Below are 85,619 nucleotides of genomic sequence, written 5' to 3'. Positions count from 1 at the left end.
CGTTCGTCGTGCGTTGTCTTGGTGTGCGGCGTGGGGGGGCCGGCAGGGGGGTGTTGGGGGGGGGCCGGTGTCGGCTTTCGGGGGCGCGGCCCGGCGGGCCCGCCCCCGCGCGCCGCGTCGCCCGCTGCATCGCCCGCCCGGGTGCGTCAGACGACGCCCAGCGCGTACGCGGCGAAGAACGCCGCCCCCGCGCCGGCCACCGCCTTGGCCGGTCGCGACAACCCCGTCCACGGGCCGTCGAAGCGCCGGGTGAACCACCCGATCGCGACCAGCGCGGCGCCGAACAGCGGCAGCAGCGCCAGCCGCAGCGCGACCCAGCCGAGCGAGTCCGGAGCCACCGTCAGCCCCGGCACCGCGCCGAAGGCGGCGGCACCCGGCACGGCGACCGCGAGCATCGCGCTCTGGTGCCAGCAGAAGATCGTCATCGCCGAGAGGTTCACCGCCACCACGGGCAGCCAGAGCAGCGGACGGCGGGTCAGCAGCCGGCCGAGCCGATCGCGCAGCAGCACCGCGGCGCCGCACTGCACCGCGGCCAGCGCGAGCACCAGCAGGGACGGCGGGTGCGAGTTGGTGCGCTCCGCGCCCGGCACGCCGACCATCGACGCCGGGTAGTGGAAGACCAGCAGCAGCACGGCGAACAGCGCGCCGCCGCCGGCCAGCAGCAGCCGCGCCGCCGGACGGCCGAGCCGGCCCCCGGCCCAGAGCACGCCCAGCTGGTAGCCGAACAGCCAGCCCGGCAGGATGTTCAGCAGCCCGAGCCAGGACGGCAGCGACGGCGCCCACGGCCCGTACCGCAGCAGGTCGACGACGGCGACCGCGCCGAGCAGCAGACCCGCCGACCAGCCGCCCAGCCGGCGGGCGAAGGCCGCGCAGAGCGGGGTGAGCGCGGTCAGGCCCAGGTAGACCGCGATGTACCAGAGCGGCTGCACCACCAGCGTCGAGCCGGTGCGCACGGTGTCGGCGGGGACGCCGAGGTGCGGCAGCAGCGGGATCAGCAGCGCCCAGACGGCGGCCACCCCGAGCACCGGGCGCAGCAGCCGCACCACCCGGCCGCGCAGCCAGCCGGCGTGGCCGACGCCCCTGGCCCGGGCGCGTTCCAGCGAGCGGACCGCCGAGTGGCCGCCGACCAGGAAGAACACACCCAGCAACTGGAGCCCCCAGCTGAGCGGGGCGAAGAAGCCGAGGCCGGGGGAGGAGAGCGGACTGGCGTTGTGCAGGGCGCCGTCGGCGGAGCGGGTGAAGCCGCCGAGCAGCCAGTGGCCGACCGGGACGGCGAGCAGGGCGAGGGCGCGCAGGCCGTCCAGGGCGCGGTCACGGCTCTCGGGGGTGCGGGCGTCCACCTGGCGGGCGGCCCGGTGCAGCGGGGCGAGCAGGGTGGCGGTCATGACGGGGTCTCCGTTCGGCGGTGCGGCGGTACGGGGGTACGGCGGTACGGCGTTCTCGGCGGGGGAGGCCGGGTCAGCGGCCGAGGGCGAGGTCGGCGTAGGCCGCCAGCGAGGCGGTGCCCGGGGCGAAGTAGCCGGTGTGGCCGTGCGAGCCGGTGGACGGCAGCGGGCGGGCGCCGAAGGCCGGGTCGGTCGGGTCGGCGCCGTGGCCGAGACCGAACAGGCGCACGTGCGGCACGTTGCCGATCCAGTCGGAGCCGTTGCGGGCGGTGGCCCAGAGCGGGACGCGCGGGTCGAGGTCGGCGGCCGAGTCGACGCCCAGGCCCGGCGAGCCGAGCACCACCACGCCGGAGGCCTGCCGCGGGCCGGGCCGGGCGAGGCCGCAGACCACCGAGCCGTAGCTGTGGCAGAAGACCGTGGCCGGGGTGTCGGGCCGGGTGCTGACGGCGAGTCCGTCGAGCAGCCGGGTCAGCCGCTCGGCGCCGGCCGCGGCCAGCGTCTCGGTGGCGGCGTCCGGGCCGAGGCCGAGCGGGGTGGTGTAGCCGGCCCAGGCGATCACCGCGGTGCGCCCGCCGGTCGCGTCGTACAACGCCCGGGCCATGCCGACGGGGGTGCCGTACGGGTCGCCGGCGCGGTCGAAGGTGCGCAGGTCGATGTCGGAGCCGGGGACGACGACGGCGGTGCGCCGGGCGCCGGCCAGGTCGCCGAACACCTCGGCGACCTGGCCGCGGCCGCGCGGGTCGAAGGCGAGGAACCGGCGGGGGCCGCCGGGCGCGGCCGGGTCGAGCAGGGTGCGGTAGCGCTCGGCGCGCTCCCGGGCGGCGGCGTGGTCCTGCGCGGTGAGCGCCGGGTCGACGGCCCGGGCGAGGGCGCGCTCGCGCTCCTCGGCGACGGCCCGCGCGTTGGCCCGGTAGCGCAGCTCGACGGGCGCGCCGTCCAGGTTGCCGACCACCAGCGGGTGGCGGACGGCCAGGTCCTCCCGGGCGGCGGGTGCCAGCCCGGCGAAGAAGGCGGCCACCTCGGCGGGGGCGGCGGTGGCGGGGTTCGGCAGCGGCAGACCGAGGGCGGTGTCGGCGATCCAGGCGGCGGCGCCGGGCGGCGGCCCGGTCACCGCGCGCTCGCCGCCGGCGGCCCAGCCGCCCGCCCCCAGCACCGCGGCCAGGGCCAGCGCGGCGGCGGCCGCCGCGCGGCCGATCCGGTTCCTCGTCATGTCCGTTCCCTCCGTGGCCAGTTCGGCTCGACGGGAAGGACGGTAGGAACGGGACGGCCCCGCGGACATCACTCCGCGGGGCCAACTGCCGGGTGCTACCCGGGTATCAGGGGGCCTGCCCCCGGGGGAGGGCCCCACCGGGGGCCGGGGGAGCGGCTCACTGGCCCGGGGTCACCAGGCCGGACTCGTAGGCGAGCACCACCGCCTGGGCGCGGTCGCGCAGGTCGAGCTTGGCCAGGATCCGGCCGATGTGGGTCTTCACGGTCTGCTCGGCGAGGACCAGCCGGGCGGCGATCTCCTGGTTGGACAGGCCGCGGGCGATCAGCTCCAGGACCTCGGTCTCGCGCGGGGTCAGCCCGTTGAGCCGCAGTTTGGGGTCGCGCCGCTTGGCCGGCCTGGTCCGGGCGAAGTCCTCGATCAGCCGCCGGGTCACCGAGGGGGCGAGCAGCGCCTCACCGGCCGCGACCACCCGGACGGCGGCGATCAGGTCGTCCGGCGGCGCGTCCTTGAGCAGGAAGCCGCTGGCGCCGGCCCGCAGCGCGTCGTAGACGTAGTCGTCCACGTCGAAGGTGGTGAGCATCAGCACCTTGGGGCGGTGCGCGCCGGGCACGGCCGGGTCCAGCAGCCGGCGGGCCGCCTCCAGGCCGTCCATGACGGGCATCCGGACGTCCATCAGCACGACGTCCGGGTGGGTGCGGCCGCTCACCTCCAGGCCCTGCGCGCCGTCCGCGGCGTCCCCCACCACGTCGATGTCGCTCTGCGCGTTCAGCAGGGCGGCGAAGCCGGCCCGCACCATCGCCTGGTCGTCGACGATGATCACGCGGATGGTCATACGGTGCTCTCCCCGGGGGTGTCTGCGGTGCGGCCGGCGGCCCGTCCGGCTCCCTCGGACGCGGGGCCGCCCGGCCGGCTGTCGTCCGACCGAGTATCCGTCAGGCCGGCCAGCGGCAGGACGGCGGCCACCTTGAACCCGCCGTCCGGCAGCGGCCCGGTGTCCAGCCGGCCGTTCAGCAGCCGGATCCGCTCGCGCATGCCGACCAGCCCCTGGCCGGTGCCCTCGACCGAGGCCTCCAGCGACTCGCCGCGCACCGGCGGGGCCGCGTTGACCACGGTGACCAGCAGGGATCCGTCGGCGACCGCCAGCGACACCCAGGTCGCGGCGCCGGGGGCGTGCCGGACCACGTTGGCCAGCGCCTCCTGGACGATCCGGTAGACGGAGAGGCCGACGGCCGGCGGCAGCGGGTCACCGGCCAGCTCCGGGGCGAGCGTCAGCTCGGCGGACACGCCCGCCCGGCGGACCGTGTCGACCAGCTGGGCGAGCTGACCGATGCCCGGCTGCGGCGCCTTCTCGGCGCCCGACTCCTCGCTGCGCAGCACCCCGAGCAGCCGCCGCATCTCGGCCAGCGACTCGCGCGCGGTGCCGGCGATCGCGGTGAACTCCTCGGCCGCCTCGGCCGGGACGCCGGTGATCCGGTAGGGCGCGCTGGCCGCCTGCACGGCGATCACCGACATGTGGTGGGCGACCACGTCGTGCAGCTCGCGGGCGATCCGGGCGCGCTCCTCCAGCAGGGTGCGCCGCTCGCGTTCGGCCTCGCTGATGTGTTCCTGCTCGGCGAGCAGCCGGCGGGCCTCGGCGCGTTCGCGCAGTGCCCCGCCGACCACCAGGACGGCGCCCGCGAGGGCGGTGGCGAGCAGGCTGTTGTCGCCGCCGAAGCCGCCGGCCAGACCGACGACGGACAGCGTCAGGCTCGCCGCGGCGGTGACCAGCCAGACCGCGACCAGGGTGCGCCGGGACTCGCGCAGGGCGAGCGGCAGCATCAGCAGGAGGTAGCCGACGATGCCGGGCGGCGGCCACGGCCAGGGGCCGTCGACCCCGGAGGCGGTGGCGCCGCGGCCGGTGGAGAGGATCAGCAGCGAGGCCAGCAGGGCGCCGCCGCCGGCCATCCACCAGGCGGGCAGCGGCCGGGTGACGGCGAGCAGCAGCGGCGCGGTCTGGGTGACCGCGAGGGCGGCGGCCAGACCCGTGGAGACCCCGTAGTCGTTGACCAGCACGTTGATGCCGGTCGGCAGCAGTGCGACGGTCGCGGCCGCGGCGAGGACGTACGGCAGGAGGCGGACCCAGCGGCGGGTGGCCTGGGCGAGCAGCGGGGTGTGGTCGGGGGAGGGGCGGGTGAGCGGGGCGAGCAGCGTGCGCACCGGACCGCCCGGGGCCGGCCCGGTGGGTGGCTTGGGCATCCGGCCAGCCTAGGGAGGTACGGCGCGGCCGGCGTCCCCCTCGGGTCCGGTCCTCGGTGTAGTACCCGGGTATGAGGGTCAGGCTCTCCAGTCGCCGGTCAGGGCCGGGGCGAGCAGGTCCAGGTGGCGGTTGATCAGCGCGATCATGCCCTCCGGCCCGGTGTCCTCCTGGTCGGCGCTCCAGGACAGGTGCGCGGCGCGCAGCACGCCGCCGAAGGCCGCCGCGAGCACGGCGGGGCGCAGGTCCTCGGCCGGGTCGACGCCCTCGCGCTCGGCGATGATCCCGACCAGCAGCCGCTCCTGCTCGGTGACCCGGCGCAGATGGGCGGCGAGCAGGGTGGGGGTGTTCTCGATCATCCGGATCAGCTCCAGCGCGGCCGTCACCGAGCAGGGCCCGGTGTCCCGGCCGGCGCCGCGCTCGCGCCAGGAGCCGACGATCGCGGCGCGCAGCGCCTGCAGCGGGGTCTCCTCGGCGGGGCGGGCCCGCAGCTGCTCGATGAAGTGGTCCTCGGCCTCGGCGAGGACGGCGAGGGCGACCTCGTCCTTGTTGGCGAAGTAGCGGAAGAAGGTGCGCTGCGAGACGTCGACGGCGGCGGCGATCTCGTCGACGGTGGTGCGGGCGAAGCCCTGGCCGAGGAAGAGCCGGTGGGCCGCCTCGATGAGGGCGTCCCGGGTGCGCTGCTTCTTCCGGGCGCGCAGTCCGGGCTCCTGGACGGGGGCGGGGGAAGCGGGCTGAGCGGCCATGGCGCGGGCCTTCCGGACGGTGATCGGGCTGGTGCTGTGGAGGCTACTGTAGCGATCTGACAAATGGCAGACGCACGCAGAAGTCAGCGTTTGCCGAATGTCAGTGACTGACATAATGTCCCTGGGTGGCGCCCTCAGGCCGGGCAACTCGTGGGGACGGGTGGGCCGGGGCGCCACTTCCATGTCCGCTCGCAGCCAGCCCCCCGGAGGGCCCAGATGAGCCAGTCCCTGACCAAGAGCGCCACGGCGGACGCATCGCCGCCGGGCACGTCACCGGGCGGGAGGAGCCTCCAGGGGCACCCCTGGCTGACCCTGCTCACCGTCGCCGTCGGCGTGATGATGGTCGCCCTGGACGGCACGATCGTCGCGATCGCCAACCCGGTCATCCAGGCCGACCTCAAGGCCGCGCCCTCCGAGATCCAGTGGGTGACCAGCGGCTACCTGCTGGCCCTGGCGGTCTTCCTGATCACCGCCGGCAAGATCGGCGACCGGTTCGGCCACAAGACCACCTTCCTGGTCGGCGCGGTCGGCTTCGCCGCCACCTCGGCGGCGATCGGCTTCGCCGGGAACATCCAGACGGTGATCTTCTTCCGCGTCCTGCAGGGCCTGTTCGGCGCGCTGCTCCAGCCGGCCGCGCTCGGCCTGCTGCGCGGGGCCTTCCCGGCCGAGAAGCTCAACATGGCGATCGGCATCTGGGGCGGCGTCATCGGGGCCTCCACCGCGGCCGGCCCGATCGTCGGCGGCCTGCTGGTCGAGCACGTCAACTGGGAGTCGGTGTTCTACATCAACATCCCGGTCGGCCTGATCGCGCTGGCCCTCGGCCTGTGGATCCTGCGGGACGTGCGGTCCGAGAACGTCGCCAAGTCCTTCGACATCCCCGGCATCGTGCTGCTCTCGGCGGCGATGTTCGCGCTGGTCTTCGGCATCATCAAGGCCCCCGAGTGGGGTTGGGGCGACGTCTCCACGGTGGTCTTCCTCGGCGGCGCGGTGCTGCTGATGACCGCCTTCGCGTTCTGGCAGCGGGTCGCCAAGGAGCCGCTGATCCCGCTCAGCCTGTTCCGCTCGGTGCCGCTGTCGGCCGGCACCCTGCTGATGGTGCTGATGGCCTTCGCGTTCTTCGGCGCGATCTTCTTCGTCACCTTCTACCTGCAAAAAGTCACTCAGGCAAAATCCTCTGACCTGCGTGGATGGGCAGTGGCATGACCACGGAGCCACTGTCAGTGATACATGCGTTACTCATGCAGCTCACAGAGAGTCAGCGGGCCGAAGTGCTCGCCACCCTTGGAACCAGGCGCCTACCCGACAGGGAGGCGCCTACGTCGCGTTCGGACGAGGTCACCCCGCTGCCGAGTCGCAGGCCAGCGGGACGCATCCGGACCGAGGTCGAGTGGGTGTAGCGCTGGACCGGAGGCCGAGTGATCGTGTTACGGTTCCCCAGTAGCAAATAACCGCTACCCGCACAGTTGACCCCGGCGGCGCGCCAACGCCCCGGGGTCCGACACGAAGAGGACGTCTCCGTGCAGATTCAGCGTACCCGGCATGACCGGGCCTTCATCGTCCTGCCCAACTACATAGTTCAGGACCCCTCCCTGTCCCTCACGGCCCGTGGACTGCTGGGCCTTCTCCTTAGCCAGCCCGACCACACGGCCGAGACGGTCAAGTCCCTCACCGAGGACGCCCCTGAAGGGCAGCAGCGAGTCACCGGGGCCATGAGGGAGCTCCAGGCCGCCGGCTATGTCCGGTGCGACAAGGCGCAGAACGACCGGGGCCACTGGTCCACGCACGTGACCGTGTCGGATGTCCCGATGACCGAGGAGCCGAAGAACGAAGACCCGCAGGCCGGGGGACAGGAGTGCCGGAGCTTCGGGCCTAACCCGATGGGAAAGAACCGGGAAAAGAACCCTCCCGTCCCTACCCCTGTCGACGAGGCTGAGGCCGCGCCGGCGGCCGAGGTCGAGGGTGGGCAGGGAGATGGCCACCAGGAGCAGGACCAGACCACGGCTGAAGCCGTGGCTGTCCTGACCGGTGTTGGTCGCGTGGAACGCCGCCTGCGCCTGGGTGTCCCCGAGATGCTGAAGCTGGCCCCACTCGCCGTCGAGTGGCTGTCCCGTGGTGCCACCGAGGCTGAGATCCGGGACGCCTTGATTTCCGGCCTGCCTGCCAAGATCCGGTCTGCTTCCCACGTGATCGAGTGGCGTCTCACGCACAAGATCCCGCCGGTTCCTGCCCCCGTCGAGCCGGTTGTCCCCCTGGCCGAGTGCGGCCAGTGCCGGGGGCCGCTGCCCCGTGGCCAGGAGGCCGGAATCTGTGGCCCGTGCGCTGGGGTGGCCCCGCGCAACGTGGCGCCGGCCGACAGCCTTGATTGGCGTCACAGCAGGACCCGCCCGGGTCTGGTGTCCCCGTCCGCTGGCCGTGCGCGCGTTCGCGCTGCCCTCGGCTTCTGACTTCCGATCCTGGCCTGAGAGGGGACACCCATGTCCACCGTGTCTGTTGACCTGCCCTGGTTCGCGAAGGCGACAAGGAAATTTGGCGCACCGGCCGCCTTTGCTGCGGCGCTGATCATGTCCGTCCCGGGCGAAATCCACCTCGCCACGGTGGCCGGGTGGAGCGGTGCCTTCGCGGCACTGATGCCGGTTTGTGTCTCGGTCTACGCGGCCAGCGCGGCCGTAATGGCCGACGTGGCCAGGCGTTTCGACCTGCCGGGGAAGACTTCCGCTCAGGTCGGTGCTGTCCTCGCGCTGATCCTGGCCATCCTGGCGCAGGACATATCCCACCTTATCCAGCTGGACTACATGCGCTCTTCGGCTGTCCTGGTCGCCGCTGTCTCGGCCATTCCGGGGCTGGTCGTGGCTCACCTGTTGCACATGGGCCGTGGCCCACGTGAGACGGCCATTGAGGTGGAAGCGCCCGATGTCCCCGAGCCCGACGAGGACCAGGAGGACGGACAGCTCTCCCTGATCGACATGGAGACAGGGAGGCCGCGGCGAGGGAAGCGCGGAAGGCCGGCGGTGGCCCCGGAGCTGGTCCAGGCCGCTGCTAAGGAGTTGCAGGCCCGAGGCGAGAAGGTCACCGGGGCCGCCCTGGGTGATGCTCTCGGGCTGTCCCGCCGAACCGGGGCGAGGTACCTGGGCAAGCTGACCCACCCGGAGGCGGAGACGGGCTGACAGGCCGGAAATGCAAGAGGCCCCCTCGGAGGACTGAGGGGGCCTGGGCGTGACACTCCTGTGGCCACACGGCAATGGGTCGAATCACTGCCGGGGCCGAGCCTAGTCGAGAAGCGCCAGCCCCGGGGTCTGTCCCCGGGGCTGGCTACCTGCATCTGGGTGACGAGGAGCCTCCCAAACATCGGTGCACACGGGCACCCTACCGGCTCCTGGCCCTCTCAGTGGAAGTGCCCAGATGGCACCCTTCGCGGGGTGCCTTTTGGCGTTTGGTGACCACTTCTGCCGGGGCATATAGGACCCCCGGCAATAAAGATGTATGTGTCAACGAGGCCAGGAATGGGACGTTGCCGAGGAAAGAGTGAGGCACCTCACCCCCTGGGCTCAGTCTTCGTCGTCTTCCCGGCAGGGCAGCCCGGCCGGCTCCATGTAGTCCAGGTCATCGCACCGGCAGTCGTCTCCCTCGGGGGCGAAGCACGCCGAGTGGTGCCAATCATCCTGTTCCTGCTGCTCCACGTCGTTTCCCTCTCGAAAGGCCTGAATCCCGACTCGGGTCGGCCTTCAGAGTGGCCGAGCAAGCTGTCAACACGCAAATACAGTCCGTTAGTTGGGCGTTAGCGGCCTCTCTGGCCGCCGTGGTAAGCGCTGGGCAGTCTCCGAGGCCTCCAATTCATTCATTCAGCAGGTGGCCGGGCCCGCGGAAGGGCCTCCGACGGCCCGAAGACGCCTCCGACACTCCGTGAAGGCTCTCCAGAGGCTCCAGGAAGCCACAGAAGGCCACCAGAGCGACCCAGAAGAGCGTTCCAGTCACCCGAGAACCCTCCAGGCCGGGAGAGGCCGGCCAAGCCCCCTCCGAAGACCTCGCTCCATCCTCACTGTGAGTGGCCATCGAGGGCCGATCGGCCGGTACAAGCGACTTGCGATGAGTGAATAAACGTGCTGGGGCGAAAACTTTAAAACCCGTACAGCGTCGAAGGAAGGCACCCCCGGTGGGTCCTGTGTGCGTGTATGCATGTATTACCCCCGGGTACACATCACAGGCGATCACGAATGAATCAATGCTCTGACCAGGCAATTCATTCACGCGGGCACACATGTGACGACACGTCAGGGGATGACATGCCTGGAGAGGTCTAGACCACAGGGGATTCACTGACGAGAGATCAGATGCACACATGATGGGTCATCAGGTAAGCGCTTGCATGTCCGATTCGATACGTAATGCCTGATTCATGCCTGGCCGTGTCATGCGCATGAATGTGATCATTGTGTGTGGCTCAATGGGAGAACTAGCGCTCACAAGTTGCACATCTCGTGTAGGCCATAACGAGCAGATCACGGAATGGGCTCTCACTGATAACAGAATATGGCTACTCTACGTAGTGTTTCATGCACTGAACTAAAAGCCGGCTCCAAAAGTGTCCGTTTTAGGCTATTGACATTCGTGAAATCCATGCTAAAGGGCATTTCGCCTCTCCCCTATATGCATAGAGAGGTCCCTTTCGGCACTGTGGGTGATTGAGTGATTACGTACCCTCATTTCTGGCATGAGCATTGCGGGTTGCTTGCTACTGGGGAAGTGCCTAACGTTCTCGGTGTCGGAACGAGCGACACCGAAAGGCCCGGCCAGGAAGTACCGCCCCAGAAGGGGCAAGGGAAACCGGCTGAAAGGCAAGTAGGGGAGTCGGTCCGGCGGAGAGTGAAAACGCCTCTCCCAAGCGCACAGCGGACCGGAGCGATACCTAGCACGCAACGGCTTTCCGGGTTCGGTGCTGGTGGTTATGAGCCACCCATCGGGCTACAACAGGGAGGACGGGAAAACAGCGCCAAGGGTCGTAAAGGGATCGAAGTACCTTGACAACAGCAAAGGGGCTATCAGTGGCCATTGTGGGCCGCATGCTTCCGGTATCCAAATAGAGGCCGGTGAAACCACCAGCGCATGCACTGGCAGGTCACTACACAGAAAGGCCGTGAGGACCGTTATGCGTGCGGGACTGCGTTGGCAGGCCAGAGAACCCTAGGACCAGGCTCAGAGAGCGTTTAGCAGGCGCTCACGGAGTCTGGCACCGTCAGCCGAAACGATCCTATGTGCTGCGAAGACCCCGAAAGGGCGAGCAAACGGGGCAGACACGCGACTGACGTAAAACCCATGACTGTGCAGTGACCACGCGACGACCAATGCATTGATCCCAGAATGAAAGGACTGGGGAGCGAGCGGGATGCACAGTCAAAGCGCGGCAGGGAGCGCTAAAACCACCCTGTAGGGCCGGGAAGGGTCAAGCCTGACCGGCTCTCTATGTGCCCCGTAGGAGGGGTGCAGAACCTCAAACACCGACCAAAGGAGGAATGGTGTCCGAGACCCTTATCAAGACCCCGTGTGGGTGTGTCGTGCGGGGAAATCGCCACACCTGGGAATACCGGCTGTACGCCGTGGAGATCCGCAATAGGTATGGGACCGTTCTCAGGACGGTGGAAATGCCGGCAAACGACGACACCCATGCCGAATTCAAGGTGCAGCAGCGTGGATTTGCGAGGGGCGCGCGTTTTCATCCGGCTAGCTGGACTTACCACGCCATCGGTTCCTCAAATGTGCGTGTCGAGTGCTGCACCGACGCACGGCCCTGCCACGGGTGCATGAACCGGATCATTGACGGCCTCCACTAGGCCTCTTTTTTTGCCCCCTTATTTGCTACTGGGGATCTAGTTGCAGGTCGGGCAATGGGCGAGCGTGCCTAGTCATTCACGGCCCCGCTGGCCGTGGGTGGCTAAGTCCGGTCGGTCGATCGGCGTTATCGGTGGGAGAAATCATGGCGCGTGAATTCCGCGTGTGGAACGAGGTCGGTGATCTGTTCGGAGTGCATCGCACTTGGGAGAGGGCCGAGGCGACGGCAGAGAAGGCCCGCAAGGAATGCGCGGGGTACTGCGAGACGGACGGGGAGGAAGGGACCCCGAGAAGGGGTGACTTCCGGTGCGGCGTACTTAGCCCGCACGGGATTTCCATTCAGGTGGTCGACGGCGGATACGACGTCACCGGGCACATCTACTAGTCAGATAGGGGAATGAATTATGTCTGAGCTGCCGATCCGGTGGGTCAAGGGAATGTGCATGGGCACGGAGTGCCCGGAGAAGGCGACGATACAGCTGATCAACGCCAGTGGAATGAGTTCGGATTGGTGCGCCGAATGCACTCTCCGAGGCAACACGGAAGGCCTCAAGTTCCGCCCCTACCCGACGAAGATGCCCATTAGCGAGCGCGAGCTTTGCGCGTGGGGGATTCAGGCGAGCCAGCGATACGAGGCGCATGACCGCTTTATTAATGGGTCTTGGTACCGATTTGTGGTGCGTACCGATCTGTGGGAGCTGCAAAATCGGCGAGGAATTGAAGTGAGTCGTGTTGTCGGAATTGATGACGACGGGGGGCAGGTGCTGGAAAAGGTGCACCAGTTTGGGCGTCCGGTTACCCGGTGGGGGTTCTGAGATGAGCAGTGAAACCCGTGTCCGTGAATGGTGGGAGTACAGCAGGGCGGAATTCTCGCAAGAGGATGCCCACAAGCACGCGAATGCTCAGGCTCGCTACCGCCGGGAAATCTGCAAGTGGCAGGAGCGCGGGCAGCTCGACCTGTTCTCGGGTGAGCCCACCCAGTCCGTTGATGAGCTGATCACCCTTATGGGCCTCTGATTCCCGAAATGGAGAACACAATGACTAAGCATGCGTTCCTGATTCGAGCCCTCTCGATCGCCTCTCTGATGTGCATGTTCGGCTCGGGATACCTGTTCGGCGCGTCCGACACTACTCCTGAGAACAAGCCTGGCGTGTCCCGAGGGCACGTCTACGGCGAGGGGTTCGCCGATTCCAAGGCTGAGGATTGCGACAGGGGATTTCAGCCCGCCTGTGAGTGGTTCAAGGATGCCCCGGATGAGGCTGTGGCCCAGTTCAACGACGGTTTCAGCGAAGCACAGCGGGACAACTGCGAAAAGGGATTCCAGCCTGCCTGTGAGTGGTTCTCCCGCCCCTGAGTGACGCGCTTTGGTCGGGGCCGGTAATCCGGCCCCGGTCATGGCCTGTCAGTCCCTTTCCTTCCCCCCTGTCGCCTCTGGAGGCGCAATGTACGTCGCCCACATCGGACCCGCTTGGCACCGCGTCTTTAACGACTACGCGGAAGCTGTCGCGTACGCGGCCTCTTACGGTCTCCCGTCCGTGTTCGTGGAGCTGAACCTTTACAAGAACCGGTATCGCAACCGCGCTCGCTAATTGCTTTCGCCCGTAACCACTCCCAATGAAAGGCACCATCATGCGCAACCTTGTCCGTCGATTCCTTGCCCGTCGGGGCTACGTCAAGACGACCTCTATCACCGCAATCACGTCCGAGCAGTTGCGGGCGGCCGAAGCATTTGTGGAGAGCTGGACGGATTCCGGTCTCGCTTCCTCTCTGATTCATGACTACACCCGCACTTTGGATTGCTCGGAAGCTGAAACTTACGCTGGCGTGTTCCGCGCATTCGGCTACCACGCACTGGCCGAGGACATCATTCTCGACCACACGGAATACGACGAGTGCGGAGATGATCACCACATTTGCGATGGCGATTGCGAGGATGACAGCGAGACGTTCGTGCTGTCGGCCTGAAACCTAGGGAGCCTAGCCAATGAAGATTCAGAAGCCTTACACGGTCATATTCGACTGGACCGAGGCATGCCTAGAGTCGCTGAAGTGGGACCCCAACTACCCGGACCCCGAGGCCCCGGTGTACTTGGTGTGGGCGGACAATCCGAATGACGCCAGCGATATCGGGGACGAAAAGGTGCTCGAAGAGTACGGCCCGACGGCACCTGTCGATCTGAAACATGTTGTCGTCCTGAGGGGCCACGCCGAACCTTTCCGCGACTTCGACTGACCCGCTTTGCTCCGGGCCGCCCTGATCGCCAGGGCGGCCCTTTGCATGGCCTGTCAGCCAGCAGGGCCCGCTGATATAAGGAGGAACCAATGGCGGACACGCTTACGCCACGTATCTACGTTGCCAGCCTCACGGACTACAACTCGGGAGAACTCCACGGTAAGTGGATTGATGCCGACCAGAGTGCTGACGAAATCATGGCAGAAGTCCAAGAGATGCTTGCTGCCTCTCCCGCAGCCGCGCAATACGGCGAGATAGCCGAGGAATGGGCTATCCACGATTACGACGAATTCGGTGGGATCGTCATTGGTGAGTGGGACAGCTTCGAGCGTATCGAGTTGATCGCGGAAGCGATCACCAAGTGGCCGCCTCTTGTCGTTAAGCATTTCCTGGATAACGACTACTCGCTCGCCGAAATCCACGAGACGATCGGGGATCTCTACATGGGTGACTACGACGGGAGCGACGAGGTTTCGGCGGTCGCGAACATGCTTTGGGAAGGGCTTGACGAACGGGAGGACATCCCCGAGGACATCCGTCCGCACATTGGCGCTATCGCCCGGAGTATGGCGGTGGACGAAATACAGGGTGGTGGATACACGACCGTCTACGCCGGTGATGGTGCCCATCACATCCTGAGTGCCGACAGCTAATCGAGAAAGGTAAGTTGAAATGCGTTGGATCATGACGCTCGCTGAGCACACCATGCCGGATGTCCCGGAGTACTCGGAGTCTCAGGCGCCGGATAGGGCGCGCGCTGTCGCGCTGGTGGACGACTTCACGGCCCTCTTCTCCGTACTCAAGGAGTGGGGACGCGTCTTCCCCGGCCCGATTACGGGGTGGGCGACGCAGACCGCCGCGACTGACCTTGAGCACCTTCCCGCTGAGCTGCTGAGTGGGTGGGAAGAGGAGCACGGTACGGATCTCCGCCTCTCGCTGGAGCTCGGCGGGAGGGTGCGGGTGGCCGACTACCGGGGGCCCGACATGGACCGGAGCTTGGCGGCGTCGGCCGATGTGATCGTTCGCGCCTAGTCGCTTGCGTGACCACCAGAACCCCGGCCTGGTGGCCGGCCTCGGGCTTCTGGTGGTCGCGTTGGCCACTAGACGAGAGGCACGGTCAAATGCCCTACCCGGACAACTACGAGGGCGGTTGCTCTAACAACTGCGGTCGAGAGGCAACCCATTGGGTCGGAATCGCACGGTTCGGGGAACCGTTTTTTGCCAGATACCCGCAGTGCAAGCCGTGCGCTGACGAGATGGTTTCTAACCCGGCTATGGGCGCCACCTCGAAGCCGATTCGGAGGCGGTAATGCCGACGGATGACGAAGTGCGCGCGTTCATGGTCGAGGTCGGATTGCGTGATGCCAATAGCACCTCAGAAGTAACGCCCCCGGAAGTCCGCTACTTCCAGATCTACAAGCCCTCCCACGACGCCCGAAAAGCCAAGGAGACGGCTGCCCGGGAGCTGATGGAAGAGGGGCGGGAGCGGGCCAAGGAGTCCCGCCAGCGCGCGGAACATCACGATCGCCATATGCGGCTCTGCCGCGAGTGGGGCAACGCGAACGGATTCACGGTGGGGACGCGTGGGGCCATCCCTAAGGCTGTGCGCGCGGCATACAAGGAAGCGACAGGAGTAGAGCTTTGAGCATGATCAAGCGGTATTCGCAGGATGCGGACACGGTGGAGATAAAGGCGGTCGCGGTCGCCCGAGTTGAGGACTCCCGGGCCTGCCTGGCGGCGCTGGCAGAGCTCTTCCAGGAATGCGGCAGGCTCGCCGCCGAGTACCCCGACCCCGCACGGGTCGCCGAAATGCTGGTTGAGGACGTTACCGAGACGTTCCAGGCGGAGCGGTGGAACATCCGTCACCAGCTCGCCGGGCAGGTGGCCGCGTGAGCCTTCGTGAGCCTCACCCGATATTCGGTCGGGTGGTTCTGGTGCCGGATTTGAAGACGTCGACGCCTTACATGTGGCAGGAATTCCTCCTGGGGTTCCTGCCACTTTGCATTGCGGACCTCAAGGCCAAGTCCCCGGCCGAATTCGAGGCCATACGGAAGCGCTCACTTGAACAGATCGCCTCACACGGAGACGTAGCCCAGTTCGGAGGTAAAGGCAGCAGGGAAGCGCGGGTGGGCCTGGCTCAGGGTCTCGCAATCCTGGCCTTCGCCGATGGTGGAGTCACTGCCCTGGGGATTCACGCCTGCGTCAGCGCTCATGAGGGATGCCCGGGAAACACGGAGAAGGAGAACTAGAGATGACCAAAGCCATTGTCACCTTGCAGATCAACAACGCCTATACGGATGGCTTCACGGCCGATACCACCGTGATCACGAAGGTCCCCGTCCCGGTGCCTGAAGAGGGCACCGATGAGAGGATCGATTGGGAATGCGAATACCTCCTCCCTCACACCGGAGTGGGGCGAAGCGGTGATGCGTTCTACACGGTCGAGATAACCGAATCCAGCGCGATCGGGTTGGTTGGGATCGTGGCCGAGTTCGGCGGGTAACTGCGGTTGATTTTGGTGGAGGCCGGGCCCTGGTGGTCCGGCCTTTGCCATGAACACCCGGACAAAAGGAGAAGCAAGCATGGCCAAAAAGATAGTTACGACGTTGGAGTGCGACGCCTGCGCAAAGAAGGGGGAGGAGGTAATCGCGGTGATGCAGTTGACCATCGGTCCCGACGAATACCACCTTTGCGAGATACACGGGGAGAAGTTCCGTGGCCTTCTCGCCGAAGCACTCGGCGGCACCGCCGCCACCGCTCAGAGCGCGTGAGAGAGGAACAGGAAATGAGTAACACCAGCACCTTTGAGGCGATGAAGTTCGGCCCCCTGGGGGACGCCGTGGCGGCGGCTATGCCCACCAGCGAGGCCGACCCGATCGGGGTGTGGGCGGCGGCCCTCTCGATGTACTCGGCTGCCATCAGCCGCACCGTCCGGCTGGACAACAACCGGCCCGTGGTCGTCTGGACGGTCCTGGCCGGCCGCTCCGGGGTCGGTCGAAAGGGATACGCGCTTTTCACCGCCAAGACCTTTATGGGTCAGGTGATCGGCGGATTCATCGACACCCGCACGCGGGACGGTATCTCGTCCGGCCCTTCGCTGGTCGACATGCTCAACAAATTCGAGCTGGAGACCAGCGGTCAGCCGGACGGAATCGACGGTCGGGCCATGCTGGTGGAGGAGGAATGGGCGAGCGTCCTTAAGCGGCAGAAGCGCTGCCCCAACTTCTCGACGCTCTTCCGGACCGCATGGGACGGCAAGACCATCAGCAACCGTACGAAGAAGGAAGTCCAGGCGGTTAACCGCCCGTTGCTGGGATTCCACGCCCACATCACGCCCGGGGAATGGGCGCGATACGTGAGCTCCAGTGAGGCGCTGGGAGGCTCCTATAACCGGCTTCTTCCGGTGCTGGTCGAGCGCTCAAAAATGCTGTCCTACACGAATCGCCCGGCGGTGGTGGATGTGAAGGCGCTTAAGGCGGCTTTCGCGTGGGCCACTTCCGAATCCCGCGTCATTGGGTTCGACCGGTCGGCCGGCCAGAGGTACGACGAGATTCGGGCCGAGGTCGAGGACAAGATGGCCGAGCTGCCCGAGCTGCTGTCGTCCTACATGGAACGGGCGGCGGAACAGGTCCACCGGATCGCGGCCGTGCTTACCGCCACCACGCGGAAGACGAAGATCAGCCGGAAGGCTGTGGATGCCGCCTGGGCCTTCGTGAGCTACAGCATGGCGTCCGTCGAGAAGCTGGTCCGCGAGGCGGCCGACCAGGCCATGAAGCCCGTGAAGAGTACGGCTGAGCTGGTGCGTGCGGTCCTTGAGCGGTACGAGGGTGAGGCGTCCAGCACGGTCCTCCTGCGAGCCCTGGGAAGCCGTGTCACGGCGGCCTCGGTGCGGACGGCGGTCGAGCAGGCACCCGACTTGGAGATGGAGACGGTGAAGACGGGAGGCCGCGGGGCGCCCCGCATCATGTACCGCCTGATCGAACCCGAGGCGTCGACCGTGGTCCAGGAGCCCGAGGTTCCGACCGCTCCGGCGGTGACGGAAGCCGAGCCCATCCAGCGGCCGGCACGGAGGCCGAGAAAGGCGGTCGGCTCGGTTGAGCGGCCGGCCGGGAAGCCGACACTCCGTGTCGTCGGATCGAGTCCGGCCCCGAAGAAGACGGCCACCAGGCCCAAGTCCAAGGCGAAGGCGAAGAAGCTGGTGCCCTCGGTGGCCGCTCCGGCTAGCCCGAACCCGTTCCTCGCCCTGCTGTGAAGCACACACTCCGAGGACGCCCGCAAGGGCATCTGCAATGCACCGAATGCCGGGCCGGATTCCTGAATCAGGAGTCCGCCCGGCGTTCGCGCCAGCCCTGTTACGAAGAGCCGTTGCCGCATGGGCACCGATACGACCGAGAGCACGTCGTTTACCCGACCTGGTACGACCAGGGGAATAGCCACGGGCCGGATCGCCTGTGTGACGAAGGCGGGTGCATCTGTGTGCAGCACACCTGTGATTGCGACGTGTGCACGGAACAGCTCCGCGTTCCCGCGTTGAACACCCTCCATGACAGCCGAGAAGGCACCCCCACAGGAAAGAGAGAGGCCATGAGCCACGAGATTGTTACCCACATGCCCGCCGCGCTGCGGAAGTTTGCCACCAACAAGATGGAGTGCGAGACGGACGGGCAGTTCGACCTGATGAACGCCTGCAAGGCGCTGGACATGGGGAAGTCGAACAACTCCACTAAGGTCCCGTTGACGAATGACGCCCTGGGGGCGCTCCTGGACATCTGCCGGGAATGGCTGACCAGCGGCAACGGCAACGAGGTCATGGCGGGGAAGAGCGTCCTCAACCGCCATGAGCTGGACTACAAGCCCGAGGACCCGCGCGAGCGGCGGCATCAGTTCCAGTTGCCCAACTCCCTGAACAGCTACGTGCAGTCGCAGATCACGCAGGGATTCCTGAGCGACCGCCCGGAGCTGCTGGCCGAGCTGGACGCCTGCTCGTACACCAGCTCCGGTCTCAGCGGCCGAGTCACCTACATCACGCTCGGATGGCTGCTGGACGTCGCCAGGTCCAACGCGATCCACGGTGCGGGCGCCATTCAGCGGGCCGGGAAGAAGTTCGTTGAGCAGTACACCGAAGACTACGAGCAGACGGTGCGGCTGGTGAACGGGTACCTCGGGACGGACGACGACCAGGCGCCGGCCGAGGTCGAGCACCAGGACCAGGCCGAGGCCCCGAGCAGTGCCCCCGAGTGGTCCAGCGGACCGCTGCGGGACGTCCCGGGCCAGCTCCGGAGTCAGCGGGTGCGCATCCTCTACGGAGGACGCGCCGGAGCGAGGAGCCCGCAGCCGACCGAGGCGACGCCCGCAGGCATCACCTACACCGGGGAAGGGCGGTACGAGATCACCAGCCTGGAGACCGGCGAGGAGCTGGTCACGCTCGGGCTCAGCTCTAAGCTCTGGTGGGCACGGCTCGACGACCACGAGCAGCCGCCCGAGGTCGAGGTGATCGAGGACCAGGAGCCCGCGGAGGAGGCTGTCCCCGCACAGGCCGGAAAGTCGGTCGGCCCGGTCCCCGCGAACTGGGTGGACCTCGCCGCGACCGCCGACACCCTGACTGCCCGCGCCTGGTGGGCTCGGCGGGTGGCTTCGTGGGGGAAGTGAGCCCCAGTGCGATGCCGCAGCGACAGCGCCCCCGCTACGTGCGGGGGCGCTTCGCCTCGCTGGTGTCCAAATGGGGGAGTGGCCAGGTGTGGCACGAAGAACGGCCTATGTCGGTGCCAGCCGCTACGGTCGACGGTGGACGTTCCCCGCGCGGGGAAGAGACGGAGATACGGCAATGAGCGAGGTTCGAGTGAGCGGTCCCGGTGGCGAGATTGACGTCACCAACTTGGCGGCCGAAGAGCGGCTGCGGCTGTTCCACGAGCGCCTGGAGGCGGAGGGCGTGTCCCTGCTCGTTGAGGCCGAGGTCGAGGACGAGAGCGAGGTCGAGGACGTGATCGACACAACAGGTGTCGAGGAGTGGGCTCGGAGGTTCGCCGACTATGCCGGGGTGGAGTACGTCCCCCTGGTCGATGTCGAGCCCGGCACGGACGCCACCGTGATCAGGTACCTGTTTGACCGCAGGAACCGTTTCGAAGCGCTGTCGGTCGCCATGCGGTACGTGGACAAGGGGTACTCCAAGGACACGAACCCGGTTCGGATGTACCGGCATGCCGAGGAGTGGTTGGTGGTTGCGGTGGAGCTGGAGAACGACATTTTCCGCTCCAGCGACGCCAAGTAGCCGAGAGGCCCCCGCCCGATGGGCGGGGGCCTCTCTGGTCCTGGTGGTCCGGCTCAGACCTCGCCGAACTCGCCGGCCTGGATGCTGGAGACGAACGCTCGCCAGGCGCCGGCCGGGAAGACGAGGGCGGGGCCCTCCGGGTCCTTCGAGTCACGGACAGGCACGACGTCGGTGTGCCCCTCGGCAACCTCTACGCAGTTGCCTCCGTTGTTGCTGTAAGAAGACTTCCGCCACCTGGCGTGGGTCAGGTCGAGGCTGGGGCCGATCATTGGAGGTCCTTCCGAGCAGCGCGGATCATGGCGAGTGAGGCCGCCTTGGAGAGCGACTCCACTTGTAGTTGATCGTAGTCACTACTCCACGCGTCAACCGTTCTACGGTCTCGCTCCAGGATGCCACGAGCTTGTGACTCGGCATAGCCGATGACGCTCCGGTCTCGCAGGGAAAGTAGCACGACTGGCATCGTGAACGGGATGTGCTCCCCCAGGGAGGCGGGAGCAACCTGAATCGTGATGCCGGGACGTTCTGCCAAGCGCTCCAAGTGTAGGAGCTGGTCCCGCCAGATGGCCGCACCACCGACCGGCCGGCGGATGCAACTCTCGTCCATGACCGCGTGTACGGATGGGGCCTCCTCGCCCCTCAAGACCCGTTGTCGGTTCATGAGGAACCGAACTCGTTCGGTGGCCTGAGTCTTGGTGAGGCCTCGCCTCAGTACAGCGGCGTTGGCAAGAGCCGAGGCGTACGCCTCAGTCTGAAACAGGCCCGGGATGACGTTCAGTTCGAACGTCCGTATCCGCCTGCAACGGGCCTCCTCCTTAACGAACTCGTCGAAGCCCTCCAGCAGGCTGGTGCTCTCGATCTGACGCCACAGCTCCCAGAACTTGCGTCCGGTTCCGAGCGCCCGATCGGCTGCCACCGCGAAGTTAAGGGTTACAGGCTTCTTGGCCCCCTCGATGTACGAGATCAGCCCGTGACTGAACCCCATGAGCTCACCGAGCTTGGTCTGAGAGAGGCCCTTTGCGCGCCTTGACCTGCGAAGCTCATTGCCGAAGCGAATAGCCGGTGATGACACATGATCAGATTCCTCGTTCTCCATGATTCGCTCTCACCTGTAACTCGTCAGAACTGTCAAGGGTTGAAGCCTTCCGATGGTAGGGCTGCGGGGCCACCATGGCTACACAAGGCGACAGCGCGAGAGCGAAGCGCAACCCCTGGAGGCCCCCCATGTCCTCACACAGCAGACAGCGCTACCACCCTCAAGTCGGGGAGGTGGTACAGGACTTGTCCCTTCTCAGTTCGGACGGCAACCCGCTGCAGGGCGTCTTCATGGGCTCCCGTGGTGGGGAGAGCTACCTCCGCCCCGAGGCCGGCGGCTGCGAGTGGACGACGCAGCCCGCGCAGGTCGCGCCGCTTGACACCCCCCGCTTCATCTCGGTCCAGCACCCGAGCCAGCCGCGCAGCATCGAGACGATCGGAGCGCTCACGTGAAGCACCGAAAGCCGGAACTCGGCATCGTGGGGCCGCTGATGTACTCGGCCATCATCGTGGGCAGTGCCCTCGTCGCCCTGGCGGTGGCCTGGCCCGTGCGGAACGGCCCCCTCGGCCCGTGGCTCCTGGTGGTCTTCTTCGTCTTCGCGGCCGGCACGGTCGGCGCCTTGCCGGTCTCGGACAAGTGGCTGCGGCGTAGACAGGGCTCGCCGTGACGGACAGGTCCCTTCCACGCGGGTCGCGGATGGGGAAGTGCATCCCGTGCCGACGCAGGAACGTATGGGTGAGCCCGGGGTACTTCGTACTTAACGAAGCGGGCAATCTGGTCGGGATTCCTGTCTGTACCGATTGCTCCGTTAATATCGCCAAGTACGTCCACCAGCAGGCGCTTTTGGCCCAACTCCCGGCACGGACGGGGGGTTGGGCGTGAACCGGCCGCCTGACTTTGACCGGCAGCTCGCCGAGCTGTACCGCAAGGCTGGCTTTCCGATGGACGAGAGCCGCGGTCGCCGACTGAGGCTTCGCGCATCACTGGACCGCCTGACCTACCAGCGTGGAAAGGGCTCGACTGCTGCGGGAGTGGCGGTCTTCGCCGACGCGGCGGCCGAGGTCGACCACGACGGATGCCTTCTCCGCTTCCGGCACCCCCCGGGCTTGAAGCGGTCGGCCTGACAGAAGCCCCCGCCGCGCCGCTGGCCGCCGGAGCAGCGCGGTGGGCACCAACGCCCGGAGGTGGCGAAGTTGGCGCTGAGCCCCTCCGGGAAGCTCCGGGCGATTCCTCCCGTGAGCGCCCCCCGCCGCCCGTCACCTCGGCGTTGGCGGCGGGGGGTCTTCTCCCAGCACCCGAAAGTGATCCGCAATGGACGACATTCTTTCCTTCCCGCCCCGTCGGCGGCTCGGTCACCAGGCCCTCATCCTCAACCACGACGGCGCGGTTCTGCTGGTGGCAACCACATACAAGTACGGTCTGTTTCTGCCCGGCGGAAGCGCCGAGTCCTGCGAGCTGCCGCACCTCGCGGCGAGGCGCCACGTCGAGGTGGAAACCGGGCTCGTCCTGCCCCTGCGGGATGTTCTCGCCATCGACTACGTCGAGGCCCGGAAGTATCCCGAGGGAATGAACTTCGTCTACTGCGGCGGGATTGTGACGGCGGAGCAGGAGAGGGCCGTCAAGAGCCACCTTCCGCCCCCCGGTGAGATCACCGACCTGTGTTGGAAGCCGCGCTCTGAGCTGGGCTCCGTGATGGACGAGGACCAGCTTCGGCGGGTCAGGCACGCGCTGACGGCGCGCGACAGCGGCGTATCCCTGCCCATGCTCCTGGCCGGCACCCCGGCCGACTGAACGGGGCGCAAGCCCCTCCCTGGGCCGTTCTTCGGCCCTCCCAATTTCCTCCCCGCCGGGGAGGTTGCACCACCACGTCAAACCGAAGGGAGAGATCGCCATGGCCGCGATCGTCACCGTCGAGAACCCCGAGGCGGCCGAGGACGCCACCTCGTCCGTCGAGGCCACCGAGGAGACCGTCCTGGGCAACATCCAGGCGTTCTTCAAGGAGGAGAACACCTCGATGATGGGCGGCTGGACCAACTAGTCCAACCTGCCTGAGCGCCTGAAGTAGGCCGGGTGCCCGGCCCCAATGAGAGTGGGGCCGGGCACCTGGTGTTCCCAGCATCTCAGCAAAGGAGCCGTCCATGCGATTCCTCAACATCCACCACGCCCGCGAGACGATCGGCCGCTTCGCCGCTGCCGTCACCGAGAAGCCGGCGCCCCCCACCGCGGACCTCCCGGCCGCGTACCGCACGGCCATCTCGGCCTTCCGACCCCTGCCCGTCGAGGGCACCGAGGGCATCGCGACCCACTTCAGCGACAGCCCGTGGGGAAATTACCTGGTCGACAACCGGACCTTCGCGAGCATCTTCGAGGGCCTGAAGGACACCCCGACCGGCCTGCGGGACAGGTGGAAGCGGGACCTCTCCATCGCACAGCTCGACCTGCGCGACACCATTCCGGACCTCGGTGCCCTAGTGGACCTGGTGACCACGGACCTCGTGTTCTGGAGCTCGGCCAACAAGGGCGGCGGTTCCGGTTCCAACCTCCCGGGACTGGTCAGCATGAGCCCCGGCGACAGCTGGAAGCCCCACGACTTCGCCGAGTCCCTGGTGCACGAGACCGTTCACCTGAACGTCTTCCTGGAGCACATGGTGTACGGCCTGTACACCCTGCCGGCCAAGGAGCTGGAGGCCGACCAGTACCGGGTTCTCTCGGCGGTGAAGGTCGGCGAGATGCGCCCGCTGGACAAGGCGTTCCACAGTGCGGTGGTGGCTCCGCCCCTCATGCTGATGCAGCACAAGCGGGGCGAGACGGAGTTGGTCGACAAGTTCAGCGATTCGATCCGCGCTTGCACGGACGGCTTGCTCGAACTGCTCGACGTGTTCACCCCCTACGGTCAGGGGGCGGTCCTGGAGCTGGCTTCCTTCGCGGAGAGCCTGGACTTCGGCCTCGTCGAGCGATCCATCTCGGGTGAGCAATTCGCGCACTACGAGATGCCGGCCGCCGCGTAGCCAGCCGTCGAGCCCCGCCCGGGGGTGCCGGGCGGGGCTCGGTGCATTCACCACCGTTATGGAGTACGTGTGTCTGAGGAACCTGTGCCTCGTGAAGTACGCGTGGAAGTTCACCGCGCCGATGGATACATGCTCGACATCGAGGGTGCGATGTCTTCCCCGTTCGTGACGGAGGAGGACATGAGGCAGCACCCCGATACGAGCATCACCGATGAGGTTCGTCGGGAGCTGTTCATCCCTGATGACGTACCGCTCGTTGTACTCCTCACGGAGGACGACGGCGAGCCACGAAGGATCGAACAGTCTGCGGGCCCTCGTACCTGACTCAGTCCTCGAACAGGATGCCGGCCTCCCGGGCGAGGCTCAGGGCCAGTTCCATTCCCCCTGGGCCTCGCACGGTGGCGCCCTTGAGGTGGGCGGCTCCTCCGAGGTCCAGCAGCGTGCAGCCCTCGAAGCTGACACCGGGCTGGATGACGACGTTAGCGAACTGGGCTCCGGTGAGGTCGCACTTCTCGAATCGGACATTGCGGAAGTCCGCGAACTGGAAGTCGGCCCCGGTGAGGTTGCACTCCCTGAATACGACGGTGTTCAGCTTGGCGTACCGGAACAATGCGCTGTCCGCACGGGTGCCTTCGAAGAGGACGTCACGGAAGCTTCCACTACTCCAGGTCGATCCGGTGAGCCGGCAGCCGGTCACGGTGGCTCGGAGAAGCGACACGTCCTGAGTCCGCACAGTGGCGAAGTCGCAGGTGTTGAAACGGACATGCGCGAGGACCGAGCGGGCCAGATTCATGCCGGTGAAGCGGACGTTCTCAAAGGTGGACTGCTCCACCTCGATGGCCTCGCCCTGGTGGCCGGCGAGGCTCAACCCGTCGTAGCGCCGGCCCTTGATCGTGGCGTCGTCCTCGAAGGCGTCGCCAGGCAACTCCGCGGGCCGCAGCACCGCCTGAATCCTCGGGGCCTGAGGGTTCTTCTGCCGAGACACTGCCTGAGTCATGGATGGGCCTCACAGCATGTTGGTGGGGTGGAGAGGAAGCACGCTAGCAGCCAAATCCCGTAACCAGAAACGCAGTTGAAACTACAGGCATGCCGGAAGCCTGTGGCTATGAGTGGTGCCGGAAAACAGAAAATGCCCCCCTTCCCGTTCGGGAAGGGGGGCATTTTTTGCGTTGTGGATCAGCGGTTCCGCTCGGCCTCCTGCTTGGTCAGCTCGACCTGGAGCCAAGCCGCAGAGTCCAGAGGAGAGGTCTCGTGGAGGGCGGACAGGGTCTTGCGGTTCTCGACCCGCTGAGCAACCTCACCGGCACCGAGCAGAGCCGCAGCGGCGGCCACCAGGGCTTCCCACGGGATCGTGGGGTACCAGGTCATCAGCAGCGGGACCAGGGCCGCGACGGCGGCCACGACTCGGACAGCGTGAGTGGAAATGAATGAATTCATGTATCCCCCTTGGGAGTTAATTACTTCATGAGGCGGGACCAGGTGAGCGGTCCCGGGTAGCCGTCGGCAGCCGATCCAGACCAGCCCTGAGCGTGCTGGAACGCCTGGACAGCTCGCCGATCGGCCTCCGACCAACGAGGTCCAGGACCCTGCCGGTAGTACTGGCCGTAGCCGTGTCGAACGAGGGCCTGGCCCAGCACGGTGACGTGCTGGTTCACCGAGCCCGGACCGAAGCGGGAGGCTCCCGGGAAGGCCGGCGCCGCACTCGGCTTCGCCGAGCTGGCGGCCGGGATGTCGCGGCCCTGGTGGGCGACCAGGAGCCTCCACGTCTGGGGGCCGGGGAGACCGTCCGCGGAGCTGCCAGTCCAACCCTGAGCCGACTGGAAGGCCTTCACCGCCTGGCGGTCGGAGTCGGTCCAGCGGGGGCCTGGTCCCTCGGAGTAGAAGCGGCCCGCGCCGCGCTGGACCAGGAGCTCACCGAGCTTCGTCACGTTGGCGTTGGTCGCGCCTGGACCGAACTGACTGGGGCCCGGGAAGGCGGTACCGGAGTTCGAGGCCGGCGGGGAGATCGGCGGGGGAGTCGGGTTGGGCTGCTGCGGCTCCTGGCCGCCGTCCGGGACGGCTGGCAGGGTGATGGTGTCGCCCGGGTGGATCTGATCCGGGTTCTTCACGCTCGGGTTGAGCGAGAGCAGAGCGGCCACGCTGATACCGGCCGCCGCAGCGATGGCGGTGATGGTCTGGCCCGCCCGCACGGTCACGGTCCGGGTCGAGGAACTGGAGGTCGAGTTCCCGGCCGGGCCGGACGCGGTGGCCGCGTAGACATAGCCGGCACGGCCCTTGAGGGCCGGATCTGCGATGGTGACGCCCTCTGAGAAGGCGGGCAGGCCGTAGCCGTAGACGTACGAGTCCCGGCGACGCCGTTCCCGCTTCATCACCTTGTTGCCGTTGGCGTCATTGGTGAGAGAAGTATTTCCCTCGTAGGTGTAGATGAAATTGGCGTCGTACGCATAGACGATTCCGGTGTGAGTGCCACCACCCGATCCGTAAAAAACCTGTGCGCCAATCGCGGGGTAGGCGGAGAAGCGACCTCGGGACCGGAACCAGTCGACACCGACGACGCAAGAAGCGGTGCGTGGGTAGAGGCCCGGAACACCCGCCTTCAGCGCCACCCAGGAGCACCAAGTAGCGCACCATGGCTGAAAGTTGCTCCACTCAAGGCCGGGGACCTGCCCGCTGTACTTCTGATGACCAGACGGCCTCTCGCCTGGGGCGCGTTCGGCCTGATAGCCGACCTCAGCGGATGCGACTCGGAAGACGTCGGATACCTGACTCAATCTGCCTCCAGGGCATACGAAAAGGGGCCAGCCAGGCGGCCAGCCCCTCGGGAATGAACAAAGAATTAGAGCCCGGATCGAATCCGGGAAGGGTCGAGCGTCGTGATCAACTCGACCAGTCGGCGGTTCTCCGCCTCGATGCGGGTCAGTCGGTCCTTAATTTCGTTCAGGTCGTCCTGAAGGCGATCGGCTCGGGTCTTCTGAGCCTCGGCCTCGCCCTTCCAGACCTGAGCTGAATTCATCTGCCAGGAAGCTCGGACCATGACGAGGGCGGCGACAACCGAGGCCGCGGTGCCCGCGAATCCGAAAATATCAGTAGGGGTCACGGGCCTCCTTTAGCCAGAGATCTTCTCCACGGTCAAGTTCCATGCGTTCTTCTCGTCCCCGGTGCCATGGGACTGGAATCCATTCCACCAAGAAACCAGGTACGCGGTGAAAGACTGACCAGCGGCAAGAGGAGCAGCGAAAGTAAAAGAGGTGGTGGCGGCGTCGCCACCGGCTGGGGGATAGAGGTAAGCACCGGACGACTGGCCGGGGTCAGTTGAGACCCACGCGCGGGCCTTGCAAGTGGCGCCTACCCCAGTGCTCCAACCGCCGTAGTTCATGGTGAAGCGGTAGACCCCCGCCTCCGGGACCTTGATCGTCCCGCCGTCGGTCGTGGCCCAGTTTCCGACCCGTGCGAGGGGCTGCGAGGTATTCCAGTAAACGACGGTGGACGCGTTCGCACCTAGGACGATCGGGTTCTGAAGCGTTACGCTGAGAACCGGATTGGCCTTGAGTTTGTTGATCGATGCCTCGTGGTCGTTGGCCACCGTATACAGCGCGTTGTGTACGTCATACACCTGGGAATTCATATCGGCAGGGCCGATCACCTGACGGGAAACCCAGGACTTCAGTGCAGGGAGGGAGATCAATTAAAGCTCCAGGATAGTAGTGGTGCCGAGTTCGGAACCGACAGGGTCACCAAGAATCCAAGTGGGATTGCCGTCCGACCGACCTGGAACCGAGATGAGAACCACGGCCGCTGACGGGACGGTGGTGTCGAGTTGCACACTGCCGGGCGACCCGCCGGCGCCCGGCGTATCGGCCACCATCAGGCTGACCTGAGCCGAGCCGAAGTTCCCGAGCTGCTGATCGCGGCCGGAAACGCCAGACGGCCAGGCAAGACCCGTCAGGGCGCTGGAGACGGTCACAGCCGCGTAGACATTGCGGTAGCTGGTTGAGGCCATCAGCGGAAGGGAGGACGTGTTGCTGTACTCCCGGATGCCGATCACAGGCGTAAGGCCGATGTTCGAGATGTCCCCGTTGCGGTACACCAGAGCCATAAGGGCGGCATTGTGAGCCGTGCCGACATCCCATACCACCGAGTCACCTCGGGAAGGCTCCCAAGGCCAGACCGCTACAGCCATCAAAAGCCCACTGGCCAGGGTGTATTGGGTCGCGAGGGCGCCTGCTGGAGTGAGTAGACGAGGTGCCGGTGCAGAGCCCGAGCTGACGCAGATCGAGACGACGAAATCATTCGCTCTCACTGCGGGGAGTGGAAGTTCGGCGAGCGCCTGGCCCACGACCAAGGCGCGCGTGGAGCCGACGAAGGCCGGGAACTCCCTGGGCGTTGGCGCGCCGGCCATCCACGCGGCCCCGTCCCAGTACAGGGGAGGCCGCGGGCTCCACTTCGACCCGTCCCAGACCTGCGGCGTCTTGTCGATCCAGGACGTTCCGTCGAACACCTTGAGCTGATTAGCCATACTGCACCCACACGTCTCCGGGCTTCGGGCTGGACGGGGCGTTGGGGCCGGAGAAGAGCCGTGCCGAGCCAACGTTCGTAGCCGTCACCGAACCCGAAGAGACCACCGAGCCGTCACCCGTCACCTTGAAGACGCTGCTGGTGGTCGTGGTCGTCGCCCTGCTGTTGGTCACGTTGATGACTGCCTGGCCAGCCGAGTAGGCAGGCGCCCCGATGCACAGTGCGGCGCGGATACCGATGGTGTCGATCATGAGGGCGCCGCTGTTGCGAACGCGGGTGTAGTCGGTACCGTCGCTGGTCTTGAGCTTCCAGGCGGACCCGTTGATGTCGACGTTGCTCGGCACGATCCAGCGAGCCCAGTCCATACCGGCCGGAACCGTAAGGTCAGCACCAGCAATCGGGACGAAGTTCAGCAGCCTCTCATTGGTGTAGGCCCGGTCCTGGTGGGGGTCTGCGGCGGCCTGGTGCTGGACCAGGCGCTCGCCGACGTTGGCCGCCAGGAGCCCGATCTTCCCGGCCCCGAAGTCGACCCACACGCGCTCAGCGCCGGAGGGCGGGCCGTAGAACGAGGGGATCATGCCTCGGACGTCGGCAACGAGCTGGAGGATTGGGGCGCCGTTCGTGTCGGTGAGGTCGGTGATCTGCCGGGCGCCCTCGCTAGGGCCATCCCAGACGGTTCCGACCGCGCCGGGAATACGGGCACCGGAAACGCTTTCCGCTACATCAGCGGCCGTGCCGCCGAACAAATTTCGAGCCATGGTGCCCCCTTACTGAGCGAAAATGTCGGACTCGACGGTCCCGGACAGGTGAAGCGTGGAATGCGCTGGGATTCCCTGGAGGACCACCAGAGAGTCACCAGCAGGGGTGAAGAGATTCAGCGTGCTGGTGCTGTTCCCTTCCCATGTAATGCCCTTTACGGAGGACAGCCACGGCTTACCGCCGGAGCCCTGAGGGTTGTCGATATACCCATCCACGATCTGGGCAGTCCGCCCGTTCGCCGGATTCGGTAGCGAGGTCTGCATGTACCAGCCCGTAGTCACGATGTCCGTCGCAGTCGGATTCCGCAGCTTCATATTGAAGTGGTAGGTGTTGGGCGCGATCCAGCGCCACCAGCAGACGCGATCCACCTCGGCCGGCTGAGCGGTCACGCCCCAGAGGCTCGGGGTGTATGGCCGAGCCTTTCCGAGATGCCGAGTCACCATGTAGCCATCGCGGCCCGAAAAGGCTTCGTAAGGGCTGTCTCCGCCGTCCTGGTCCAGGTCATAGAGGAAAGTCCCCCGGGGCACGAAATCGGCGGTGCTGCGGGTGTTCCACGGAGTTGCTACCGCCCGGGGCATGTCGTACAGAGCGCGGGAGTAGACCGACAGCGCACCGTTAGCGGCTGGTACGTCGATCTCCAGCAGCACCATCTCCCAGACACCGCCCGGCGCCCGCTGGGGCCGCGGAGCGATAGGGGAAATGGAAGGCTGTCCCTTTACCGCCGAAATATTTACCGAGCCCTTCGCCACATCTGCCCGAATGACCACGGTATCCTTGCGGGCCTTGTCGGTGGGGTTAGGGTCGATATCGACACTGAGCGTCGCGGTGAGCTGGTAATAGAAGCCGCCGACCCAAGCATTACCGGGTTCAATCGCAATAGTGCGACCGTTGACGACCTTCCAGGCGAAGGGGAGTGCTGCGGACTCCAGGGTCGAGCTGGTGAGCTGGTAATCAACTCGGTCCCCTCCCCACAGGTGGGCCATCTGCTGCCACTGGACCTGAGAGACCATCTCGGTTCCACCAGAGGCGTTAGCCTGGGAGAACGGGTAACTGACTTCTGCCATTACATCCTCGCTTCGAGTTTCTTCAGCTTCTCTCGAAGCTCGGAGACGGTTTTGTACAAATTCAGGGGGTCGCCCGACCCCTGTTCGCCGATCTTGGGACGAATAGTGAGGCTCTTGCCGGCGTCCTCCACCGAAATGCTGACCTCGCGGACGATATCGACGTACTCAACGCCATCGATTGCAACCGTCACCAGATCACCGACGAAGTAATCGCGGCCGAATTTCACCTGTTCGGTGTCGATCGGGTAGATCTGAAAGTTCCCGTTCTTCTCGCCCTGCTGGAGGACGGAAGTAGCGGCATCGACTACGGCCTTCTTGGCGTTCTCGAACTCCACGTCCGTGGTATCCGGTCGAGCTTTCACCGGCTGGCCGGTGGATGGATCAGACTTGAGCGGAAGGTCTCGGCGATCCAAGAAGGATTCGATCTGCACTCCCCATTCAGCCTCGGCATCAGAGTCGATCTGCTGGTAGAGATACCGCTCGTCGCCCTCGCCCTGACAGGCCACAATGACACGAGTAACGCGCGGAGCTGTGAGCGTCCAGATGTACTCTCGGAGATTCCCGAGGTCTGGGCTGAAACGCACGTCCCGGGAACGGTCACGGGGCTTGTAGATCCGGAGCTCGACCTTCTTTGAGTCGGGGTTGTAGACGAAGCGATATCCGAGTTCCTTGCTCTCAGTCCACCTTTCGATGACGGCCCCGATGACGTCGTATCGGAAGCTGTCGTGGACCTGGGCCCCGAGGTCGGCCGGCTCGGGCAGAGCCAGGCCGGGAATCCTGCGGTCGGGGAGTGCGGAGGCGCCTACGGCGTGCTCCAACTCCCACCACAGTGCCTTGCTCGCCGGGCCGGCGGCCTGGCGCGTGGCGCGGGCCTTGTACTGCTCGGCAATGGGCACCGCGGGCTCGGGGAAGGCGAGACGCGAATAGGCGATCTTGTTGTCGCACTTCCCGCCGATGTAGAGACTTCCCGGGCCGGTGTGCTGCTCGACCGTCCAATAGGACTGGAAAAACTCGATCTGCCCAGTCAGGAGCGGATCGGGAACACCTTCCTGAAAGATGGCGATCCCGCCGCCCTTTTGCAGCAGATTCGCCTGATCGGTACCAGCCTTGACGAGAAGCTGAAAAGAGCCCTGCTGGCAGAAGCGGACGATGAAATCGAGCTTGATCCACGTATCGATGACGCCGACCCGGTTCAGGTCCCTGTCCCGGACCTCTATTCGGTAACCCATGTCAGTAGCTTTCGAATCGGGGGCGGAAACTGAGCTTGAGCGAGGCGGCGGAGCTGCCCGCTGTGAGGTCCACAGAGATGGCTGACTTTCCGGCCTGGATGGGCCAGAGCGCGGGGGAGGCGTCCACCCGGGTCCAGTAGTTGATGCCCTGGTCGTCCCTGAGGGTCTTCACCCCGGGCCTGGTGTCCACGACGAGAACGCGGCCCGCCAGCACGGCGTCAGGGCTCCCTGTGCCGCCCGCAGCAATGCCGAAGGACTGACCGTCCGGGCCGGTCATCTTGAATCCGCGGATAGGACCCTTCAGCTCCCAAATCGGCCAGGCCTCGACGTCCCCAGGGTTGATGATCGGGATGTCCTTGCTGGACAGAATCCCCTTACTCAGGGAGAGCGGAAACAGGGCCTTCCCAGTCTTCAGGAACGGCTTCCCTCCACCGAACTGCCACTCGGCAACCTGAGTGTCGGGCCCATAGAACCAGGGGTCGAAAGCGGTGAACTGGAGGCCGTACTTCATAAACCTGAACCCGGCGTTGTCCACGCCCTCATCACCCTGCATACCGTCCTTGTAATAGGCGTAGAGAGTGCGGGTGAGGGAATCGCCCTCGGTGAATTTGAGGACGCAATAGCCGTTCTTCGGGTTGAGTGCTGCGATCAGCCGGCGCTTGAGGTCCTTCAGGGTCCGTCGATCAACCCCGTGAAGGTACACCGGAATCATGATCTGCCGGGCGGCAACCCTTGAACCCCGGTAGATGCTCCCGTCCAGGTTAGGGCTGTCGTCCGCGTGGAGTTCGACCGGCGGCATATCCAACCCGGTAGCCCCTGCCTGGATGAGGATGACGGGCCATTCTCGGGTTGCAAAGGCGGTCAGGGGGATTTCCTCCCCCTGACCGTTAGAGCCCGTAATCGTCACGTGGGTGTGGCCCCATGCCATCGGCTGGGGAGGCAGCGGCAGGGGTGCCGGCTGCTGGTCCTTGACCGTGGGCGTAGTCGCCGGAATAGGCATGGGGCCTCCAATTGATTACATGGCTGACATAACCTCCGCGTACTGCATGGCCCGCAGAACGGCCTGTGTGGTGTCCTCGCTCTTCGCCTCGTGCACGTGAATCTCGTAGGTCTTGCCCTGGAGCATGCGACGGGTGGAAGCGGCGTCGTGAACGCGCTCCCCTCCACGGAAATTCACGATCTCCGGACCCTGCTCGCCCACCAGGCGAAGGCCCGGGGACGCGGAAAGCGTTCCGGACCAATACCCGGAGGTCCCGGAAAGGGCCTGAGGCCATCCCGCCCCGTATCGGTGCATGGCGTAGTTCAGACCTGCGTAGATCGAGGCGAGGCCGTTCATGCGCCCCAGGCCCAGGTACGGACCGGCGTAGGCCGCAAACGTCGCGGGGATCGTCTGCATGAGGCCGGCCGAAGCGCCGATGTTCGGATTCAGCGCATTCGAGTCCCAGTTGTTCACCGCGTTCGGATCACCGCCGGACTCCACCTTGATTCGGTGAAGAATAAGATCGGTGTACTCCAGTCCGACCCCCAGTTCCCCGAGGACTCGCTGAACAGTTGGACGCCACCGGGTGACCTGGTCGCCGTTCGGGTCCAGCTTTCCGCCGAGGACATCCATGAAGTTAAAGGCTTCCTTGGGGATTCCCCCGTTGGACACCTTCTCGCCGCTACCGAAGTCGAAAAGACCCTCGGTGTTCGGCATTGCCTCCTTGGCCGTGCTCAGCACGTCAAAGAAGACCGAACCAGCATAATCGCCGGGGGCGTCGTAGATATCCTTGATCGCCTTGACCATGTCCACGACCTGATCAGTCTCAGCCGAGGCCATGTCCCAAATTGCATTGTAGGCATCCGTAACACTGCCTACCGGGTCGCTGACGATATCCTTTACACCGCCGACCAGGGCCTTAACGGACTCCCAAAGGCCACCGACAAGGTTCCCTCCGGCTCGCTTCAGGGTCTCGACCGAGAAGGTGTCTGAGAGGAATCGGTTACCTCGCTGGATGATGTTGCCGTTGCCCTTCCAGACGTCATCCCAGAAGTAATCCCCGAGGATCGGAGCCAGGGTGCCACCGGCGATACCGGCGACCTGCCCCAAGACGGTGGGAACTCGCCGCAGGAGCTTCCAGGAGTCATCCGTCACGAAGTTGAACATGTTCCGGAAGCGGTCAGCGACACCCGAACCAATCCACTTCGAGGTGTTGGAGCCGACTCCCAGCATTCCAGCTCGCGCGTCACCGCCGACGTCATCCGAGGACCTGGAGAAGGTCATGACGTTGGCGGCACCCGTGGCGTACGGCCAGACATTCTGAAGGCGGATAGCCTCCGTGATCTCGTTGAACCCGAGACGCCCGGCGATACCGCCGCCAGCGAAGCGGGACAGGTGACCCTTTCGAGCAGCCGCATTCCAGGAGTGAATCAGTGCCGGCCCGAGAGCCGCGGTGACTTCCGGGCGGAGGATCGCCTCACCCGGAGAGAGCATCGCGGGAATGGAGTCCACACCGGGCGCATAGCCCGGGAGAACACCACCGGTCGCATACTTCTTCTTGGTGTCTGGCTTCGACGGGGAACCGCCGGACGTCCCTCCGGGCGCCTTCTTGGAAATATTGTCGATCGACTTGTCGAGGTTATCGGCGTGGCCGTGAGCCGTGCTGAGAGCACCGCCCAGCTTCTCAACCTGCTCCTTGATGTCCTTGAGGGAACGGCCGTTCAACAGGCCAATGCGGCCAGCCAGGGACTCGGCACCGGTGCCCTGACCCACCTTGCCGTAGGCGTTGTCAGCGGCGTTGTAAACGGAATCGAATTCATTCTTCACCGAGCCGAGGGACCGCTGATTCAGGAGCCCAATCCGACCGGCAAGCGACGTTGCGCCGGTTCCCTGGCCGACCTTCTCGTGGACTCGATCAGCAGCCGCGAGGGTCTGGTCGAACTCGCCGCGAAGGCCTGAAAGGGTCCGGGAATTAAGCAGTCCGACCCGGCCGGCTACCGACCCGGAGCCTGTACCCTGGCCGATCTTCTCGTGGAGCTGGTCCGCAGCAGAATGGGCCTGGTTGAACTCGACCTTGAGCCCATTGAGGCTCTTGGCGTCCAGCAGGCTGACGGCCCGGGAAGTGTCATCGACCTTGTTCTTCAGGTCGGTGACCGTGCCGTGTGCTCCGTCGACCTGTACCTTCAGGCCGACTAGCTTCCTGTCATTGAGCTGGCCGACTGCCAGGGACGTGTTCTCGATCTTGTTCTTCAGGTCGGTCACGGCGCCGTGCGCCGAGTCCACGGCCACCTTGAGGGCAATCAACTTCTTGTCGTTGAGCTGGCCGATCTCGCGCTGAGCATCCTTGACGACGGCGACCAGGCGCTCGGCGTCCTGGCGGGTGTTGGTGAACTCGGCCCGCAGGCCGGACAACGAGGCCCGGTTCAGGGGCTCGATCCCCTGCGTCTGGACCTGGCGGACCTCGGCTCGGGCGGACTGCGCGGCACCCTCGACGCTGCGGTTACCACCAGACAGTTCGCCGATGATGGAGCGGAGGTTGGTGGAGTTGACCTGCTGGAGGTCACGGCGGAGCTCCGCCGTCCGAGCATCGGCCTCGCGGATCTGGCGCTCCAACTCGCGGATCTCAGTACGCACCCGGCGCTCGTCGCCGCTGGTGCCTCCGCTCAGCTGGACCCGCCTGTCCCGGTAGCCGGAGAGGAAGCCGTCCCCGTCGCTCCGACTTTGCAGGCCGGCACGGGTCTGCCGGACAACCCGGGTAGCTCCGCGGACTCCACGACCAGCGACCCGCACAGGGGCTGTGGCGACCGAGGCCGCCGTGCCGACCAACTTGCCCGCCTTGCCGAGCAGCTTGAGGGCCGCGCCGGCAGCAATCGCCAAGGGCCCCAGGACGGCAGCGAGCTGGGCCGCCTTGAGCACCATATCCCGAAGAGCTGGATGTTCCTCCAGGAATTCGGCAGCCCTCTTGATCCAGCCTGTGAACTTGCTCAGGGTGTCGATGAATTTTTCGACGGTGAGCTTCAGCGTCGGAAAAAGAGACTTCCCGATGTCCATGGCGTCATTGAGGAGGCCACCCTCAAAATGCGTTCCACTGTCGTCCATGACCTTTTTGCCCATGATCTTCTGACCAAGGCTGGAGTACTCGTAGGCGCCATCCTCGCCCTTGGAGTAGAAGAGCTGACCGAGCTTGAACTGCGCGGCCTCCTGCATGTTCTCTATTCGGCCGCTGATCGTGGCGCCACCCATGCGAGCGGCTGCACCATTGACCTGGAGTTTCGGGTCCTGCCAGTGCGCGAGCAGCTTTTCGATAAGCTGCTCGCCCGTTACGCCGCCAGTGTGCTTAGCATCAGCCATGAAGGCGTAGAGCTGAGCAGATGCCTCATTGGTCGTCGGGATCTCGCGGTCGATCCCGTTTTCCTTGTCCATCTGCTTGAAATTTGCGATCTCCTCCTTAGTCAGGGGGCGATCACGAAAACCGAGGAGCTTGGCGATCTGCTGTCCAGGGATACCGGTTGCGCGCTCAAGCTGCTTCAAGTTCCGCAGCGGCGTGCGGCCCATGTCCTGAATGACCTCAAGGGCGTACATACCCTGGCTGACCATGGTCGGGTCGAGAACACCGCCGTACGCGGCGCTGTCACCAATCATCTTGACCATGTCGACGGATCGCTGAGCGACCTCCCGAGAGCCCTTCGCGTGCTCAACCGGATCGTCGGAAGCGAAATCCTTGTTATGCGCTGCGTTAGCCCTCGCATAACGGGTGCCGTACTTGAGCATGTCGTTGACTGAGTACGGAGTCTGAATACCGTAGGCAGTCATCTGCTCAAGAAGGTCGGTCACGTCCTTCAGCTCAATGCCCATACCCCTGAGGCCGGTCTGAGCGGAAATCATGGCATCGGCCGACTTGATACCGAACGTGGTAGCAGCAGCAGCCGCGATGCCAAGAGGTGCCACCAGGTTATTGGTGACCAAATGCCCACTCTCGGAGAGAGTCGTTCCGAATTTCTCGGTGCCCTCGAAAGTCCTCTTCCAGCCGCTACCGATCCGGGTCATCACCGACGTGTGGGCGGTCTCCATGTCGGAGAGGGTGGTACGGGTCTCGGCGAGTCTCTGGCGGAGCCCGTCCCGCATAGCGGTGGTCTGGGCGATCTCGTCCCGGATCGCCTGCTGCTGGGCCTGCTGACGAACCCGGGCAGTCTCCCGGATTGCCGCCTGCGTCTCCCGCTCCAGACGGAGGCGAGTAGCCTCAATCTCCCGATCGATCCGGGCCTCGTCCTCTAGGGCCTGCTGACGAAGGGCCCGCTCCTGGCGGGCAGTCTGAGCGGCCTCCTCTGCCTGTCGGCGGAGGCTCGCCACCCGCTCCCGCTCCTGCTGCTGAGTCAGCCGGCTGCGGGCTGTGGCCGCCTCGGTCTCCTGCTGCACGGCGGTGCGGAGAGCTGCACGGGTGACGGTCGACGTCTCCTCGGCAAGCTGCTGCTTGCGCTCTTCGAGCTGGCGGGCTTCCTTGAACCGGCGTGTGGCCTCGGCCCCGAACTGGGCCGTCAGCTCTCTCTCGATCCGGGCCAGCGTCTCCGCGCTGTCCTTGCCCTCCGCCTCAACCGCCTGGCCGGCCTTCTTCGCGGCCGTCGCAGCTGCCTTCGGGAGGTCCGCAAAGCCCTTGGTCGTGGCGGCCCCGAAGGCCTTGCCGGCCTCCGTGCCCGTCCTCTCCATCTGCTTGACCAGCTCGGCCCTGAACTTGGCCAGGGACTCATTGCTGAGACTGGTGTGGATCTCGATGTAGCCAGAGCCCACCTTGATGGGGCCGCGAGTAGATGGTGCCAATGCGGCCTCCTACGGTCAGAGCGTGCTCATGTGGGTGAAGAAGTTGGCCACCTCCGCCCCGCTGGCGAAGTCGGGCTCAGGGGCGGCCAGGTCGACAGGGCCGAGGCCAGGCCGGGGGATCGGTTCAGGGAGCGGAAGATCCGAGGACTCTTCCGAGTTGGCGCGGATGAACAGGTAGTTGGAGAGTTCGAGGGCATCGCTCACCCGGGCGAGCAGGTGTTCCGCGGTGCCCCACTGGGCTGTCTCGTCCATGGCCGCCAGGAGCACGGAACGGCCCGGCTTGCACATCAGGGAGGTGATCAGCACATGCACACGACGGATGGAGAGCCGTCCGCGCCAGAGGTCCAGGAGGTCAACGCCGAAGTGCTCCAAGAGATCGGCCTCCAGCTCGTCGGGGAACTCCTGGATGACCCCAACGACCTGGATCAGTTTCCCGAGCCGGCCTGAGCCTGGTTGACCTTGTCCGCGAGGGCCTGGAAGTCGCGGATGGTCGGGCGGGTCGCGCGGTACTCGGTCCAGGCCTCGTCACCGACGATCAGGCGGACGGCCTCCAGCTCGGACTCGGCCTCCAGCAGCTCCAGCGGCATATCCAGCGGAGCCGGGACGGCGAAGTGCACGCCGGCATGCTCGAAGGTGGTGGGGATCTCCAGCGCCTCCGCCTTCGCGGCAGCGGTCTTCGAGGCGGCGGTCTTCTTGGCAACGGCCATGGGGGTTCTCCAGCATCTAAAAGGGAAGAAGGGGGGCCGGGGATTACGAACCCTCCCCGGCAGGGGTCATCGGCCGGTTAGCCGGTTACAACGGTGCAGGTCTTAGAAGAGCCAACCTGGGTCTTGTCAGTCACGGTGTAGCAGTAATCCACGCCAGCGTGAGTGACCTTGAGCTCGGCGGTAGCCTGGCCCTTCGGAATGGTCACGTCGTAATTGCCGTCAGCGGCAAGGGTGGTCTGGAGCTGGAAAGCGGTGCCAGCCCCATTCAGGAGCTTGATGGTCGCCGGGCTGGTGATACCAGTAGCGGTTACACGGGCAGTCCAGGAGGCGTTTGCCGAGTCGTTCGAGGCATAGCCCGGAACGGCGACCGTGGAAGTGAACGGAGGCGGCGGAGTGACACCGCCACCCGCGTTCTTGATGTCGTCGTTAGTCAGGACAAACCCGAGCGAGCCATTGGCATCCAGAGCCGAAATGGTCAGCTCAAACTTCTGGGCCTCGGTCCTCTGGAGAGTGATCGCGCCCCGGTCCGAAATCATGGCTCGCGGAATCACGCAGCGATACAGGACGCCTCGCTGGGACCAGTCGACGACCAGGGAGATTTCCTGAAGGTCAGGAGTCGAGGAAAGGTCCAGGCGGTAGGTTCCCGTCTCCTTGCCGTCCTTGTCCACGACTGCCACCCAGGGGGCGCCCCAGAAAAGCTCAGTGGTGAGCTGATTGGTCTCCATCAGGGTCGCCTTGATCTGCATGCTCGCAGACTTAACGTTGTAAAGGACAGGGGTCGCAGACTGCCAAGCGTTAACCGGGTCGGTCTCGATAGACGGCGTAATCGTGACGCCGCTCTCGTCAGCGTATCCGAGAGCCTTGTAGCCGGTAGGGACGGCCTTACCGTCACCGACGTCTACCGGAAGCTGAGTACCGGCGGGAAGGCCGTTCGGGGCTGGGGCGACAAAAATGCCGCCGTTCGGAGCGAATCGGATCTTCTGGGCGTCATTAGCCATACGCGTAGGCCTCCGGGCATGAAAAAAGCCCCGAGGCCGAAGAAGGCCTCAGGGCTTGGCGAAAAGGGGGGAGATAGGGGAGAAGTCGGAGGGCCTAGGCCTCGACGTAGAAGACGGCGATCTCGCCGCCGTACATGTGCTCTCGGGACACGCTGTCCGGGTAATACCGGGGCCGGGAAATCTCGGCGACGTCGAGCACCAGGGCGCCGTCGGCCTCCTGGCCGGGTAGCTCCTCAAGCAGCAGACGGCGGACCAGGAGGGCCAGGCGCTTCGCCTCGGCCCGCTCCTGGTGATACACGTCGTACTCGACGTCCGCCCGGTCCATGCGGTCCCGGACCAGGCGGTGACCACCTGATTCATTCAGGTAGACGGTCGTCTCGCCGGCCTCGCGGCCCACCAGGTCCCCGGTCACACAGCCCTTCGGCAGGTCGGGCAGCGAACTCAGGTATTCCCAAAGGACGTTGACGGGATCATTCATTCAATCCTCGCCTTCGCCAAGGCCTCCTTGAGGAACAGGCGGGCGGGGTGGCGGCGGCCCTTGCGGTCCCGATAGCCGCGCTCCTGGAGCATGGTGTGTCGGACGTCCTTGTCGAACTCGATGACCACCTGGCCGTACCAACCGTCCTGATACAGCGTGACCATGGCCTCGATGTTGCGCTTCGTGGAGTTCCAGTTGTTCCGGGTGGCCGAGGCTCGGGGACTCTCCTTGATGGCCAGAGCGGCTACGTCGGCGGTGTGCAGCTCGACCACTTCTCGGGCCTGGGGGAGCGCGAGGATTTCGCGCTCCCAATTCCGCTGCATCTTCAGCGTGAACTTGGACATCAGCGCCTCACCCTCACTGCCTTGATCGTGATGTGGCTGAGCCGGCCAGCGGGCCACCGGGCCGGCTCGTCCTCGATCTGGTACGTGACGCCCTGAACGGTGATGCGGTCCGCGGAGTCGACATCAGCAGTCGGCGGGAGGTAGATCACCAGGCGGTCAACCGTGGTCTCCCGCTCGGGAGAACGGACGGTGTAAGGCCTGCCAGGCTGCACCGAGGCCAGCCCCGACCAGACGAGTTCGGCGTGCTCCCAGTCCCGCCGGTTGGTGTACGCGTCCGCCACCAGGGCGGCGCGGTGGATCTCTACGGGTTCGGTGTACCGGATGGAAGCACCTCCTCCGGCAGCGGGTCCCACGTGGTGAGGCGGATTGAGGAGAGGCCTCGCCTGTACCTGCGGAGCCCGGACTTCGCGGCCTCGGAGAGGCCGGACGTAGCGGCGGAGGCCGCGAACTGGGTCTCCAGCTCGCCGGTCCTCTCGGACACCACGCCAGGCGTCACGGACAGCCAGCGGATTACCTCGGCGCAGGCGACGACCTTGAACGAGGCCGGAGGGGCAGTCCTGTCCCAACTGCCGGTGCAGTGCTCGGAAATGAGAGCAGAGACGTCCTCCAGTAGGGCCAGGACACGAGGCTTCTCGTCGTCCGGGACGGGCCGCCCGAGACGGGCGGCCACATCCTCAACGGAGGCGTACACGGTCATTAGGCCGCTGGCTTCTCGGTCACGCTGATCTTCAGGCCCCTGACGAACTTCTCGCCAATTACGGTGCCCCGGACTGCGTAATCCGGGTCCTCCTTGACGGTCGCCAGACCATACATGGTGTCCAGGCCGATCGTGTCCGCCTTCTTGCCGAAGTCGTAATCGATCAGCATTCGGGTAGCGATGCCATTCACATTCTGGATGCTGCCGTTGACGGCACCCATCGGAATGGCCGGGCAGGCCGACACCAGGAACAGGGCAGACCGGTGGAAGAGGTACATCTCCAGGCCGAAGGAGTTGTGGATCACGATATCGAAACCGTAGATCCGGCCAACGGTGGCCCGGCGAAGCGCGTTGGTGTCGCCGGAATAGTCGACCGCCACGAATTCGGGGTCCTTGAGCAGAATCGCCTCGACCTCGGGGCCGGCGATCAGGTATCGCTCAGAGGTCGGAACATTCGCCAGGTTGAGAGACATCCGGGCATCCACCAGCGCGGTACGAATACCGAGGGCGCGCGCGCTCATGTTCGCGGCGGTACCATCCGGGGCCGGAATCGTAACGGCCACGTCGCCGCCAATCGCGCTCTTCTGGCCGGCAGTCAGCGAGGACCGGGTGATATTCGCCTTGATGAAGGCCGCGGTGGTGTCATCGAAGTACTCGGCAAAGCCTCGGGTGAGCTTCGAGAGGACCTGAGAGCCGAACTTTCGCAGATCAAAAGCAACCTGCTCCATGGAAAGGACCGTGGAATTCTGGGCCAGCGTGGTGAGCTGAACCGGAAAGCGCGACTCATTCACGAAGCCGGTCGGAGCCCGGCGGTCAGCAGTCGGAAGAGGCCGATCCGAAGCAGCCGCGAACACGTTCTTATCGCCCGTGATCGGGTTGGTAATTGGGGCCGTGATGCCGGCCGACTGGACCGGAATACCTCGGGCCTCACGGTTGACGTTGATCACGTCGCCGATGCCACCAGTGAAATTCAGCTCGGAGTACCGAGCGGGAATGCCGCCGAGGGTAAGCTGCCGGTCCAGAAGACCCAGCGCAGCCACAGTTACCTGCTTGGGGTCGAGATTGAAGTGATGGGTCGTTGGCGCCATAGGCCACGCCTCCAGGGCATAAAAAAGCCCCGAGGCCAAAAGGCCTCAGGGCTTTAACGAAGAGTGGGGAGAGAGGGGGTTAGATGAACCGCCCGCCCGCAATCAGGTCAGCGAGCTCGGTGGGGTCCATGCTGGAGATGCTGGAGCCGCTTCCTCGGTGATAGCCGGCGCCCTGGAGGTCAGGGAACGCGGGCTCGGTCGAGGGCTTCGGAAAGGACTCGATGAGGCCCTTTACGGCCTCGGCATCCGCCTTGCCGTCGCCGGTGAGGAACCGGTTCAGGTCGAGGTAGTCGGTAGGCACGGTCACGCCCGCGGCAGCCGCCTGAGCGCGAATCTCAGCCGCCGCGAGGGAAGTACCAACCTCGGAGAGAGCCGCCTTACGACCCTCGGCACGGGCGTCAGCCAGGGCCTTCTCCTGGTCAGTCATGGCCGCTGCCTTGAGGTCTTCCAGCTCCTTGGAAGCCGCCTTCCAGCGGTCCTCATTCTTGCGAGAGAGGGCCTTCCACTTCTCGGCCTCCGCGGCCTGGTCGGCCGGCGGGGTCTCCGGGGGAGTGGTCGGCTCGGGAGTGGGAGCGGTCTCAGGCTCAGGCATGGGTGATCTCCATTTCGGATGGGCTTGCCATTTCGGCGTTACTTCTTGACTTCGTGGATCTTGCGGTTTGCGTTGCCAGCATTGCCCTGAGGCGGCTTGCTGGCCGCCTTCTTCGCCTCAAGGGCATTAGGGTCCTGCTGAGGCTGTGGGCCAAGCTTCTGAATCTCCGCAGCCGCCTTGGCGTCGGCCTTCCGCATTTCGCGGAAGGATTCGATCTGGGCGGAGGAGTATCCGGCGTCGGACCAGAGCTGTTCCTCTGGGACGTTGAGCTGCTTAAGCTTCAGCAGGGCGTCAATGTGCTGAGCCTCAGTGCGGTATTCCGGGTCCTTCCAAACCGTTTCCAGGCTGAAGGCATCCCGGCGCTTGTCGCCCTTGATGGCAAAGCACAGGCGGATTACCCGCTCCCATGCCTCACCGAAGTGCAGCATGCGTTCCCGCACCTTTGCCACTAGCCCAGCCTCGGCCGAGATGATCGACTCACCGGAAGGGGTGGAGCCCCCGTTCACCAGGAAATAGTGATGAGGAAGCCGGGACACAGAACTGAGGTGCTGGACCAGCATGGAAACCAGCGTGACGTAATTCCCCAGATCAGCAGCCGGGAAGGAACCGAACTTGGCCTGCGGGTCCTCTGCCTGGAGGATCTTGTCCACCGCGACCTTGAAGGGCTCGATCGGATTGCCGTTGGCATCCTCTTGAATCTCAAGACCTGTGACATGCCTCTGGGGGAATGCCGCCATCTCAGACGCGGTCAAGGCATCCATGATCGTTTTATTAATCGCGTCCTGAATCGGAACGCAGTTGGCAAGGTCGGAGAACGGGTCACCGAGGATTCGCGACCGGTTGGTAAAGGCAACAACGGGGACCGCCTGAAGGGGATTCCGGGCCTTCTTGCCCTTCTCCCAGTCGGTCTCTCCGAACGGCACCTCGTAGACGTATTCCTCGGTCCAGAGGGTTGCTCCGAGACGACCCCACGAGTCCGTATTGAACTCGGCCGCGGCCTCGATCTCGACCAGAGAGCCGGCCTTGTACTGCACGGCCATCCGCTCTGCCGAGGCTGGCGTGATGATCGGCTCTCCGGCCTTGTTCGGCCATACCTTCGCGTAGGAGACGCCCTGAATCATCGCGTCCAGGTGGACCGCAGTGGACATGGCATCCATGCTGGACCGCTGCCAAAACTCCCGGGCATCCTTGTCCGTTCCGGAGTCACCCGGAAGGGAGAAAGCATCGACGTGCATACGCTCTGCAGCAGAGTCGATGATCATGCCGCAGAAATTATCTCGCCACTCGGAAAAGACCTCGCGGAATGCATCCTTGTATCGCATCTGCGAAAAAGCAAGCTTCTGCTGATTTCCTTCGTAGTACTCGGCGAATCTCAGCATCGGCGAGCCAGGGCCGGGAAGCTTGGAGTGGAGATAGGCGAGCCACTGAACCGGGCTATCCGGAGGGCCGATGGCGCTGTAGCCAGTTGGGGGGACGATCATGCAGCCTCGCTAAAAGCCGACGACGCGCCTCCGCCGCAACTTGAGGCGGCCATCAGCAATAGCGTCGGCTCTGGCTTCAAAGGCGATGACGGCGCACACGGCCAGGTCGATCTTACGTTTGGAACGGGGAGAGTCCTTGGTAATGAGAATCCCCTGAGGAACTTCTCGGGTCACCGCGTTAAGGACATGACGGGTCAGGTCTTCATTGCCGTCATGGGAAAGGTCGTGGACCGTTACAGCGGTCCGGAACCGCTCGATTGCCTGAGTCATCCTCGTGGGCTTGTTGGTCCAGTACTCGAAAACGTAATCCTGGCCCCGGTCATTGTGTTCCAGGGCCCACCGGCCGATGGCCTCTTGCCAATACGGCGGGTCACAATACATCCACTCAACGCGGTAGGTGGAGAAAGCTTTCTGCACGGCCGCTTCAACGGCGAGAACATCAACTTCCCAGTCCGGCTGATTCGGATCGCGGGGGTTCTCCTGGAGGTGGAGAACAAAGAGCTTCGCATCCCGGAGGCGGACGCCGACAATCCCTGTCGCGTCACCGCGGATACTTCCGTCGAATCCCAAGGCGATCTGATCGCCCGGCATGATCGGGTCGCCGTCATCCTCGCAGGATTCCCACTCAGACTTACTCATCCAGCCATCGCTACTCTCAGCGATGGCATTGAAGAAAAAGCGGAGGTAGGTGGAATCCGGGGTAGTCCGGTCGAAGAGGATGGTGCGGGTCAGGCCGGGAATGTCGGCCCAGGATGCGTCTCCGTATGCCTCGACCAGGGCGGCCTTGACCTTCTCCTCGTCGCGCAGCTCGCCGGCCTCGATGTCGCCCTCAAGACAGTCGTAGAGCCAGAAGCCCTGACGAACCATGTCGCTCTCGTGAATCTGCTGAGCAACACTGTCTTCATTCGGATTATACGCATTGGTCGTGGAGACCCACCGAGAGCCCGCGGACGTGGTCTTCTCGATATTTCGCTTAAGGGTCTGGAAGAAGTCAGGGCCCCCATTCGACCCCACCCAGTGATGGCATTCGTCCATCAAGCAAAACGTGGGCCGGTTTCCCTCGCTGGTGCGGCCGGCGGTCGCCTTCGGACGGATCGTTCCCGGCTTCCCAGACTTGAACTGGATGACTGCCTTGCCGATGTCCAGGCCGAATTCCTTCTCGGCCGGAGACTCCGACAGCATTCCACGGATCATCTCCATGGTCTGGTCGGTCTGGTCCAGCGCGGTAGCGCCGATCTGTACCGTAGGCAGAGGTACCCGCTTGGCTACCGGAAGCCCGAAGGCATCCCAGTGCGAGAATCGACACGGGCCGATGAATTCAACGATCGCCAAGGCTGCCAGAAGTGGGGTCTTGCCTTAAGCCCCAGCCCTTTGCGCGCCGCAGCGTGCCGGCTGAGTAGACCCACCTCCCATCCGGATTGATCCGGTAAAAGTGGAGAACAAACCTCAGCTGCTCGGGGGTGAATTCCCAAGGCTCACCGGCGCGTTCACCATCCGGCTGGACGATGTACTTCTGACACCAGCGGATAACCTGGTAGCCGAGCGTTTCGTTTGGAGCTGGAACCCCTGCGGGCAGATTCCCTGTCTGCAAGGGCTCACCTCTCTTTACGAATTCAGTAGTCGGAACAGCTCCTCATCGAGGTCTGTGGGGGTCATCTCGGCCGGCGCCTGGTCGGCGTCCTGGTCCTGGTCCTCGTCCTTGATGGACATGCGGAGGCGGTTCCTGTCCTCGGTGGTCGCGCCCCACTTCGCGGTGCGCTGCCGGATCTCACCGGCGTGCCGAAGGTCGCCCTGATACAGGGCATCCACGAGTCGAGTTGTGATCTCCAACTCGGCCCAGTCGGTCTCAGCCCACTGCGAGGACTGCGGCGATGTGGCCCAGATCTTCCAAAACCGCTTGGCACCGCTGGTGGAGATCCCGAGGCCTCGGGGAAGTTCCCGGCCGGGCTGGGCAGCGGTGCTCAGCTCTTGGGCGTGCTCGTGCTTGTTGCGCCTGACGGCGTTCGGCTTGGGCTGCGGTCCTCGGGTCACTGGAGCCTCACCCGGCTCACGTCGACCTCGTACAGGTCGGCCAGGTCCTCCAGCTCGTCACGGGCGTCCTGGTGCCAGTCACGCCGGCGGACCGCTCGCGAGTTCCAAGCTGGGGCCGGCCGACTGGCCGTGCAGTCGTCACAGCCCCCGGTGCAGCGGGTAGACGACATGGCAGGCCTCCGAGAATGAGTGAGGCCCGCTCCCCTATATAGGGGACGGGCCGGAAACGTGGTTGGTGGTGTGCTGGACCGGATTCGAACCGGCGTCGCCTCTTTCTGGGAGGAGTCTTGGGCCGCTGGACTACCAGCACCGCCTGCCTGCCCCCCTGGTACCGGGAGAGCTTCAAGGCCTGCGGGAGCTACCCGCATGGCAGGCGTGAGAGGGCTCGAACCTCCGCTTACGGTTTTGGAGACCGCTGCTCTACCAACTGAGCTACACCCCTGAATCCCGTGTTATGCGGCACGGGCACCTCGTCTGATCGGCAGGACTCGAACCTGCGGCATCCCGGCCCCAAACCGGGCGCGCTACCAACTGCGCTACGACCAGAAGGCCAGCCGACTTTCCGGCCGGTGAGGATCAGGCTCGATCCTCGCGATACGTCTTCGTCTTGTGGCAGGGGCGACACAGAGTCCACAGGTTGGATGGCTCCCAGGAGCCGCCTCGGGCGACTGGGACGAGGTGATCGACCTCCAGGCGCTCGCGGGCCCCGCATCGCTGGCAGCGGAACTTGTCCCGGGCCAGGACCCGGGCTCGCCGGGAGCCCCAGTCACTCGGACGGGTCGCGTTGCGGGCCGAGGGCCGGTCCCAGGACCGGCGGACCTGGTGGTCCGCACAGCGCCCATCCCGCACGGTCGGAGAGGTGCAGCCGTCTCGCAGGCAGATGCTCTTGGCTCTGGGCACGGGTACCTCTCCGGTGGTCGTGGGAGGGCCCCGGCTGGATGCTGGACTGGCAGCCGGGGCCCGTCCTCCGCTGCCCTTGGAGTCAGCCTGATTGGGCACTCAACAAGGGGGGAGGAGCTTCGTAGGGAGATTTAAGGAGATGGTTCCAGTTTGAACACTGAATGAATTAGCGATCTTGCTCGATCGCTCGTTCTACTCACTCTCTCACTATTGATGTATGTGTCCACGGCCAAGGGGGTGGGACATGTTTCGTCAATATGAGACGCGGGTCACACAGAGTCGTTCGAACGACAGTTCGAACGGTTGAGCGGTGCTTGCTTCTGGGGAAGTTTCACCGTAAACTCCCGCGTAACTTGATCATTTACAGAGATGACTTACAGAACCGAGGGTCGGATGCCCGAATACAAGCTTCCTAGCGACAGCGAACTGTCGGAGCGCTTCATCAAGGGAAAGACCGACAGTGAGATTGCGGCGGAGTTCGGGACGACGCGGCAGGCGGTCAGCTACCAGAGGAATAAGCTTGGCTTCCAGGTCCGTCCGTTTGTCACGCGCGCCAATGACATCATCAGCCGGGTGTGGAAGGTCCAGGTCCTGCCGGATAGTCAACCTGGGAGTCACCATCAAACTAGTCTCTCGCAATCACTGAGGGTGTGGCTGAGGTTGCAGCTCGGTGATCCCTCGCTCAGCGCCAGGCAGCGGCAGGCGGCAATCAACTTTGAGACACGACTGCGAGAGCAGCATGTCGTGCTGGTGTATGACCCCGACGGTGGATTTGATCTTGTCCCGAGGGAGCCCACAGACGGCGATTCGGTGATCAGATGGCCTGATCAGCGCCCACGCGACCCCGAAGCTGTGAAGTACCTGAGTCTTCCGGGCGCACCAACCGTCTAACTCCATATCTACGCCCCTGAACCTCACAGGCTCCGCACAGACGCGGGGCCTGTTTTGTGTTTCTGACGAATTGTTAAAGAGCTTCGGATCACGATTATGCATCGAAAGAGCCAAGTGAAGGTATAGGTGAGTTAGGTCACCGGAAATGCGGGGGAGGGTATCCAAGCGAGTGCGGTAGGTTATGCCCAGACCTCGCAAGAACCCCTGTGAGGCCGGATCGCGGAGGCTGTAAATGCTCGCAGTGCTTAGCCGCACCTCGCCCAGCCGGGAAGAGGTGGCTGCACAGATTGCGGACAGCGTGACTGTCTCATCGGACCTGATCCAGACAGAGAATCTGGTGATCGCACACCACATCGCGACAGGGGTGGGCGAGTACTGGGATATCGTGTACGCCACACGCATCACAGATGCCGAGATCGATGAGCTCGTGAGTCTGGCAGACCGGATATTCCAGCGCTTCGGCGCCCACTTTGAACGGATGGTGGTCGCGTGGGAAGAGATCCCGCAGCCACATCCCTGGTTCCCAGACTGCGACTCCTACACCTATGCCCGAATCTGCCCGAGGATGGCTATATGACCAATATTGAGACGATGCCCCGGAGCGTCAGCCAGACTGAGCAGTATGAAAAGTGTGGCTGGCGTTTTTTCTTGCAGCGGGTCCTGCGCGTGATCCCGCTGCCGGCTGCCTGGTCCATGCATGGCACGGCCTTCCACAGTGCAGCCGAGGCCGTTGAGAGGTCTCAGCGCCGGATGTCCGCCGAGGAAGCCGTGCAGCTCTTCTCTGACGAGTACAGCACGTTGGTGAACCGGGCCCTGGACCAGGAGCCCAACACTGATCGCTGGCTCTCGGCTTCCGGCTCTGGCGGCGACGACATCGAGAGGCGGTACGTCCTCGGTCAGGAGCAGACGGCTCAGTACGTGAAGTGGGCCCAGGAGCACCAGCCGGCCATCTGGAGGACGCCCGAGGAGAAGCAGGCGCTTGAGATGTACTTCAAGGCCGAGCTGGGCGGCGTCGTCGTGCGCGGCTACATTGACCAGCTCATCGCCGAGGCCGACGCCTCGGTGAGGGTTCGAGATCTCAAGACCGGGAGCACCAAGAGCAAGTTTCAGTTGGAGACCTACGCGGTCGCGATCCGCGAGGCGTACGGCGTCGAGGTGAACGAAGGGGACTGGTACCTCGCACAGAAGGGCGGGCTGTCCAAGCCCGTAGACCTCAGGAAGGTCACCGCGGATCAGGTGGGCGAGCGATACGCAGCCATGGACGCAGGCGTTAAGGCCGGGCGCTTCGAGGCTCAGCCAGGATTCCTCTGCCGCTTCTGTGATGTAAAGCACAAGTGCTCTTTTTTTCGCCCTTAAATTTGCTACTGGGGAAGCATGTGAAGTAAAGTAAGAGCATGAGGGGAGCCCGCTGATGCGGGCCTATTTTTCGACCCCATATTTGCTACTGGGGAAGCGCTGAAAGGAAAGGGAATCCATGTACTCGCTGATGCAGTCTGTAGACATCAGAGGAGCGGCCGGCGAGCCGATCCCGCACCCATTTAGCGGGCTCAGTCGGCTTGAGGTCGAGTTTCTTCGAGGAACCTTCAGCATGGTGGCCGCCGGCCCCGGAACGGGAAAGTCCCTGTTTGCTTTGAACCTAGCGCTTCACGGCAACAAGCCTGCGCTGTACTTCAGCGCGGACTCCGGTGCGGCAACGCAGCTCAGCAGGGCGACAGCCATCATCACAGGAGCCGACGTAAAGCAGGTCAAACGGCGCCTTCTGGAAGACGAATTCGGCGAGTACGCCGAAGTTCTCGGGAAGCGTTGGTGGGTGCGATTTGTGTACGAGGCCCGCCCCACGCTGGCGGACCTTGAGACGACCATCGCAGCGTATTTCGAGGTCTTCGGTTGCTACCCCCATTTGATCGTGATCGACAACATCACGAATGTGGACGTTGGGGGCATCGGAGACGCCGAGTCGTTCACTTTCAGCCTGGAGGGGCTGTGTGAATACCTCGCCGAGATGGCCCGGGAAACCATGGCTCACGTCCTCGCTCTTCACCATGTGACCGGCGAGCACTCGGACGGCACGAGCCCGATTCCGCTCTCCGGCGTGAAGGGGAAGATCGGCCGGGTGCCATCGCTGATCCTCACCATTCACAAGGAGCTCGATGGAATGGATGGCCGAGTACTCCACGTGAGCCCGGTGAAGAATCGTGAGGGAATCGCCGACGCCTCCGGCCAGACCTTCTCTTCGTACGACTTCAACGAATCGAACATGCGCCTCGTCGACATCGTCGACACCTTCTAAGACCCGCGAGAGAGAGATAAACGCAATGGCTCACTCCTGCACCGGCGGCTACAGCATCAGGAAGGAAATCGTGGACCTCCTCCTGCTGGAGACTCCCACGATCACGGCCGATGAGATCGAGGAGGCCGGCGGCGGAGTCGTGGCCGTGGTCGTCCAGGTCCAGGACCCCCGCCGGCTGAACCTCAGGTCGATGATGCGGGAACTGGCCCAGTCGTCAGGCAAGGGCATCAACGTGGCGGCGGTCGGCCTGGACGGCGACGGAGACACGGACTGGCGGGTCGTTTCGCTCGACTACCTCAGGGGCCTGGTGGACGGCGCGGCAGACATGCGGCGCATGCTCCGCCTGGAATCGTCTCTCCGGACGCGTGGCTGAGCCCCGCAAGGGCTACCGAGAGTGCTCGAAGTGCTCGAAGAACCGGGCTACGAAGTTCTTCGTCGGCCCGAGAGGCCGGGTCTGCGAGAAGTGCCGCAAGGCCACTAGTCGCGCCTCCTCTCGGGCCGCTCGGCTTCAAGCAACCTACGGGCTCTCGGCTCAGGACTATCAAGCCCTCTTCGAAGCCCAAGGCGGCCGGTGTGCAATCTGCCGGGAAACCCGCCGAACGAATCTGGCCGTGGACCACTGTCATAGGACAGAGGCTATCCGCGGCCTCCTTTGTCAGCGCTGCAATGGCCAACTCTTGGCCCGAGGAGCGCGAGACCGCCCGGAGGTACTTCGGAGGGCGGCTGAATACCTCGAAGATTATCCGGCCTGGCGGGTGCTCGGACCCCGGTACACATTCGATAAGGACTGACCCATGCCCAAAGGCATTCAGTTTGACTTCCGGAAGTGGCGCGGAGAGCGCGAAGCCCAAAACGGCGCATTCCGGCGGTACGACTTCCCGGTGACGATTCGAAGGGTCGGGGATGAGCGCCAGCCCGAAGCCGCCGATAAGTGAAGTCCTGCGGCACTACTACGGGGTAGTTCTCCGCGACCGTGGAGGGTGGCAGAAAATCCTCTGCCCCCTCCACCCCGAGGAGAATCCCAGCGCGAGCGCGAACACGGAGAAACAGCGATGGAGTTGCTTCGTATGTGACGTCTCGGAAGACATTTACGACGTGATAATGCGAGAGGAAGGCATTGGGTTCAGAAAAGCTCAGGAATGGGCATATAGCCGGTTCGGTGGAGGCTGCGAGGGACTACCGCAGCCAGTACCCCGGCAGCCCGGCCGAGAAGTACATGGACGCCCGCGGGCTGGGGGAAGTAGCGAGCCGGTTCGGAATCGGATACGTCGGTTCGGCGAGAACGGGACATGAACGTTCTCGGGGCATGCTGGTGATCCCGTACGCCCGACCGGCAGGCGGAGAACACGGCGTCGCGACGCTCCGCTTCCGGTGCATTGCCGACGAGTGCGTGAAGGACGAGGCCGGCGAGTACCTGGCCCCGGACCGCAAGGAGAATCACCAGGGCCACGGCAAGTACCAGAGCCTCCCCGGGGACCATCCTCGCCTCTACAACACCTCCGCCCTGATCGTCCCCAGCCCCTACATCGCGCTGAGCGAGGGGGAGTTCGATGCACAAGCCTCCGAGCTGGCCGGTGTCCCGTGCATCGCGGCTCAGGGCACCTCCGCTTGGCGCGCCCACTTCAATCCGGCCCTCGCTGGCTACGAGGTCGTTTTCATCGTCGCGGATAACGATGAGCCGGGGATCGTGGCAGCCGACAAGCGCGCCGCCGAACTGCCGAACGGCAAGGTCATCATCCTCGGCGACCAAGGGTCCGACATCAATTCATTCATCCACAGTCAAGGGACTGAGGCATACCGAAAGGCGCTGGGTCTGTGACACCGCTCCGAGCTGATGAATTGAGGGGAAAGGAAACTGCTGTGGGAAGTCCGGGCCGAGGAAAGCCGCTCGATCAGCGCGTTAGGGAGCGAATCAAATTCTATGGAGGGGCTGCAACATCGCGTCAGCTGTTGCCGTGGGTAAATGCGAGGGTGGAGGACGTTAGAGCGCTACCCGGAATCTACGTCACCGAGGAACCCGTACCTATCGGCCGACCTCGGACTGTCTACCGTATAGCAGAAGGAGCCCAAATGGGAGAAGGCTCCGATTCGGGCGACACGGCTAATGTCCCCCAGGTTGAAAATGTGGACGCGGTTAATCATCCTAGCCACTACACCTGGCTCCCTAATGGGATGGAGGTCATAGAGATCACCCGCCATTTCAGCTTCGTCCGAGGAAACGCGCTCAAGTACCTGCTGAGGGCCGACTTCAAGAGCAACACGCTCGAAGACCTGGAGAAGGCCCGATGGTATATCGACTACGAGATTCGGCAACTGGAGGGGCAGGGGGGGTGAGGCGTATTCAGTTCGGTGACATCGACTTTGCCGGAAGCCACTACTTCGAGGTCCAGACATTCGGTGGCCGGTTCGTCGGAATCGACCTCGTCTATGACTCGCCAGTCGGCGCTAAGCGGGTTGCGGTCAACATCTCGGCACGAGAGGCTCGCTGCATTCGGCGGGCGCTTAAGAAGGCCATCCACCAGATAGAGGAGAAGGCTTGAAGCGAATCGTCATCATCAGTGATACCCAGATCCCGTTCGAGGACAAGCGGGCACTGAAGAACGTCATCAACTTCATCGGCGAGTACCAGCCGGACGAAGTGATTCAGATCGGCGATCTCGTGGACTACCCCGCCCCGTCGCGGTGGTCGGCCGGCACCAGGGCCGAGTACGAAGGCAACGTTATTCGGGACAGTGAGTACGCGAAGCGCGTATTCCTCGCCCCGCTCCGTGAGGCCTACCAGGGGCCCATCAAGGTCCTGGAAGGTAATCACGACGAACGCCCGCGGAAGTACCTCGCCAGTCGAGCGCCGGCCCTCGCGGCGGATGACACCTTCTATCGCTTCGAGAGCCTGTTGGACTTTCAGGCCTACGAGGTCGAGAAGGCAGAGCCCTACTACGGATTCGCGCCTGGATGGGTCGCCATCCACGGGCACGAGTCCCCGGGGCTCAGCCAGGTCCCGGGTGCGACGGCTCGGCAGAAGGCGATCAAGGCCGGCGTCTCGGTGGTCATGGGCCATACTCACCGGCTTGCCATCTCGCCTCACACCACCGGCCACAACGGCAAGCTCAAGACGATCTACGGATTCGAAGTCGGACACCTGATGGATGTACGGCAGGCCGGCTATCTGAAGAACGGTCCGGCTAACTGGCAAAAGGGCTTCGGCCTTTTCTACGTCGGGAAGTACAGCGCAACCCCTCACGCCATCCCGGTAGCTGATGACGGCTCGTTTGTGGTCGAGGGGAAGCGGTTCGGAGAGATCAAGCGAGTTGGCGGGAAGTTCGCCAAGGGGGAGAGCAAGAGTGGCTGAGCTGGACTGGGATCGCCTGAACGGGATCGCTCACAAGGTGGCCCGAGAGATGGCGCTGAAGTGGCCCATCGTAGAGGCTGACGACGTACGCCAGGAAATCATGGTGCACATCGTGGAGCAGGCCGAGCACGTAGCGAAGCGGGCGGACGACGAGGAATTCATTCGTCAGCTCTCCTGGCGAGTCGCCAAGTCGTATGCCAGTCGAGAGCAGAATCAGCGCGACTTGCTCGATGACCAGTATTACTACACCCCTGAGGAAGCGCGGACTGCTCTTCGGTCCTTCTTGCACACCGACGAGGAGATTTCCTCTCTGATCGGCAAGAAGGACGACCTCACCCGTTGCCAGATTTCCGACAACATCTTTTCCGCGCGTATGGACGCGGCGGCCGGCCTCCGCAAGATGACCGACCGGTATCGGGAAGTCCTGACGCGGATCTACATCCAGGGTCTCCCGCCTCGGGACGATGCCGAGCGGCGAACGTCGTATCGAGCTGTCGATGCGCTCGCAGTGGCAATGAATAGCCATATCCGTAGCAAGAAGTAATCAACGAAAAGAGACTGAATGACTTTCAAGACTGAGACCGCTGAGACTGTGTTCCGGCGTACCTACTCCCGTGAGCTGCCGGACGGCACCTCGGAGACGTGGCCGCAGACCGTGAAGCGGGTGGTGGACGGTAACCTCGCCCTGGTCGCCGAGCGCTACATCGAGCCTGGCGAGCGAGAGGCCCTGACGGCGCTCCTGCTCGACTTCAAGGCCCTCCCGGCAGGTCGACACCTTCGCTCCTCCGGAGTGTCGGACTTCGCTCTGAACAACTGCTGGGCGGCCCCGTGGGACACAGGCGATGTGGCCCGGCACTTCTCCTTCACGATGATGCGCCTGGCCGAGGGCGGCGGCGTCGGGACCAACTACTCCAGCCGCTACCTGGACGGTATGCCGGCTGTGGCCGTACCTACCGAGGTCCACATCGTGTGCGACCCGGAGCACCCCGACTACGGTGACCTGAAGAAGGCTGGGCTTCTCTCGGACGCCTACGGTCACCAGTCGGCCGGCGCCTTCCCTGTCGGGGACTCCCGCGAGGGATGGGCCGATGCGCTGTCGGACCTGATCCGCACCGCCCACGACCCGAGTACCAAGCACTCCGCCCGGGTCTACGACGTGAGCCGGGTCCGGTGCAAGGGTGCCGCTCTCAAGGCTTTCGGCGGTACCGCCAGCGGTCCCCAGCCCTTCGCCCAGATGCTCCGCGCCATCGGCCGGATCATCCAGGACACCCCGCAGGGTCGCCGGCTGTCGGGTATCCAGTGCATGGAGATCGATCACGAAATCGCTCAGTGCATCGTCTCTGGTGGCGTCCGACGGTCCGCGCGCATGAGCCTCATGCACTGGGACGACCCGGAGATCCACGACTTCCTGGCCTGCAAGAAGGACCTGACGAGGCACTGGACGACCAACATCTCTGTTGAGATCGACAGCCGATTCGTCCAGGGCCTGGACGGCACGGTCAACATCTTCGAGCACGAGGAGCGGGTCAAGGCGCGTGAGGTCTACCGGGCGCTGTGTGAAGGGATGCTTCGGGATGGTGAGCCTGGGTTCTGGAACTCCTCGCTGAGCGCGGCCGGTGAGCCGGACGGCGTCTTCACCGTGAACCCGTGCGCGGAGGCCCTGTTGACCCCCTCGGAGCCCTGCAATCTCGGCAGCATCAACCTCGGGGAGTTCGTGGATGTACAGGCCGGCGTCCGGTGGTCCGAACTCGTCGAGGCCCACCGCCTGATGACCCGATACCTGATCCGGGCCACCTTTGCGCCGGTTGCTGACGAGGAGTCTCAGACGGCGATCAGCCGGATGCGGCGGATTGGACTCGGCCACCTTGGCTTCGCTGACTACCTGGCCCGGCTCGGCGTCCCCTACGCCGCCGCCGCGTACAACCCGAACATCGTCGAGGACCTGGAGGAGCTGGCCGAAGTCGTGGACCAGGCCGCGGCGGAGTACGCGCACCAGCTCCGCATCCCGGTGCCGGTGAAGAAGAGGGTCATTGCCCCGACCGGCACCATCAGCAAGCTGGCCGGCAGCTCGGGTGAAGCCGTCCACCCCATCTTCGGGAAGCACTTCATCCGCCGCATCAGGTTCTCGAACGTCGACCCCCGCGAGGCCGCCCAGGTCGAGGAGTACAAGGCGAAGGGGTACCGCGCCGAACCCTGCCTGTACGCGGCGAACACCACGGTTGTGGAGATCCCCACCAAGGACCCGCTTGTAGCGGAGGTCGGGGAGGACATCCAGGATGCCGGGGACCTCACCATCGAGGACATGCTCAACGTCCAGCGCCTCTATCAGCAGGCCTGGGCTGATCAGGCGGTGTCGTACACCGTGAACATCAACCCCGACCGGTACACCGTCGAAGACCTCATGCAGGCCCTAAGGGGGTACCTCGGCACCCTCAAGGGGGCCACCGTTTTCCCGGAGGTGTCCCGGGACCAGGCGCCCTACGAGCGCATCTCTCCCATGGAGTACGAGGCCCACGCGAAGCGCCTGGGAATCGAGGTCGAGGACACCGGATATGACGAAATCTGCGCATCGGGCGCGTGCCCGCTGTGAATGTCGTCACCGAAATCTAACTTGCAACTCGGAAAGTTGCTAAGCGATAATGAATCCAGAGGGAAGGAAATCCGTTGATGAGTACCTATCCGGCCCCTTTTGACGAGACCTCCCCGTGGGACGAGCCGCAGACGGCCCCCACAAACGAGAACACCCCCAACGCCTCGGAGGCGCCTGTGACCACTCCTGCCAACACGACTTCGACTCCCGCCCCGTTCAAGATCGGATTCACGCTCAAGGCGGCGTCTGGCTATGACGCCGAATGGCTCACTCCTATGGTCTGGGGTTACTCGGCCGAGGAGACCGCCAAGCGCGGTGCCGAGCTGCTGACCGCAATGAAGAACGAGGGTCTGATCGATCTCACCGCGAAGGCCGCAGACTACACCCGAGGGCAGTACAAGGGCGGCGGCGGTGGGAATGCGGTTCCCAAGCGATTCGAGGGCGGGAAGGTCACCCCGAAGGGTTCTGCCGGTGATGAGAGTGATTGTCCTCACGGCCGGAAGCTTTTCGAGAAGGATGATTGGGCGGCGATGTTCTGTACCGCCCGAGAAAAGTCCAATCAGTGCCCGCCGCTGTGGCGACAGAAGGACGGGAGCTTCAAGGCAAAGTAGGCCCTAGGGCCTTATTTTTTTGCCCTTTTATTTGCCACTGGGGACCGGGCCTTTGTGTCCGGTCCCCCGGAACCTGGAGAACCGTGGAAATCCGCTCCGACATGCACGTGAGCCTGATCAAGCATGCAGCCGAAGACAGGGATGTAACCCTCGCTGCTCGGGTCTCGACTCTGGGGGGCGAGACGCGATACGTCGAGTCGTCGGAGAAGGATTCCGGCCTGATCAACTACCTGATGCGCGACCGGCACGGCTCCCCTTTCGAGCATTCGACCATGACGTTCTATGTCGAGGCTCCCATTTTCGTGGCCCGTGAATTCATGAGGCATCGGGCCGGGTGGAGTTACAACGAGGAGTCCGGCCGATATAAGGAAATTCAGCCGGTATTCTACGTTCCTGACCAGCATCGGAAGCTGATTCAGGTCGGCAAGCCGGGGGCATACGAGTTCGAGGCCGGCACAGAAGAACACCGGGTCGCTGTCCGCTCACACCTGTCGTCAGCCTATTCCTGGGCCTCTCGGCACTACTGGCTGCTGATCGACCGTGGGATTTCTCGCGAGATAGCGCGGGCGGCACTCCCCGTCGGCGTCTACACCTCGTTCTACGCCACGTGCAACGCGCGCTCGCTGATGCATTTCCTGAGCCTCCGGACGAAGCACGCTGCGGCCAAGGTCCCCTCCTTTCCGCAGCGGGAAATTGAGATGGTCGCGGAACGGATGGAAGAGCACTTCAAGAATCTCATGCCCGGCACCTACGAGGCATTCAACAAGCACGGAAGGGTCGCCCCGTGAAGCTCCTAGCCGCATTCGTGGCCCTGGTCGCCGTCCTCGCGGTTCCTGTGGTCGCCCTCTGGATTTGGGCGGCGGCCCCATGCTCCCTGTGGTCCTGGACCCGGGCGGGAGACACGCCGGCCCGCTGCCTCATGGAGCCGCGGTGAGCCGGCTCAGGCAATTCGTAGTCGAGGGCTGGGAAAACGGTGGCGTAGAGCTCATCCACAGCCCGTGTGAAGGTGCCGTGGCTTCCGGGGGATGTACGTGCTGTGAAGGTCAAGCGGTGACCCTTTTTGACCTCGTACAAGCATCAAAAGACCACCTCTGTGAAGAGAAGGTGGCTTGCTACTGAACTTGAAGGCGTGATGTCGCTCGGACGGGTGAAGCAGTAGCGTTCGCGTGCCGGCGGAGGGACGGTCCCGGTAGTCGTGTGCTGTGAGGTATGCACAGGGCGGCGGTTTGACCGACGCGGAGAGGGCCGCGCGGGAGCGGATCCGGCAGCAGGCCGTGGAGCGCTTCGAGGGCGGTGAGAAGAACCGGGAGATCGCCGCCGCGCTGCGCGTGAGCGTGCGGTCGGTGGAGCGCTGGCGCCGGCAGTGGCGCGAGGGCGGTTCGGCAGGTGTGGCTTCGAAGGGATCACCTGGCCGTCCGAAGCTGTCCGACGCCCAGATCGTCCGGCTGGAGCGGGAGTTGGAGCGCGGTCCGCTGGCTCACGGCTGGCAGGACCAGCGGTGGACCCTGGCACGGGTGAAGACGTTGATCGGCCGGCTGTTCCACGTCTCCTACACCGTGGAGGGCACCTGGGTCCTGCTCAAGCGGCACGGCTGGTCGTGGCAGCAGCCGGCCCGCCGGGCGATCGAACGCGACGATGCGGCAGTGGAGTTGTGGAAGAAGGACACGTGGCCGCGGGTAAAAGCGCCGCGGCGGCCCGCGACGCCTGGCTCGTCTTCGAGGACGAAGCCGGGCAGTCGATGAGGCCGCCGCGCGCCAGGACCTGGGGCAGGCTCGGGTGTACCCCCGTCGTGCGGGTGCGGGGCCGGGGATCCGGTCGGGTCTCCATGGCGGGGCTGAGCTGCTACAAGGCGGGTCAGCGCTCCCGGATGTTCTACAGCTTCCACGTGTACCACGGTCGCAAGGGCGAGAAGAAGGGCCTGACCTGGCAGGACTACCGGGACCTGCTCATCCGCGCGCACATCCAGCTCGGCGGCCCGATCGTGCTCGTGTGGGACAACCTCCGTGCCCACCTGATGCCGCCGATGCAGGAGTTCGTCCAGGCGAGTAAGGACTGGCTGACCGTCTTCCAGCTCCCCTCGTACGCGCCGGACCTCAATCCGCAGGAGGGCATCTGGTCGCTGGTCAAGCGCACCATCGGCAACCTCGCCGCTGCTGACCTCGACCAGCTTGCCCGAGCTGTCAGGCGCAGCTTGAAGAAGATCCAGTACCGGCCTCACCTCATCGACGCCTGCCTCGCCACCACCGGCCTGATCATGGACGACTGATCATCCCCAGACCGACAACACGCATTCAAATTCAGTAGAAGTCCTGTCTCACGTGCCCGGAATTCTGCTGGGCTACATCATCGGTCGTCTTCTTCTGGAGTGGGTTAAGCGTGGCTGACAAGATTCGTGTGACCGTTGTTTATGAGTACGAGCCGGATATGAAGGACTACCCGGGTTGTGAGGACGTGCACGCCGCTGCACTCCTCGATGCCGAGGAGAACGATATCCGCCTGTTCCCTGAGGCGTACGACGATGACATTGTCTCTGTCACCTATCTGGGACTTTCCGGCTGATGGCCGGCGCCATTGTCACATGGGCAGCAATCGCATTTGCAGTGGTCTATCTGATCGCGCACATCTACCTTGAATCCCGGAAGTAAGGAGCCCTATGCAGGTCATCACCTACAAGATTCGGCGGCAGGAAGTACGGATCAATGTCGTAGAAACGGTGATGGACCTCTGGGGCTTCATCGACTGGGTTGAAGCGAACCCGGTTATGGGTTATGACACTGAGACAACCGGGCTCAACTGGTGGGACTCGGATCGAGGCTTTCGAATACGCCTGGCCCAGTTCGGAAATGCGCATGAATCGTGGGTCATTCCGGCCGAGCTGAGTGAGGAGTTTCGGGAGGCCGCGGCGTGGGCCCTGCGAAGGGCTGAGCGAGTTATCGCCCACAATGCGAATTTCGATGCCCACGTAACTGAGGTTGCGCTCGGAATACCTCTGGAAGAACTCGCCCCCAAGCTCATCTGCACGAAGATCACGGCCCACCTCGTTGACCCGCGACAGGTCAAGGAAAAGGGTCCTGGCCTTAAGCTGGAAGAGCTGACCAAGTTTTACATCTCCCCGGAGTTGGCCGACGAGGTCAAGGGGTCCATGACTCGGATTGCTCAGCGCTACAAGACCAAGAAGGCCGATATCTGGCCGGTGGTAGAGCTTTTCGATTACGAGTACCTGTTGTACGCAGGTATGGACCCTGTGCTCGCCTACAGACTATTCCACATCCTCTATCCACTGATGCCGTTCCGCAGCCGGCGCAAGGGCCTCTTCGGCTGGGAGCACCGCATCGCCTTCGTCATGGCGCTGGTAGAGCGGACCGGCTACCTGGTCGATGAAGAGTACGCCAAGGCTCGAATTGCCGAACTGCTGGCCGAAGAAGAGAAGTGGAAGGGAGTCGCCCGGGTCTATGGCGTGGAGAACGTCAACTCCGACAGGCAGCTAATCGAGGCCTTCCAGGGGCTCGGCTTCAAGCTCACAAAGAAGACCCCCAAGGGAAATTGGTCGATGGACGCGGAAGTCCTGGACTCGATCCAACACCCCCTCGCCGAGGCTGTTAAGCGGGCGACCAAGGCCGGAAAATGGCGAACCACTTGGTTTGAGAACGCCCTAAATGGGCGGGACTCGGAAGGTCGCGTTCACGGATCGATCAATTCCGTCGGAGCGCGGACGGCGCGTATGTCGATTTCCGGCAGCATCGCGGCACAGACTTTCCCCGCAGGCACCGGATACGTGAGGCACATGTTCCTCGCGGAGCCCGGACACGTCACGGTCTCCATCGACTACGCGAATATGGAACTCCGGTTCCTCGCTGCGGAGTCTGAGGACCCGGTGATGATCGATGCATTCCTTCATGATAAGGATCTGCACCAGATCACAGCGGACGCCGCCGACGTGCCTCGGAAGGTCGGGAAAACGGCCAACTTCTTGACCGTATTCGGGGGAGGTCCCAAAGCCCTGGCCCAGCAGGCCGGCATCAGCTACGCAGTCGCCAAGCGGACGCTGGACGCCTTCAACTCGACCTATACCCGAGTGGAGGAGCTGGCCGACAAACTTTCCCAGCAGGCCCGGAAGTACGGCCACATCTTCACGATCACTGGCCGGCGGTTGCCCGTCGACCGAGGGCGGGACTACGCGGCCCAAAACTACTACGTGCAGAGCGGAAGCCGGGACATCACCGTCCGGGGCGTCCTGGAGCTACACAAGGCCGGATTTACCCCCTGGATTCGCCTCGTAATTCACGATGAGATCGTTTTCAGCTTCCCTAAGGAGCGGGCCGCCGAGCTGGCAGCGGAAGCAGCCAAGATCATGGCCTTCACCGTAAAGGGGGTCCTGGTTCCGGCGGAGGCCGAGATCGGTGACCGGTCTTGGGGATCGATTCTTGATCTTGAGGAGAGCAAGCACTGAACGGACAACGCGTGCAATACCTAGTACTCGATGAAGCGCTCTTCTTCACCGAAGAGGAATGGGCGCAGATCGCTGCGCGATTCCAAGAGATCCACGACGAAATCGTGGAGGCCCATTTCCGCAGCACCGTTCAGCGCTGGGTCCTTGGATGGGGACAGTGAATCTGACGGCTGATGACGTCGAGGACTGCGAATACTGCCAGAACTTCGAAGCCATCGGGCTTTTCCTGGTGGACGACGTGGATACCGGCCTGTGCGCTGTGTGCGCTGAAGACAACGACGCTGAGGAGTATTTCTATGAGTGAGAACCCGGACAATGGTTTTGCTGAGATCCTGGAAGGGATCGAGGCCGATTTCAATCAGGCGCTTTTTGAAAAGCGGCTAATCGCAGCCGTAATGGCGGCCGAGGGCACCGGCCTGGTCTACACCCGAGCTGTCGCGTCGGGGGTTCCTCACGAACTCGCTCAGGCCATGGCTGCGGAGGTCTGGGACGCGGAGACCAACCAGGCCGCCGGCGTCCAGGAGCAGCCGGAGGAAGACGACGAGTGATCGTGACCCGATACGACGGAACTACCGTGATCTGTAGCCACGACGGGGCGCCCTGTCCAGGCTGTGAGACCCCTGAGCAGGACTGGCCAGCGATCTGGAAGGCAGGGCTGACCCCGGTCCCGGAACCGGCAGAGGAGAGGCCGTGAGCTGCCATCACAGAGGCTTCGGGAAGCCTTGGGCCCGTCCCTGCTGGGACTGCTATTTCCTTGGCCTGGCACAGGCTGTCAGCGCCCGCGGAGACTGCATGCGGAAGCTGGTTGGCGCGGTCCTGGTGGGCGGGGATCGCAGGGTCCTCAGCACGGGCTACAACGGCTCCGGACCGGGTCAGGTGAGCTGCAAGGCAGGCGGGTGCGATCGGTGCCTCTCAGCGGCCCCACACGGCTCCAGCTACGAGGGGTGCATCGAGTACCACGCCGAGTGGAACGCGATCCTTTGGTCCCGTCCGGAAGACCGCCAGGGCGCCACCCTCTACGTCACGTGGGAGCCCTGTGGGAGCTGCCTGAAGCTGATCCAAGGGGTCGGTGTCGCCCGCGTGGTCTGGAAGGCCGGCGACCAGACCAAGGAGCTGGCGCCGTGATCATCACCATCGAGATCGTCATCGTAGACGAGGACGGCACGGAAGAGACGTACGACCCGAGCAAGCTCTGAAAAGGCCCCCTGCCATCGGCAGGGGGCCTTTTCGCTACTTACCCTCGAACTCTTCCGCGAACTCGTCTGTTCGGATCACAAGGCGGGCCCTTACGTCCTTCGGGATCTGGAGCTTCAACTTCACTGCCTTGGCCCCGTCGTCGGGACTCTTCGTCCTGGTGACGATGCACTTGATGCCGACTCGCACGAGATCAGCAGCCATGCCCTGTATCCCAGTGGTTTCCCACTGCTCTCGGAAAGTCCGTCCGTTATGGACATACACCCATCGATCCTGGGTCGATGCAGGGTCGATGGCTTCAAGCTTTTCCAGGAGCGTGTCAAGCGTCTGTTCGGCTTGCTCTTTAGTAAACCGGGTGCGCGTGAACTTGCCACCGGGCTCAAGGCCCGTCATGTAGTAGGCCACTGAGTCCTGTAGGCGCTTCTGTTCCGCACGTGCGGAACCGCCCTGAGCGTATTCCCGGGTCTGGACTGGGAAGTCTCCGATCGCATCCAGCACATTGGTCACTACTTCTTCGTAGACCTCCATGGGGTTGGGGATTCCCATTCCGCCTCCCTTGCACTTTTGGCATCTGAGATACGGGTAGGTTCCCCACTTGTTTCGGGTGGTCTTCACCGTGATATTAGTAGTGCAGTCCTCGCAAACCATGACGCCGAGGAATTTTGTGTCTCCTGATGGCTGAGCTACCTTCTTTCGACTTCGGGAATCCAATGCGACCCCGAAGGTGGCGAATTCGTCCTCTGTGAAAATACCCTCCGCCACCTTGATGGGATTCCCGTTCCGGTCAAGAACGGGGACGGCCTTCTTGGTGGCTTGGTCAATCTCGGTCCGGTATCCCATTAGAGCTGGGTTGCGGAAGATGCGGAGGAGCGATGAGGTCTTAAGGCTTTCGGTAGCGAGTCCGGCTCGTACGAGGGTGTTGCGCATTCGATTGGCGGAGCCGCCCCGCAGTGCCCGGTTTCGGCACCAGTGAAGGGCCCGATGAATTTCGGGATCGATACTCAAGATGAGATTGCCCGCGTCGTCCTCATCGATGTAGTAGCCCCACACGGGTTTGCCGATCAGCCACTCACTCTGAGTCTTTGTGTAGTCCCAAAGGCTGGTGACCCGAACGCTGGTGTTGGCGGTCTCGATCTCGGCGATACCGCCGATGATCGTCACCATCACCTGGCCGGCTGTGGTCGTTAGGTCGATCTGGTCGTTCTTCGACACCAAGTTCTTGTGATGCTTGTCACACCATCGAATCATGGTCCCGAGGTCGCTGAGCCGGCGGACGAAGCGATCCAGCTTCCAGAACAGCAGGACGTCAAACTCCGGCGCCCGGTTGTTCAGCCAGTCGCCCAACTGCTTCCGCTTCCACGGTGGCACCTTCGTGGCGGACACGTTGAGGTCGCTCGCGACCCCGACCACCCGCACGCCCATTTCGCGGGCCAAAACCCGTAGGTCTAGCTCCTGGCGGACAGGTGAGGTGGTGTCCTCAGTCCAGACCGAGAGACGGACCGAGAGAAGCCCCCTCGGGGCGTCGTCCGGCAACAGCTCCTCTGCGGCCTGCAACTCCGCCAGGAGTGCGAGGTCGGCGGCTGACCACTCGGCCTCAACGTCGTAGGCGAGTCGGTCGGCTGTGGATCGGGATCGAGCGCGGGGGCGACGGGGGCGGGTCTTACTCACAGGCATGACGGTGACCCTACGTAACTTTTTCTCATGTGTCTATCTGGTTGCAGAAGGTGACACAGGCAGAAGCTCAAACTTTTGACCGTGTGTCTTTATGGCTGCAGAACGTGCACGGCATGACGCCGGTCGAGGCGGGCGTCCACCTGCTGCCGATGACCGGCATGATGATCATCGGCTCGCCGGTGGCGGGGATCGCGATCGGCAAGCTGGGCCCGCGGATCCCGATCGTGGCCGGCATGCTGATCACCACCACCGCGATGTTCGGCATGTCCACCCTGGACGCCGGCTCCGGCAACGGCGCGATGGCGCTCTGGTTCGTGCTGATGGGCCTGGGCATCAGCCCGGTCATGGTCGGCGCCACCGAGGTCATCGTCGGCAACGCGCCGCTGGAGCTCTCCGGCGTCGCCGGCGGACTCCAGCAGTCCGCGATGCAGGTCGGCGGCAGCCTCGGCACCGCCGTGCTGGGCGCGCTGATGGCCGCCCGGGTCAAGGACACGCTGCCCGGCAAGTGGGCCGACGCGGGCCTGCCGCCGGTGGACCCGGCGCAGTCCGAGGGCCTCAACCAGGCCGCCCAGCTCGGCCTCGCCCCGCCGGCGCCGGCCGGCACCCCGCAGCAGGTGGTCGACGCGATGGCCGGGGCCGTCCACGACTCCTTCGTCAGCGGCATGTCGCTGGCCTTCGCGGTCGCCTCGGTGGTCGCCTTCGCCGCCGCCGTGCTCGGCCTGCTGACCCGCCGCGGCACCACCGACGCCGGCCCCGCGGTCCACATCTGACGTACCCGCAGCCCCGCCCGTCGGCCCGTGGGCCCCGGACCGTACGCACGTACGCACGGTCCGGGGCCCACGGGCCTTCCGGCGTCAGGAGGTCGGGCAGTTCAGGGTGGGGTCGGTCTCGGCGGCGGCCCAGCACTGCTCGGCCCGCTGCCAGTACTCCTCCTCGGAGAGGGACGCCGAGGGGCTGGGGGAGGGGAGCACTTGGGTGGGGCCGAAGTGGTTGCCGCCGCCGGGCGGCGGGCCGGGGGCGGTCGCGGTGGGCCGGGGCGCCGGGTCGGCCGCGGTCCCGGTGGCCGTCGGCACGGTGCCTGTGGTGCCTGGGGAGCCCGTCGTGCCCGCCGGTCCTCCCGGGCCCGGGCCCGCCACGGGCGGCGGGGGCGGGGCGGCCGGGGACGTCGGGGGGGCCGGCCGCGGCGGCGCGGCGGGGCCGGTCGCCGGCGCGGACGGCTGCACCTCGGCGGAGACGAGCCCGACGGCCGGCCCGGGCCCGGCCGGGGTCCGGCCCGGCGGGGCACTCGGCGCGGCCGGCTCACGGCCGGGTCCGGACGGGACGGCCGGCGGCGCGGACGCCCCGGCCCCCGGGTCGGCGGGTGCGGGCGGCGCGACGGCGCCGGGGTCCGCGCCGGACGGCACGCCGGGTCCGGGTGCGGGGACCGCCGGCCCCGGCAGCAGCTCGACCAGTCCCCGGTCCGGGGCGGCCGGCAGGGCCACCGACGGCCCGCCGAGCTCCTCGGGAGCGGGCAGCAACTGGGACAGCAGGGCGCCGGTCGTCACCCCGACCAGCAATGCCAGGGGGAAGGCCCCCGTTCTCGGTCCGCGCACGATACCGGCCCCCTCCCCTCGCCCCCTGGAAAGACACCTTAAGCGTGACTCTCGGGAAGGTTAAGAGGGAACCGGCACCGTCCTCGGCGCCGTCCCGGCTCAGCCGGCCGGGCGCAGCTCCACCAGCGGCACCACACGGGTGGTTCGGGCGCGGAATTCCGCGAACAGCGGCTCCACCGCGATCTGCCGGGCCCAGACGGCCTCGTGCTCGGCCGCGTCGAGCGGAACGGCCCGCGCGGCGAAGGTGTCCGCGCCGAGCTCGACGGTGACCTCGGGGATGGCGGCGAGGTTGCGGTACCAGGCCGGGTCGGCCGGCGCGCCGCCGTTCAGCGCGAAGACGATCACCCGCCCGTCGTCCTTCAGGTACACCAGCGGGGTGGTGCGGGACTCGCCGCTGCGCCGGCCGCGGGTGGTGAGCAGCAGCAGGGTCTTGCCGGCGAAGTCGCCGCCGACCACGCCCTCGGCCGCCCGGAACTCGGTGATCACCTTGCGGTTGTAGTCGTTCCCGCCGTCGGCGGGCTGGGGGTGGGCGGCGGTCATCGGTGACCCTCCTCGGCTGGTCCGGTTCGTCGGGACGAGCCTAGGAGCTGACACCGGTGTGAGATTCAAGTCGATGTGGCCGGAGTCACACCGGAAGGCCGCGGTCGCGCCGGGAAAGGCCGAGGGGCCGGTCCTCCCGCACACGGCGGGAGGACCGGCCCCTCGGTGGTACTACCGGTTCCGGCTACCGGCTCAGGCGTCGCCGCCCGCGGCGCCCGGGTCGGCCGCCGCCACGTCGAGCAGCTGGTAGCGGTCGATCGCGTCCTTCAGCACGCTGCGCTCGAGCTTGCCCTGCTTGGCCAGCTCGGTGAGCACGGCCAGCACGACGGACTGCGCGTCGATGTGGAAGAAGCGACGGGCCGCACCGCGGGTGTCGGCGAAGCCGAAGCCGTCGGCACCCAGCGACTGCCACTGGCCCGGCACCCAGCGGGAGATCTGGTCCGGCACCGCGCGCATCCAGTCGGACACCGCGACGAACGGACCCTCGGCGCCCTGGAGCTTGGCGGTCACGTACGGGACGCGCTGCTGCTCCTCGGGGTGCAGCAGGTTGAACTCCTCGGCCTCCACCGCCTCGCGGCGCAGCTCGTTCCAGGAGGTCGCGGACCAGACGTCGGCCTTGACGTTCCACTCCTCGGCCAGGATCCGCTGGGCCTCCAGGGCCCACGGCACGGCCACGCCGGAGGCGAGGATCTGCGCCGGGATCTGGCCGGCGGTGCCGGCGGCGTACTTGTGCAGGCCCTTGAGGATGCCCTCGACGTCCACGTTCTCGGGCTCGGCCGGCATCTTGATCGGCTCGTTGTAGACGGTGAGGTAGTAGAACACGTCCTCGCCGGTCGGGTGCTCCTCGCTGGAGCCGTACATCCGGCGCAGACCGTCCTGGACGATGTGCGCGATCTCGAAGCCGTACGCGGGGTCGTACGCGACGACGCCCGGGTTGGTCGAGGCCAGCAGGTGCGAGTGGCCGTCGGCGTGCTGCAGGCCCTCACCGGTCAGCGTGGTGCGGCCGGCGGTGGCACCGAGCACGAAGCCGCGGGCCAGCTGGTCGGCCATCTGCCAGAACTGGTCGCCGGTGCGCTGGAACCCGAACATCGAGTAGAAGACGTAGACCGGGATCAGCGGCTCGCCGTGGGTGGCGTAGGCCGAGCCGGCGGCGATCAGCGAGGCGGTGCAGCCGGCCTCGGAGATGCCGTCGTGCAGCATCTGACCGGTGGGCGACTCCTTGTACGCCAGCAGCAGCTCGCGGTCGACCGACTCGTAGGTCTGGCCGAGCGGGTTGTAGATCTTCGCCGACGGGAACAGCGAGTCCATGCCGAAGGTGCGGTACTCGTCGGGCGCGATCGGCACGAAGCGGTTGCCGATCCCCTTGTCCCGCATGAGGTCCTTGAGCAGCCGGACGAACGCCATGGTGGTGGCGATGGTCTGGTTGCCGGAGCCCTTCTTGACCGCCTTGTACGCGTCGTCGCCCGGCAGCTCCAGCTTGCGCGGGCGCACCTTGCGGGTCGGCACGTAGCCGCCCAGCTCCTCGCGGCGGTCGTGCATGTACTGGATCTCTTCCGAGTCGCGGCCCGGGTGGTAGTAGGGCGGGTAGCCCTCCTCGAGCTGCTTGTCGGTGATCGGCAGGTGCAGCCGGTCGCGGAAGCGCTTCAGGTCCTCGACCGTCAGCTTCTTCATCTGGTGGGTGGCGTTGCGGCCCTCGAAGTTGGGGCCCAGCGTCCAGCCCTTGACGGTCTGCGCCAGGATGACGGTCGGCTGGCCCTTGTGCTCGCGGGCCGCCTTGAACGCCGCGTAGATCTTGCGGTGGTCGTGGCCGCCGCGGCCCAGGTGCTGGATCTGCTGGTCGGTCATCGACTCGACCATCTTGCGCAGCCGCAGGTCGCCGCCGAAGAAGTTGTCGCGGATGTACGCGCCGGACTCGGTGGCGTAGGTCTGGAACTGGCCGTCCACCGTGGTGTTCAGCTTGTTCACCAGGACGCCGTCGCGGTCCTGCGCGAGCAGCGGGTCCCAGCTGCGGTCCCAGACCAGCTTGATGACGTTCCAGCCGGCGCCGCGGAACTGCGACTCCAGCTCCTGGATGATCTTGCCGTTGCCGCGGACCGGGCCGTCGAGGCGCTGCAGGTTGCAGTTGACCACGAAGGTCAGGTTGTCCAGGCCCTCGCGGGCGGCCAGCGACAGCTGGCCGAGCGACTCGGGCTCGTCCATCTCGCCGTCGCCGAGGAAGGCGTAGACGTGCGAGGCGGAGGTGTCCTTGATGCCGCGGTGCTCCAGGTAGCGGTTCATCCGGGCCTGGTAGATCGCGCCGAGCGGGCCGAGGCCCATCGAGACGGTCGGGAACTCCCAGAAGTCCGGCATCAGCCGCGGGTGCGGGTAGCTGGAGAGGCCGTACGGGGCCTTCGACTTCTCCTGGCGGAAGGCGTCGAGCTGCTGCTCGCTGAGCCGGTCCAGCAGGAAGGCGCGGGCGTAGATGCCGGGGGAGGCGTGGCCCTGGAAGAAGATCTGGTCGCCGGACTCGCCCTCGGCGTCCTTGCCGCGGAAGAAGTAGTTGAAGCCGACGTCGTAGAGCGACGCGGAGGAGGCGAAGGTGGCGATGTGGCCACCCACGCCGATGCCCGGGCGCTGCGCCCGGGAGACCATCACCGCGGCGTTCCAGCGGGTCGCGTTCAGGATCTTGCGCTCGATCTCCTCGTTGCCGGGGAAGAACGGCTCGTCCTTGGTGGCGATGGTGTTGACGTAGTCCGTGCTGCGCATCTCGGGCACGGCGACACGCTTCTCGCGGGCGCGCTCGATCAGCCGCAGCATCAGGTAGCGGGCACGCTCACGCCCCCGCTCGTCGATGGCCGCATCGAGCGACTCCAGCCATTCCGCGGTCTCCTCGGGATCGAAGTCCGGGACCTGACTCGGAAGGCCGCCAATGATGATCGGGTTGCGATCGGATCCGGAAGCCACGCTGTTCCTTCACTGTCGGTCGAAACTGAGGTGTGTCGCGCCGCCTCCATCGTGCTACCGCGCTCGGAGATCCGTCATCTCTACCGATCGGTAACCGCTCTCCCTGACAGAAGGAGCGGTCTGGTGATGTGCGGTTCGGACAGCGTTGTCCGGGCCGCGCACCCCCGGGTGTTACGAACAGAGGTGGTCCGACCTGGTTTCCCGCCCGTCCGATGGCGGACGGCCGGGGTGAGGGCCAACAGGAGACTCTACGCCCGCGCACGCGCGGACCCGAATGCCGTTCGCATCTCGGGCGTGCGTACGGCCTGTGGACCAGGACCTCCCGAAGCATCCTTGTCCTGTGCAGAGAAGGGCAAATCGGTGTGATTCCCGACACGTCGCCCGGCGTGTCCCGGCGCGACACGTCAACCTTTGGAGGGGATCGGGGGTCGGGTACTTGCGCGAACCGCCGCGCCCGTGTGGACTACGGCCACAGCCTCGGCATGGACGCCGGGCCGAATACTGGAGGTTATTCCCGTGAGCGCGACCGCGGACCCCGCGGACAAGTCCAACCCGGCAGCTCGTCTCGGCTTCGAAGAAGGCCAGATCATCCAGGAGCTGGGGTACGACGAAGACACTGACCAGGACCTCCGCGAGGGCATCGAGGAGATCACCGGGACGGATCTCGTCGACGAGGACTACGACGACGTCGCCGACGCCGTCCTGCTGTGGCACCGCGACGACGACGGGGACCTCACCGACGCCCTCGTCGACGCCCTGGAATACCTGGCGGAGGGCGGCCTGATCTGGCTGCTGACGCCCAAGACGGGCCGCGACGGCCACATCGAGGCCTCGGACATCGCCGACGCGGCGAAGACCTCCGGTCTCTCCCAGACCAGCTCGATCGCGATCGCCAAGGACTGGGCCGCGACCCGCCTGGCGACCAAGTCGACCGCCAAGCAGAGCAAGCGCTGAGCGCCGCCTGACGGGCCTCACCGGGCCCCGCCGGAGCATCCTCCGGCGGGGCCCGGTCGTTTTCCGGCGGGCGCCCCGCCGTCTGCGCGCCGGGGGCGGGGCGCCCGGACGGCCGAACCGTTCGCCCAGGGCGAAAGCGGTGGCCCCGGACGGCGCAGCGCTCACCCGTCCGGACCAGCCGCCACCGGTGGATGCGAGGATGGCGCTCGTCGCGCCACCCGCGCGGCCCAGTCGCGTCGAGTGGAAAAGGTCCCCGCATGGCCATCGAGATCGGCACCGAGGCTCCGGACTTCGAGCTCAGGAACCAGCACGGCGAGTCGGTCCGGCTCTCCGACTTCCGGGGCGAGAAGAACGTCGTCGTGGTCTTCTACCCGTTCGCGTTCACCGGTGTCTGCACCGGCGAGGTCTGCGCGATCCAGAAGGAGCTGCCGCGGCTGCAGAACGACGAGGTCCAGGTGCTCGGCGTGTCCAACGACGCGCCCTTCAGCCAGCGGGTCTTCGCCGACCAGGAGGGCCTGGAGTTCCCGCTGCTCTCCGACTTCTGGCCGCACGGCGAGGTCTCCCGCGCCTACGGCGTCTTCGACGAGGAGAAGGGCTGCGCGGTGCGCGGCACCTTCGTCATCGACAAGGCCGGCGTGGTCCGCTGGAGCGTCGTGAACGGCCTGCCGGACGCCCGGGACGAGCAGGAGTACCTGACGGCGCTCGGCGCCCTCTGAGCCACCGCCGCGGGCTTCGCCCCGCCCGCTTCGGGCCGGTTCCCCGGCGCGGACGGGAACCCCGCACTACGATCGGCTCGTTGGCTGGTCAGAGGCTCGGACGGTGCGCCGTCGGAGCCTCGGACCGCACCACGGGGGCACCGAGCAGTGCCTCCCGAATCTTGGAGGACAAGTGGGTGTCAGCCTGAGCAAGGGCGGCAATGTCTCGCTCACCAAGGAGGCCCCGGGCCTGACCGCCGTAGTGGTCGGCCTCGGCTGGGACGTCCGCACCACCACGGGCACGGATTTCGACCTGGACGCCAGTGCCCTGCTCTGCAACGACCAGGGCAAGGTCGGCGCGGACGGCAACTTCGTCTTCTTCAACAACCTCAAGAGCCCCGACGGCTCGGTCGAGCACACCGGTGACAACCTCACCGGTGAGGGCGAGGGCGACGACGAGGCGATCAAGGTCAACCTGGCGACCGTGCCGGCCGACGTGCAGAAGATCGTCTTCCCGGTGTCCATCTACGACGCCGAGAACCGGTCGCAGAACTTCGGCCAGGTCCGCAACGCGTTCATCCGCGTGGTGAACCAGCTCGACAACAAGGAGCTGGCCCGGTACGACCTCACCGAGGACGCCTCCACCGAGACGGCGATGGTCTTCGGCGAGCTGTACCGCAGCGGCGCCGAGTGGAAGTTCCGCGCGATCGGCCAGGGCTACGCCTCCGGCCTGCGCGGCATCGCCCAGGACTTCGGCGTCAACGTCTAGTCGGGCGGGGCCGGTGACGGCCCGTAGCAGCAGTACGAACGGCCGGGGCGGCCGCGGACGCGAGGGCGTCGGCGACCGCCCCGGCCGTTCCGTCGTTCCCGGACCACTGGAAGGATGGGAGTTCAGGAAAGTTCAGCCGGCCGGAAGGGGCCGGCCGGGGCCGCGGGGGAATAGACCTGAGATGCGCCCCGGGAGGCATGGGAGGAAGGACAAGCCATGAGTGTCACGCTCGCCAAGGGCGGCAACGTCTCGCTGACGAAGGCCGCGCCGAACCTGACGCAGGTGCAGATCGGTCTCGGCTGGGACGCCCGGTCGACGACCGGCGCGCCCTTCGACCTCGACGCGAGTGCGCTGCTCTGCTCGAACAACCGGGTCCTGGGTGACGAGTACTTCGTCTTCTACAACAACCTCAAGAGCCCCGAGGGCTCGGTCGAGCACACCGGTGACAACCTCACCGGTGACGGCGACGGCGATGACGAGGTGGTCCTGGTGAACCTGGACCTCGTGCCGGCGCAGGTCGACAAGGTCGTCTTCCCGGTGTCCATCTACGACGCCGAGAACCGGGCGCAGAACTTCGGCCAGGTCCGCAACGCGTACATCCGGGTGGTGAACTCGGTGGACGGCCAGGAGATCGCCCGCTACGACCTCACCGAGGACGCGTCCAGCGAGACCGCGATGATCTTCGGCGAGCTGTACCGGTACGCGGGCGAGTGGAAGTTCCGCGCGGTGGGCCAGGGCTACGCGTCCGGTCTGCGGGGCATTGCTCTCGATTTCGGCGTAAACGTACAGTAAAGGCCGCGATCGTCATGATCGTCGCGCCCTGAATCCGAAAGGTAACCAAGTCCCGTGTTCCTCCGCACATTCGGCTGGTCATTCGCGATCACCGTTCTCGGACTGATCGCCGCAGGCCTGCTCTGGGGGGCGGAGGGATTCGGCATCGTGCTGATCCTCTCCATCCTGGAGATCTCCCTCTCGTTCGACAACGCGGTGGTCAACGCCACGGTGTTGAAGCGGATGAACCAGTACTGGCAGAAGATCTTCCTCACCGTCGGTGTGCTGATCGCCGTGTTCGGCATGCGGCTGATCTTCCCGCTGCTGGTCGTCGGCCTCACCGCGCACCTCAACCCGGCGACGGTCATCGACCTCGCGCTGAACAGCGACAAGACCTACAACGGCTCCACGTACGGCCAGTACCTGGAGGCCGCCAACCCGGCCATCGCGGCCTTCGGCGGCATCTTCCTGCTGATGATCTTCCTCGACTTCATCTTCGAGGAGAAGGACTACAACTGGCTGGCCTGGATCGAGCGCCCGCTGGAGAAGGTCGGCAAGCTGGAGGCCTTCTCGACGGTCGTCGCCCTGGTCACCCTGCTGCTGGCGTCCAACTTCTTCGCGGGTGAGCACGCCGAAACGGTCCTGCTCGCCGGTGTGCTCGGCCTCGTCACCTACCTCGCGGTCAACGGGCTCTCCTCGATCTTCGAGTCGGGCCTGGAGGAGGAGGCCGAGAAGGAGGAGGCGGCGGAGAAGTCCGGCAAGTCGATCGTCCAGGTCGGCGGCAAGGCCGCGTTCTTCCTCTTCCTCTACCTGGAGGTCCTGGACGCGTCGTTCTCCTTCGACGGCGTGGTCGGCGCGTTCGCGATCTCCAGCGACATCTTCCAGATCACCCTGGGCCTGGGCATCGGCGCGATGTACATCCGCTCGCTGACCGTGTTCCTGGTCCGCAAGGGCACCCTGGACGACTACGTCTACCTGGAGCACGGCGCGCACTACGCGATCGGCGCGCTCTCGGTGATCCTGCTGGTCGGCATCGAGTACCACATCCCGGAGATCGTCACCGGCCTGATCGGCGTCGCCTTCATCGGCCTCGCCCTCGGCTCCTCGATCCTGCGCAACCGCCGCGAGGGCACCGGCGGGGGCGACGGCGACGGTGAACGAGAGCTGGTGGGCAGCGCCCAGTAGCCCCGCAGGACGTCACAGCACAACGCCGAACGGCCGTTCCCTCCGAGTGGGGAACGGCCGTTCGGCGTCGAGCGGGGGCGGGTGCTCAGCCGAGCTGCTGCTCGATGGCGCGCAGCTTGCGCTCCAGCGAGTCCAGCTTGGGCATCGACAGGGTGTCGTCGTCCGGCGTCAGGTCGATGGTCGAGCTGCCGCGGTAGGACGACGAGGAGGCCGAGGAGGCCGAGGAGGAAGCCGGGGCGGTGGTGCTGCCGGCGGTGCCGCGCGGGCGGCGGGCGGTCTCCAGGGAGCCCGGCGCGGAGGCGGTGGTGGTGAGAGCGTCTGCCTCGGCGGCTAGGGCAGGCTCCGTAGCGCTCGGGCCGTCTCCGGCGGAGGCGAGGGCGGGCACCTGGCGGCCACTGCGGTTGCGCGACAGCATGCCGCCGGACTGCCGGGAGATGGCCTTCAGCTCGGCACGCTCGCGGCGGTCGGCGCTGCGGGCCCGGACCTTGGCGTCCAGCTTGGCCTGGCGCTCCTCGCGCACCTCCTCGACCGCCTCGTCCAGGCTGCGGACGTTCTCCAGCAGCATCAGCGACCAGGCGGCGTAGGTCTCGCGGGGCGCGCGCAGCCAGCGGACGATGCGGATCTGCGGCAGCGGGCGCGGCACCAGGCCCTGCTCGCGCAGCGCGGCCTTGCGGGTCTGCTTCAGCGCGCGGTCGAAGAGGATCGCGGCCGAGATCGACATGCCGGAGAAGAACTCCGGGGCGCCGTCGTGGGACATGCCGCGCGGGGCGTGCACCCAGTTGAACCAGGCCGAGGCGATGGCGAACACCCAGACCAGCAGGCGCGAGCCGAGCGCCGCGTCACCGTGGCTGGCCTCGCGGACGGCGAGCACCGAGCAGAACATCGCGGCGCCGTCCAGACCGAACGGGACGAGGTACTCCCAGCCGTTCGACAGGCCGAGGTTCTCCTTGCCGAAGCCGACCAGGCCGTGGAAGGAGAGCGCGGCCGCGACGCCGGCGCAGCAGAACAGCAGCACGTAGGAGGAGATCCCGTAGATCATCTCCTTGCGCCGGCGCCGCTCCTCGCTGCGCTCCCAGGAGTCGCCGGAATCCTGCTTCCGGTTGTTGTTCTTGAAGCGCAGCGTCGCCACCAGGATGGCGGTGAACAGCAGGGCTGCGCCGCCGATGACGGTCCAGACCAGCTGTATGGAGGTCAGGTTCATTGCGGGTCGGGCCTCGGGTTTCCGCAGGGGACAGGTCACAGTGCGACACGGTGGTCAGGTTCCGTCCCCGGGACCGGGCCTGACGAAGCGTCGTGATCGAACGGGTGGCCCGGCGCGCCCGGGACAGGGGGCGGGCGGGACACCTGTGCGGCTAGACGATATCGCGTCCGAAGTGGCGGCATGGTACGGGAGGTGGCCTTCGCCCCGCCAACCGACCCGCCGGTGTCCCGCCGGTGTCCGCGGAGCGGCGGTGGGTAGGGGAGTTCGGGTACCCGGCGGGCGGGTTGATGCCCGATCATGGAGCGGCGGACCGTCAGATCGACTGGCGGGGCTGGGGGAGGACGGCATGGCCTCGATTTGGGAGTACCTGCGCGGGGAACGGAACAGCCTCGACACGGGCGGCCAGTTCAAGGTCACCCTGACCAAGTCGTCCCCGCAGCACGCGATCACTGGGGCGGCGGCGACCACCGGCTACCTCTACGTCAACCTGCACTGGACCACCAGGGCCGGGGCCCCGCGGGCGTCCGCCCGGGACGCCGTGCGACGGTTCTTCAGCCCCCGGATCCTCAGCCCGATGGAGCCGGACTCGGCGCAGAACGCGCAGGTCAACGTGGACCTCGACCTGGCCTGCATGTACGAGCTGACGGACGGCAAGCGGGGGGTGGTGCAGCCGCTCGGCGGCTTCCTGGGGGACCTCCAGCACGCGCCGTACGTCAAGCTGAGCGGCGACGACCAGTACGGCGCGCCCTCCGGCGAGACGATGTACATCAACCTGGAGAAGAAGGATCAGTTCAAGCGGCTGCTGGTCTTCGTGTACATCTACGACGGCACGCCCGCCTTCGACCAGACCAACGCGGTGGTGACGATCGTGCCGCAGTCCGGGCCGCGGATCGAGGTCAAGCTGGAGGAGCGGGCCCCGGCGGCGCGGTCCTGCGCGGTGGTGCTGATCGAGAACACCGGGGACAACACGCTCACCGTGCGGCGCGAGGTGCGTTACGTCAACGGGTTCCAGGCGGACATCGACCGGCTGTACGGCTTCGGGATGCAGTGGCAGCGCGGGTACAAGCCCGAGTGAGCCCCCGGCCCGGGGACCGGGGCGCCCGGGCCGTCCGGGCCGTCCGGGGTCGGGTCGACCGGGGGCTGGGGCGGGGGCGTCGGCTCAGCGCGGCTGGAACTGCGGGCCCTGCGGGGGCAGGGCGAACTCCTCGGCGGCGGGGGCCGGCTGCGGGGCCGGGGGAGCGGTGTTCGGCGGCGGGTAGCCGTAGCCGCCCTGCTGCGGTGCCTGCTGCGTCTGTGGGGCCTGCTGCGTTTGTGGGGTCTGCTGGGGGTAGCCGTAGCCGGGGGCCGGTGCCGGGGCCTGCTGGGGGTAGGCGTAGCCGTCCGGGCGCGGGGCCTGCGGCGGGTAGCCGTAGCCAGGGTGCCGGGAGGGGGGCGCGCTCGGGGCCGGCGGGACGTTCGGCGGCACCGTGGGCGGGTTGGGCGGCGGCGGGGGCGTGTTGGCCGGGACGCCGGCCGGGGCCGGGGCGGCCTGGGCGGCGGCGGGCTGCGGGACGGCCGGGGCCAGGGTGAAGGTGCCCGGCTCGGGGCGACCGGCCGGCCGGGGGTCGGGCAGTGCGGTCCGCGGGTCCGTCGGGGCGGGCTGGGCGGGCGGCGCCGCCTGGGTGCCCGCGTCGCCCTCGTCCTCGACGGTGATGCCGAAGTCGGTGGCCAGGCCGATCAGCCCCGAGGCGTACCCCTGGCCGACGGCCCGGAACTTCCAGGCGCCCGCCCGGCGGTAGAGCTCGCCCGCGACCAGCGCGGTCACCTCGTCGCCGTCGGCCATCGCGAACTCGGCCAGGGCCGGTGCGCCCTCGCCGGCCGCGGCGTCGAACAGCTGCAGGCGCAGCCCGCCCACCGCGCGGAAGGAGCCGCCCTCGGAGGAGCCGGCCAGTACCACCCGGTCGACGTCGGCCGGCAGCTTGCCGAGCTCGGCCTCGACGGTGTCGGTGATCTCGCCGCCGTCGGCGGTCTGCTGCTTGGGCAGGTGGCGCACCAGTCCGGACGGGTGGCGCGGCTGGTTGTAGAAGACGAAGTCGGCATCCGAACGGACCCTGCCGCCCGGGCCGAGCAGCAGTGCGGAGGCGTCCACGTCCGGCGCACCGGGCGTGGCGCTCCAGCGCAGCACGGCGCGGACCGCCGCCACCGGCAGTGCGATGTTGGCGCCCTTGGCCATCACGTGCGTCATAGCCGACCATCCTGCCTGTTCGCCACCCCTTCGGACAACGTGACCGGGGGAGGCGCCGTGGTGGGACTTTGCCAACGCTTGCGGTTTGTGAAGTGGAGGGTAACCTTCCGAGAATTCGCCATTGCGGAACCGGCGTGTGCCCGGAGCCGTCCGTACGATGGGCGGGCGGGAGGCGCCGGGGGGCGGCCGAGGGCGACCGGCCGGAACCGGGCCGGGAACCACCACGGCCGTCGAGCGGGTTGAACGGGTGTTGCACCGGGGCCCGTCACCGCCCCTCCCCGCCCCCGCTGGACCGGCGGCCGAACTCCTGAGGAGAGCACCTTGCGCCACTTCGGCCACCTTGCCGACGACGTCCGCGACCGGCTCTTTCTCGCGCCCCCCGGGGAGTTCGCCCCGAACGGCGACCCGGCCGTGCTGGCCACCGCGCTGGGTGCCACGCTCTACAGTCCGGCCACCCGGCCCACCCTGCGCGCGGACATCCGCAAGCAGGCCGCGCAGGGGGTCGTCTCGATGGTCCTCTGCCTGGAGGACGCCATCGCCGACCACGAGGTGCCGGACGCCGAGGCCAACCTGGTGGCCCGGCTCGGCGAGCTGTGGGCGGAGGTCACGGAGGGTGTCGACGCGGCCGGGGTCTCCACCGGCTGCACACAGGATCTTCCCCTCCTCTTCATCAGAGTGCGGACCGCCGCCCAGCTCACCGACCTCGCCGAGCGGCTCGGACCGGCGATCGGCCTGCTCACCGGCTTCGTCCTGCCCAAGTTCACCGAGGAGAGCGGCGGGGACTTCCTGGAGGCGCTCGCCGAGGCCGCCACCGGCACCGGGCACCGGCTGTTCGCCATGCCCGTCCTGGAGTCCCCCGAGCTCGCCCACCTGGAGACCCGCCGGGACCAGCTGTTCGGCATAGCGCGCCTGCTCGACAAGCACCGCGAGCGGATCCTCGCCGTCCGCCTCGGCGTCACCGACCTCTGCTCCGCCTACGGCCTGCGCCGCTCGCCCGACCTGACCGCCTACGACGTCTCCCTGGTCGCCTCGGTGATCGGCGACGTGGTCAATGTGCTCGGCCGCGCCGACGGCACCGGCTTCACCGTCACCGGCCCGGTCTGGGAGTACTTCCCGGTCCAGGAACGGATGTTCAAGCCGCAGCTGCGCCGCACCCCGTTCGCCGAGGCCGAGCCCTCGCGCGAGGCGGTCCGCCGGCGGATCATCGAGCACGACCTCGACGGGCTGATCCGCGAGATCGAACTCGACCGTGCCAACGGGCTGTTGGGCAAGACCTGCATCCACCCCAGCCACGTCCCCGCGGTGCACGCGCTCTCCGTCGTCACGCACGAGGAGTACAGCGACGCCCGGGACATCCTCCAGCAGGACCGCGGTGGCGGCGGGGTGCTGCGCTCGGCGTACACCAACAAGATGAACGAGGCCAAGCCGCACCGGGCCTGGGCGGAGCGGGTGATGCTGCGCGCCGAGGTGTTCGGGGTGGCCCGCGAGGACGTCAGCTTCGCGGAGCTGCTGTCGGCCTGCCTCTGCCGCTGACCGGCCCGCCCCTCCTTCCGCACCTTGCCCACCGCACCGCACCACCGAAAGCAGGACCCCTTCGTGACAGCAGCAGAGCAGGAGCGCACCGCAGCGCAGGAGTGGACCGGCCGCTGGGTCGCCGAGCGGGCCGGCGTCGCGCTGACCGGCTCCGAGCGCCTTCCCGAGCTGGTCGGCCTCGCCCTGCGGGAGAACCGCAAGCGCGCCCACCTGCTGGTCTCCACCGTGCTCGGCAAGCACGTCCCGCAGCGCCCCGCCGTGGTGCACGGCGCCGGCCTCGAACTCGGCCGCCGGGTGCGCGAACTGCTCGGCCCGCTCGACGGGCAGGCCCTCGCGCGGGCCGTCGTGCTCGGCTACGCGGAGACCGCCACCGGCCTCGGCCACAGTGTCGCCGACGGGCTGGACGCCCCCTATCTGCACTCCACCCGCCGCCCGGTGCCCGGCCTCGCCCCGCTCGGCGGCTTCGAGGAGGAGCACTCGCACGCCACCTCGCACCTGCTGCTGCCCGCCGACCCCGGGCTGCTCGCCGGCGACGGGCCGCTCGTCCTGGTGGACGACGAGTTCTCCACCGGCACCACCGTGCTCAACACCATCCGCGCCCTGCACGCCCGCCACCCGCGCGCGCACTACGTGGTGGTCGCCCTGGTCGACCTGCGCGGCGAGGCCGACCGGCGACGCCTCGCCGACACCGCCGCCGAACTCGGTGTCCGGCTCGACCTGGTGGCGCTGGCCGACGGCGGCGTCGAACTGCCCGCGGACATCCTGGACCGGGCCGAGCGGCTGATCGCCGAGGCCGGACCGGTGTGCGAACCGCCGGCCGCCCCGGCCGCGCCGCTGGTGCGGGTCGACCTGGCCTGGCCGGACGGGCTGCCCGACGGCGGGCGGCACGGCTTCACCCCGGAGCACCGGGCGCGGCTGGAGGAGGCGCTGCCGGCCCTCGCCGACCGGCTGGCCCGGGCCGTCGAGGAGGGCATCGAGGAGGGCGTCGAGGAGCGCGCCGACGGGGGCTCCGACGGGGGCTCCGGTGGTGGCGGGCGGGTGCTGGTGCTCGGCTTCGAGGAGCTGATGTACGCGCCGCTGCGGCTGGCCGGCGCCCTCGCCGAACGGCTCCCCGGCGGCGCGGACCGCGTCCACAGCTCGACCACCACCCGCTCGCCCGTCCTCGCCATCGACGACCCCGGCTACGCCGTGCGCACCCGGCTGGCCTTCCCCGCCCACGACGACCCGGCCGACGACTCCTCGCGCGAGCGCTACGCCTACAACGTCGCCCCCGGCGCCGACCCGGCCCGCCGCTTCGACACCGTGGTCCTGGTCGTCGACGACGTCGCCGACACCCCGGCCCTGCACCACGGCGAGCGCGCCCTGCTCGGCCAGCTGCGCCGCGTCACCGACCGGGTGGTGCTCGCCGTGCTGCCCTCCCACCGGCCGGGCGCCCTGCCGGCTCCGCTGTACGGCCCGGAGTTCTCCTCCTACCGGGCCGACGAGGTGGCCTGGCTGCTCAAGGACCTCTCCGAGGTCGCCCTGGAGGCCCCCACCGAGGAGCGCGAGGAGGCCGTGCAGAGCGGCGGCGCCCACTACGCCGAGTCGCTGCCGGTCGAGTACCAGCCGAGCCCCGAGTACCAGGAGCTGTTCCACCAGGCCCTGCGGACCTCCGCCCGCCGGATCGCGCTCGCCGTCGGCACCGTCGCCGAGACCCTGCTGCGCGAACGCGGCCCCGGCCTGGTGCTCGCCTCGCTGGCCCGGGCCGGCACGCCCGTCGGCATCCTGATCCGCCGCTGGCTCGCCGCCGGACACGGCGTCGACGCCCCGCACTACGCCGTCTCCATCGTCCGCGGCCGCGGCATCGACCCGGTCGCCCTGCGCTACCTGGACGCCCACCACCGGGCGGCCGACGTGGTGTTCGTCGACGGCTGGACCGGCAAGGGCGCGATCACCCGCGAACTCGCCGAGGCGCTCGCCGGAACCGGCTTCGACCCCGGCCTCGCCGTCCTCGCCGACCCCGGCCGCTGCGTGTCCACCTTCGGCACCCGGGACGACTTCCTGATCCCCTCCGCCTGCCTCAACTCGACCGTCTCCGGCCTGGTCTCGCGCACCGTGCTGCGCGCCGGACTGATCGGCCCGGACGACTTCCACGGCGCCAAGCACTACACCGAGCTGGCCGGCGCCGACGTCTCCGGCGCCTTCCTGGACACCGTCGTCGACCACTTCGCGGACGTCCGGGCCGAGGCCGTCGCGGCGGCCGGGCGCTTCCTCGCCCCCGAGCACGCCGCCGAGCGCGCCCCCGACTGGGCCGGCTGGGCCGCCGTCGAGCGGATCAGTGCCGAGTTCGGCATCGACGACGTCAACCTGGTCAAGCCCGGCGTCGGCGAGACCACCCGGGTCATGCTGCGCCGCGTCCCCTGGCGGGTACTGGCCCGGCGCGGCGCGGGCGCCGACCTCGACCACGTCCGGCTGCTCGCCGCCCAGCGGGGGGTCCCGGTCGAGGAGGTGGACGACCTGCCGTACTCCTGCGTCGGCCTCATCCACCCCCGCTACACCCGGGGTGCCACCGGCGCCTCCGGTACGGCCGTCCTGGTGAAGGAGTCCTGAGCCCCGATGACTGGATACCTGAGCGGTGGCATGAACGGCGGCGCCGCGGGCCGCTTCGTCGTCGCGAGCGACCTCGACCGCACCCTGATCTACTCCAACCGCGCCCTCGCCCTCGACGTGCCGGACCGGCTCGCGCCGCGCCTGCTCTCGGTCGAGGTGCACGACGGCAAGGCGCTGTCGTTCATGACCGAGCAGGCCGCCGAACTGCTCGTCGAACTCGCCCGGGAAGCGGTGCTCGTCCCCGCCACCACCCGCACCCGGGCCCAGTACGAGCGGGTCAACCTGCCCGGCCCGACGCCCGGCTGGGTCCCGCCGTACGCCATCTGCGCCAACGGCGGGCGACTGCTCGTCGACGGTGTGCCGGACGTCGACTGGCAGGACGAGATGGCCGCCCGGCTGGCCGGCGGGGCGGCGCCGCTGGCCGAGGTGGTCGAGCACCTGGCGCTCTGCGCCGACCCCGAGTGGACGCACAAGCGGCGGGTCGCCGACGAGCTCTTCGCCTACCTGGTCGTCGAGCGCGCCGAACTGCCGCAGGGCTGGCTCGCCGAGCTCACCGGCTGGTGCGCGGAGCGCGGGTGGGGCGTCTCGCTGCAGGGGCGCAAGGTGTACGCGGTGCCGGCGCCGCTCAGCAAGAGCGCGGCGCTGGCCGAGGTCGTGCGGCGGGTGGGCGGGGGCACCGTGCTCTCCGCCGGGGACTCGCTGCTCGACGCCGACCTGCTGCGCGCCGCCGACGCCGCCTGGCGCCCCGGCCACGGCGAACTGGCCGACAACGGGTGGACGGCGCCCGGCGTCACCGCCCTCGACGAGGTGGGCGTGGCGGCGGGCGAGGAGATCGTCCGCCGCTTCCTGGCCCGGGTGCGCGGCGAGGCCGTCGAGCCGGACGCCGCCGTTGTCGGGGTGTCCTAGGGACCGTCCTGGCCGACCGGCCGACCGGCCGATCAGCCGCAGCAGCCGCCGCCGCAGCAGCCCCCGCCGCCACCGGCCGAGGGGGCCTGCTGCGGCGCGCCGCCGGCGGAGGCCGCGCCGGTGACGGCGACGGTCGACAGCAGCTTCACGGTGTCCTGGTGGCCCTGCGGGCAGACGGCGGGGTCGTTGGCCTGCGCCATCGCACGGCGCAGCTCGAAGGTGGCGCCACAGGCGCGGCAGCGGAAGTCATAACGAGGCATGTCCGCCAGCGTATCCGCGTTGCCGCGCGCCGTGGAGGCCGTGCGGCCGTGCAGTGGTCGTGTGGTCGTGCGGTGCTCCGGTCAGCGGTGGCCGCCGCCCAGCTCGCCGCGGATCAGCTCCACCACGTTCGCCGCCGTCTCCCGCACCGCGGCCAGCTCGGTCAGGAACCGCCAGTAGTCCGGATGCCGCCCGGCCGACTCCAGCTCCGCCACCGCGCGGTCCAGCCGCGCCACCGCGGCGTCCAGCGGTCCGGCGTGCCGCGGATCCGGCGCGTGCCGCCCGGCCATCGCCAGCCGCTGGGCGTCCCGCAGGGCGAACCGGGCCCGCTCGACCTCCTTGTTCGGGTCGATCTGCACCTCGTTCAGCTGCCGCAGCCGGTCGTTCACCGCGACCACCGAACCGTCCGCGGTGTCCAGCAGCGCGCGCACCGTGCCCAGCGCGCCCGTGGCGTCCGCCCAGCGCTGCTCGTCCCGGGCCCGGGCCGCCTCGGCGAGCTTGCCCTCGGCGGCCCGCCCGGTCTCCGCGACCTGGTCCGGCACCCGCTGGAGGTCCTGCCAGCACGCGGTGGAGAACCGCCGGCGCAGCTCGCTCAGCGCCGGCTCCACCGTGGCGGCCTTCGTCTCCAGCGCCTGGATCCTGGTCCGCAGACTGGCCACCCGACGGTCGATCTCCCGGGCCCGCTCCGGCAGCTGCCCGACCTCCGCCGCGATCGCCTCGGCACGCTCCCGCACCCGCTCCGCGCGCTCCAGCGTGCCCGGCACCCCGTGCTGCGCGACACCCTCGTTGAGCCGCCCCAGCTCCGGGGCCAGCTCCGCCAGCCGCGCCGCCGGCCCGTCCGCCCGCAGCCCGGCGCCGCGCGCCGCGTCCAGCGCGTTGCTGGCGTCCAGCAGCGCCCGCCTGGCCTGCTCGATCGCCGGGGTCACCCGCATCAGCTGCTGCTCGGCCCGTTCCAGCGTCGGCTGCAGCTTGCGCAGGAAGTCGTTCAGCTCCGCGAGCGCCGAGCCGAGCTGCCCCTTCACGTCGTCCAACTGGTGCTTGGCGCGGGCCGCCGCCCCGGACTCCAGGTCCTCCGCGTCCAGGTCGTGCGCGTCCAGGGCGGCCAGGTAGTTCACGGTCACCTGGTCGACCCGGCCGGAGATCGCCTGGAAGTCCGCCACCGCCCGCCGAGCCGTCGCCCCGTCCCCGGCGGAGCGCACCGTCTCCACCGCCAGCCGCACCTCGCGCTGGGCGGAGTCCACGTCGTAGAACGCCTGCTGCGCCGCGTCCCGCGCCGCCCGGGCGTCCGCCCGCATGCCGTCCCCGCCGCGCCGCCCCCACCAGCCCCCGCCGGTCCCGAACGACGCCGCCCCCGCGGCCCCCAGCGCCCCCGCGACGACCAGCGGCAGCACCAGCGCCTCGGCCACCGCACGTCCCGGCCACCGCCGCCCCCGCCCGCCTCCGCCGGCCACCCTCACTGCGCGCTCCCTGGTTCCCGACCGTTGATCCACCGACCATTGTTCCCGATCACCCCACCCCACCGGCACCCCACCCGTCCCACCCCCCGACCACCCGCACCACAGCACCCCCCCGGACCAGGTACCCTAAGCATTCGTCGTGCGCCCGAACGGGCCCGCACGACCGGGGGCGCGTAGCTCAGCGGTAGAGCGCTGCTCTTACAAAGCAGATGTCGGCGGTTCGAAACCGTCCGCGCCCACAGCAGAGAAGGGCCAGTTCGGAGGCAGGATCCTCCCGAACTGGCCCTTGATCGTTCCCGGGGTCTCAGCCTGGCCGTGCCATCCGCGTGCCAGATGCCCCTGTCCCGGTGCTTCCCTGACCACTGCGCTCATCCGGCCAGCGATCACCCGATCTCGGCCGCTGGTCATGTGCTGGTACGTCAGCGCGGCCTGGGCTCTGCTGGGGCCCATCCTGGTCATGAGCTCCCAGGCGCTGACCCCGTCCTGTAAGGCGAGCGTGTTCCCGGTGTGCCGAAGGTCATGGAAGTGGACATCCTCACTCACCGCGGCGGCTGTGCGGGCTGGGATCCAGACGTCCTGGACGGGCGACGGTCGGTGTGAATGCTGCCGCCATGATCCGCAGAGACCATCCTCTGCATGTTCGTGGGCGTGCACCTGAACGGCCGTCGAGGCGGACTGCCATAAGACTGTCGTGTGCCCACGCCTGGTTTGCAGTGTCGGCGTCCGACCGTGCCGCATGAAGAAGGCGGATCGCAGCGATATTCTCGCGACGGGCATGACAGAAAACTCTGGAAATCGAATGCGTGAAGGGGTGAGTTCTTACCGGGAAAAATGATCGCCATCGCCTGTGATGGCTGACCCAATAGTGTACGCGGCAATTGATCGCTCGCCGGATGCTGTGATAGTGATTGATCCGGTTGTCGCAGGGGCGAGGAGGGCTGCGACTTCCTCCTGTAGCTCCGGGTTCTCTCGCATGGCTCGCTTTATTTGGTAGCGCAGCGCTGCAATCGCATCCGGGTCGTCGGCATGTACAGCGGCATCCCGCACCGAGTCCTCCAAGGCGGATTTCTCGGACCGAGTGCAGTGGCGCAAGGCTGATCGGATGATGCGGCGCCCGAGGTCGGCGGTTGCGTTCCTGGTGGTTTCATCAGATTCGGCCAGTGCTCGTTCACCAAATTCTTGGACTGCTGCCGATAGATATGGTCCCGCATGCTCTGCAAGCCGAGCGCTTTCAGTGCTCATGTCGCCACCTCCTTTTTCTGTAGACTAAATCGCACTCAGGATTACTTGATCGCAGTGTTGTTCGGAGTGGCCGGTCTTGCTCGGTCAAATGGCGCCTTCGTGGCGCGCTTTGTAAATGCTCGAAATGGCGGCTAGCTCGCAAGTGCATGCGAAATGGCCAGTATGGCCGTTTCGGTGCCGATTCTGCTCGCAATTTCGAGAGCCCACCTTCCGGCGCTCCTGAGATGCGTGAGCGTGGATTGCCCGTCACCTTGATTGGCCTCGACCTCGGCCCTGGCAACATCGCCAGCAGAGATCATCTCCTCGGCGGTTTGCGCCTGGGTCTGCATGGCGGCGCGCAGACTTGCTAGGTCAACTGCAAGCTTCCCGAGGTCGAGCTCTTGGGGGCGCAGGGCCCACGCTTGATTAAATGTATTGTTTGAAACTGAGGCGTTTGGCCCCACAGCGCCGGTTTGCCCGTAGTTATTGTAGGTGTTGTGTTCCACGTGTTCTGCCTCATTAATTCTGGGCCTGCTTGACTCTGTGACTTCTCTAATCATGTCGGCAAGGTTTTCGGTACTCTCGTACACGTGCATAATGATAATTGTCGCCTTCGGGGGATCGTGAGGCATTATTCGTCCCCCGGGAGCCTGTTGCTGTGGTTTGCGGTGTAGAGGGCCTCTCGAGTCGCAGTCGTCAACAAGTGACTCTTGCCGAGGATCCTTTCCGCGTCCTGGAGACTGTGCTCAAGTAGGATCGCGGCCCGACCAGGGTCTCCGTGTGCCAGATAGGCGGCTGCGAGGTTGTTCCGACTGGTCAGAGTGTTGGGGTGGGTGGCGCCGAGGACCAGTTCGTGTTGCGCGAGGGTGGCCTCGTGAAGGGTGATGGCGTGGTCGAGGTCGCCGGCTTCCCGGTAGGCGGCTGCGAGGTTGTTGCGGGTGACCAGAGTGCCGGGGTGGCGGTTGCCTAGTACCGCCTCCTGTTCGGCGAGGGTGGCCTCGTAGAGGGTGACGGCGCGGTCGAGGTCGCCGGCTTCCCGGTAGGCGGCTGCGAGGTTGTTGCGGGTGACCAGAGTGCCGGGGTGGCGGTTGCCTAGTACCGCCTCCTGTTCGGCG

General features: G+C 66.3%; 97 protein-coding genes, 4 tRNA genes and 2 pseudogenes. 57 read left to right on the top strand and 46 right to left on the bottom strand.

From position 1 onward, the window contains the following. Positions 1–146: 146 nt before the first annotated feature. From ABZW10_RS28540 to ABZW10_RS28520, 5 genes are all read right to left on the bottom strand, one after another. Positions 147–1,385, bottom strand: a complete 1,239-nt coding sequence (locus tag ABZW10_RS28540) for an acyltransferase (RefSeq protein ID WP_355371219.1) — start codon at positions 1,383–1,385, stop codon at positions 147–149. A 73-nt stretch (positions 1,386–1,458) separates the two neighbouring features. Next, positions 1,459–2,595 carry an alpha/beta hydrolase gene (locus ABZW10_RS28535; RefSeq protein ID WP_355371216.1) on the bottom strand — a complete coding sequence of 379 codons (1,137 nt, stop codon included), beginning with the start codon at positions 2,593–2,595 and terminating at the stop codon, positions 1,459–1,461. A gap of 157 nt (positions 2,596–2,752) precedes the next feature. Beyond that, positions 2,753–3,427: a response regulator transcription factor gene (locus ABZW10_RS28530; protein ID WP_355371213.1), complete on the bottom strand. Its 675-nt coding sequence runs from the start codon at positions 3,425–3,427 to the stop codon at positions 2,753–2,755. Continuing rightward, the gene (locus tag ABZW10_RS28525) at positions 3,424–4,830 is read right to left on the bottom strand and encodes a sensor histidine kinase (protein WP_355371210.1); all 1,407 of its coding nucleotides are present in this window, start codon (positions 4,828–4,830) and stop codon (positions 3,424–3,426) included. The genes ABZW10_RS28530 and ABZW10_RS28525 overlap by 4 nt, the downstream gene beginning before the upstream one ends. 78 nt (positions 4,831–4,908) lie before the next feature. Beyond that, positions 4,909–5,574 (bottom strand): TetR family transcriptional regulator, encoded by a 666-nt coding sequence (locus tag ABZW10_RS28520; RefSeq protein WP_355371207.1) that lies wholly within the window; start codon positions 5,572–5,574, stop codon positions 4,909–4,911. A gap of 216 nt (positions 5,575–5,790) precedes the next feature. Here ABZW10_RS28520 and ABZW10_RS28515 point away from each other — a divergent pair. The 3 genes and pseudogenes from ABZW10_RS28515 to ABZW10_RS28505 all read left to right on the top strand — a co-directional run. Beyond that, positions 5,791–6,732, top strand: a pseudogene (locus ABZW10_RS28515) (MFS transporter); the annotation flags it as partial. 359 nt (positions 6,733–7,091) lie between these two features. Then, positions 7,092–8,018, top strand: coding sequence for a hypothetical protein (locus ABZW10_RS28510; protein WP_355371204.1), 927 nt, complete (start codon positions 7,092–7,094; stop codon positions 8,016–8,018). A 30-nt stretch (positions 8,019–8,048) separates the two neighbouring features. Next, positions 8,049–8,738: a hypothetical protein gene (locus ABZW10_RS28505; protein WP_355371201.1), complete on the top strand. Its 690-nt coding sequence runs from the start codon at positions 8,049–8,051 to the stop codon at positions 8,736–8,738. 381 nt (positions 8,739–9,119) lie between these two features. Here ABZW10_RS28505 and ABZW10_RS28500 read toward each other — a convergent pair whose 3' ends face one another. After that, positions 9,120–9,251, bottom strand: coding sequence for a hypothetical protein (locus ABZW10_RS28500; protein ID WP_355371198.1), 132 nt, complete (start codon positions 9,249–9,251; stop codon positions 9,120–9,122). A gap of 2,550 nt (positions 9,252–11,801) precedes the next feature. On the opposite strand from ABZW10_RS28500, the gene ABZW10_RS28495 reads away from it, so the two are divergent. From ABZW10_RS28495 to ABZW10_RS28430, 14 genes are all read left to right on the top strand, one after another. Beyond that, positions 11,802–12,212: a hypothetical protein gene (locus ABZW10_RS28495; RefSeq protein WP_355371195.1), complete on the top strand. Its 411-nt coding sequence runs from the start codon at positions 11,802–11,804 to the stop codon at positions 12,210–12,212. A 1-nt stretch (position 12,213) separates the two neighbouring features. Then, positions 12,214–12,414 carry a hypothetical protein gene (locus ABZW10_RS28490; RefSeq protein WP_355371192.1) on the top strand — a complete coding sequence of 67 codons (201 nt, stop codon included), beginning with the start codon at positions 12,214–12,216 and terminating at the stop codon, positions 12,412–12,414. Between the two features lie 8 nt (positions 12,415–12,422). Then, complete coding sequence (locus ABZW10_RS28485) at positions 12,423–12,752, top strand: hypothetical protein (protein WP_355371189.1); 330 nt, start codon at positions 12,423–12,425, stop codon at positions 12,750–12,752. A 260-nt stretch (positions 12,753–13,012) separates the two neighbouring features. After that, entirely contained in the window at positions 13,013–13,363 is a 351-nt protein-coding gene (locus tag ABZW10_RS28480) for a hypothetical protein (RefSeq protein ID WP_355371187.1), read from the top strand. 19 nt (positions 13,364–13,382) lie between these two features. Then, a complete protein-coding gene (locus tag ABZW10_RS28475; RefSeq protein ID WP_355371184.1) occupies positions 13,383–13,631 on the top strand; it encodes a hypothetical protein in 249 nt (82 codons plus the stop codon). An 89-nt stretch (positions 13,632–13,720) separates the two neighbouring features. After that, positions 13,721–14,284, top strand: a complete 564-nt coding sequence (locus ABZW10_RS28470) for an antirestriction protein ArdA (RefSeq protein ID WP_355371181.1) — start codon at positions 13,721–13,723, stop codon at positions 14,282–14,284. 31 nt (positions 14,285–14,315) lie between these two features. After that, the gene (locus ABZW10_RS28465) at positions 14,316–14,663 is read left to right on the top strand and encodes a hypothetical protein (protein ID WP_355371178.1); all 348 of its coding nucleotides are present in this window, start codon (positions 14,316–14,318) and stop codon (positions 14,661–14,663) included. Between the two features lie 277 nt (positions 14,664–14,940). Continuing rightward, entirely contained in the window at positions 14,941–15,276 is a 336-nt protein-coding gene (locus ABZW10_RS28460; protein ID WP_355371175.1) for a histone-like nucleoid-structuring protein Lsr2, read from the top strand. Continuing rightward, entirely contained in the window at positions 15,273–15,524 is a 252-nt protein-coding gene (locus ABZW10_RS28455; protein ID WP_355371172.1) for a hypothetical protein, read from the top strand. The genes ABZW10_RS28460 and ABZW10_RS28455 overlap by 4 nt, the downstream gene beginning before the upstream one ends. A gap of 358 nt (positions 15,525–15,882) precedes the next feature. Continuing rightward, entirely contained in the window at positions 15,883–16,134 is a 252-nt protein-coding gene (locus ABZW10_RS28450) for a hypothetical protein (protein ID WP_355371170.1), read from the top strand. A gap of 79 nt (positions 16,135–16,213) precedes the next feature. Next, positions 16,214–16,402 (top strand): hypothetical protein, encoded by a 189-nt coding sequence (locus ABZW10_RS28445; RefSeq protein WP_355371167.1) that lies wholly within the window; start codon positions 16,214–16,216, stop codon positions 16,400–16,402. Positions 16,403–16,416: 14 nt separating this feature from the next. Then, positions 16,417–17,883 (top strand): DUF3987 domain-containing protein, encoded by a 1,467-nt coding sequence (locus ABZW10_RS28440; RefSeq protein WP_355371165.1) that lies wholly within the window; start codon positions 16,417–16,419, stop codon positions 17,881–17,883. A gap of 332 nt (positions 17,884–18,215) precedes the next feature. Further along, on the top strand, positions 18,216–19,280 hold the full coding sequence (locus ABZW10_RS28435) for a hypothetical protein (protein WP_355371162.1): 1,065 nt from the start codon (positions 18,216–18,218) through the stop codon (positions 19,278–19,280). A 175-nt stretch (positions 19,281–19,455) separates the two neighbouring features. After that, positions 19,456–19,899, top strand: coding sequence for a hypothetical protein (locus tag ABZW10_RS28430; protein ID WP_355371159.1), 444 nt, complete (start codon positions 19,456–19,458; stop codon positions 19,897–19,899). Positions 19,900–19,952: 53 nt separating this feature from the next. Here ABZW10_RS28430 and ABZW10_RS28425 read toward each other — a convergent pair whose 3' ends face one another. Beyond that, on the bottom strand, positions 19,953–20,168 hold the full coding sequence (locus ABZW10_RS28425; protein ID WP_355371156.1) for a DUF397 domain-containing protein: 216 nt from the start codon (positions 20,166–20,168) through the stop codon (positions 19,953–19,955). Beyond that, on the bottom strand, positions 20,165–20,992 hold the full coding sequence (locus tag ABZW10_RS28420; protein ID WP_355371153.1) for a helix-turn-helix transcriptional regulator: 828 nt from the start codon (positions 20,990–20,992) through the stop codon (positions 20,165–20,167). Before ABZW10_RS28420 ends, ABZW10_RS28425 begins: the two co-directional genes overlap by 4 nt. 185 nt (positions 20,993–21,177) lie before the next feature. On the opposite strand from ABZW10_RS28420, the gene ABZW10_RS28415 reads away from it, so the two are divergent. From ABZW10_RS28415 to ABZW10_RS28390, 6 genes are all read left to right on the top strand, one after another. Then, positions 21,178–21,384, top strand: a complete 207-nt coding sequence (locus ABZW10_RS28415) for a hypothetical protein (protein WP_355371150.1) — start codon at positions 21,178–21,180, stop codon at positions 21,382–21,384. Further along, the gene (locus ABZW10_RS28410) at positions 21,381–21,599 is read left to right on the top strand and encodes a hypothetical protein (RefSeq protein ID WP_355371147.1); all 219 of its coding nucleotides are present in this window, start codon (positions 21,381–21,383) and stop codon (positions 21,597–21,599) included. Before ABZW10_RS28415 ends, ABZW10_RS28410 begins: the two co-directional genes overlap by 4 nt. A gap of 644 nt (positions 21,600–22,243) precedes the next feature. After that, positions 22,244–22,723, top strand: a complete 480-nt coding sequence (locus ABZW10_RS28405) for an NUDIX hydrolase (RefSeq protein WP_355371144.1) — start codon at positions 22,244–22,246, stop codon at positions 22,721–22,723. A gap of 100 nt (positions 22,724–22,823) precedes the next feature. Then, positions 22,824–22,970 (top strand): hypothetical protein, encoded by a 147-nt coding sequence (locus tag ABZW10_RS28400; protein WP_355371141.1) that lies wholly within the window; start codon positions 22,824–22,826, stop codon positions 22,968–22,970. A 100-nt stretch (positions 22,971–23,070) separates the two neighbouring features. After that, positions 23,071–23,940: an HEXXH motif-containing putative peptide modification protein gene (locus ABZW10_RS28395; RefSeq protein WP_355371138.1), complete on the top strand. Its 870-nt coding sequence runs from the start codon at positions 23,071–23,073 to the stop codon at positions 23,938–23,940. 129 nt (positions 23,941–24,069) lie between these two features. Next, positions 24,070–24,264, top strand: a complete 195-nt coding sequence (locus tag ABZW10_RS28390) for a hypothetical protein (RefSeq protein ID WP_355371135.1) — start codon at positions 24,070–24,072, stop codon at positions 24,262–24,264. Position 24,265: 1 nt separating this feature from the next. Here ABZW10_RS28390 and ABZW10_RS28385 read toward each other — a convergent pair whose 3' ends face one another. The 27 genes from ABZW10_RS28385 to ABZW10_RS28255 form a co-directional block, all read right to left on the bottom strand. Beyond that, positions 24,266–24,883 (bottom strand): pentapeptide repeat-containing protein, encoded by a 618-nt coding sequence (locus ABZW10_RS28385; protein ID WP_355371133.1) that lies wholly within the window; start codon positions 24,881–24,883, stop codon positions 24,266–24,268. 233 nt (positions 24,884–25,116) lie between these two features. Further along, a complete protein-coding gene (locus tag ABZW10_RS28380) occupies positions 25,117–25,341 on the bottom strand; it encodes a hypothetical protein (protein ID WP_355371130.1) in 225 nt (74 codons plus the stop codon). Positions 25,342–25,397: 56 nt separating this feature from the next. Continuing rightward, the gene (locus ABZW10_RS28375) at positions 25,398–26,546 is read right to left on the bottom strand and encodes a peptidoglycan-binding protein (RefSeq protein WP_355371127.1); all 1,149 of its coding nucleotides are present in this window, start codon (positions 26,544–26,546) and stop codon (positions 25,398–25,400) included. 230 nt (positions 26,547–26,776) lie between these two features. After that, complete coding sequence (locus ABZW10_RS28370) at positions 26,777–27,037, bottom strand: hypothetical protein (RefSeq protein ID WP_355371124.1); 261 nt, start codon at positions 27,035–27,037, stop codon at positions 26,777–26,779. Positions 27,038–27,046: 9 nt separating this feature from the next. After that, a complete protein-coding gene (locus ABZW10_RS28365) occupies positions 27,047–27,625 on the bottom strand; it encodes a hypothetical protein (protein WP_355371122.1) in 579 nt (192 codons plus the stop codon). Continuing rightward, a complete protein-coding gene (locus ABZW10_RS28360; protein ID WP_355371119.1) occupies positions 27,626–28,456 on the bottom strand; it encodes a hypothetical protein in 831 nt (276 codons plus the stop codon). Further along, entirely contained in the window at positions 28,449–29,213 is a 765-nt protein-coding gene (locus tag ABZW10_RS28355; RefSeq protein WP_355371116.1) for a hypothetical protein, read from the bottom strand. Before ABZW10_RS28355 ends, ABZW10_RS28360 begins: the two co-directional genes overlap by 8 nt. Before the next feature lie 9 nt (positions 29,214–29,222). Then, positions 29,223–30,278: a hypothetical protein gene (locus ABZW10_RS28350; protein WP_355371113.1), complete on the bottom strand. Its 1,056-nt coding sequence runs from the start codon at positions 30,276–30,278 to the stop codon at positions 29,223–29,225. Then, on the bottom strand, positions 30,278–31,507 hold the full coding sequence (locus tag ABZW10_RS28345; protein ID WP_355371111.1) for a siphovirus ReqiPepy6 Gp37-like family protein: 1,230 nt from the start codon (positions 31,505–31,507) through the stop codon (positions 30,278–30,280). The genes ABZW10_RS28350 and ABZW10_RS28345 overlap by 1 nt, the downstream gene beginning before the upstream one ends. A 1-nt stretch (position 31,508) precedes the next feature. Continuing rightward, positions 31,509–32,507, bottom strand: a complete 999-nt coding sequence (locus ABZW10_RS28340; RefSeq protein WP_355371108.1) for a phage tail domain-containing protein — start codon at positions 32,505–32,507, stop codon at positions 31,509–31,511. A 15-nt stretch (positions 32,508–32,522) separates the two neighbouring features. After that, positions 32,523–37,301 carry a hypothetical protein gene (locus tag ABZW10_RS28335; protein WP_355371106.1) on the bottom strand — a complete coding sequence of 1,593 codons (4,779 nt, stop codon included), beginning with the start codon at positions 37,299–37,301 and terminating at the stop codon, positions 32,523–32,525. Between the two features lie 15 nt (positions 37,302–37,316). Next, a complete protein-coding gene (locus ABZW10_RS28330) occupies positions 37,317–37,673 on the bottom strand; it encodes a hypothetical protein (RefSeq protein WP_355371103.1) in 357 nt (118 codons plus the stop codon). Between the two features lie 53 nt (positions 37,674–37,726). After that, a complete protein-coding gene (locus ABZW10_RS28325) occupies positions 37,727–38,008 on the bottom strand; it encodes a hypothetical protein (RefSeq protein WP_355371100.1) in 282 nt (93 codons plus the stop codon). Between the two features lie 77 nt (positions 38,009–38,085). Beyond that, positions 38,086–39,006, bottom strand: a complete 921-nt coding sequence (locus ABZW10_RS28320; protein WP_355371098.1) for a hypothetical protein — start codon at positions 39,004–39,006, stop codon at positions 38,086–38,088. 94 nt (positions 39,007–39,100) lie between these two features. Then, positions 39,101–39,484: a hypothetical protein gene (locus tag ABZW10_RS28315; RefSeq protein WP_355371095.1), complete on the bottom strand. Its 384-nt coding sequence runs from the start codon at positions 39,482–39,484 to the stop codon at positions 39,101–39,103. Then, complete coding sequence (locus ABZW10_RS28310; protein WP_355371092.1) at positions 39,481–39,828, bottom strand: hypothetical protein; 348 nt, start codon at positions 39,826–39,828, stop codon at positions 39,481–39,483. The genes ABZW10_RS28315 and ABZW10_RS28310 overlap by 4 nt, the downstream gene beginning before the upstream one ends. Beyond that, complete coding sequence (locus ABZW10_RS28305) at positions 39,828–40,109, bottom strand: hypothetical protein (RefSeq protein ID WP_355371090.1); 282 nt, start codon at positions 40,107–40,109, stop codon at positions 39,828–39,830. The genes ABZW10_RS28310 and ABZW10_RS28305 overlap by 1 nt, the downstream gene beginning before the upstream one ends. A 20-nt stretch (positions 40,110–40,129) precedes the next feature. After that, positions 40,130–40,525 carry a hypothetical protein gene (locus tag ABZW10_RS28300; protein ID WP_355371087.1) on the bottom strand — a complete coding sequence of 132 codons (396 nt, stop codon included), beginning with the start codon at positions 40,523–40,525 and terminating at the stop codon, positions 40,130–40,132. Next, positions 40,525–41,613 carry a hypothetical protein gene (locus ABZW10_RS28295; protein WP_355371085.1) on the bottom strand — a complete coding sequence of 363 codons (1,089 nt, stop codon included), beginning with the start codon at positions 41,611–41,613 and terminating at the stop codon, positions 40,525–40,527. Before ABZW10_RS28295 ends, ABZW10_RS28300 begins: the two co-directional genes overlap by 1 nt. 79 nt (positions 41,614–41,692) lie before the next feature. Then, positions 41,693–42,205 (bottom strand): hypothetical protein, encoded by a 513-nt coding sequence (locus tag ABZW10_RS28290; RefSeq protein WP_355371082.1) that lies wholly within the window; start codon positions 42,203–42,205, stop codon positions 41,693–41,695. A 38-nt stretch (positions 42,206–42,243) separates the two neighbouring features. Beyond that, on the bottom strand, positions 42,244–43,686 hold the full coding sequence (locus tag ABZW10_RS28285; protein ID WP_355371079.1) for a phage portal protein: 1,443 nt from the start codon (positions 43,684–43,686) through the stop codon (positions 42,244–42,246). Positions 43,687–43,695: 9 nt separating this feature from the next. Beyond that, entirely contained in the window at positions 43,696–45,018 is a 1,323-nt protein-coding gene (locus ABZW10_RS28280; protein WP_355371077.1) for a hypothetical protein, read from the bottom strand. Between the two features lie 273 nt (positions 45,019–45,291). Further along, complete coding sequence (locus tag ABZW10_RS28275) at positions 45,292–45,717, bottom strand: hypothetical protein (RefSeq protein WP_355371075.1); 426 nt, start codon at positions 45,715–45,717, stop codon at positions 45,292–45,294. Between the two features lie 236 nt (positions 45,718–45,953). Next, a tRNA-OTHER gene (locus tag ABZW10_RS28270) sits at positions 45,954–46,027 on the bottom strand. A 57-nt stretch (positions 46,028–46,084) separates the two neighbouring features. Beyond that, positions 46,085–46,159, bottom strand: a tRNA-Trp gene (locus tag ABZW10_RS28265). Positions 46,160–46,190: 31 nt separating this feature from the next. Beyond that, a tRNA-Pro gene (locus ABZW10_RS28260) sits at positions 46,191–46,263 on the bottom strand. 30 nt (positions 46,264–46,293) lie between these two features. Beyond that, positions 46,294–46,566 (bottom strand): HNH endonuclease, encoded by a 273-nt coding sequence (locus ABZW10_RS28255; RefSeq protein ID WP_355371227.1) that lies wholly within the window; start codon positions 46,564–46,566, stop codon positions 46,294–46,296. 444 nt (positions 46,567–47,010) lie between these two features. On the opposite strand from ABZW10_RS28255, the gene ABZW10_RS28250 reads away from it, so the two are divergent. The 23 genes from ABZW10_RS28250 to ABZW10_RS28140 all read left to right on the top strand — a co-directional run bounded on the left by ABZW10_RS28250 (position 47,011) and on the right by ABZW10_RS28140 (position 61,923). Continuing rightward, on the top strand, positions 47,011–47,508 hold the full coding sequence (locus ABZW10_RS28250) for a hypothetical protein (protein ID WP_355371072.1): 498 nt from the start codon (positions 47,011–47,013) through the stop codon (positions 47,506–47,508). Between the two features lie 232 nt (positions 47,509–47,740). Continuing rightward, on the top strand, positions 47,741–48,085 hold the full coding sequence (locus ABZW10_RS28245) for a hypothetical protein (RefSeq protein ID WP_355371069.1): 345 nt from the start codon (positions 47,741–47,743) through the stop codon (positions 48,083–48,085). Continuing rightward, complete coding sequence (locus ABZW10_RS28240; protein WP_355371067.1) at positions 48,082–48,864, top strand: PD-(D/E)XK nuclease family protein; 783 nt, start codon at positions 48,082–48,084, stop codon at positions 48,862–48,864. The genes ABZW10_RS28245 and ABZW10_RS28240 overlap by 4 nt, the downstream gene beginning before the upstream one ends. A 118-nt stretch (positions 48,865–48,982) precedes the next feature. After that, positions 48,983–49,798: an AAA family ATPase gene (locus ABZW10_RS28235; RefSeq protein WP_355371065.1), complete on the top strand. Its 816-nt coding sequence runs from the start codon at positions 48,983–48,985 to the stop codon at positions 49,796–49,798. 70 nt (positions 49,799–49,868) lie between these two features. Then, positions 49,869–50,171: a hypothetical protein gene (locus tag ABZW10_RS28230; RefSeq protein WP_355371063.1), complete on the top strand. Its 303-nt coding sequence runs from the start codon at positions 49,869–49,871 to the stop codon at positions 50,169–50,171. Continuing rightward, positions 50,164–50,589: an endonuclease VII domain-containing protein gene (locus ABZW10_RS28225; RefSeq protein ID WP_355371060.1), complete on the top strand. Its 426-nt coding sequence runs from the start codon at positions 50,164–50,166 to the stop codon at positions 50,587–50,589. The genes ABZW10_RS28230 and ABZW10_RS28225 overlap by 8 nt, the downstream gene beginning before the upstream one ends. 3 nt (positions 50,590–50,592) lie before the next feature. Then, positions 50,593–50,733, top strand: coding sequence for a hypothetical protein (locus ABZW10_RS28220; RefSeq protein WP_355371230.1), 141 nt, complete (start codon positions 50,593–50,595; stop codon positions 50,731–50,733). After that, the gene (locus ABZW10_RS28215; RefSeq protein WP_355371057.1) at positions 50,702–51,091 is read left to right on the top strand and encodes a CHC2 zinc finger domain-containing protein; all 390 of its coding nucleotides are present in this window, start codon (positions 50,702–50,704) and stop codon (positions 51,089–51,091) included. The genes ABZW10_RS28220 and ABZW10_RS28215 overlap by 32 nt, the downstream gene beginning before the upstream one ends. 13 nt (positions 51,092–51,104) lie before the next feature. Continuing rightward, positions 51,105–51,617 carry a toprim domain-containing protein gene (locus ABZW10_RS28210; protein ID WP_355371055.1) on the top strand — a complete coding sequence of 171 codons (513 nt, stop codon included), beginning with the start codon at positions 51,105–51,107 and terminating at the stop codon, positions 51,615–51,617. Between the two features lie 251 nt (positions 51,618–51,868). Then, positions 51,869–52,132 (top strand): DUF3310 domain-containing protein, encoded by a 264-nt coding sequence (locus ABZW10_RS28205; RefSeq protein ID WP_355371052.1) that lies wholly within the window; start codon positions 51,869–51,871, stop codon positions 52,130–52,132. Beyond that, positions 52,129–52,338 carry a hypothetical protein gene (locus ABZW10_RS28200; protein ID WP_355371050.1) on the top strand — a complete coding sequence of 70 codons (210 nt, stop codon included), beginning with the start codon at positions 52,129–52,131 and terminating at the stop codon, positions 52,336–52,338. The genes ABZW10_RS28205 and ABZW10_RS28200 overlap by 4 nt, the downstream gene beginning before the upstream one ends. After that, on the top strand, positions 52,335–53,147 hold the full coding sequence (locus tag ABZW10_RS28195; protein WP_355371048.1) for a metallophosphoesterase family protein: 813 nt from the start codon (positions 52,335–52,337) through the stop codon (positions 53,145–53,147). The genes ABZW10_RS28200 and ABZW10_RS28195 overlap by 4 nt, the downstream gene beginning before the upstream one ends. Continuing rightward, positions 53,140–53,691, top strand: coding sequence for a hypothetical protein (locus tag ABZW10_RS28190; protein ID WP_355371045.1), 552 nt, complete (start codon positions 53,140–53,142; stop codon positions 53,689–53,691). The genes ABZW10_RS28195 and ABZW10_RS28190 overlap by 8 nt, the downstream gene beginning before the upstream one ends. Positions 53,692–53,709: 18 nt before the next feature. Continuing rightward, positions 53,710–55,737 (top strand): ribonucleoside-triphosphate reductase, adenosylcobalamin-dependent, encoded by a 2,028-nt coding sequence (nrdJ, locus tag ABZW10_RS28185; RefSeq protein WP_355371042.1) that lies wholly within the window; start codon positions 53,710–53,712, stop codon positions 55,735–55,737. Positions 55,738–55,814: 77 nt separating this feature from the next. Continuing rightward, positions 55,815–56,348, top strand: coding sequence for a hypothetical protein (locus tag ABZW10_RS28180; RefSeq protein ID WP_355371039.1), 534 nt, complete (start codon positions 55,815–55,817; stop codon positions 56,346–56,348). 101 nt (positions 56,349–56,449) lie between these two features. Then, positions 56,450–57,136, top strand: coding sequence for an FAD-dependent thymidylate synthase (gene thyX / locus ABZW10_RS28175; protein WP_355371224.1), 687 nt, complete (start codon positions 56,450–56,452; stop codon positions 57,134–57,136). A 414-nt stretch (positions 57,137–57,550) separates the two neighbouring features. Continuing rightward, complete coding sequence (locus tag ABZW10_RS28170; protein ID WP_355371037.1) at positions 57,551–58,090, top strand: winged helix-turn-helix domain-containing protein; 540 nt, start codon at positions 57,551–57,553, stop codon at positions 58,088–58,090. Then, complete coding sequence (locus ABZW10_RS28165; RefSeq protein WP_355371221.1) at positions 58,087–58,614, top strand: transposase; 528 nt, start codon at positions 58,087–58,089, stop codon at positions 58,612–58,614. Before ABZW10_RS28170 ends, ABZW10_RS28165 begins: the two co-directional genes overlap by 4 nt. 110 nt (positions 58,615–58,724) lie before the next feature. Then, positions 58,725–58,907: a hypothetical protein gene (locus ABZW10_RS28160; RefSeq protein WP_355371034.1), complete on the top strand. Its 183-nt coding sequence runs from the start codon at positions 58,725–58,727 to the stop codon at positions 58,905–58,907. 94 nt (positions 58,908–59,001) lie between these two features. Beyond that, positions 59,002–60,798, top strand: a complete 1,797-nt coding sequence (locus ABZW10_RS28155) for a DNA polymerase (RefSeq protein ID WP_355371031.1) — start codon at positions 59,002–59,004, stop codon at positions 60,796–60,798. Between the two features lie 157 nt (positions 60,799–60,955). Further along, positions 60,956–61,102, top strand: a complete 147-nt coding sequence (locus tag ABZW10_RS28150; RefSeq protein ID WP_355371028.1) for a hypothetical protein — start codon at positions 60,956–60,958, stop codon at positions 61,100–61,102. Beyond that, entirely contained in the window at positions 61,095–61,346 is a 252-nt protein-coding gene (locus tag ABZW10_RS28145) for a hypothetical protein (RefSeq protein ID WP_355371025.1), read from the top strand. The genes ABZW10_RS28150 and ABZW10_RS28145 overlap by 8 nt, the downstream gene beginning before the upstream one ends. Positions 61,347–61,488: 142 nt before the next feature. Beyond that, positions 61,489–61,923, top strand: coding sequence for a deaminase (locus ABZW10_RS28140; protein WP_355371022.1), 435 nt, complete (start codon positions 61,489–61,491; stop codon positions 61,921–61,923). A 105-nt stretch (positions 61,924–62,028) separates the two neighbouring features. Here the strand turns inward: ABZW10_RS28140 and ABZW10_RS28135 are convergent, their stop codons facing one another. Further along, positions 62,029–63,666 (bottom strand): recombinase family protein, encoded by a 1,638-nt coding sequence (locus ABZW10_RS28135; protein ID WP_355371019.1) that lies wholly within the window; start codon positions 63,664–63,666, stop codon positions 62,029–62,031. Positions 63,667–63,749: 83 nt separating this feature from the next. Between ABZW10_RS28135 and ABZW10_RS28130 the strand changes: the two are divergent. Next, a pseudogene (locus ABZW10_RS28130) lies at positions 63,750–64,436 on the top strand (MFS transporter); the annotation flags it as partial. Between the two features lie 84 nt (positions 64,437–64,520). Here ABZW10_RS28130 and ABZW10_RS28125 read toward each other — a convergent pair. From ABZW10_RS28125 to aceE, 3 genes are all read right to left on the bottom strand, one after another. Beyond that, on the bottom strand, positions 64,521–65,258 hold the full coding sequence (locus ABZW10_RS28125; protein ID WP_355371016.1) for a hypothetical protein: 738 nt from the start codon (positions 65,256–65,258) through the stop codon (positions 64,521–64,523). A gap of 99 nt (positions 65,259–65,357) precedes the next feature. Continuing rightward, the gene (locus ABZW10_RS28120) at positions 65,358–65,798 is read right to left on the bottom strand and encodes a nitroreductase/quinone reductase family protein (protein ID WP_355371013.1); all 441 of its coding nucleotides are present in this window, start codon (positions 65,796–65,798) and stop codon (positions 65,358–65,360) included. Between the two features lie 192 nt (positions 65,799–65,990). Next, the gene (gene aceE / locus ABZW10_RS28115; protein WP_355371010.1) at positions 65,991–68,741 is read right to left on the bottom strand and encodes a pyruvate dehydrogenase (acetyl-transferring), homodimeric type; all 2,751 of its coding nucleotides are present in this window, start codon (positions 68,739–68,741) and stop codon (positions 65,991–65,993) included. Between the two features lie 516 nt (positions 68,742–69,257). On the opposite strand from aceE, the gene ABZW10_RS28110 reads away from it, so the two are divergent. From ABZW10_RS28110 to ABZW10_RS28090, 5 genes are all read left to right on the top strand, one after another. After that, a complete protein-coding gene (locus ABZW10_RS28110; protein WP_355371007.1) occupies positions 69,258–69,695 on the top strand; it encodes a DUF3052 domain-containing protein in 438 nt (145 codons plus the stop codon). A gap of 257 nt (positions 69,696–69,952) precedes the next feature. Next, positions 69,953–70,411, top strand: coding sequence for a peroxiredoxin (locus tag ABZW10_RS28105; protein WP_355371004.1), 459 nt, complete (start codon positions 69,953–69,955; stop codon positions 70,409–70,411). A gap of 172 nt (positions 70,412–70,583) precedes the next feature. Next, positions 70,584–71,159, top strand: coding sequence for a TerD family protein (locus ABZW10_RS28100; protein ID WP_355371002.1), 576 nt, complete (start codon positions 70,584–70,586; stop codon positions 71,157–71,159). A gap of 216 nt (positions 71,160–71,375) precedes the next feature. Continuing rightward, a complete protein-coding gene (locus ABZW10_RS28095; RefSeq protein WP_355370999.1) occupies positions 71,376–71,951 on the top strand; it encodes a TerD family protein in 576 nt (191 codons plus the stop codon). A gap of 54 nt (positions 71,952–72,005) precedes the next feature. Next, a complete protein-coding gene (locus tag ABZW10_RS28090; RefSeq protein WP_355370996.1) occupies positions 72,006–73,115 on the top strand; it encodes a DUF475 domain-containing protein in 1,110 nt (369 codons plus the stop codon). Between the two features lie 85 nt (positions 73,116–73,200). On the opposite strand, the gene ABZW10_RS28085 is transcribed toward ABZW10_RS28090, so the two are convergent. Next, the gene (locus tag ABZW10_RS28085; RefSeq protein WP_355370993.1) at positions 73,201–74,316 is read right to left on the bottom strand and encodes a DUF2637 domain-containing protein; all 1,116 of its coding nucleotides are present in this window, start codon (positions 74,314–74,316) and stop codon (positions 73,201–73,203) included. Between the two features lie 346 nt (positions 74,317–74,662). Between ABZW10_RS28085 and ABZW10_RS28080 the strand changes: the two genes are divergently transcribed. Next, on the top strand, positions 74,663–75,391 hold the full coding sequence (locus ABZW10_RS28080) for a Tellurium resistance (protein ID WP_355370992.1): 729 nt from the start codon (positions 74,663–74,665) through the stop codon (positions 75,389–75,391). A gap of 84 nt (positions 75,392–75,475) precedes the next feature. Here the strand turns inward: ABZW10_RS28080 and ABZW10_RS28075 are convergent, their stop codons facing one another. Then, positions 75,476–76,540 carry a TerD family protein gene (locus ABZW10_RS28075; protein ID WP_355370989.1) on the bottom strand — a complete coding sequence of 355 codons (1,065 nt, stop codon included), beginning with the start codon at positions 76,538–76,540 and terminating at the stop codon, positions 75,476–75,478. Positions 76,541–76,861: 321 nt separating this feature from the next. On the opposite strand from ABZW10_RS28075, the gene ABZW10_RS28070 reads away from it, so the two are divergent. From ABZW10_RS28070 to ABZW10_RS28060, 3 genes are all read left to right on the top strand, one after another. Beyond that, positions 76,862–78,073: an HpcH/HpaI aldolase/citrate lyase family protein gene (locus ABZW10_RS28070; RefSeq protein WP_355370986.1), complete on the top strand. Its 1,212-nt coding sequence runs from the start codon at positions 76,862–76,864 to the stop codon at positions 78,071–78,073. Between the two features lie 63 nt (positions 78,074–78,136). Beyond that, entirely contained in the window at positions 78,137–80,662 is a 2,526-nt protein-coding gene (locus ABZW10_RS28065) for a phosphoribosyltransferase (protein WP_355370983.1), read from the top strand. Between the two features lie 6 nt (positions 80,663–80,668). After that, a complete protein-coding gene (locus ABZW10_RS28060) occupies positions 80,669–81,568 on the top strand; it encodes an HAD family hydrolase (RefSeq protein ID WP_355370980.1) in 900 nt (299 codons plus the stop codon). 32 nt (positions 81,569–81,600) lie between these two features. Here the strand turns inward: ABZW10_RS28060 and ABZW10_RS28055 are convergent, their stop codons facing one another. Together ABZW10_RS28055 and ABZW10_RS28050 are read right to left on the bottom strand one after the other, a co-directional pair. Continuing rightward, a complete protein-coding gene (locus tag ABZW10_RS28055) occupies positions 81,601–81,828 on the bottom strand; it encodes a zinc ribbon domain-containing protein (protein WP_355370978.1) in 228 nt (75 codons plus the stop codon). Positions 81,829–81,909: 81 nt separating this feature from the next. Beyond that, positions 81,910–83,232, bottom strand: a complete 1,323-nt coding sequence (locus ABZW10_RS28050) for a hypothetical protein (RefSeq protein ID WP_355370975.1) — start codon at positions 83,230–83,232, stop codon at positions 81,910–81,912. A 218-nt stretch (positions 83,233–83,450) separates the two neighbouring features. Here ABZW10_RS28050 and ABZW10_RS28045 point away from each other — a divergent pair. After that, positions 83,451–83,522 (top strand) — tRNA-Val (locus ABZW10_RS28045). Between the two features lie 580 nt (positions 83,523–84,102). Here the strand turns inward: ABZW10_RS28045 and ABZW10_RS28040 are convergent. The 3 genes from ABZW10_RS28040 to ABZW10_RS28030 form a co-directional block, all read right to left on the bottom strand. Next, positions 84,103–84,525 (bottom strand): hypothetical protein, encoded by a 423-nt coding sequence (locus ABZW10_RS28040; RefSeq protein WP_355370972.1) that lies wholly within the window; start codon positions 84,523–84,525, stop codon positions 84,103–84,105. Positions 84,526–84,656: 131 nt separating this feature from the next. Beyond that, a complete protein-coding gene (locus tag ABZW10_RS28035; RefSeq protein ID WP_355370970.1) occupies positions 84,657–85,094 on the bottom strand; it encodes a hypothetical protein in 438 nt (145 codons plus the stop codon). A gap of 41 nt (positions 85,095–85,135) precedes the next feature. Continuing rightward, on the bottom strand, positions 85,136–85,619 hold a 484-nt coding region (locus ABZW10_RS28030), incomplete at its 5' end, for a tetratricopeptide repeat protein (RefSeq protein ID WP_355370967.1).

Source organism: Kitasatospora sp. NPDC004723, assembly GCF_040609255.1.
Taxonomy (GTDB): domain Bacteria; phylum Actinomycetota; class Actinomycetes; order Streptomycetales; family Streptomycetaceae; genus Kitasatospora.
The sequence above is the reverse complement of the archived record's forward strand: the minus strand, read 5'-3'. Positions and strand labels throughout refer to the sequence as shown.

What these genes read in the sequence shown, in the direction of transcription:
- ABZW10_RS28540 (WP_355371219.1), bottom strand. Translation starts at nt 1,385, where the DNA reads ATGACCGCCACCCTGCTCGCCCCGCTGCACCGGGCCGCCCGCCAGGTG.
- ABZW10_RS28535 (WP_355371216.1), bottom strand. Translation starts at nt 2,595, where the DNA reads ATGACGAGGAACCGGATCGGCCGCGCGGCGGCCGCCGCCGCGCTGGCC.
- ABZW10_RS28530 (WP_355371213.1), bottom strand. Translation starts at nt 3,427, where the DNA reads ATGACCATCCGCGTGATCATCGTCGACGACCAGGCGATGGTGCGGGCC.
- ABZW10_RS28525 (WP_355371210.1), bottom strand. Translation starts at nt 4,830, where the DNA reads ATGCCCAAGCCACCCACCGGGCCGGCCCCGGGCGGTCCGGTGCGCACG.
- ABZW10_RS28520 (WP_355371207.1), bottom strand. Translation starts at nt 5,574, where the DNA reads ATGGCCGCTCAGCCCGCTTCCCCCGCCCCCGTCCAGGAGCCCGGACTG.
- ABZW10_RS28505 (WP_355371201.1), top strand. Translation starts at nt 8,049, where the DNA reads ATGTCCACCGTGTCTGTTGACCTGCCCTGGTTCGCGAAGGCGACAAGG.
- ABZW10_RS28495 (WP_355371195.1), top strand. Translation starts at nt 11,802, where the DNA reads ATGTCTGAGCTGCCGATCCGGTGGGTCAAGGGAATGTGCATGGGCACG.
- ABZW10_RS28490 (WP_355371192.1), top strand. Translation starts at nt 12,214, where the DNA reads ATGAGCAGTGAAACCCGTGTCCGTGAATGGTGGGAGTACAGCAGGGCG.
- ABZW10_RS28485 (WP_355371189.1), top strand. Translation starts at nt 12,423, where the DNA reads ATGGAGAACACAATGACTAAGCATGCGTTCCTGATTCGAGCCCTCTCG.
- ABZW10_RS28480 (WP_355371187.1), top strand. Translation starts at nt 13,013, where the DNA reads ATGAAAGGCACCATCATGCGCAACCTTGTCCGTCGATTCCTTGCCCGT.
- ABZW10_RS28475 (WP_355371184.1), top strand. Translation starts at nt 13,383, where the DNA reads ATGAAGATTCAGAAGCCTTACACGGTCATATTCGACTGGACCGAGGCA.
- ABZW10_RS28470 (WP_355371181.1), top strand. Translation starts at nt 13,721, where the DNA reads ATGGCGGACACGCTTACGCCACGTATCTACGTTGCCAGCCTCACGGAC.
- ABZW10_RS28465 (WP_355371178.1), top strand. Translation starts at nt 14,316, where the DNA reads ATGACGCTCGCTGAGCACACCATGCCGGATGTCCCGGAGTACTCGGAG.
- ABZW10_RS28460 (WP_355371175.1), top strand. Translation starts at nt 14,941, where the DNA reads ATGCCGACGGATGACGAAGTGCGCGCGTTCATGGTCGAGGTCGGATTG.
- ABZW10_RS28450 (WP_355371170.1), top strand. Translation starts at nt 15,883, where the DNA reads ATGACCAAAGCCATTGTCACCTTGCAGATCAACAACGCCTATACGGAT.
- ABZW10_RS28445 (WP_355371167.1), top strand. Translation starts at nt 16,214, where the DNA reads ATGGCCAAAAAGATAGTTACGACGTTGGAGTGCGACGCCTGCGCAAAG.
- ABZW10_RS28440 (WP_355371165.1), top strand. Translation starts at nt 16,417, where the DNA reads ATGAGTAACACCAGCACCTTTGAGGCGATGAAGTTCGGCCCCCTGGGG.
- ABZW10_RS28435 (WP_355371162.1), top strand. Translation starts at nt 18,216, where the DNA reads ATGAGCCACGAGATTGTTACCCACATGCCCGCCGCGCTGCGGAAGTTT.
- ABZW10_RS28430 (WP_355371159.1), top strand. Translation starts at nt 19,456, where the DNA reads ATGAGCGAGGTTCGAGTGAGCGGTCCCGGTGGCGAGATTGACGTCACC.
- ABZW10_RS28425 (WP_355371156.1), bottom strand. Translation starts at nt 20,168, where the DNA reads ATGATCGGCCCCAGCCTCGACCTGACCCACGCCAGGTGGCGGAAGTCT.
- ABZW10_RS28420 (WP_355371153.1), bottom strand. Translation starts at nt 20,992, where the DNA reads ATGGAGAACGAGGAATCTGATCATGTGTCATCACCGGCTATTCGCTTC.
- ABZW10_RS28405 (WP_355371144.1), top strand. Translation starts at nt 22,244, where the DNA reads ATGGACGACATTCTTTCCTTCCCGCCCCGTCGGCGGCTCGGTCACCAG.
- ABZW10_RS28400 (WP_355371141.1), top strand. Translation starts at nt 22,824, where the DNA reads ATGGCCGCGATCGTCACCGTCGAGAACCCCGAGGCGGCCGAGGACGCC.
- ABZW10_RS28395 (WP_355371138.1), top strand. Translation starts at nt 23,071, where the DNA reads ATGCGATTCCTCAACATCCACCACGCCCGCGAGACGATCGGCCGCTTC.
- ABZW10_RS28390 (WP_355371135.1), top strand. Translation starts at nt 24,070, where the DNA reads ATGCTCGACATCGAGGGTGCGATGTCTTCCCCGTTCGTGACGGAGGAG.
- ABZW10_RS28360 (WP_355371119.1), bottom strand. Translation starts at nt 28,456, where the DNA reads ATGGCTAATCAGCTCAAGGTGTTCGACGGAACGTCCTGGATCGACAAG.
- ABZW10_RS28355 (WP_355371116.1), bottom strand. Translation starts at nt 29,213, where the DNA reads ATGGCTCGAAATTTGTTCGGCGGCACGGCCGCTGATGTAGCGGAAAGC.
- ABZW10_RS28350 (WP_355371113.1), bottom strand. Translation starts at nt 30,278, where the DNA reads ATGGCAGAAGTCAGTTACCCGTTCTCCCAGGCTAACGCCTCTGGTGGA.
- ABZW10_RS28345 (WP_355371111.1), bottom strand. Translation starts at nt 31,507, where the DNA reads ATGGGTTACCGAATAGAGGTCCGGGACAGGGACCTGAACCGGGTCGGC.
- ABZW10_RS28340 (WP_355371108.1), bottom strand. Translation starts at nt 32,507, where the DNA reads ATGCCTATTCCGGCGACTACGCCCACGGTCAAGGACCAGCAGCCGGCA.
- ABZW10_RS28325 (WP_355371100.1), bottom strand. Translation starts at nt 38,008, where the DNA reads ATGGCCGTTGCCAAGAAGACCGCCGCCTCGAAGACCGCTGCCGCGAAG.
- ABZW10_RS28320 (WP_355371098.1), bottom strand. Translation starts at nt 39,006, where the DNA reads ATGGCTAATGACGCCCAGAAGATCCGATTCGCTCCGAACGGCGGCATT.
- ABZW10_RS28315 (WP_355371095.1), bottom strand. Translation starts at nt 39,484, where the DNA reads ATGAATGATCCCGTCAACGTCCTTTGGGAATACCTGAGTTCGCTGCCC.
- ABZW10_RS28310 (WP_355371092.1), bottom strand. Translation starts at nt 39,828, where the DNA reads ATGTCCAAGTTCACGCTGAAGATGCAGCGGAATTGGGAGCGCGAAATC.
- ABZW10_RS28300 (WP_355371087.1), bottom strand. Translation starts at nt 40,525, where the DNA reads ATGACCGTGTACGCCTCCGTTGAGGATGTGGCCGCCCGTCTCGGGCGG.
- ABZW10_RS28295 (WP_355371085.1), bottom strand. Translation starts at nt 41,613, where the DNA reads ATGGCGCCAACGACCCATCACTTCAATCTCGACCCCAAGCAGGTAACT.
- ABZW10_RS28290 (WP_355371082.1), bottom strand. Translation starts at nt 42,205, where the DNA reads ATGCCTGAGCCTGAGACCGCTCCCACTCCCGAGCCGACCACTCCCCCG.
- ABZW10_RS28285 (WP_355371079.1), bottom strand. Translation starts at nt 43,686, where the DNA reads ATGATCGTCCCCCCAACTGGCTACAGCGCCATCGGCCCTCCGGATAGC.
- ABZW10_RS28250 (WP_355371072.1), top strand. Translation starts at nt 47,011, where the DNA reads ATGCCCGAATACAAGCTTCCTAGCGACAGCGAACTGTCGGAGCGCTTC.
- ABZW10_RS28245 (WP_355371069.1), top strand. Translation starts at nt 47,741, where the DNA reads ATGCTCGCAGTGCTTAGCCGCACCTCGCCCAGCCGGGAAGAGGTGGCT.
- ABZW10_RS28240 (WP_355371067.1), top strand. Translation starts at nt 48,082, where the DNA reads ATGACCAATATTGAGACGATGCCCCGGAGCGTCAGCCAGACTGAGCAG.
- ABZW10_RS28235 (WP_355371065.1), top strand. Translation starts at nt 48,983, where the DNA reads ATGTACTCGCTGATGCAGTCTGTAGACATCAGAGGAGCGGCCGGCGAG.
- ABZW10_RS28220 (WP_355371230.1), top strand. Translation starts at nt 50,593, where the DNA reads ATGCCCAAAGGCATTCAGTTTGACTTCCGGAAGTGGCGCGGAGAGCGC.
- ABZW10_RS28215 (WP_355371057.1), top strand. Translation starts at nt 50,702, where the DNA reads ATGAGCGCCAGCCCGAAGCCGCCGATAAGTGAAGTCCTGCGGCACTAC.
- ABZW10_RS28210 (WP_355371055.1), top strand. Translation starts at nt 51,105, where the DNA reads ATGCTGGTGATCCCGTACGCCCGACCGGCAGGCGGAGAACACGGCGTC.
- ABZW10_RS28205 (WP_355371052.1), top strand. Translation starts at nt 51,869, where the DNA reads ATGGGAGAAGGCTCCGATTCGGGCGACACGGCTAATGTCCCCCAGGTT.
- nrdJ (WP_355371042.1), top strand. Translation starts at nt 53,710, where the DNA reads ATGACTTTCAAGACTGAGACCGCTGAGACTGTGTTCCGGCGTACCTAC.
- ABZW10_RS28180 (WP_355371039.1), top strand. Translation starts at nt 55,815, where the DNA reads ATGAGTACCTATCCGGCCCCTTTTGACGAGACCTCCCCGTGGGACGAG.
- thyX (WP_355371224.1), top strand. Translation starts at nt 56,450, where the DNA reads ATGCACGTGAGCCTGATCAAGCATGCAGCCGAAGACAGGGATGTAACC.
- ABZW10_RS28165 (WP_355371221.1), top strand. Translation starts at nt 58,087, where the DNA reads ATGAGGCCGCCGCGCGCCAGGACCTGGGGCAGGCTCGGGTGTACCCCC.
- ABZW10_RS28155 (WP_355371031.1), top strand. Translation starts at nt 59,002, where the DNA reads ATGCAGGTCATCACCTACAAGATTCGGCGGCAGGAAGTACGGATCAAT.
- ABZW10_RS28145 (WP_355371025.1), top strand. Translation starts at nt 61,095, where the DNA reads ATGAGTGAGAACCCGGACAATGGTTTTGCTGAGATCCTGGAAGGGATC.
- ABZW10_RS28135 (WP_355371019.1), bottom strand. Translation starts at nt 63,666, where the DNA reads ATGCCTGTGAGTAAGACCCGCCCCCGTCGCCCCCGCGCTCGATCCCGA.
- ABZW10_RS28120 (WP_355371013.1), bottom strand. Translation starts at nt 65,798, where the DNA reads ATGACCGCCGCCCACCCCCAGCCCGCCGACGGCGGGAACGACTACAAC.
- ABZW10_RS28105 (WP_355371004.1), top strand. Translation starts at nt 69,953, where the DNA reads ATGGCCATCGAGATCGGCACCGAGGCTCCGGACTTCGAGCTCAGGAAC.
- ABZW10_RS28095 (WP_355370999.1), top strand. Translation starts at nt 71,376, where the DNA reads ATGAGTGTCACGCTCGCCAAGGGCGGCAACGTCTCGCTGACGAAGGCC.
- ABZW10_RS28085 (WP_355370993.1), bottom strand. Translation starts at nt 74,316, where the DNA reads ATGAACCTGACCTCCATACAGCTGGTCTGGACCGTCATCGGCGGCGCA.
- ABZW10_RS28080 (WP_355370992.1), top strand. Translation starts at nt 74,663, where the DNA reads ATGGCCTCGATTTGGGAGTACCTGCGCGGGGAACGGAACAGCCTCGAC.
- ABZW10_RS28075 (WP_355370989.1), bottom strand. Translation starts at nt 76,540, where the DNA reads ATGACGCACGTGATGGCCAAGGGCGCCAACATCGCACTGCCGGTGGCG.
- ABZW10_RS28060 (WP_355370980.1), top strand. Translation starts at nt 80,669, where the DNA reads ATGACTGGATACCTGAGCGGTGGCATGAACGGCGGCGCCGCGGGCCGC.
- ABZW10_RS28055 (WP_355370978.1), bottom strand. Translation starts at nt 81,828, where the DNA reads ATGCCTCGTTATGACTTCCGCTGCCGCGCCTGTGGCGCCACCTTCGAG.
- ABZW10_RS28040 (WP_355370972.1), bottom strand. Translation starts at nt 84,525, where the DNA reads ATGAGCACTGAAAGCGCTCGGCTTGCAGAGCATGCGGGACCATATCTA.